Raw genomic sequence first — 113,021 nt, forward strand, 5'->3', positions numbered from 1 at the left:
TCCTGATGAAGGTGAGCGCCCGCCTCGGCCGCCTGTTCGGGCGCGGCTGACCGCGCAGGTCTCCCGAAATCATTCGACACCGCACCGGCGGCAGGCTAGTACTTCTGCCATGAGCACGCCGGACAAGGAAGTCGAACTCAAGCTGGAGCTTGAACCTGGCGCAGCGGAGAGCCTCAAGATCTCCGGGGCCGTCACAGGATTTTCCTCCGGCAAAGCCTCAACGAAGCAACTCACGTCGATCTATTTCGACACGGCAGATCTCAGGCTGCACAAGGCCAGGATCGCCGCACGGGTGCGCAAGTCCGGGCGGCGCTGGATCCAGACGGTCAAGCTCGGCAAGCCGCTTTCCGGCGGCCTGTCCTCTCCCATCGAGATCGAGACGGATGTCAGCGGCCCGCAGTTCCAGCTGGATCAGGTGTCCGATGAGGACATCCGCCGCCAGATCGCAGACTGCACCGGCGGTGCCGAACTCGTTCCCTGTTTCGAGACCGTGATGCAGCGCACCCAGCGCGACCTCACCCGGGAAGATGGAACCGTCATCGAAGCCGCGCTGGATATCGGCGAGATTGTTGCGGGAGACAAGCGCCTGCCCCTGTGCGAACTGGAGCTGGAGCTGAAATCCGGCAGCATCGCGCCGCTTTATGAAGCCGCACTGGCGCTGGCGGGCAACAACGCCTTCCGCTTTTCGCCTATGAGCAAAGCCGAGCGCGGCTACCGGCTGTTTCTCGGGCAGGACGAAGCCCCGTGCAACGCCGGCACCATCAGCCTCGACGCCACGATGAGTGTGGAAGACGCCTATCAGCACATCCTGCGCTCCTGCATCGACCAGATTTCGGCCGCCCGCATGGTCTGCCTGACCAGTGCGGACAATGAAGGCCCGCATCAGCTGCGCATTGGTTTCCGGCGGCTGCGCACCGCGTTCAAGCTGTTCCGCCCGGTGCTCGACCCGCGCCGCACCGGTGCGCTGGACCAGCAGGCCAGCCGCTATGCCGCCGCCGCCGGAGCGCTGCGGGATCTCGATGTGCTGAGCGATGAAATCACCGCCCCTCTTGCATCTCACGCGCCGGAAGGCATCAATATTCCGCTGCTGCTGGAGCAGCTTGGCAAGGACCGGCAGGCAACGCGGCTGGAGCTGACGGCAGAACTCGCCAGCGCAGCCTTCAACGGCTTCCTGCTGGATCTTGCCAGCTACTGCGAGACAGCGGGCTGGCGCAAGGAAGAGGATGCCCGTCAGGCGGACCGGCTCGCCGAAGCCGTCACCGCCTTTGCCAGCGAGGCCATTGGCAAACGCTGGCGCAAGGTGCAGAGCTATGGCCGGCGGCTCGACACCCTGTCGCGGACCGAGCGCCATGACATGCGCAAGGCTCTGAAGAAGTTCCGTTACGGGCTGGAATTCTTCGCCTGCCTGTTCCCCGGCGAAAGCCGCAAGACGTTTCTGAAGCACCTCAAGAATCTGCAGGACGTCTTTGGCTACCTCAATGACGTGGCCATGGCGGAAAGGCTGGCCACGCTGACGCCTGGCCCCGTAAAGACGGCAGGTAAAGCGGCGGGCAAGACGGTTCGTGCCACCTCTCTGGCCGCGGCGTCCGGCTTCGTCCTGGGATGGCATGAGGCACAGGCCCGGACAGCCTGGCCGGAAGCCCGCAGCGGCTGGAAAGAAGCCAGCAAGGCAAAGCCCTGCTGGACCCGCAAGAAGAGCTGATCAGCTGCGCACCACCAGTTCCATCCGGTCTGCCGCAACGCGGCTGCGGGCATATTGCACCGGACGGCCATCCGGGTCCTCGTTGACTATTTCCATGACCATCACCGGCGACCCCAGCTCGATATCCAGCAACCGGGCATCGGCCTGCGTCGCCCGTTCGGCATAGATCCGCGTCTCCCGGCGGTAATAGCCGCCAAGGCCGGCACGCGTGAAGCACTGTGTGAAGGAACCCGTCTCGGCGAAATCCGCCGCAAGACCCGGAAAGCGGATCAACTCACACCAGCTTGTTCCAGCCAGAACCGGTGTTTCTCCGGAAACCCGCAAGGTCTCTATCCGCTGCAGCGGCGTTCCCGCCGGCAGCTCGAGCTTGCCGGCAAGGAACTCGCTCGCCCCCTCGACCCCGGCTCCCGTCAGACGCCCGCCCGGCGCATGGCCTTGTCCGGCCAGAATTTCAGAGAACCGCGTCTGCCGCGAGATCGGATAACTGACAGAACGGTCGGCAAAAAATGTTCCCCGCCCCTGGTCCGCCCGCAGCAGGCCCTCGTGTGTCAGCACGGAGATGGCCCGCCGGACCGTGTGCCGGTTCACGCCGAAGCGGGCCGCAAGCTCCATTTCCGGCGGCAGCTGCATTCCGGGCACAAACCGGCCGGTGGCTGCTTCGGTGCGGATCCACTCGGCTATCTGGCGCCAGACGGCAATCCCGGTTCCCCGGTCCAGCGGTCCAAACCCGGTCATTCAGCGCCCCCTTGCCACGGCGTTGCTTTGCCACTCACTTCAATGTATACAAGTAGACAAATTTAACGAACACTCATCACCCCTCACCTGCGCGGCAGGGCATTGCAGTAATTACCTATGCCGCGGTGAAAAGCAAGTTGATCTAAGACAACCACCGGCACAATTTCGCGAATATCTACGCGCATTGGCTGCAATTGCAAACAGGGATATGATTCATGCCGATTCACGGCCTTTCCCACATGACTTTCATCTGCCGTGACATCACGCGAATGGCCAGAATTCTCACGGAGGTCCTTGGCCTCCGCGAGGTTTACTGCAGCCGCGGGGCCGGATTTTCGTTATCTGCGGAGAAATTCTTTGTATCTGGGGATATTTGGATCGCCGTCATGCAGGGCGAAAGCCTGCCTGAGCGCAGCTACAACCACATCGCCTTCAAGGTGGATGATGCGGAGATCGAGCCTGCGATGGAGCGTATCCGCAGCCTTGGCCTTGAGGTAAGGCCGCCCCGGCCCCGCATTGCCGGTGAGGGCCGGTCGGTGTACTTCTACGACGAAGACAACCACCTGTTCGAGCTTCACACCGGCACATTGGAGGAGCGGCTCGCCGCCTATGCGCGCCACACCGGAGCTGAGGACAGCGGCGTCTCTGTCACATAGCCTACATGCGCCAGCCTTAGTTCTGGCCATTGCTTCTTATATCCAGCCTTACGATTCTTGAGACAAGACGGCTCCCCTTCCGATGCGCTACGCTATTTATTACACCGCTCCCGCAGACAGTTCCCTGACCCGGCTCGGTGCCACGTGGCTTGGACGCGACGCGGTGGACGGCACGGCCCTGCCCCAGCCGCATGTACCGGGCCTCACAGCCGAAGACCTTGCCACCCTGACCACGGACCCGCGCCGCTATGGCTTTCACGGCACATTGAAGGCGCCGTTTTCCCTCGCAGGCGGACGTGATGAACAAGCGCTGCGCGATGCCTTCCGCAGCTTTTGCAGCCAAGCGGCCCCCTTCACCATTCCCGGTCTGTCGGTCACCCGGCTGGGCCGCTTTCTGGCGCTGACCCCGCAGCCGGAGAGCGTGGATCTGAACGGTTTTGCCGCTGCCTGCGTCGAGGCTTTCGAGCCCTTCCGCGCGCCTTTGAGCGAAGCCGACATGGCGCGCCGTCTGGCTGCGAACCTCTCGCCCCGCCAGCAGGACCTCTTGCGGGCCTGGGGCTATCCTTATGTTTTCGAGGAATTCCGCTTCCACATGACCCTTTCGGTAAAGCTGGAGGAGGACAGCACCATCTCTGCCCTTGAAGCGGCCGCCATGGCCCACTTTGCTGCGGTGACAGACCGCCCGCATCAGATTGCCAGCCTCGGCCTTTTTGCCGAGCCGGAACGCGGCGCACCGTTCCGCGCCGTCGACATCCTGCCCCTCACGGGATCCACCGGCCCGCAGGACCCTGCCCTGCGCCTGATCCCCGTTTCTGCCGAAAGCCAGAGCCAATGACCCACATGACGCACAGCTTCACCAATGCCCGCCTCGTCCTGCCGGAGAGTGTCATCACCGGCAGCCTGGAGGTGAAGGGCGGCACGATCAGCGCCATCGATGAAGGCGGCATCCCGGCCCATGGCCATGATTGCGAGGGCGACTTCCTGATTCCCGGACTGGTCGAACTGCATACCGACCATCTGGAAATCCACTATTCCCCGCGCCCGAAGGTGCGCTGGAACCCGGTTTCCGCCGTGCAGGCCCATGATGCGCAGATCGCCTGCGCCGGCATCACCACCGTGTTTGATGCCCTGCGCGTCGGCATGGATGCGGAAGCGGAGCTGAATGTGGACGACATGCGCGCACTCGCCGGCGCCATCGAAAGCGCACAGGCCGAAAAGCGGCTGCGCGCCGAGCATTTCATCCATCTGCGCTGCGAGGTTTCCGCCCCGGACGTGATGAGCGCCTACGAGCATTTCAAGAACGATGCCCATGTGCGCCTGATGTCGCTGATGGACCACACCCCCGGCCAGCGGCAGTTCGTCTCCATTGAGATGTACCGCGTCTATTACCAGACCAAGAAGAACTTCACCGACGAGCAGATGGAAGCCTATATCGCCATGCGGCAGGCTGTTGCGGACAAGAACGCCCCGCAGCACCGCAAGCTGCTGGCAGATTCGGCCCGTGAGCGCGGCATTCTTCTGGCCAGCCATGACGATGCAACCGTGGCCCATGTGGACGAGGCGATCAGCCTCGGCACCGGCATTGCCGAATTCCCGACCACGCTGGAAGCAGCCCGCGCCTCGCATGCGGCCGGCATGGGCGTGCTGATGGGTGGGCCGAATGTGGTGCGCGGCGGCTCCCACTCCGGCAACATTTCCGCAAAGGCACTGGCGGAAGACGGCTGCCTCGACATCATCTCCTCCGACTATGTGCCGGTGTCCATGCTGCAGGCCGCGTTCCATCTCGCCGGTGACGTCGAGGGCGTTTCCCTGCCGCAGGCCATGGCGATGGTGACGGCCACCCCGGCGAAGATGGCAGGCCTTGCCGACCGCGGCCGCCTGGAAACGGGCCTCAGGGCCGATCTGGTGCAGGTGCGGCTGGTGGGCAATGTCCCGGTCGTGCGCGGTGTCTGGCGCGAGGGACGGCGCGTCGCGTGAGACTGACAGGACCGAACCGGATGACGTGACCAGAACAGAGCCACAGCGTCCCTCTCCCCCCTTGAGGGGGAGAGGGGTTTGAGCCTGACAGACAGTCCGCAAGGAACACTGCCCACAGAAACAGCCGTTTGAAACGGCTTGTCACGGAGAGTGCAATGAACGGCGGGATAGAGGAACGCCAGACAAGCGGCGGCACGGCCCTGCTCGGGCCGGGCAGGCTGGTGCTGGTGGTTGGCCCCAGTGGAGCGGGCAAGGACACGCTGATGAATGCCCTGCGTGACAGCCTTGCGGGCGATCCGGCCTATATCTTCGCCCGCCGCCTCATCACCCGGACAACGGACGGGGCGACGGAGGACCATGATGCCATCGGCCGGGCCGAATTCGACGGGCTTTGCCGCGAGGGCCGCGTGGCCCTTGCCTGGGAGGCGCATGGCCTTGGCTACATCCTGCCGGAGAGCATCGATGACGGCATCCGCGCCGGTCACACGGTGATCGCCAACGGCTCACGCCAGATCCTCAATCAGGCCCGGCAGAAATATGCCTCCCTGATCATCCTGCTGGTGACCGCACCCATTGACGTGCTGGCCGGACGGCTGGCGGCGCGCGGACGCGAAAGCCGGGAAGAGATCAGCCGCCGCCTCAGCCGGGCCGATATCGATATGCCCGACGTGCCCGGCGTCATCCGCATCGACAATTCCGGCAAGCTGGATGACAGCCTTGCCTGCATGCGCAAGGCCCTTGGCCTGCCTGACGCTGCAAGCTGACGCCGGTTTCACCTCAAGGCTGGGGCTGGGATTCCGAACCCGGCTCCTCGGGCAGAACCTCCCGTCCCTCCGGCACGCCGGGACCTGAAGAACCGAGGAAGCCGGACGGCAGGCCAAAGCCCTGCTCCAGCGCCTTCAGCACGCTCTGGTCGCTGACCTCGCCGCTCAGAACCTTCTGCACATCGATCTGCACCTTGCCGCCGGTGGTCTGGCTGATCAGGTCATTGGCCACGGTCCCGAGCGCCTCATCCGGCTTGACCTTGAGAAGCTGCACCAGCTCGCCGCCCACCTGCTGCAGCTGTTCATAAGCTGCCTGCGGGTTTTCCAGAATGCCCTGAATATCGGGATAGATCTGCGGCCGGTCCCAGGAGCCCCGGATGACGACCGGCACGCCGAGGGCCGCCATCGTCTTGGATTCGCCCTTGGCCCGCGGCGTCGGCGCAATGCCCTGCAGGCTGGGTACGATCTGCGGCTCCACCCGCCAGTCCAGCGTCCGGCCCGGCATGTCGGTGGTGCCGCTGCCCGTCATGCGGATCAGCGGACCGGCCAGCGCCAGATCCTGGTTGAGGGCAACACCATTGCTGATCTGGAAGGATGCACTCAAGGTGGTGAAATCCGTCCGCGCCTCGCTGGACTGCTGCCAGCCCAGCAGTGTGCGGGCCGCAACATTGCGCACCATATCCGGCAGGTTGACCCCGAGAATGGCGCCGTTGAGGACCTCAAGCTTCGCTTCGCCACCGAGATTGCCGATCAGTTCCGCTTCACTGCTGCCACGCGTATTGACGTCATAGGAGAGCGAGCCCACGCCATCGAGCCAGGAAATGCCCGTGGCATCGCGCAAGAGATCCCGGGCCCCGACTTTGGACAGGGTGAAGGCCGAGCGGATCTGCGGCTGGCGGTTGCCACCTTCCACCGTCAGCGTGCCCTTGCCCTCGCCGCCATAAAGCGAGACCTGCTGCAGATCTGCGGTCAGAACCCCATCGGCAATCGCCACCTTGAGCGCGCTGTTGCCAAGCTTGATCCTGTCCCAGTTGATCGACTTGGCCGTGAGGGTCAGGTCCGCATCAAAAGCCGCAAGGCCGCCGAAATCGACCGGGGCATTGCTCCAGCCCTTCGCAGCTCTGGCGCCGCCAGAGGGGGCCGCAGCACCTGCGGCGGGCTTGGCACCGGAAGGCGCCTGCGCCGGGCCGGTACCCAGATAGGGATCCAGCGGCAGGCTTTCGAGCACGAGCGAAGCCGTCAGTTTCGGCACCCGGCCAAAGGCCAGCCGGCCCTCGCCGCTGCCGCTGATGCCATCCAGCGTGAAGGCCGTGTTGCGGAAGGAGACCGCATTGTCCCCGGCGGCAAACACACCCGCCACCCGGAACGGGCCAAGACCGGCGCCAGGCGCAAGCGGGCGGCCCAGCCAGGACAGCAGATTGCGCAGGCTCTTCGTCTCCACGAAGACCGAGCCATCCACCCCGCCGGACAAGGAGGCAGAACCCTCAAACCCGGCAGCCCCCTTGGCACCTTCAAGGCGGATATCGACGGGAGCCGGAAGACCGGCCAGCAGAATGGCCGGAGTGGCCGTTCCCTTCAGGGCGAAGGCTTCGCCGCGCCAGCTCAGCCCGCCGGAGACGGTGACCGGCTTGTCCAGCCCGTCGAAACTCATCTTGGCATTGATGCCGCTGATCTGGTTGGCGCTTTCATCGCCGCCGGTGGCAGCGGCCAGATCAAGGCCTGTCACCGTGCCGCCCGAGACCGAGACAAGGCCGGAGAGCTCCAGCGAGCCCAGCAGCGAGGGCGTATCCGCTCCTGCCGCCGCAAAGCGCAGATCCGTACCGAACTCACCCGTGGCCGGGAAGGACAGGTTTGCCAGCCTCAGCGCATCCTGCAAGCTGCCACCCGACGACTGGACACGGCCTTCAACCCGCGGCGCCTTGCCAGTGAGGTCCGCATCGAGAGACAGCGCCAGCTTGAGCGCGCCAAGGGCCGCCGTTCCATCCTGCAGGACAATCTGGCGCGTATCGCCGGCAACACGGCCCGCGAGGGACACTTCACCGCTGTCCTGCGCGCCGTCAGCTCCGGCAAGCGCCATGATGGCAGCCAGAGAAGCGGCCTTGCCATCCACGGCCAGATCCACAGCCAGCGGCGACAGGCCAAGCCCGCCTTCCACATTGACGGTCACCCCGCCCGCCTTGACCATCAGATCAATGGCTGCCGTCTCTCCGGCGGCAAGCTTCAGAAGGCTCGTCACCTCCACATCCAGCACGACGGACTGGCCATTCCACACGGCACTGGCGTCAAGATCGGCCGTGCGGTCCAGAGCAGGGACGGTGAAGCGGCCGTTGATATCGCTCAGCTCCTGCCGGGAACCGCTGCGCGCATCCGCAAAGGCGATGCGGCCGCCGCGAATCTGCACATCATCAAAGCCGATCCGCGTCAGGGCGGTCAGATCACGCGCTTCCTGCGGTGCCTCGGCCGGGAGCGCCGGCGCCGGTGATCCGGCAGATGCGGGCTGCGGGCTGCCCTTACCGTCAAACTGGGTGAAAACGCCCTCAATCCGCTTCATCGGCTTGCGCGGAGCCCAAGAGGTGCGGCCTTCCGCGTCGATGAGCAGATCGAACTCCGGCTTGTCGAGGCCAATCCCCGTCACCTGAATGGCCCCACCGAAAAGGGCGCCCCAGGCCAGCTCAAAAGAAATGGTGCCGGCGCGTGCAAACTCGACACCCCGCGCCCCGGCCTCGCCCGACAGGCCCACATCCGTGGCGCTGAGCTGAAACTGGGGAAGAAGAGAGATGGCGACGGGCCCGTCGATCCGCAGCCGCCAGCCGGTGGCCGCTTCCACTTCCTGCACGACGCGCGCCTTGATGGCGTCCTTCGGCAGCACCATGGGCACGATGACCACAGCAGAGGCCACGAGCACAGCCACAATGCCCGCCCCGATCACAAGCCGCTTCATCCCAGTCTCCCCGAATACCGAATCGGACCGAGTTTAGGACAAAGCGTGTCAACAGCGTGACCTTGAAACGCAGAACTGCGTAATTCTTATGCGGCCCCTTGCGTACTCGAGCGTCCGCACGCCGTCCCCGGCTCCCGGGCACCCGGGCTCAGACCGTCAGATGGCGGCGGACTTCCGTCTCATCCAGCTCCGTCCGAAGCCCAGCCATCACCACCTCGCCCCGGTCCATCACGGCAAAACGGTCGGCGAGATCGCGGGCGAATTCGAAATACTGCTCCACCAGAATGATCGCCATGGTGCCCTGATCGCGCAGCCACTCGATGGCCCGGCCAATGTCCTTGATGATGGACGGCTGAATGCCTTCCGTCGGCTCGTCCAGCACCAGAAGCTTCGGCCGCATGACGAGGGCGCGGGCAATGGCCAGCTGCTGCTGCTGGCCGCCGGACAGATCACCGCCCCGGCGTGACAGCATGTCCTTCAGCACCGGGAACAACTCGAAGATCGTGTCCGGAATGGTCCGGTCACGGCGGGCGAGCGGGGCATAGCCGGTCTCCAGATTTTCCTTCACGCTCAGGAGCGGAAAGATCTCGCGGCCCTGGGGCACGACGGCAATGCCAAGCCGGGCCCGGGCATGGGGCGCAAGGCGCGAGATATCCTGTCCCTGCCACAGGATGCGCCCGCCGCTGACCGGCTGCTGGCCCGCGATGGCCCGCAAGGTCGAAGTCTTGCCCACGCCGTTGCGGCCCATCAGGCAGGTCACCTTGCCCGCCTCCGCCTCAATGGACACGCCCTTGAGCGCCTGAGCCGCGCCATAGTGAAGATCGATCTTTTCAACGCTCAGCATGGTCTGCTCCATTTCACCCGGCCAAGAGGCGGGGCCTTCATCGGGCTCAAGTTCCTCTTCCATGAGTGACTACCGCATGCACACATCATGTTTGAAGCCGGTGACGGCTTTGGGAAAGCCTGAAGTCTGGTCACTCTCGCACGGTCTTTCAGCCCCCCTCCCCCTGGTGGGGAGGGGTTAGGGGTGGGGGGAAAGGCCTTTCCGTCTGGCAGAGTATTCATTGATTTCATACAACTGCTCCTCCGATGCCTCTTCAGGTATCTATCTGTCTTTCATATAGTTTTCGGCTCAGAGCCCCCCACCCCTTACCCCTCCCCACGAGGGGGAGGGGGGCGGAGAGGCCCGGCCACAGAACAGATGCATCACTGCGGGCAGTAGCCGAACCAGAGGTGTGAATCCGGCAGCTCAAGGGCGAGCAGAATTGAACCCTTGGTCAGGCCGGAGGAAACACGCCCCCCCTCACCGCCCCAGATAAACCTCCACCACCCGCTCGTTCGAGGACACGTGGTCGATCGAGCCTTCGGCCAGAACGGAACCTTCGTGCAGCACCGTGACCTTGACGCCCAGCGCACGGATGAAGCTCATGTCGTGCTCCACCACCACCACGGAACGGGTCTTGTTGATGTCCTTCAGCAGCTCCGCCGTTTCCGCCGTTTCGGCATCGGTCATGCCGGCGGCGGGCTCATCGACCAGGAGAAGCTGCGGCTCCTGCGCCAGCAGCATGCCGATCTCCAGCCACTGCTTCTGGCCATGGCTGAGATTGGCCGCCAGCTCGTTGCGCCGTCCGCCCAGCCGGATCAGCTCCAGCAGCTCCTCGATCCGCGCCTTTTCCTTGCGCGACAGCACATGAAACAGCGTCGAGAACGGCCCGCGCGGGGCTTTCAGCGCCAGTTCCAGGTTGTCCTGGACCGTATGGCTCTCGAAAACCGTCGGCTTCTGGAACTTCCGGCCGATGCCAAGCTCGGCGATATCGGCCTCGTCCAGCTGGGTGAGGTCGGTCTCGCCGCCGAAGAACACCTCGCCCGTATCGGGCCGGGTCTTGCCGGTGATCACGTCCATCATCGTCGTCTTGCCCGCACCATTGGGGCCGATGATGGCGCGCATCTCGCCCGGCGCGATGACGAAGGACAGGGAATTGAGGGCGCGGAAGCCATCGAATGAGACGCTGACGCCATCCAGATAGAGAAGGCTCGACTGAAGGGTCATGGCTTCACTCCGCCGGTTGCGGCGCTTTGGCGCCAGAAGATTGGGGACCGGATTGGGGGCCCAATGAAGACGTGTCCTGCGGCTTGCGGCGGCCCGCGATCTTTGCCCGTATCTGGGCCGCAAGGCCGGTGATGCCCTTGGGCAGGAACAGTGTCACCACCACGAACAGCGCGCCCAGCGCAAAGAGCCAGATCTCCGGCAGAACGGCGGTGAACCAGGTCTTGCCGTAGTTGACGAGCACCGCGCCGATGATGGGGCCATAGAGCGTGCCGCGCCCGCCGACCGCCACCCAGATCACCACCTCGATGGAATTGGCCGGGGCAAATTCACCCGGATTGATGATGCCCACCTGCGGCACGTAGAGCGCGCCGGCAAGGCCCGCCATCATGGCCGAAACAGTCCAGACGAAGAGCTTGTAACGCTCCACCTTGTAGCCGAGGAAACGGGTGCGGCTTTCCGCATCGCGCACTGCCACCAGCACTTTGCCGAGCTTGGAGCGGGTGATGGAGCGGGCGAGCAGGAAAGAGACGAGCAGCGCAACGCCGGAGGCGAGGAACAGACCTGCACGGGTGGCATCGGCCTGCACGGAGAAGCCGAGGATATCCTTGAAGTCGGTCAGGCCGTTGTTGCCGCCAAAGCCCATGTCATTGCGGAAGAAGGCGAGCAGCAGCGCATAGGTCAGCGCCTGCGTGATGATCGACAGATAGACCCCCGACACCCGCGAGCGGAAGGCGAACCAGCCGAAGACGAAGGCGAGCACACCCGGCACCAGCAGCACCATCAGCATGGCAAAGGGGAAGCTGTCAAAACCGTACCAGTACCAGGGCAGTTCCTTCCAGTTGAGGAACACCATGAAATCCGGCAGCACCGGGTCGCCATAGACGCCGCGCGGACCGATCTGGCGCATCAGATACATGCCCATGGCATAGCCGCCGAGGGCAAAGAAGGCACCATGACCCAGTGAGAGAATGCCGCAATAGCCCCAGACGAGATCCACCGACAGCGCCAGCAGCGCATAGGTCAGATACTTGCCCATCAGGCTCACCGCATAGGTGGGCACATGCAGCGGATGATCCGGCGGCAGCAGCAGGTTGAGCGCGGGCACCGCCAGAATGATGCCGCCTGCGATGAGGAGGAACAGCGTGGCCTGCCGGTCGAAGGCGCGGAGAAGGAAATGGGTGATCATGCGTCAACTGCCCGGCCCTTGAGGGCGAACAGCCCCCGTGGACGCTTCTGGATGAAGAGGATGATGAAGACGAGCACGAGGATCTTGCCGAGCACGGCACCGGCATAGGGCTCCAGGAACTTGTTGACGACACCGAGCGTCAGCGCCCCCACCAGCGTGCCCCACAGGTTGCCCACCCCGCCGAAGACGACGACCATGAAACTGTCGATGATGTAGCCCTGCCCGAGGTTGGGTGACACATTGTCGATCTGCGACAGGGCGACACCGGCGATCCCGGCAATGCCGGAGCCAAGGCCGAAGGTCAGCGCGTCGATCCAGGGCGTGCGGATGCCCATGGAGGCGGCCATGCGGCGGTTCTGCGTGACTGCGCGGGTGTAGAGGCCGAACGGCGTCTTCTTCAGCACCAGCATCAGCCCGGCAAAGACCAGCATGGCGAAGACGACGATCCAGAGCCGGTTATAGGTGATGGTCATCTCACCCAGCTGGAAGGCGCCGGACATCCAGTCCGGATTGCCCACTTCCCGGTTGGTCGGCCCGAAGATCGAGCGCACCGCCTGCTGCAGCATCAGCGACAGGCCCCAGGTGGCCAGCAGGGTTTCCAGCGGCCGCCCGTAGAGGAAACGGATGATGCCGCGCTCGATGGCCATGCCGATCAGCCCCGTCACCAGAAAGGCGAGCGGTAGCGCAATGAAAAGCGACGCGCCGAACAGGCCGGGGAAACTGGTGCGGATCACCTCCTGCACCATGAAGGTGACATAGGCGCCGATCATCACCATCTCGCCATGGGCCATGTTGATGACGCCCATGACGCCGAAGGTGATGGCAAGGCCGATGGCGGCCAGCAGCAGCACCGAGCCCAGCGACAGGCCATACCAGATGTTCTGAGCGCCATCCCAGAGCGCCAGCGACTTTTCAATGCGGGTGAGGCCGGTCTGCGCCGCATCGCGCAGGGCCTGCGGCGCCTTGGCATCGCTGGCAATCGACGTCAGCACGGACAGGGCATCGCGCCCGCCCGCCGAGGCGATCAGATCCACCGCCGCCAGCTTGTCCGCCTCCGGCGCGTCACCGGCCAGCACAGTGGCCGCCCGGGCGCGCTCCATCGCAGTCTTCACCCCCGCATCCGTCTCCCTGGCGATGGCTGCCTCCAGTTGAGGCAGCGTTTCCACATCGCGGGAGCGGAACATGGAATTGGCCGCAGCCAGACGCACGGCGGCATCGGACGAGCCCAGCGTCAGGCTGCCGACGGCCGCACGGATCGACCGGCGCAACCCGTTGTTGACCTTGATCTTGGTCACTTCACCCGTCGTGACCGTGCCCAGCGCCTCACCGGTGAGCGGATCGCTCAGCGCAAGGCCGGAGCCCGCCTTCACCCCGATGACGGCCATGGCGTCGCTCTTGCGCACGTAGAGATCGCCGGACGACAAAGCCTCCAGCGCCGGAGCCACGGCGGGATCACCAGTCGCCGCCAGCGCACCCACCTGCGCCTCGGTTTCCTTGAACCCGCCCTCGCCCAGCTTGTTCACCAAGGGACGCAGCGCATCCGTGTCCTGCGCAAGGGCATGCTGCTGCACGGCAACGGACATCACCAGCATCAGCAGACAGATCATGAGGCGTTTCAGAGACATGGGCGTCACCTGGCTGGAAGGAATCATGGCAGCGGGAGGCTGTAGCCCCCGCCGCGACCCCTTCCCACAAGGAAGAGGGAGCGTTGGAATCTTGCGAAACATGCGGACCGTGCTGCGTGAGAGCTGGGCTCCGAGGCATTTCAGCCCTCTCCTTTCGCCGCAGCACCCCTCTCCCCCCTTGAGGGGGAGATGTCAGCGCAAGCTGACAGAGGGGGGTAGCAGCGCTTCAGCACGGCAAAACTTCTCTCACGAGAGGACAGGCCGTTACCCCCCTCTGCCCCCTGCCGGGGGCATCTCCCCCTCAAGGGGGGAGAGGAGTTGGAACCTGACTGGCGTTCCGTTGGAAATGCTGCCCCTCATAGGGAGGGGTGAGGGGCGGGACCGCCCCCCACCGGAAGCCGTCTCACATCAGCTGCCGGAGCCGCCGCACTTGCCGGTCTTCACATTGAAGTTTCCGCAGGAAAGCGGGGCGCGCCAGTCGGCGATCAGGTCCATGGAGCCTTCCAGATAATCGGACCACTCGTCGCCCACCACGAGGCCCGGGGTTTCCCACACGGTCTCGAACTGGCCATCGGCCTGGATTTCGCCGATGAGCACCGGCTTGGTGATGTGGTGGTTCGGCATCATGGCCGAATAGCCGCCGGAGAGGTTCGGCACGGAGACGCCGATCAGCGCGTCGATGACTGCATCCGTGTCGGTGGTGCCGGCCTTCTCGACGGCCTTCACCCACATGTTGAAGCCGATGTAATGGGCTTCCATCGGATCGTTGGTCACGCGCTTGCCGTTACCGATGAAGGCGCGCCAGCTTTCGATGAACTCGGCATTGGCCGGGGTGTCGACGGACTGGAAATAGTTCCAGGCAGCCAGATGGCCAACGAGCGGGGCGGTGTCGAGACCGGCGAGCTCTTCCTCACCCACGGAGAAGGCGACGACCGGAATGTCTTCGGCCTTGATGCCGGCGTTGCCGAGTTCCTTGTAGAAGGGCACGTTGGCATCACCGTTGATGGTGGAGACCACGGCGGTCTTCTTGCCGGTGGAACCGAAGGCCTTGATGTCGGACACGATCGTCTGCCAGTCGGAATGACCGAACGGCGTGTAGTTGATCATGATGTCCTCTTCCTTGACGCCCTTGGACTTCAGATAGGCTTCAAGGATCTTGTTCGTCGTGCGCGGGTAGACATAGTCGGTACCTGCCAGCACCCAGCGCTCCACGCCTTCCTCGTTCATGAGGTAGTCCACCGCCGGAATGGCCTGCTGGTTGGGGGCAGCGCCGGTGTAGAACACGTTGCGCTGGCTTTCCTCACCCTCATACTGGACGGGGTAGAACAGGATCGAGTTCAGCTCCTCGAACACCGGCAGCACGGACTTGCGCGACACGGAGGTCCAGCAGCCGAAGACGGCCGAAACCTTGTTGACCGCGACAAGCTCGCGGGCCTTTTCGGCAAAGAGCGGCCAGTCGGATGCAGGGTCAACGACGACGGCTTCCAGCTTCTTGCCCAGCACGCCGCCCTTCTTGTTCTGCTCCTCGATAAGGAACAGCATGGTGTCCTTCAGCGTCGTTTCGGAAATCGCCATCGTGCCCGACAGCGAATGCAGGATGCCGATCTTGATCGTCTCCTCGGCCAGCGCGCCGCCGATCATGGTCGAAGTCATCAGGCCCGCTACCACGAACCCTGCCATGCGGGAAGTCATCTTGGTCATCATGTCAGTCTATCCCCTCACTGAGGGAGCCCCTGCGCCTTCGTGCAACGGCTGCAGTGAGCCGGGCCGAGGGCAGCGCCCCAGATGCGGACAGTTGTTACTGCCGTCATCGATCAGTGTGGTCCGGGATTGCTGCACTGCCATATACGTCGATTGACGTAATGCCTTCAAAGCCGTGTCAGACAGAGCGCCAAACGATACAAAAGAGACAAAAAAGCTTCACGAAACAACACTAAGGCAGGGCCATTCATCCTCCCCCCCTCCCAGGAATCAACCGATGAAACCCCTGTCCTATCTCGCTTCAGTCAGCGCACTCGTTCTCGGCCTCATGATCCCGGCTGCAACGGCCGCGCTTGCCATCGACCTGCCGCAACCACCCGCAGGCCTTGGGCGTGAGGACACGGCCCAGCCAGTTTCCGGCTTGACTGCATATACCGGCGCAGGTGCCACCAACCAGCGCGGGAAGGCTTGCATGTCCACGCTGGAAGGCAATGCCGGCGTGCGCGTGCTGGCCGGATTCCTGAAGGTCTGGACACCGTCGTCGCTTCTGGTCGATGCAGATGTTGAAGCCGAAGCCGAGGGCAATTGTCCTGCCGTGGCCAAATCCACCTGGGACGGCATTCCCGGCAGTGTGACCGATGGCAGCCCCGTGAACCTGGACCTGCATGCTGCCAACATCGCCTATGTAGAGACCCTCACACGCAGCCGCACTCCCGTGCAGGCCGTTCAGGCTTATCTCGATGACCGCCGCGGCAAGAACGCCAGTCTGGTCGACGGTCTCGGGCCGCTCGCGGATGCATGGCGCGAAGGCACGAAGCAGCACACCACCATTACAGATGTTCCAGCCGACGCCTCTCTCATCAAATACGAAGACGAAGGCAACAACCGGGGCATCGGCAGCACCGGCGATGCGGAAAAGAAGATCGCCCCCAACCCCGATCTCGGCCTTGCCGTTGACCTGATCGAGGCCGCCAGCAAGGATGGCTCGACCGAGCCGTCAAAGCGCTTCTACAAATACGCCCGCCCCTGGCGCTGGAGCCAGGACGTGAGCGTTCTGCCGTCCCTGCTGCCGGCCCGCAGTTCCAAGCCGCAAAATGACGGAGGCTTCCCAAGCGGCCACACCGCCGAAGCCTGGCGCGATGGTCTGGTGATGGCCTACCTCGTGCCCGAGCGTTTCCAGGAAATGCTCACCAGAGCAACCGAACTCGGCGACAGCCGCATTGTGGCCGGCATGCATTCGCCGTTCGATGTGATCGGCGGGCGGATTCTCGGCACGGCCGTTGTGGTCTACAACCTCAACAAGCCTGACAATGACGGCCTGAAGGCCGGCGCCTTCTCCCAGACCCAATCCTGGCTGATGAAAAAGACCGGCTCGGAAACACAGGCGGAGTTGATGCGTGTGGCTCACTCGCATCCTTCCGTGCGCGACCGTTTCGCCGATCATAGTGCAAATGCCGCCTTCGTCGCCTTCCGGATGGACTACGGCCTTCCGGCGGCCGGAGCCACAGACCTGCCTGCAAACGTGCCGGCAGGCGCTGAAGTCCTGCTGGAAACCCGTCAGCCATACCTCACAGCCGAACAGCGCCGGGTGGTTCTGAAAACGACCGCCTTCGCCTCCGGCAACCCGGTGATGGATGATCCGGAAGGCTTTGGCCGCCTGAACTATTTCAAGGCTGCCGATGGCTATGGAGCCTTCGATGGCGATGTTACCGTCACCATGGACGCCAGCCTCGGCGGCTTCAACACCTTTGACGTCTGGTCCAACAGCATCTCCGGCGCAGGCATGCTGACCAAGCGCGGCAGCGGCAGCCTGGCTCTTGCCGGCGAGAATGGCTACACGGGCGGCACCCTCATTGAGGCCGGCAACCTGATTGCCCGCAGCGAAACAGCGCTGGGCGCAGGGGACGTCTTTGCAGCTGGCGGCAAGCTTGTGGTGGAGAACACCGCACTTGAGCTGAAAGGCAACATCAGTTTCACCGGTGCGTCCGGCCTGATCGTGACGTCGACCGCGGGCCGGAAGGCAAGCGTCTCCATCGGCGGTGCGCTCGCTGTGGACGGCGCCGAACTGACCGTCACGGCCGATGATGAGGCTGCGGCCAAGTCCAGTGAAGGCCTGCCGGTCCTGACCGCCGCAAAAATTGATGGCAAGTTTGCCTCCGTCACGCTGAACGGCAAGCAGGCTGAAGCGGTTTACAGCGGCACGGGCGTCGCCATCCGCCTCGCCAACTGACACGCTGACATCCGGCACAAAACCAGGGCGGGGACGGCCAGAAAGCCGTCCCCGCCCTGAACATTTCCATCCAGTGGCCGCATCTTGGGCAGAACTCAGGAACGGCATGATTCCTGCTTTCCTGATATCAAGTATTGAGTGACAGGGGGCTGCACCTAACTGACCGGTGCAGCCGCGGAGGGCGGATGCTTATTTCTTGGGCAGATAGCGGGCACAGACTGACCAGAAACGGGCAGAGATGACAGCGCGTCAGCGCATCCTGCCGGTGCGCCGGCATTACAATCAATGGGTCAATAACCAGACCCTGGAAGACTATGCGCTGCGCTTCACGGCCAAGAGCGCCCGGCGCTTTTCCAGCCGCGCCATCTCGCACACGGCCAGCGGTGCGATTTCCTTTCTGGCGCTGGAGGCAATTGGCGGGGCCATCACCCTGTCCTACGGCACCGCGAATGCCTTTGCCGCGATTCTGGCGGGCTGTGCGGTGCTGCTTTTCGTCGGCCTGCCCATCGCCCGCTATGCCACGCGCCACGGGGTGGATATCGACCTGCTGACGCGCGGCGCAGGCTTCGGCTACATCGGCTCCACCCTGACATCGCTGATCTACGCCAGCTTCACCTTCATCCTCTTCGCCATCGAGGCCTCGATCATGTCGAGCGCCCTCGAATATGCCTTCGGTATACCCCTGTGGATCGGCTACATCCTCAGCGCCGTGGCGGTGATCCCGCTGGTCACCCATGGCATCACCCTGATCAGCCGCTTCCAGCTTCTGACCCAGCCGTTCTGGATCGTTCTCAACATCCTGCCTTTCATTTTCATTGCGCTGACGGACTGGCAGGCGGTGGGCGTCTGGCTCGGCTTTGCCGGCATTGACCCGGCCTCCGGCGCGCCCCGGGAAGCCTATTCCAATCCGGTGGACCTCTTGCAATTCGGGGCCGCCGCTGCCGTGGTGCTGGCGCTGATGGCGCAGATCGGCGAGCAGGTGGACTTCCTGCGCTTTCTGCCGGCGAAGGAAAACCTGTCGCCGCTGCGCCGCTTTGCGCTGTTTCTGGCCGGCCCCGGCTGGGTGGTCATCGGCCTGCCGAAGCTGCTGGCCGGTTCCTTCCTTGCTGTGCTGGTGCTCTCCTCCGGCATTCCGGCAAGCGAAGCCGACCAGCCGTCACGCATGTATGCGGTTGCCTTCGGCTACATGCTGCCGTCCGAACAGGCCGCCATCCTGCTGATGGCCGCCTTCGTGGTGGTGGCGCAGCTCAAGATCAACGTGATGAATGCCTATGCCGGGTCGCTGGCCTGGTCGAATTTCTTCTCCCGCCTCACCCACAGCCATCCGGGCCGGGTGGTGTGGCTGGTGTTCAATGTCGGCATTGCGCTCCTGCTGATGGAACTGGGCATCTATGCCCTGCTGGAGGAGACGCTGGGCGTCTTCTCCATCATCGCCATGGCCTGGCTGTCGGCGATTTCCGCCGATCTCTTCATCAACAAGCCGCTGGGCCTTGCCCCGCCGGGCATCGAGTTCAAGCGTGCCCATCTCTATGACATCAATCCGGTCGGCACCGGGGCCATGGGCGGGGCGGCGCTGATTGCGCTTCTCGCCCATTACGGCATTTTCGGCGTCACGGCGGCGGCGCTGGCCACCTTCATCGCCTTTGTCCTGCCTTTCGTCTTCGCCCCGCTCATCGCCTGGGGCACGAAGGGCAAATATTATCTGGCCCGCAAGCCGCGCCGCCACTGGCAGTCCCGCACCGCCATCACCTGCTCGGTCTGCGAGAACCCGTTCGAGCCGGAGGACATGGCCTATTGCCCGGCCTATCAGGTGCCGATCTGCTCACTCTGCTGCACGCTGGACGCCCGTTGCGGCGACAGTTGCAAGCCGAAGGCGCGGCTGGCCTATCAGACGAAAACGGTCGCAGCCGCCGCCTTGCCCGCCTGGGTGATGGAAAAGCTCGGCACCCGCCTTGGCCGCTATCTCACCACATCGGTGCTGGTCATCGCCGGCATCGGCCTCATCCTCACCATCATCTACAATCAGTCCATGGTGCACAGCCCGCAGGAAAACCTGGCGCCGGGGCAGATCATCGCGCTGATCTTCGTCGTTTTCGCCATTGCCGCCGGCATCGGCGTCTGGTTTCTGGTGCTCGCCCATGACACGCGCCGGGTGGCAGAGGAGGAATCCGCCCGCCAGAACACCCTGCTGCTGCAGGAAATCGAGGCGCACCGCAAGACGGACGCCGCCCTGCAGCGCGCCAAGGAGGCGGCGGAAGCGGCCAACCACGCCAAGAGCCGCTATGTCATCGGCCTCAGCCACGAATTGCGCACCCCGCTCAATGCGGTGCTCGGCTATGCGCAGGTGCTGGAGCGGGACGAAGCCATCCCGCGCGAACGCAAGGCCAGCATTCAGGTCATCCGCCGCAGCGCCGAGCATCTCTCCGGCCTCATCGACGGCCTGCTCGACATTTCCCGCATCGAAGCCGGGCGCCTGCAGGTCAGCACGGATACGGTCAACATCCACGAGTTTCTGGACCAGATTGTCGCCATGGTGCGGCTGCAGGCGCAAGCCGCCGGGCTCGGCTTCGAGTTCTCCCGCGCGCCGAACCTGCCCGCGCTGGTGCGCACCGACGAAAAGCGCCTGCGCCAGATCCTCGTCAATCTCCTGTCCAATGCCATCAAGTTCACGGACAAGGGCAAGATCACCCTGGACGTTGCCTACCGCTCGCAGGTCGCCACCTTCCGCATCACCGATACGGGCCGCGGCATTGCGCCGGAAGATCTGGAGCGCATCTTCGAGCCCTTTGGCCGCGGCAGCAGTGAAGCGGTACACCGCACGCCGGGTCTTGGCCTCGGGCTGACCATCACCAAGCTTCTGGCACAGACGCTGGGCGGCTCCATTGACGTCACGAGTGAACAGGGCAAGGGCAGCACCTTCACCGTGCGGCTGATGCTGGCGGCGCTCAACGGCCCGGCTCCGGCCCTTGCCGCGGACCGGCTGGTGCGCGGCTATGAGGGGCCGCGCCGGTCCATCCTCGTCATCGACGACAATGGCGACCACCGTGCCCTCATGCGCGAAATGCTGGCGCCACTCGGCTTCATCGTGCTGACGGCGGAAAACGGGCAGGAGGGCATAGACCTCACGCTGGAACTGGCCCCGGATCTGGTGCTGGCCGATATTTCCATGCCCGGCCTCAACGGCTGGGAAGTGGCAGCCGCCCTGCGCCATCGCGGCTACAAGGGGCGCATCGTCATGCTTTCGGCCAATATCGGCGACACGGCCCTGCGCCCCACCGGCGAGCCTGCCCATGACGATACGCTGGCCAAACCCGTGGACATGGCCCAGCTTCTCGACCGTCTCGGCCGCCTGCCCGGCCTCGTCTGGCGTTATGGCGCACCGGCCGCACCTGCCCCGGAGCCGCAGGCCGCCCTTTCCCTGCCCATCATCCTGCCTCAGGCAGACCCGCAGCGGGAGACGGCGCCCGCAATTTACACCAGTCCCGGCCCTGGCCACTTGCGCGACCTGATGGATCTTGGCGATATCGGCTATGTGCATGGCATCGAGGCGAAACTGAGCGAGCTGGGCCGGGAGGCGGGCAATGCGCCCCTCGTCGCCGCCCTGCGCGAGCGGCTGGAGCAGTTCGATTTTGCCGGCTACAGAACAATTCTGGAAGAGGTCCAGCCCCATGACTGAAACAAGCTGCGTGAGGCCGTATGACTGAAGCCCCTGCCCAGCGCGACATCGTTCTTGTGGTGGATGATTCCCCCGAAACCCTCGGCTTCCTGACGAAGGCGCTGGAGGCCTCGGGCGTGACTGTTCTGGTCGCCACCTCCGGCACGGCAGCGCTCACCATTGCCGGGCGCATCACACCCGACATGGTGCTGATGGACGCGGTGATGCCGCAACCGGACGGCTTCGAAACCTGCCGGCAGCTGAAGGCCATGCCGGAGCTGGCGCATGTGCCGGTGATCTTCATGACCGGCCTCAGCGAAACCGAGCATGTGGTGCATGCGCTGGAAAGCGGCGGCGTGGATTTTCTCACAAAGCCAATCAATCTCGATGAGCTGCAGGCCCGTATCCGCGTGCATCTGGCCAATGCCCGGCAGGTGCAAAGCGCCCGCATCGCGCTGGATGCCGCCGGGCGGCACCTGATGGCGGTCACCTCAACCGGCAGCGTGAAATGGGCCACCCCGCAGGCCCGCACCGCGCTGAGCCATTTCGCCGGCCGTGTGGGCAGCGATGTGCTCCCCCTCATCAGCCAGCATCTGGGCGCCTGGCTTGGCAGCCCCAGTCAGATGGCAGGCCAGATGGGCGGCAGCCGCTCCACCTCCTTCATGGGGGCGCCGGGGCAGAAGCTTGATTTCACCTATCTGGGCGCCGTCGGCCCGGATGAATATCTCTTCCGCCTGACGGGCGGCGACGAGGCAGGCCAGACGGATGGCCTGCGCACCCGCTTCGGCCTCACCGCCCGCGAGGCGGAGGTGCTGCTGTGGATCGCCCGCGGCAAGGCCAACAAGGACATCGGCGAAATCCTCGGCCTGTCACCGCGCACGGTGAACAAGCATCTGGAACAGATCTACGTGAAGCTCGGCGTCGAGAACCGCGCCTCCGCCGCCGTGAAGGCCGCCGAAGCCATGAGCGAGCTGTAGCAGCGCGATTGCACGCAAGCACCGATCTGGACTAGAGAAGCTTCGATTGCTGGCGGCTTTTCGCCCCGGCAAGAAGAAGGTGACCGGCTCATGATGTTCGACAAGGCCCCCGAAACGCTGCTCAACGTGCTGATGGTGCTCGATTATGTGGGCGTTGCCGTCTTTGCCGTGACCGGCGCCATCGTCGCCTCGCGCAAGGGCATGGATTTCATCGCCTTCCTGTTCTTCGCCACCATGACCGGTGTCGGCGGCGGCACCTTGCGTGACCTGATCCTCGGCGTGCCCGTGTTCTGGACCAAATCGGAAGGCTACCTGCTGGTCTGCTTTGGCGTCAGCGTGCTGATGTGGTTCGGCGCGCATATCGTCGAAAGCTGGGGCAAGCCGCTGCGCTGGGCCGATGCCATCGGCCTTGCCGCCTATTGCGTGATGGGGGCGGCCAAATCCATGGCGGTCGATCACATGCCGCTCGTCGCCATCCTGCTGGGGGCCTCCACCGCCACGTTCGGCGGCATCCTGCGTGACGTTGTCGCCGGCGACCCGACCGCCATTGCCAAGCCGGAGATCTATGTCACCGCCGCCTTTACCGGCGCGGCCGTCTTCGTGGTGCTGACGCTGGTCGGCTTCTCGCTCTGGCCCGCGGCCATCATCGGCGCGCTCGCAGCCTTCATCATCCGGGGCGGCGCCATTCTCAGGGGTTGGACGCTGCCGGGCTATTCCGCACCGAAATCCTGATTTTTGCGCCGGTCTCAGGCAGCGCGGCTGCCCGGACCGGGAAGGGCGCGGGACGGCGAGGACTGCTCGGCCTCGGCCCGCAGCTTGTCGGCTTCCTTGTGCCACTTGTCGGCCTCGGAGCGCTTGACGCGCGCCTCGCGGCGCCAGCGGCCCTGCTTTGCCCAGGCCCCAAGCCCGCCGATGACGATGCCCACCAGAATGGCGGCAAAAATCACCCAGAACAGCGGCACGCCGGTCAGCGTCAGGCGCGGATCCTGCGGATCAAAGGGGTTCAGCGAAAGATCGACCCCGTGCCGGTTGGCCACAGACAGCGGCACCACCACAAGGGCGATGGCAACAAGGATCAGGTTCTTGAGAAACCGGGTCACGGGCCCTGCCTTTTTCTAGAGCATGTCCGGCGCAAACGGCTCCGCCTGCAATGCTCTTGGGTCTTTGTCTTCACGCAAGTGCGGACACAAAACCGGTCTCCGCCTTTGCTGGAACTGCCTTGGCTGCGCGGCGGTCAGTCTTCGTCGTCGCTATCTTCGCCGTGATCGACGCCATCATTCAGGCGCTCACGCATTTCCTTGCCCGTCTTGAAGAAGGGAACGTATTTCTCGTCCACCTCGACCTTCTGCCCCGTGCGCGGATTGCGGCCGACACGGGCCGGGCGGTTCTTGACGGAAAAGGCGCCAAAGCCGCGCAATTCCACACGGTCACCGCGCATCAGCGCCTCGGTGATCTCGTCAAGGATCGCGTTGACGATGTTCTCGACGTCGCGCTGATAGAGATGCGGGTTCTGTTCCGCGATGCGCTGCACAAGCTCGGACTTGATCATTCCCCGCTCCCTTGTTCCTGACCACCCGGCATACCCCCGGGAGCCTGCCAAACAGACACGAGCCCGTCAAGCGTAAGGCTTGGAGAAATCAATCCCTTAGCCTCTGAAACGCCCTCAATCAGCGCCTTGGCGGCCCCTTCACCGATACCTTGCGACATCCGTGCCGCAAACGGCAGGCGGCTGCGCTCATCGGGCACCTTCCAGGTGACGACCGGAAGATCCCTGGCGACACCCTTTTCCTTCTCCAGCCAGGCGATGGCTGCCGCCTCGCCGCCGATCGCATCCACCAGCTTGCGCTCCTGCGCCCGGAAGCCGGTGACGATGCTGCCATCGGCCACGGCACGGGCCGCCTCCGGGCTCAGCTTGCGCCGCTCAGCCACCAGCTTGACGAACCAGTCGTAGCTGTCGCCCACCAGAAGCGCCAGCATGTCACGGGTTTCGGGCGAGGGATCGGAATAGAAATCGGGCTCGGCCTTCATCGGCGCGCTTTTCACCGCATCCATCTTCACCCCGACCATATCCAGCAGTTTCTCTGCATTGCCGAACTGGAACAGCACGCCGATGGAACCGGTAATGGAATTGTGCCGCGCGACGATGTGATCGCTGGCCAGAGCCACCATGTATCCGGCCGAGGCGCCAACCGTGCGGATTTCCGCGACCACCGGCTTCTTCTTGGACAGCTCATGGAGCGCCTGATAAAGCGCCTCGCCGCCCGTGGTGCTGCCGCCGGGCGAATTGATGGAAATGATCACACCGGCGACTCTCTTGTTCTCGCCGATTTCCCGGATCAGCTTGAGCTGGTCGCGGTCCTCCATGATCACGCCTTCGATGGGAATGCGCGCAATGTGCGGCTTGCTGCGCTCCGCATTGAAACCGCCGCCAAGAGCAATGAGGCCTGAGATGAGGGCGGCCGCCAGGATGAGAAAGGCTGCAACGCGCCAGAACACGAGCTTGCGGCGGAGCCTCCGGCGGTCGGTTATGGCTTCGGCATCCAGGGACATCTGTCACGCTCCACGGTCAACGGCCTTCATGGCTACACAGCCTGCGCTGCGATGAAAAGCCCAAATAGGCTGCAAGGTCAAATCATTGGCAGCGGGGGAGACATTCTGCCTGCCTGACTCTCTGCTCCGGAGCGCCGATGCGGAAGGCCGGGGACAGCCGGACCCCGGCCTTGAGTTAAGATTTCTGCCTTGCTTGAGGCTGACGGCGCAGCGCCTCAACCGGCCGCATGAGCCGCAATCCGGCGCAGGCGGCGCAGAATCATGACAAAAGGCACCATGGAGAGGGCCATGACGGCCGAGCCTGTCATCGCCAGCAAGAGATTGCCATCCTCGATGGCAATCGCAACGCCGGGGATCATCAGCCACATGCCGATGGTTGCTGCGACAAAATGCAGCCGCGCCAGCCGGGAATGGGCCGCCTGCGGCACGGCGTTGTAGTAGAGCCCGAAGAGCGTCATCGTCAGAAAGCCGAGCAGGGTCAGCTGCACATTGGCGGTGGCAAAGCCTGCCCCCTGACCTGCGGACATCTGAATGCCGAAGATGATGCTGCCCACGCCATAGAACATGGCGGAAATGAAGAACCAGAAGGAAATGCCTCGCATGGGTCTGTTCCTTGATCCAAAGCCGCTCCAGCGCCTTCACGGCCCTGCAGCCCGCCCCCATGGAGATGGCATGCGCCTGTTGCCGGACCAAAACCGTGGTCTGCATCACATTCCGGCCGATTGGCTTGCGCTATCACATCCTGCCGCCTGAAGCCTCTGAAGGTTCACGTCCGGTCACAACCGCGTGGGACCGCCGGCTGAAACGGCATTTAACGCCCGCTTTCCCTTGACGAACCGGGGGAAACGAAGGCAAGCCAGCTAACTCGAAGGGCAGGAGTCATCACGAATCATCCACCCTTCGGTTTTACCCATCACACATGCCCGGCTTCTGTGCCGCCGGGTCATCCGGGAGTGCCCGCCATGCGCAAGCTGCTTTGCGCTCTTGCCCTTTCCCTGACTGCATCCTTCGCCCCCGCCCTGACGGCGACGCCCGCCCGGGCGGCCGCCTGCGGCAATGATGCCTCCGGTTTCAATGCCTGGATTGCAGCCTTCAAGCAGGAAGCCCCGGCCCGTCATGGGCTGAAGGCCTACACGGTGGCAAATGCCCTTGAGGGCGTGACCTATGATCCGCAGGTGATCAAGCTCGACCGGGGGCAGCGGTCCTTCAAGCTCAGCTTCGAGGAATTCTACCAGCGCCGCGTCAACAAGGCGCTGATCAAGCGGGGCCGGCAGCTGCATGCCCAATATGCCGGGCTGTTCGAGCGCATCCAGCAGGACTTCGGCGTGCCGCCGCAGATCATCATCGCCATCTGGGGCCTCGAAACGGGCTATGGTGCCAACTCGGGCAAGATGGATGTGGTGCGCTCGCTGGCGACCCTATCCTATGACTGCCGCCGTTCGGAATTCTTCACCCGCGAGCTGGTCTCGGCCCTCAAGATCATCGAAAACGGCGACAAGGTGCGCGAGGACATGCGCGGCGCCTGGGCGGGAGAACTCGGCCAGACCCAGTTCCTCGCCAGCTCCTATCTCAACTACGCCGTCGACTATGACCGGGACGGCAAGCGCGACCTGATCCGCTCCATCCCGGACGTGCTGGCCTCCACCGCCAACTACCTGAAGCAGAAGGGCTGGCGCGCCGGCGAAAGCTGGGCCCCCGGCACGCCGAACCACGAGGTTCTGCGGGAATGGAACAAGGCCGAGGTCTATGTCCAGACTATCGGCGTGATGGCTGAACAGCTGGTGGAATGAAAAGAAGGGCGCGCCGGATGGGGGCGCCCTGAGGCCGATGACAAAGCAAGTGTTCTCCTCTTTCGTCATGGCCGGGCTTGTCCCGGTCATCTACAAGCCATTGATTTGTATAGATCCTCGGCACAAGGCCGAGGATGACGATGGAGAGGCCGGAGGTTTGTCAGCAGTCTGAGGGCGTGCCGGATGGGCGCGCCCTTTGGGTTTCATATGCCCTCTTCCGTCATGCCATGACTTGACCATGGCATCCATACCCTTGCATCTCCAGACACCGGAGCAGTGAAAGGACGCGAGCATTCAGAGCGGCTGCACGGTCACGGAATGGATGCCCTGGCCGGGCCATGGCAAGACGAAACTCGAAGGACTGAGCCCTTTGCAGTACAGGACCCAGTCCTTAAATCGGCCCAGTCTATGAACCATCCAAATTCATGGGTTCAGTTCACTCCTGCCGTGACTTTTGACTTCAGGGCATAGTCTTACCGGAAGACGCCCGTCTTCACCGAGACGTCGGAATCGGTCATCGAATAGCGGCGGACGATGTTCTTGCTGTTGAACAGGACGACAAGCTGCTTGCGCTTGCCCGAGTGGGACGTGCCGAGCGCACCGACCACGGGGATGAAGTTCACCGCATCAGCCTGCAGGTTGTCGAGCTGGTAGGTCCAGATCTCTTCGCCCTCGGAGGTAAAGCTCGTCTGATAGGGCGAGCCGAACATCTGCTGCACCTCGCTGCGCGTCGTCTTGCCTTCGGTGAGCTTGGCGGAGACGCTCGCCTCCGTCTCGTTCCTGAGGCTCTGATTGCCGGAAGATGCGCAGCCGGCAAGGGTCAGGCCTACAACAAGCGCAGTCAGTATCTTCTTCAAGGTTTGCCTCCGTTATCGCGGCAAGTCTGCACGCATGGCTTGTGAAAACGGCCACGGCCTAGCGGCAATCGGCAAAACAGACAAGGGCAACCGGACCAAAACAAGTCTTCCCGCAGCAACCTGAGATTATACACGCGGTTGCGTGTCCGGATTTTTAATTGAACTTCAATGCATTAAGCGCGCGCGAAAAAATTGCAACACCTGCGGAAAACTACGGAAAACCCTGCCTTATACCAAGTTTCACGCCCCCATCATTTCCTGCAGACGCCATGGTCGTGCCCTCCATCAGCTGCACTTGCAAATGAATGATCGTTCATTTATTTTGAAAGACAGGAGGAAACAGGCATGGCACGCACGGTGGGAGCCAGGGGCGAGGAAACGGCAGAGCGCGTGCGCGAGGCTGCGCTGCGGCTGTTTGCGCGCGAGGGCTATGCCGCCGTTTCCATGCGCCAGATCGCGGCTGCCGTCGGCGTCCAGCCCGGTGCGCTCTACAATCATTTCCCCACCAAGCAGGACATCCTGCGCGACCTGATGGTCAGCCACATGCAGGCGCTGCTGGATGCCTGGGGCGCGACCTGCGCCGCCGCAGACCCCGGCGAAGGCCCGGACGCGGCGCTGGAGCGCTTCACCCGGTTTCACATCCGCTATCATCTGGCGCGCACCGATGCGGTGTTTGTCTCCTACATGGAGCTGCGCAATCTGGAGCCGCAGAATTTTCAGGCCGTCGAGCATCTGCGCCAGCGCTATGAGGCAATCCTGACGGACATTCTGAAGCGCGGTGCGCAGGCGGGCAGCTTTGCCGTCAGCGAGCCGCAGGTGGCCACCCGCGCCATCATCGCCATGCTGACCGGCCTTGGCACCTGGTACCGGGAGGGCGGCAGGCTCTCCAAGGCTGACATCGAAACCATTTATCTGGACATGGTGACCGCAAGCGTCACCGGAGGGAGAGGAGCCGGGAGACAATGGGCATCCTGAAATCGAACGCGGCCACGCGCGGCGAGGTTTTCGAGAAGAACCGCAAGGCGCATGAAGCGGCCCTTGAAGAGGTGCGCCGGGCAGCGGAAGCGGCCTTTGAAGGCGGCGGAGCTGAAGCCCGCGCCCGCCATGCCTCCCGTGGCAAGATCCTGCCGCGTGAACGCGTCTCGCGCCTGCTCGATCCCGGCTCGCCCTTTCTGGAAGTCGGCCTTTTCGCCGCCCATGGGCTCTATGACAACGCCTCCCCTTCGGCCGGCGTCATCGCCGGCATTGGCCGTGTCGAGGGCCGGGAAGTGATGATCGTCGCCAATGACGCGACGGTGAAGGGCGGCACCTACTATCCCATGACGGTGAAGAAGCACCTGAGGGCGCAGGAGATTGCCGCCGAGAACAACCTGCCGTGCGTCTATCTGGTGGATTCGGGCGGCGCCAACCTGCCGAACCAGGACGAAGTGTTCCCCGACCGCGACCATTTCGGCCGCATCTTCTTCAATCAGGCCAACATGTCCGCACGCGGCATTGCGCAGATCGCCGTGGTGATGGGCTCCTGCACCGCTGGCGGGGCCTATGTCCCGGCCATGAGCGATGAAACCATCATCGTGCGCAATCAGGGCACCATCTTCCTCGCAGGCCCCCCGCTGGTGAAGGCGGCGACGGGTGAGGAGGTGAGCGCGGAAGACCTTGGCGGGGGCGACGTGCACACGCGCCTCTCCGGTGTGGCCGATCACCTCGCCCGGGACGACGCCCATGCGCTGGCCCTGGCCCGCCGGGCGGTGGCCAATCTCAACCGCACCAAACGGGTGCACCTCGACCTGCAGAGCCCGGAAGATCCGCTTTATGATCCGGAGGAAATCTTCGGCGTGGTTCCGGCGGATCTGAAGACGCCCTATGACATCCGCGAGGTGATCGCCCGCATCACCGACGGCTCGCGCTTCGATGAATTCAAGGCCCGCTACGGCACGACGCTGGTCTGCGGCTTTGCCCATATCTACGGCATGCCCGTTGGCATCATCGCCAACAATGGCGTGCTCTTCTCCGAAAGCGCGGTCAAGGGCGCGCATTTCGTCGAGCTTTGCTCCCAGCGCAAGATCCCGCTCGTGTTCCTGCAGAACATCACCGGCTTCATGGTTGGCCGGAAGTATGAAAGCGGCGGCATCGCCAAGGATGGCGCCAAACTGGTGACGGCTGTGGCCACCACCTCCGTGCCGAAGATCACCATGCTGGTCGGCGGCTCCTTCGGGGCGGGCAATTACGGCATGTGCGGACGCGCCTATTCGCCCCGCTTCCTGTGGACCTGGCCCAACTCCCGCATTTCGGTGATGGGCGGCGAGCAGGCCGCAGGCGTGCTGGCCACCGTCCGGCGCGATGGCATCGAGCGCAAGGGCGGCAGCTGGTCGGCGGACGAGGAAAAGGCCTTCAAGCAGCCGGTCATCGACCAGTTCGAGGCGCAGGGCCACCCGCTCTATGCCTCGGCACGGCTGTGGGACGACGGCATCATCGATCCGCGCAAGACCCGCGAGATCCTCGCCCTCTCCCTCTCCGCCGCCCTCAACGCCCCGATCGAAGACACCCGCTTCGGCCTGTTCCGGATGTGATGCCATGACCCAGACACTGGATGATCTGCAAGCCAAGTATCCCGGCGCCGTGACATTCAAGTTCGGCGACAGTGAGCGACTTTCGGCAGAGCTGATTGCCCTCGTGCGCAGCGGCCGCAAAACAGGAACCTGCGGCGCGCTGCGGGACTTCACAGAAGGCGGAGAGGCTTTGCCGGTGGCCGGACGCCGCGACATTGTCCTCAACTGGGACGGCACGCCTGCCCTCGTCATCGAAACCAGCTCCGTCACGATCCGGCGCTTCTGCGATGTTGAGGCCGAATTCGCCCTCAGCGAGGGGGAAAATGATGATCTGGCCGGCTGGCAGCGGGATCATGGGGCCTATTTCGAGCGCAACGGCGGCTTTTCGCCGGAGATGGAACTCGTCTGCGAGCGGTTCCGTGTCGTTGAAGATCTCGCCGGGGAGGCACAGTGATGTTCAGAAAAATCCTCATCGCCAACCGTGGTGAAATTGCCTGCCGGGTGATCAAGACGGCGCGCAGGCTTGGTGTCCGCACTGTCGCGGTCTATTCGGATGCGGATGCGGGCGCGCAGCATGTGGCCATGGCGGACGAGGCCTGGCGGCTGGGGCCGGCACCGGTGGCTGAAAGCTATCTCAAGGCGGAACGCATCATCGAGATCTGCCGCCAGTCGGGCGCAGAAGCGGTGCATCCGGGCTATGGCTTCCTGTCGGAGAACCCGGATTTCGTCGAAGCGCTGGAAGCGGCCGGCATTGCCTTCATCGGTCCCAGCGCCAGCGCCATCCGCGCCATGGGGCTGAAGGATGCCGCAAAGGCGCTGATGGAACGGGCCGGGGTGCCGGTGGTGCCGGGCTATCACGGCGACAATCAGGATGCGGATTTCCTTCAGGAGCGCGCCGATGAAATCGGCTATCCCGTACTGATCAAGGCGCGCGCAGGCGGCGGCGGCAAGGGTATGCGCCGGGTGGACCGGCGCGAGGATTTCCGCGCCGCTCTGGAGGGCGCGCAGCGCGAAGGCGCGGCGAGCTTCGGCGATCCGCGCGTGCTGATCGAGAAATATCTGACCAGGCCCCGCCACATCGAAATTCAGGTCTTCGGCGACAGCCAGGGCAATGTGGTGCATCTGTTCGAGCGCGACTGCTCGCTGCAGCGCCGCCACCAGAAGGTGATCGAGGAAGCCCCTGCCCCCGGCATGCCGCAGGAAATGCGCGCCGCCATGGGCGCTGCCGCCGTCAAGGCCGCGCAGGCCATCGGCTATTGCGGGGCGGGCACGATCGAGTTCATCGTCGATGTGTCGGAAGGCCTGTCGCAGGACCGGTTCTACTTCATGGAGATGAACACCCGCCTGCAGGTGGAGCATCCGGTGACGGAACTGATTACCGGGCAGGATCTGGTGGAATGGCAGCTGAAGGTGGCCAATGGCGAGCCCCTGCCCCTGACGCAGGACCAGCTGACCATCCACGGCTGGGCCTTCGAGGCGCGGCTTTATGCGGAGGATGCGGAACGCGGCTTCCTGCCGGCAACCGGCACGCTGACCCATCTGCGCCTGCCGGAAGAGATGGCCCGCGTTGATTCCGGCGTGCGGCAGGGCGACACGATCACCCCATGGTATGATCCGATGATCGCCAAGATCATCGTCCACGGCCCGGACCGCAAGACGGCGCTGGCGCGGCTGCTGGCAGCGCTTGAGGCAACGGAAGTGGCGGGCTCCGTCACCAATGCCGCCTTCCTCGCCGCCCTGTGCCGCCACGAAGGCTTTGCCGCCGGAGACGTGGACACCGGCCTCATTGGCCGCGATCAGGAGGCGCTGACCGCAAGGCCCGGCACGCCTCCCGTCGTTCTGGCGCTTGCCGCCCTCACCAGCCTTGGCCTGACGCGCCCTGCCACCGGGCAGGACCCGTGGGAGCGGCTGAGCGGCTGGCGGGCCTGGAGCGCAGCGCGCCAGTTTGCCGTGCTCGACCACAAGGGCACGCGGCTTGAAGTCGAGGTGCACAGCCTTGGCCGCAGCCGCTTTGCCGCCCATGTGGCGGGAAGCGTTCTGGAGATCGAGATCACCCATGTGGAAGATGGCACCATCCGTTTCGGCATGGGCGGCCACCGGGACAAGGCGCGCATTGCCGATATGGGCGCGGCCATCTCCGTCTTCCACGGCGGCGAAGCCTTCGAATTCACCCGAGCCGACATGCTGTCCGGCGAAGACGAGGGCGATGCTGCCGGTGACCGGCTGATTGCCCCGATGCCGGGATTGGTGAAGGTGCTGACCGCCACCAAGGGGCAGGCCGTGACACGCGGCGAACCGCTGCTGATCCTGGAAGCCATGAAGATGGAGCACACGCTCACCGCCCCGCGTGACGGGGTGATCGGCGATGTCTTCGTAAGCGAAGGCGAACAGGTGACCGACGGCACGCTGCTGCTGGCCCTTGCACAGGAGAGCGCCGATGCTGCCTGAAGCTGACAGCTATGAGGCGATGCGAGCGGCCTTCCGCTGGCAGATCCCCGAGCGCTTCAACATCGGCACCGCCATCTGCGACCGCTGGGCGGACGCAGAACCGGACCGCGAGGCCATCACCTATGTGGCCGAGGACGGTACCGCCACCCGTGTCAGCTATGGTGAGCTGAAAGCCCTGTCCAACCGCATGGCCAACCTGTTCCGCGCCCGGGGCCTTGAGCGCGGTGACCGGGTGGGCGTGCTGCTGCCGCAGAGCGTGGAGACCGCCGCTGCCCATATCGCCGCGCTGAAATGCGGGGCGGTCACCATTCCACTCTTCACCCTCTTCGGCGAAGAGGCGCTGGAATACCGGCTGGGCAATGCGGGGGTGAAGATCCTCGTCACCGATGCAGGCGGCGCGGCGAAGCTGGAGCACCTGCGGGACAGGCTTCCCGCCCTCACCACCGTGTTCTGCATCGACGGCGCCCACCACGGTGCGGAAGATCTCGCACACTCCCTGACCGGCCACGAGACGGCTTTCACCCCGGTGGACACCGCCGCCGAAGATCCGGCCATCATCATCTACACCTCCGGCACAACCGGCCAGCCCAAGGGCGCGCTGCATGGGCACCGGGTGCTGCTGGGCCATCTGCCCGGCGTGGAAATGAGCCACGATTTCCTGCCCCGCCCCGGTGACCGGTTCTGGACCCCGGCGGACTGGGCCTGGATCGGCGGCCTGCTCGATGTGCTGATGCCCGCGCTCTATCACGGCATCCCTGTGGTCGCCTGCCGCTTCCGCAAGTTCACCGGGGAAGCGGCCTTCGAGCTGATGGAAAAACAGAACATCCGCAACGCCTTCCTGCCCCCAACCGCGCTGAAGATGATGCGGCAGGTGGAAAGCCCGCAGACCCGCTACAAACTGGCTCTGCGCTCCGTCGCCTCGGGCGGGGAGACGCTGGGGGCCAAGCTGATCGCCTGGGGCCGCAAGGTCTTTGGCCTCACCATCAACGAGTTCTACGGCCAGACCGAGTGCAACATGATCGTGTCGAGCTGCGCCGCCGTCATGGAGGCGCGCCCCGGCATCATGGGCCGCGCCGTACCCGGCCATGATGTGGACGTGGTGACGGAGAAAGGCGAACTTGCCGCCGATGGCGAGCAAGGGCTGATCGCCGTGCGCGGACCTGACCCGGTGATGTTCCTCGGCTACTGGAACAACGAGGCCGCCACCCGCGCCAAGTTCCTCAACGGCTGGATGCTGACCGGCGACACGGGCGTGCGCGATGCGGAGGGCTGGCTGCGCTTCGTCGGCCGCGATGACGACGTGATCACCTCCTCCGGCTACCGCATCGGGCCGGGCGAGATCGAGGACTGCCTGCTGCGCCACCCCGCCGTTGCCATGGCCGGCGTTGTCGGCAAGCCGGACGCCCAGCGCACGGAAATCGTCAAGGCTTACGTCGTGCTGAAGGCCGGGGTGGAGCCTTCGGACAGCCTCGCCGGTGACATTGCCCAATTCGTCAAGACCCGCCTTGCCGCCCACGAATACCCCCGTGAAGTGGAGTTTGTGGACGCCCTGCCCATGACAACCACCGGCAAGGTGATCCGCCGGGAGCTGCGCCAGCGCGCAAGCGGGGAAACCTCCGGAGAAAACCCATGAGCGGTTTCGTCACCCTGTTCGAAATGGGCCCGCGCGACGGGCTGCAGAATGAGAAGACGCTGATTGCCACCGCAGACAAGATCCGCCTTGTCGACATGCTGAGCGCCTGCGGCTTTGCCAAGATCGAGGTCACCAGCTTCGTCAGCCCCAAATGGGTGCCACAAATGGCCGATGCCGCCGATGTGCTGGCGGGCATCCACCGGCGGCCGCAGACCGCCTATACGGCCCTCACCCCCAACGTGAAGGGCTACGAGGCCGCCCGCGCGGCCGGGGCGGATGAGGTGGCCGTGTTCGGCTCGGCCTCGGAGGGCTTTTCGCGCAAGAACATCAACTGCTCCATAGCCGAAAGCCTCGAACGCTTCCGCCCGCTGGTGGACAAGGCGCTGGAAGACGGCATCCCGGTGCGCGGCTACATCTCCTGCGTCACAGACTGCCCCTATGACGGCCCCACCCCGCCGGAAAACGTGGCCGATGTCGCCGCCAAGCTGCTGGCCATGGGCTGCTACGAGATTTCCTTCGGCGACACCATCGGCGCAGGCACACCGGAGACCATCGGCCGGATGCTGGATGCGGTGCTGGAACAGGTGCCCGCGCAGAAGCTCGCCGGGCATTACCACGACACCAAGGGGCTGGCCCTCGCCAATATCGAGGTGAGCCTTGAGAAAGGCCTGCGCGTGTTCGATGCCGCCGTTGGCGGGCTCGGCGGCTGCCCCTATGCCCCCGGCGCGAAGGGCAATGTGGCGACGGAAGCAGTTGCTGCTCTGCTGGCAGACAAGGGCTTCGAGACCGGACTGGACAAGGACAGGTTGGCTGAAGCCGCCGCCTTTGCCCGCACGCTCAGAAAGGACGCATAGAATGAGCGGCAATTACGAGACCATCCGCCTCGATACGGACGCCCGCGGCGTTGCCACGCTGACGCTCGCCCGTCCGGACAAGCACAACGCCCTGTCGGCGCAGATGATTGCCGAACTCACGGAAGCTGCCGCGCAGCTTGCCGCAGACAGCGCCGTGCGCGTGGTGATCCTCACCGGCAAGGGCGCCAGCTTTTGCGCGGGCGGTGATCTCGACTGGATGCGCGAGCAGTTTACCGCTGACCGCGCCACCCGCATGGCCGAGGCACGCAAGCTGGCGCTGATGCTGAAGGCGCTGAACGAGTTGCCCAAGCCCCTCATTGGCCGTGTGCAGGGCCAGGCCTTCGGCGGCGGCATCGGCATGATGAGCGTCTGCGACGTGGCCATTGCAGTGGAAGGCGCGAAATTCGGCCTGACCGAGACCCGCCTCGGCCTGATCCCGGCCACCATCAGCCCCTATGTGCTGGCCCGCATGGGCGAGGGCAAGGCGCGCCGCGTGTTCATGTCCGCCCGGCTGTTCGATGCGCAGGAGGCCGTGGCGCTGGATCTCGCCGGCCGGGCCGTTGCGCCGGAGGATCTGGACACCGCCATCGAGCGCGAGGTGAAGCCCTATCTCTCCGCAGCACCCGGCGCCGTTGCCCGCGCCAAACGCCTCGCCCGCTCGCTCGGCACGCCCATCACCGGTGCGGTGATCGAAGACACGATCCGCCAGCTGGCCGACTGCTGGGAAGACCCCGAAGCCCACGAGGGCATCTCCGCCTTCTTCGAAAAGCGCAAACCGGCGTGGGCCTGACCTTCCCGCTGCTCTTCACGTCAGAACGGGAAGAACAGCGGGATGGCCACCATGGCCACAAAGACAAAGATGATGTTCAGCGGCAGCCCCACGGTGATGAAGTCGCGGAACTTGTAGCCGCCGGCGCTGTAGACGAAGGTGTTCGTCTGATAGCCGATGGGGGTTGCGAAGCTGGCGCTGGCGGCGAACATCACGGCCATGATGAAGGGCCGGGGATCAAGCCCCAGCTGTTGCGCCAGCGAAATGGCCAGTGGCCCGACCAGCACCGCCACCGCATTGTTGCTGACCATCTCCGTCAGCGCCGAAGTCAGCACATAGACCATGGCCAGAATGACGATCGGATTGGCATGGCCCAGCACATGCATCACCCCATCCACCACCAGCTGCACTGCGCCGGTCTTTTCCATGCCGATACTGAAGCCGAGCATGCCGTAGATGAGAAAAAGGATGTTCCAGTCGATGGAATCGAAGGCATCCTGCGGCTCGATGCAGCGTGTCATCATCACGAGGACCGCCCCGATCAGCGCCAGCCCCTCGATGGGCATCACATTGAGCGCGGCCAGAACCATGACACCCAGAATGGACGCAATGGCGATGGGGGCCTTCTGACGCCGGATCGGGCTTTCCTGCGGGGCAGAGAGATTGATCAGCCCTTCGCTCTGGGCCAGCCGCTGCAGGCCTTCGGCCGGGCCTTCCAGCAGCAGAGTATCGGCGAAATGCAGGCGGAGCGTGTTGATCTCCTTGGAGATATTGCGGTCCTGCCGGTGCACGGCCATCACATAGACGCCATAGGTGCGGCGCAGGTCCAGCGAATTGAGCAGCCGCCCGATCAGGCGTGAATTGGGGCCGACACTGGCCTCCAGCGTGATGCTCTGATCGGCGGCGACCGGCTCGAAGCCCTGGTCGGACACATCGCGGAATTCGATCTGCCCGTCTTCCTTCAGCGCCAGAATCTCGCCCGTGCCGGTCTTCACCACGATGCGGTCACCGGCCTGCAGGGTGATGCCGTCCAGCCTGTTGCGCAGCGACTGTTCGCCGCGCAGAACGTCTACCACCCGGCTCTGGCTGTTGGTGAAAGGCAGTTCACTCAGTGTCTTGCCCACATAGCGTGAGCCCGCCGGCACCAGCAGCCGCGCCATGAAGCGGCGCGAGCCGCCCTGCCCCAGGACGCCAGCCATGGACTGGCGCTCGGGCAGGAGATAGCGCACGGCAAAGAGCATGTAGAGAAGGCCGACAGCGGCGAAGACAAGGCCGATACCCGTCATCTCGAACATGCCAATGGCCGGCAGCCCGGCCTTTGTCGTGATGCCGCTCATCAGAATGTTGGTCGACGTGCCCACCAGTGTCAGCGTGCCGCCGAGAATGGCCGCATAGGACAGCGGAATGAGAAACTTCGACGGGGCAGAGCCCAGCTGCGCCGAAACCGCGATCATCACCGGCGCCAGCAGAATGACCACCGGCGTGTTGTTCATGAAGGCCGAGGCGATGATGGCCATCACCATCATGATGAAGACGGCCCTGAGATAGGAGCCCTTGGCCGATGCGCCGAGCCAGTCGCCCATCACCTGCAGAACGCCGGTTCGCTCCAGAGCTGCACTGAGGATGAACATCATGGCGATGGTGATCGGTGCGCCGGAACTGAAGACCGACAGAAACTCCTTGGTGTCGATGATGCCAACCGCCAGAAGCACGGCCGTGCCTGCCAGGGCGGTCACCTCCGGCGGATATATTTCCTTGAAAAAACTGAAGAAAACGAGGCCAAGAAGGGCGAAGACGATAAACTGGTCAAGTGTCATGTTCGGACAACGCGCCTTTCAGAGCCGCAGGTTCGACGGCGGAGCCTAGCACCGGCAGCGCTTGCGATGAAGCAACCGCCGGACAACTGTTTCACAGGAATAGCAATGCCATGCCACGGCGGGCGGTTCCCGGAGAATGCGGTTCTCCGCTGGCGCAAGGAAACCGCCGCCCTCTTCAAAAGCCCGCCCGCGAACGGGTCTGCCCCTGCGTCCCGGAAGCACCGGCCTGCTGCAAGGCGTGCTGCCCGGAACGTTGACCAGAACGCTGACGGGCCAGAAGCTCCAGCCCCTCGCGCACGGTGCGCGGCATCTCCGGCGGCAGCGGCATGAAGCTTTCCTTCGGGGCAACCTTGCCATACAGCTTTTCGCGCACCCGCCGGATGCGCCGCTTGCCGCGCTCGGACAGGCCTGCAGGCAGGTCAATGCCGGCACGGTCCATGTCGATGAAAATGCGCTCCAGATCCGGGATTGCCTCGGTGGAGATGATGAAGGTGGACCCATCCTTGCGGCGGAAGGTCAGCGCCGTGGATGCGCCGGAGCCGCCCAGCAGCACCACGGCCTTTTCGGCCCCCAGCATGGCCGCCGCCCAGTCCAGCGTACCGCGCACGTTGCGCAGCTTCAGCTCGACACGGGCAAGATCCGTGTAACGCACCCGAATGACACGGCCGAGTTCCGTCACCTCGAAGCCATTGCCGAAGAAGCGGATCCAGGAAGTTTCCTGCCGCACAGCAATCATGAAGACCGGGATCGACAGACCGGCGGGAAGAAGCAGCAGCAGAAACCACAGCCCGGCGCTGCCGGGCATCAGCCCCGCACCGGCAAAAGCCGCCGTGAACAGAGGAACTCCGACGGAAAATCCAATGAGATCAGAGGTGAAGATCGAAGGGCGCCAGCGCGGCTGCACCGCCCCCGTGGGCGGCTTGCGGCGCGGCAGCGACGTGTAGAGCCCGACTGCCCCGCCAAGGCAGACAAGCACCGTGAAGGCACTGAACACGGTCAGCCCCCCGGCGAGCCCCAGAACCGCCAGCCCCATGGCCCCCGCACGCCGCGCAAGCTCAATGGTTCCCGTCTCGCCCAAACACCCCTCCGCCCGGCAGTCCTGAAAGCCCTGCCGAATCACACCCCGCACACAGGCGTTAACCATGGCCTTGTCAAGGCAGCAAGGTCAAGATTGCGGCGCAAATGGGCGGTGGTGTTTGGCGGGATAGGGGATGACGCTTCCCCCAAAGGTCAATCAGATATCCCGGCCCGGAGCAAGAGAAAGCCTCAGCTCCGCCTTCTCCCGCATCGGTGATCCCTTCCTTCACGAAACCCTGTTGTTTCCGTCTTGCCATGGCTCGACCATGGCATCCACTCCGTGACCGGGCAGCACACTCATACTGAACCGCGCCGGGTTTGCCGGAGGCTGATTTTCGTTAGTTACGCGGCCATGGGCTCGGCTTCCAGAGCTGCGTAGAAGTTGGCTTCGGCTTCTGCGGGCGGGATGTTCCCGATGGGCTCGAGGAGGCGGCGGTTGTTGAACCAGTCCACCCATTCGAGGGTTGCGTATTCCACCGCCTCGACGCTACGCCACGGGGTGGATGACCTCGGCTTTGAAAAGACCGTTGATCGTCTCAGCCAGCGCATTGTCATAGCTGTCGCCGACGCTCACGACAGAGGGTTCGATGCCCCAGGCCCAATCCGCTTTGATCGATCTTGGGGCGAACCATAATGGGAAACGGTGGCCGGCGAAAGTGCTATCTGCAATAGATTTTCCACAGCAAATTGTATCGGTTAATTCCACTGAACAGGTTGGAGTGTTGTCGCGAAGCAACTCAGACGATAGCTATTTTATTGGTTGGCATTATTGGTGATTTTGGGGGATTCATTTTGTCTGATACCAAGCTTAACGCTCAAATTGAAATCACCTTCAGTAGCCGCCCGCGTAATGGGGCCGATAAATTGGTCCTTTGGCGCAAGCGAGATGAAATAGAGCGCAAACTATCTCAGATATTAGCCGCCAAATCGCAAAATGTTTGCATCGACGGGCCAACTGGAAGTGGAAAAACTTCATTGGCCCTAACGGTATTGAATAGAAATAAACAGCTATTTGTTTGGATTCCTGTGACGCGAGACATGGATTGGAGTGAATTCTGCGAAGCTTTTGCTGTAGAGGTTTATAAAATAAACTCGAGCTTCAAAGTTGCTCACGACATGAAAAACCCGAAGGTTTCTCTTTCAGTAAATGCGGGCGAAGCAATAACAGCCACAGATATTATGTTACCGTGGACTTTGTTGAAAAGGATTAAGCTTCAAGTTGATTCAGATAAAATGAGTCTTCCGGAACTTCGCGAGCATGCCAAAAAATGGAAGATACTGGATATCTCCGAGTTGCTTAAGCAGAATGATATTTGCCTTCTCATTGATGATTTTGAGAAGGCCAGCGATGATCTAGTTCATAAAGTGGCGGATTTATGTAAAAATTTGACATTTAGCCAGTCTCCAAAGTGCATTATTATTGGCACGGGACGGACGTTTTCTAGGCTGTATTTATCTGACGAAAGTTTAGACGGAAGGCTGGCCGAGCTAACTGTAGCCTCTTTTGGAAGTCCAAGGGATGTTTGGCACTATATAAATGATGGATTCGCAAGATTAGGTTTTCACACGCCTCGAGAGAAACTTAGCGCCAAGCTGATTACAAAGGTCGAGGCGGACCAAATTGAGTTAGCCATATTCGAGGCTGCCGATGGAATGCCAAAGTACATAAATGAAATTGCGCTTCGGATATGCAATAAAGTTCTCGGTGAAGAGAATAAACTAGAAGGGCCTGTAAATATTTCCAGCGCGCTAATTCTAAGCGAGTGCTCCAACATGAGTCGAGAAAACCTCAGCAGATGCAACAGAGATGTTAGAAAAGTTGAAAAGGAGCTTCGAAATGGGGTCGAATTTAGGCTTGTCCTGAAGGCTATATTCCAGATGGGTGCAAATGGCGTGCACAACGTCGACGGCATCGTTGATTACATTCAAAAATACGAAGACGAGCATTTTACGTATGAGAATTTCGCTGCCGGATTCGAAAGCTTGGAAAGATTCGGATTGTACGTCCAAACCGGAAAATCAGGGGAAGTTGTATTTGCAAAAGATCCCATGTTTTCACACGTATTGGGGCTCATTTGTAAAGACCCCCTACGTTTCAACAAGGATGCCAGTACTTTTGGCTTGTTCGGCCAGAGAACTTTGCCGCTGTTTGCTGACTAGACTCAGCTGTCCGGCGCGAGTGAGGCTAATTTGAACCGGCTATAAATTCCGCGGGTAGCTGGTGCCGCTTGCAGGACTCGAACCTGCGACCCCATCATTACGAATGATGTGCTCTACCAACTGAGCTAAAGCGGCTTATCCGGCGGGAGCCTTGAAGCTCTTGCGGATGGTGTCCGGCGCGAGGCGCGGAGACCGGCACCGCTTGGTGCGGTGGTGCGCGCTTGATAGCGGAGGCGGGGCGGGGATGCAAGAGGGTTTCTTGCAAGATTGTCACCGCCCTTCCCGCCTGTGGATGCTTCAGCATCCGCACGGCTGCGGGCGGCGTTTGACGGCCTGTGGCAGGATAAGCATCCAGAAGACCCGGCGGGTTGCTGCCGGAAATGCGGGGAGCACGGCAGCGCCTCTGGCACTGCCCCGGCAAACGCAGCGCGGGCCGGGCAGCAGCCATGCAACGGCGCAGCAGAGCGTCCCTCACAGGTCCCGGCACGGAGGTCAGCGCAGAGGTCAACAGAGAGGCCGGGACGGTGCGTGGGGAGGCGTTGCGCGTCTTCCGGCTGTCCGGGGCGGCGCTGCTGCCTCAAGGACCGCCCCCCGCCTCAGTTTACGAACTTCGGCTTGGGCAGAGGCACGTCGTCGGCGGCGTCCGGGCCCGGATCATCCGGCAGCCGGGGGAAGGGATAGGCGGCGGCGTGGCGGACGGGGCTGCCCGCATTGTCCGGCGCCGGTGCATCCACCGGCTGGCTTGCCGCCGGGTTGATCACATCAACCGGCGCCACGGCTGCAGCAGAAGCCGGGGCGGCGGCAGGCTTGCCCGGCTGGGGGACAGCAGCGCCGTTGACGGTTGCCGCAGCAGCCCCGCCCGGCTTGACGGCAGGCTTTTCGCCGGGCGCTTCCGCCGGTGTTGTGGCAGGTGTTGCGGCAGGCGTTGCAGCAGGTTCCGGCGTCAGGTCCATAACCGGCTCTCCGCCGGCCTCCGGCTTGGGCGAACGCACGGGCATATCGAAGGGGCCAGCCGGGCGGGCCGCCTCTTTGGCAGCCTCTGCGGCTGCCTCCTGCGGCGCGGCAAGGCCGGGGCGGTCGAACAGGGCCTCATCGGGCAGGTCCAGCGCCAGCGCACCGGACGGCGCAGGCGGCGTCTCCCAGACGAAGGCGTCAAGACGCCCCGTGACCGGCGAAACCGGTGACCAGACGGAGGACACCATGCCATCGGCAATCCATGCCTTGTCGAGCGGCGCGCGCACGGCGCGGGCGAGCCACTCGCGCATGCGGCCCTTGTCGCCGCTTTCGGCTTCTTCCAGATCCGCCATCAGCAGGAAAGCGTTGCGGGTGGGCTCGGAGCGCAGCACCTTTTTCAGCTGGGTGCGGGCCTCGGCGAATTCGCGGGCATCCAGCGCCACACGGGCAATGGCGAGCGCGCCTTCCGCCGTGTTGGGGCGCAGGGCTGCCAGCGTCTTCACCCGCTTCAGCCGGTCGGCAGCAGCATCACCAATGCGAGCATGGGCATAGGCCTCGGCCAGATCGGGATGCGGCGACAGGCGCCAGGTGGCTTCCAGCACCTTGGCCGCCTTGCGCACATCGCCCTTGCGGGTGGCAAGACGGGCGGTGACGGCCGCAGCTGGCACCAGATCTCCGGCCAGCCCATGGGCCTCGCGGGCGAGTTGCATGGCCTGATCGGGATCGCTGTCCTCCAGTTCCAGCGCCCTTGCCGTCAGCAGCACGGCGCGCTGACGGCGGTAGGCCGGCTTGTCGATGAGGCGGGCGGTGTAGTTCTTTTCCAGCGTGGCGATGGCGGCTTCCCAATCAGAAGCAACCGCCTGATAGCCCAGCACGGCCTTGCCGGCCCAGTCCAGGCCGGGCTGCGCCCGCAGCGCCTCCTCGGCATAGTGGCGGGCAGCGGCAGGAGCCCCTTCGCGCTCAGCCTCGATGAAGAGGCCATGCAGGCCGAGAACGCGGGTGCGCGGGTCTTCCAGCATGGTCTCGAAGCGGCGGCGTGCCTCGTCCCGGTCCCCGGACATCTGCGCGGCCTGCGCGATCAGCAGCTGGGCGGCCGGCTCGCCGGGCAGCAGCTTGCCGGCCTCAAGGCCATGCTTGCGGGCAAGCTTTGCGTTGCCCGTGCCCAGCGCCAGCAGGCCGGAGGACAGGGCCTGATAACCCCTGTCGCGGCGGCGGCGGCGGAAGAAGCGGCTGGCGATCTTCGGCGAGCGCAGCACGGTGAGCACGAGCCAGACGGCACCGAGGAACAGCGCAAGGCCCACAATGACGACCAGCGCCACGGTGGCGGGCGGCTGTTCCCAGATGTAGCCATTCCAGGTGACGGCAACCATGCCCGGCAGATCGGCGAGCCAGGCGAACCCGAGCGCGGCGGCGAACAGGGCGGCGAAGAAGACGAAAACGCGGATCATGCCAGTCCTCCGGGCTGCGGGTCGGGTCAGCTGCCCTTGCGGGCGAGGCTGGAGAGAACGTCCTTCGAAGTCTTTTCCGTAAGCTCATCAACGGCCACACGGGCGCGGGCAGAAGCTGCCCAGTCCGCACCGGTTGCCTTGCCCGCCTCCGGCAGTTCGTCATAAGCGGCCAGCGCGGCAGGCAAGTCCCCGGCAGCAACGGCATTTTCCATGCACCGCAGAGCAGCCTCAGGCCCCTGCCCGCTGGCATCGCCCGGTCCGCGCACGGTGAAGATGGAGGCGGCGCTGGAGGTCAGGCTGCCAAGAATCGACCCGTCTTCCGCAGGCTTGGCGAAGGTGGCGTGGATGGCGCGGGCCACGGGGGCAAATTCCGCCATCAGCTTCTGCTGCGGGGCAATGCCCTGTGCCGCATGGCTCTCCAGCAGGGCAATGTCCGCGCCCTCAGGCAGGCTGGCGCGCAGGGCGGCCAGTTCCGTCTCGAAGGGCTTGCCCGCATCCACCGCCGTCTTGAGCGCGGAGACGGCAACGGCGCGCGCTGCCATTTCGCGGGCGGTGGCATCGCCCATGGTGCTTTCCACGGCAGCAAGGCGCTGGGTCAGCTCCCCGGCCTCAGCCTTCAGCGCGTCCAGGGATTTACGGCTGTCTTCCGTAGCAGCAGTCAGATCGGCAGACAGGCTGGTCAGCGTGCCGGCATTGCGCCCCTGCGCGTCGGAGACCATGCGGATTGCCGCTTCCGTGCTGGTGGCAGCCGATTGCAGCGCGGCCAGAGAGGCAGACAGAGCGTCGATCGCCTGCTGCATGCTGTCGAGCCGTGCGGTCAGCTCCGCATTGCCTGCCGGAGCGGCTGCAGCCGGGGAAGCGCCATCCCCTTCCGCAGGTGCGGTGGTGGCCATGCCATCCACCCTGCCGCGCAGGGCATCCAGCTGGCCGGTCAGATCGGCAAGGCGCGAGGACGTATCACCGCGCAGGGCGTCAATGGTCTGGGTCAGGCGTGTATCGAGGCTCGCCAGTTCCTCCGGGACGGGAGGCTGGGCATCGCCCTGTGCCTGACCTTCAGCCGGAGCCGCAGCCTGTAATTCGGCAAGACGGCGCTCCAGCGTGTCGAGACGGGTGGCGTCCAGCGCCGCCTGTTCGGCAACCTCTGCACTGAGCCCGGCGCGCAGCGGCAGGTAGCCTGCCAGATTGAGCCCGTAGCCGGCGCCGAACACGGCGGCACTGACAAGCAGCGAAGCCGCCAGCGCACCACCGAAGCCGATGGAGGCAGCCGCCGGGCGGCGCGGCTGCGATGAGGACGGCGCCCGCTCGGCCTGAGCCGTGGCAGAAGACGAGGCGGATGCAGCGGCCGACTCAGCGCCTTGCCCGGAAGCGCTGGGGCCTGCAGGCTTCTGGCCTGCCGGATTCTGGCTTGCCGGGCTCTGCGAAGCTGCGGAAGCGGTCGACGGCTTGGCGGCACCGGCCGCGCTCTGGCTGGCAGCAGCCGGGCCCGCCTGTGCGGCAGAGGCTGCGGATGCAGCGGCTGGCTTGGCCGGAGAGGTGTCCTTGCCCGCCCCGGATTTGCCTGTGCCTGCGGGCTCATTGGCAGAACCGGCGGCAGCTTCAGCGGCAGGCTTCTCTGCGGCAGCCGTGGAAGACCGGATTTCCGGTGTGGGCCCGGCCGCCTTTGCAGGCGCCTTGGGCGTTTCCGGTGCATCTGTCTTGGGCGTTTCGGGTGTGGTTCCGGATTTTGCCCCGGTCCTGGCAGATTCGGTCTTGGCTGCTTCCGCCTTCGCCTCGCCCTTGGCCTCCACCTTCTCCGGCACCAGATCGATGGTCACCGGGCGGCGGGAGCCGCCTGCCGCGCCGGATGAAGAAGCGCCGGTTGCAGATTCGGAGCCTTTGGCGCCCTGACCGGGCTTGTCCTTTTCGGAAACCATGACCTCTTCCTCCTGTGGCATGACCGGCTTCAGGGCCATCAACTATACACAATACCGGCAGGGCAGGAACCGCTGACCCGGCGTGACATGATGTCTAACCGGCGCGAGCAGGCCACCCAGCCGGTTAACAGCGATTTAAGGCGCGCAGGAACAGAGCCTCCTCGTCCGGCGTCTCCGCCCATTCCACAGGCCCCAGCGCCGTCAGCGGCGCCCCGGCCTTGGCCGACAGAGCCACCATGCGCGGCAGCATGGCAGGCGCAAGGCCGCGCAGCAGATTGGCACAGACCTCGGCGGAACGGGTGGAATAGGCGAGCAGAATGTCGATCTCGCCCTTCACCAGTGCCTCGTTGACCTCATGCGGCCAGCTGGCGACCGGATCGGCCTGATAGACCTCGATCAGACGGCAGCCGATCCCGGCGGCGGCCAGGTGCTTTTCCAGATCGCCCGAGCGGTCCCGCGCGCCGAAATAGAGAATATCGCCGCTGCCGTGGCAGGCCTCGATCAGGCGCGACAGATCCCTGGCATCGCCGTCGGCGCTCAGCACCGAGGTGAAGCCGAGCTCCCGCGCCGCTGCCGCCGTGCGTGCGCCCACCGTATAGACGGCAAGGCGCGCCAGTTCCGGCAGCTGGCGGTGACCCACCAGCGCGCCGATGGCCTGCGAACTGGTGATCGCCAGCGCATCGACACCGCCGAGATCAATCTCGTCCGGCGTACGGCGCACGATATCCAGCGCGGGCGCCTCGATCACCTCATGCCCCATGTCGCGCAGACGCGCGGCGGTTCGGGCACAATGGGGATAGGGCCGGGTGACGAGAATGCGCATGAGGAACCTCAGTACCGGAAGAAGGCAGGACCACCGAGAGACTGCAGAATCTGACCTGCCTCGCAGCCAAGCTCGAAGGCATCGTCAAGTCCGCCCTCGCGGGTGACGGCATGGTGCTCGCTTCCATCCGGGCGCAGGATAATGCCCCGGAAGCGCAGGCGGTTCCCGTCAACTTCCGCCAGCCCGCCGATCGGCGTGCGGCAGGAGCCATCCAGCACCGCCAGGAAAGCGCGCTCGGCAGTGAGCCGGATTTCCGTGTCACGGTCATGAATGGGGGCGAGCAGCTTCAGCGTCGCCTCGTCATCGATGCGGCTTTCGATGCCGATGGCGCCCTGCCCCACTGCGGGGAGGAAGTCTTCCGTATCGAGCAGGCTGGTAATGATATGCGCAAGGCCAAGGCGGCGCAGGCCGGCATGGGCCAGAAGCGTGGCATCCACCTGCCCCTCCTCCAGGCGCTTCAGCCGCGTCTGCACGTTGCCCCGGTACATCACCACCTCGATGTCCGGGCGCAGGCGCTTGATCATCGCCTGACGGCGCAGGGAGGACGAGCCCACCACCGCGCCCTGCGGCAGATCCATGAGGTGCTTGGCCTTGGGCGAGATGAAGGCATCGCGCACATCCTCGCGCGGCAGAAAGGCCGTCAGCGCCAGCCCCTGCGGCAGCACGGTCGGCATGTCCTTGGAGGAATGCACGGCCAGATCGATGCGCCGCTCGATCAGGGCCTCTTCGATTTCCTTGGTGAACAGGCCCTTGCCGCCCGCTTCCGAAAGAGGCCGGTCCTGGATCTGGTCGCCGGAGGTCTTGATCACGACAATCTCGAAGTCGTCCTCCTTGAGGCCATGGGCGGCGGCGAGCCGGTCACGGGTTTCATGGGCCTGGGCGAGTGCGAGGGCACTGCCACGCGTTCCGATGCGCAAAGGTTTCGATTGCAAGACGAAGGATCCGGGTGCTAGGGGCTGACCATTGAATTCATGATGACAATAGGTTCTCTAGCGCCATTGTCCAAGGCGGCACAATCCCGGATTATACGGGGCGGGCCGGATTGGGGCACCGGAGCACCTTTTGAGACACCGGCAACGCCCGTGAAACCACGGCAGCCGCGACGGCGGGCAGGACCCCATGCTGACAGTTCTTGGCATCGAAACCAGCTGCGACGAAACCGCCGCCTCCGTGGTGCGCGGGCCGCAGACGCCGGAAATCCTCTCCAACGTCATCCGCTCTCAGATTGACGAGCACACCGAATTCGGCGGCGTGGTGCCGGAAATCGCCGCCCGCGCCCATATCGCCGTGCTGGACCGGATCGTGGCCGAGGCCATGGCGGAAGCCCGCGTCAGCTTCGATGACATCGACGCGGTGGCAGCCACCGCGGGCCCCGGCCTCATCGGCGGGGTCATCGTCGGGCTGATGACGGCCAAGTCCATCGCCATGGCGGCCGGAAAACCGCTCATCGCCGTCAATCATCTGGAGGGACATGCGCTGACGGCGCGCCTCACCGACCAGCTGGACTTCCCCTATCTGCTGCTGCTTGTTTCGGGCGGGCACACCCAGTTCCTGCTGGTCACCGGCATTGGTGCCTATGAGCGGCTGGGCAGCACCATTGATGATGCCATCGGCGAGGCCTTCGACAAGACCGCCAAGCTGCTCGGCCTGCCCTATCCGGGCGGCCCGGCGGTGGAGCGCATGGCCGCGCGCGGCGATGCCGGCCGCTTTGCCCTGCCCCGCCCGCTGATGGACCGGCCCGGCCTCGACATGTCCTTTGCCGGACTGAAGACGGCGCTGCGCACCACCGCGCAAAAACTGCAGCCGGTGGACGAGCAGACCGTCTGCGACCTTTGCGCCGGATTCCAGAAGGCGGTTGCCGACGTGCTCGCCATCCGCACCCGCGCCGCCTTTGCCCTGTTCCGTGAGCGGTTTGCCGGGGTTGAACCCGTGATCGTCGTCGCGGGCGGTGTTGCCGCCAATGGCGAAATCCGCCGTGCGCTGACATCCGCAGCCGATGCGGCCGGGGCCCGCTTCATCGCCCCTCCGGCCCGGCTGTGCACGGACAACGCCGCCATGATCGCCTGGGCCGGGATAGAGCACATGGTGGAAGCCCGCCGCACGGGCGCGGCCCTCGACGGCATGTCCTTTTCCCCCCGCCCCCGCTGGCCTCTCGACGAGACCTCCGCCGGTCTGCTCGGCGCGGGGAAAAAGGGCGCGAAGGTTTAAGGGCACCCTGGCCTCACCAACGCAGGTCACCAGCCCCCATCGAAGATGAAGTGCGCCTTCAAAACCCGGTTCCCTTCGCTGCCTGGACTTGCTAGGCAGGGGCGGTTTCGAAGGATGGATGCTGCCATGCATGTGCGCCACAAGGCCTATGTCTACCTCACCTGCGGGCGCAAGCTGCTGGTTTTTGCTCAGCCGGATCAGCCGGAGGTCGGCCTGCAAGTGCCCGGCGGCACGCTGGATCCGGGCGAGAGCCACCTCATCGGCGCGAGGCGTGAATTCTTCGAGGAAACGGGGCTGACGCTGGACGGCGTTCTTGATCACCTCGCTGACCAGGACCACGTGTTCGACAATGGCCGGGGGCGAGATCTGCACAAGCGCCGCCATTTTCACGCCACGGTGCCGGTGATTCTCAAGGACGCGTGGGAACACTATGAAATGACGCCGAGCGGCGGCGGCGATCCGATCCGCTTCCGCCTGTTCTGGCAGGATCTGTTCACCGAGGTGGACCCTGCCGTGTTCTACGAGGGCTTCGGCGCACAGATCGGCCTGCTGCGGCAGCGCTTGCAAGGGAGATAGACCATGGCTGGGATCGAGACCATTGCCGTTCTGGGCGGCGGTGCCTGGGGCACGGCGCTGGCGCTTTCTGCCGCCCGCGCGGGCCGGTCCGTCCTGCTGTGGGCGCGCGATCCCGCCCTTGTTTCAGAAATCCGCGCCCGCCAGACCAACAGCGCCTATCTGCCGGGCGTCACCTTCGACGAGCCGCTGACGGCCACCGGCGATATCACCGAAGCGGCAAAGGCCGATGCCATCCTGCTGGTGACACCGGCCCAGACCACCCGGGCCGTGCTGACGCCGCTGGCAGGGCTTTTGCGCCCCGGCACACCCGTGATGCTCTGCTCCAAGGGCATCGAAAAGGGCACCGGCAACCTTCTCACCGACACGCTGGCCGAGGTGCTGCCGCAGGCCCATCCGGCTGTGCTGTCCGGCCCGAGCTTTGCCGCCGATGTGGCGCGCGGCCTGCCGACGGCCGTAACGGTTGCCGCCCGTGACGGCGCAATGGCCGATGCATTGGCGCTGGCGCTCGCCTCCGCCAGCTTCCGGCCCTATGCCTCGAGTGACCTCATCGGCACGCAGGTGGGCGGGGCGCTGAAGAACGTGCTGGCCATCGCCTGCGGCGCGGTGGCGGGGCGCAAGCTCGGCGCCTCGGCGCAGGCCGCCCTCACCGCCCGCGGCTTTGCCGAACTGACGCGGCTGGGCCTTGCCCTTGGCGCAAGGCCGGAGACGCTGACGGGCCTTTCCGGCCTTGGCGATCTGGTGCTCAGCTGCTCCTCCACCCAGTCCCGTAACTTCAGCTTCGGCTACAAGCTGGGCGAGGGCCGCACGGCGGAAGACCTGCTGAATGCGGGCGAGAAGCTGGCCGAAGGCGTATTCTCGGCTGAAATCGCCGTGGAACTGGGCGAGCGGCACGGGGTCGATCTGCCGGTCTGCAAGGTGGTGGCCGATGTGATCGCCGCCCGGCTGACCATTGACGAGGCGCTGAACCAGCTGATGAGCCGCCCGCTGCGGCGCGAGGCCGGAGCCTGATGCAGGCTGCCGCAAGATTTGCGTGAGCCCCGGCGATTTTGCCGCTTCATTCCACCGTCAAATGTTCTAACCTGCGGCACAAACAGGAGGTTCTTCCATGCTTTATGCCCTGATCTGCACCGACAAGCCCGGCGCCCTGCAGACGCGCCTCGACAACCGCCCGGCGCATGTGGAATTTCTCAAGGCCATGGGCAGCCGCCTGAAGGCGGCCGGCCCCTTTCTCGATGACGCCGGCAACATGACCGGCAGCCTCGTCATCATCGAAGCGGAGAACCGGGACGAAGCCCTCGCCGTTTCGCAGGAAGACCCCTATGCCCGCGCCGGACTTTTTGCTTCCGTCGAGATCCGCCCGTGGAACTGGGTGATCAAGAACCCGGAGGCGCAGTGACCGTGAAATACTGGCTGATCAAGTCCGAGCCGGACGTCTGGTCCTGGGAAATGCAGAAAGCCAAGGGCGCTGCGGGCGAGGAATGGACGGGCGTGCGCAATTATCTGGCCCGCAACAACATGCGCGCCATGTCGCTGGGCGACCGGGCCTTCTTCTACCATTCCAACATCGGCAAGGAGATTGTCGGCGTGGCGGAAGTGTGCAGCGGCACTGCGCAGGATAGCACGACGGATGATCCGCGCTGGGACTGCGTGCATTTCCGCGCCGTCTGCGACGTGCCGAAGCCAGTGACGCTGGCCGCCGTCAAGGCCGAGCCGCGCCTTGCCCAGATGGCCCTCGTCACCTCCATGCGCCTGTCGGTGCAGCCGGTGACGGAAGAGGAATGGAAAGTGGTGTGCGAGATGGGCGGGCTCGATCCGAACGTCTGATTCCCTTTTCCCGCAGTTCAGGAGACCGGATTGACCGGCATTGCAGACCCGAAGCACTTCATCGAGACGAACACGGAAGTGCTCGCCGTCCCGCATGCCAGCGAAATCCGGCTCCACCTCGCCAGCGAAGCCATGGACCTGTGGCAGAAAACCGAGGATGAGCTGGGCGAAATCGGCCTGCCTCCGCCCTTCTGGGCCTTTGCCTGGGCAGGCGGACAGGCGCTGGCGCGCTATCTCCTCGACAATCCGGATCTGGTGCGGGGCAAGACGGTGACGGATTTTGCCGCCGGCTCCGGCATTGTCGGCATCGCCGCGATGATGGCAGGGGCCGCATCGGTGTCGGCCGTGGAAATCGACCGCTTTGCCATCGAAGCCATCCGCCTCAATGCGGCGCTCAACGGCGTCACGCTGGCCACGAAGCTGGGCGACATCACCGGCACTCCGCCGCCGCAGACGGACCTGATGATCTGCGGCGATGTGTTCTACGAGCTGCCCATGTCGCGCAAGCTGATTGCCTGGCTCGACCAGCTGGACGAGGCCCGCACCCTGATTCTCGTCGGTGATCCGGGCCGGTCCTATCTGCCGAAGGAAAGGCTGGAGCATCTGGCCACCTATACGGTGCCGGTGATCCGCAGCCTCGAAGATTCGGAAGTGAAGAAAACCAGCGTTTACCGCTTCCGGCCAGTTCCGGGTGGTTGATTCACCGGGGCCGTTGACGGTCTTCTGCTGCAGCGCCGCATAAAGCAGCTTGCGCTTTTTGCAGGCAACCCCTCCTATAGAGATCCCTTTCCGCCAGACCATTCTGGCAAGAAAACCTGCTTTGCCGGCCAGAACCGGCAGCATCAAGTCCCCCGAGGAGCCTTCCATGCCGGTCGTCAACCGTATTGCCGATCTTGCCGATGAAATCGCCAGCTGGCGCCGTGATTTCCATGAGAACCCGGAAATCATGTATGAGACTGTCCGCACGGCCGCCAAGGTGGCTGACCTGCTGCGCAGCTTCGGGCTGGACGAGGTGGTGACCGGCATTGGCAGGACCGGCGTCGTCGGCGTGATCCGGGGCAAGAACGGTGGCGCGGGCAGGGTCATTGGCCTGCGCGCCGACATGGACGCCCTGCCCATCGCGGAGATGACCGGCCTGCCCTATGCTTCGAAGACGCCGGGCAAGATGCATGCCTGCGGCCATGACGGCCACACCTCCATGCTGCTGGGCGCTGCGAAATACCTCGCCGAAACCCGCAACTTCAACGGCACGGCGGTGGTCATCTTCCAGCCGGCCGAAGAGGGCGGCGCAGGTGCCAAGGCGATGATCGACGACGGGCTGATGACCCGCTGGGCCATTGACGAGGTCTACAGCCTGCACAATCTGCCCGGCCTGCCGGTGGGTGAATTTGCCATCCGCAAGGGGCCGATCATGGCTGCAACCGATGAGTTCCGCATCACCATCACCGGGCGCGGCGGCCATGCGGCCAAGCCCCACGAAACGGTCGATCCGATCATTACCGGCACGCAGATCGTCAGCGCCTTGCAGACCATCGCCAGCCGCGCGGTCAATCCGCTCGATTCGGTGGTCGTCTCCGTCACGATCTTCGAGGCAGGCACAGCCTTCAACGTCATTCCCGAAACAGCAACCCTGCGCGGCACCATTCGCAGCCTGACCGATGCCACCCGCGATCTCGCGGAGAAACGCCTGAACGAGATCGTCAACGCCCTGTGCGCCGCCTATGGCGCCACGGCCGAGATCGAATTCCGCCGCGGCTATCCGGTCACCGCCAACCACGATGACCAGACGGACTTTGCCGTCAGCGTCGCCGAGGAAATCGCCGGGCCTGAGCGGGTGCAGCGCGAGACCGAGCCGATGATGGGCGGCGAGGACTTCTCCTACATGCTGCTGGAGCGCCCGGGCGCCTATATTTTCGCCGGAAACGGCGACAGCGCCAGCCTGCATCACCCGCGCTACAACTTCAATGACGGGCTGATCCCGTCCGGAAGCTCCTATTTCGTGCGGCTGGTGGAAAAAGCGCTCGCCGCCTGATCCTGCCGCGCATCTGACATCGCCTGCCCCGGCTCCGGAACGCCACCGGAGCCGGTGAGTGGCCATGTGCGAAGCAGGGTTTCATGTGCTGACCGCTCATGCCACCCTCTCAGAAAGCTTCGGAAAAGCTTCCTGCATCATCCTTAGGGATCATGCTTTCATTCTCTTCTGGCAGGCGGCCAAAGAGTTTTTTATGGTGGCGAGAGATAATAGAACATCGGGGCCCATCATGCTCGTGACTGCTGCAGCCATTGAGGCTGCCTATGACCGAATTACGCCCCATATCCGCGTCACGCCAGCTCTGCAGCTCAGATCCGGAGATCTCAATCTTCCGTCGGGCGTTTCCCTGAAGCTGGAATCCCTGCAGCACAGCGGCTCCTTCAAGGCCCGCGGGGCCTTCAACATGCTGTTGAGCAAGGATATTCCGGCCGCTGGCGTCGCCGCCGCCTCGGGCGGCAATCATGGGGCGGCCGTCGCCTATGCTGCCCGCAGCCTTGGCATCCAGGCCAGAATTTTTGTGCCTGAACTGGCAACCCCGTTCAAGACAGCCAAGATCCGCAGCTACGGAGCGGAGCTTGAAATTGGCGGGGAAACCTATGCCGAAGCGCGTGACGCTTGCGGCGCCTATCAGGCCCAGACCGGCGCAATGGACATTCACGCCTATGCCGCAGCCGAAACAATCGTCGGACAGGGGACCCTGGCGCTGGAGTGGGAAAGCCAGACCCGGGGACTGGATACATTGCTCATCGCCGTGGGCGGTGGCGGCCTGATTTCCGGCATAGCCACGTGGTTTGCCGGAAAAACCCGCATCATCGGCGTTGAGACCGAAGGCTGCCAGACCATGAAATGCGCACTGGAAGCCGGACAGCCGGTCGATGTGCCGGTCTCCGGCATAGCCGTCGACAGTCTCGGTGCGCGGCGGGCGTCCGACCTCACCTATGCCATTTCCGCACGCTGCGTCGAGCGGATCGTCACCGTCAGCGACAAAGAGGTGATGGCCGCACAGCAGCGGCTCTGGCAGGGGCTGCAGCTGGTGGCAGAACCTGGCGGCGCCGCGGCTTTCGCCGCGCTCCTGTGCGGTGCCTATGTGCCCCAGCGCGGTGAGCGCACCGGCATCCTTCTGTGCGGCGGCAACATGGATCCTGCGGGACTGACCGCCCACTGATGTACGCGCCTCTCTCACTTGATCAAATGCCCAGCCTCGCTTGAACTCTTGCCGCGCGCCTTCGCCTTGAAAAGGCGGCCTCAAGCCGCTAACCCAAGGGCCAGAGCAATTTCAAAAACGGGATGGACACCCATGGCAACTCACAAGCTTCTTCTTCTGCCCGGCGACGGCATCGGCCCGGAAATCATGCCCGAGGTGAAGAAGATCATCGCCTGGTTCAACGCACGCGGCACGGACACGTTCGAGACCGAGGAAGGACTCGTCGGCGGCTGCGCCTATGATGCGCATGGCCAGTCCATTTCCGAAGGCGACATGGCCAAGGCCATGGCCGCCGATGCCGTGATCTTCGGCGCCGTCGGTGGCCCGAAGTGGGACAAGGTGCCTTACGAAGTTCGCCCGGAAGCGGGCCTTCTGCGCCTGCGCAAGGACATGCAGCTTTTCGCCAACCTGCGTCCGGCCATCTGCTATCCGGCGCTGGCCGGCGCTTCCTCGCTGAAGCGGGAAGTGATCGAGGGCCTCGACATCCTGATCCTGCGCGAGCTGACGGGCGGCGTCTATTTCGGCGAGCCGAAGACCATCACCGACCTCGGCAACGGCCAGAAGCGCGCCATCGACACGCAGGTCTATGACACCTACGAGATCGAGCGCATCGCCAAGGCGGCCTTCGAGCTGGCCCGCACCCGCAAGGGCAAGGTCACCTCGATGGAAAAGCGCAACGTCATGAAGTCGGGCGTGCTCTGGAACGAGGTGGTCACCGCCACCCACAAGAACGGCTATGAAGACGTTCAGCTGGAGCACATGCTGGCAGACGCCGGCGGCATGCAGCTCGTCCGCTGGCCGAAGCAGTTCGACGTGATCGTCACCGACAACCTGTTCGGCGACATGCTGTCCGACGTTGCCGCCATGCTGACCGGCTCGCTCGGCATGCTGCCGTCCGCCTCGCTCGGCGCTCCCGATGCGGCCACCGGCAAGCGCAAGGCACTGTATGAGCCGGTGCATGGCTCTGCCCCGGACATCGCCGGCACGGGCGCTGCCAACCCGATCGCCATGATCGCCTCCTTCGCCATGGCCCTGCGCTACTCCTTCGAGAAGGTGGCGGAAGCGGACATGCTGGACAAGGCCATCGCCAACGCGCTGGACAAGGGCCTGCGCACCCGCGACATCGCCTCGGAAGGCACCACCGTCATCGGCACCTCCGCCATGGGCGATGCCATCGTGGCCGAGCTGAACGCGCTCAGCGCCTGATCTGAATACGATCCGATCACGAGGCCGCCGCTTGCCATGCGCAGGCGGCGGCCTTATGCATTGCGGCCCAACCGGGGGCACACTCCAGTCGAAAGGCACGGCAACATGGCCAAGGAAAAACCGTTTCTCGGCACCTGGATCCTCGATGTGGAGGAAAGCGACTTCGAGCAGGGCGAGCCGCCACGCTCGGCCACCTTGCGCATCGAAGACGATTTCGGGGTGCTGACCTTCACGATGAACACCGTATCGGCCAGCGGCGTGGTCACCAACGACAGCTTCACCGCCATGCCGGACGGCCCTCCGATCCGCCTTGGCAAGAGCGGGCTGGCCGATTCCATGCGCCTCGGCTTTGCGACCGAGCGCAATCTCGTCTCCGAAGCCCAGCGCGACGGCGTCACGCTGATGAAGGCGGAGCGCGAACTCTCGGAAGATGGCCGCACGCTGACCGTCACCCAGACTGTCCTGCTGCCCGGCGCCGTCACCAGCCGCAACATCTCCGTCTACCGCCGCTCGCAGTAAAGCCACCCCTTAATGAGGCTCACTCATTGAGGGGTGTTATACCAATGCTCGATGAGCTTTTCTCATCGAGCATTGGTTAAGCCCGTGCGACGCTTGAGCATTTTCAAGGCGTGATGCGTCAGCATCGAAAGCCTTGGTATTAAAGCTGGCGCAGCTCAGAACAAAAAGTGAAAATACAGTCAAACCGCCGCTTGACTGGATCAAACTCTTCTGGAATCAATAGGAACATAGGAAGAACAAAATCCAGGTGACGGGCCGGAACGCCAACCGGCACATTCAACGCCAATCTGGAGGGAGGCTCCCTATCCGCACATGGTTTGCGCCCGGCACACAGCCGGGCACAGTCAGGCATGCTGGCAGGATCCCCGCCTGCACGAGTGCCGCAGACCATGCCGCACCTGCCCGCAGACGCAGCAGGCAACAGCGCACGCATCCTGCCCCGGGTGCCTTGGCGCTCGCCTTCTGCTCCGCCTTTCCGCCCAGCGCCTCGGGCCGGAAAGGCGGGCGGCCGGGCATTTTGGAAATTCGCCGTGAACGCATGTGCTATGGGCAGGCGGCAGGCAGCTTGTGCAAGCGCTCCACCAGCGGCATGGCCAGTGATAACGGCGGATCCATTGATGCGGCGCATGCTGGTGCTGCCTGCTGGGTTTTGGCTCCGCCTGTCTGTACCAAAAACAACCGGGGCGCCGATTGCGCGGCGCCCCGGTCTGAACTTATCGCCCTGAGAAATGCTCAGCGGCTCTGGTTGCGCTTGGCGAGGGTGCGCAGGCGCAGGGCGTTGAGCTTGATGAAGCCGGCAGCGTCCTTCTGGTCATAGGCGCCCTGGTCGTCTTCGAAGGTAACCAGCTTGTCGGAATAGAGCGACTTCGGGCTTTCGCGGCCGGTGACCATGACGTTGCCCTTGTAGAGCTTCAGCGTCACTTCGCCTTCCACATGCTCCTGGCTCTTGTCGATCAGGGCCTGCAGCATTTCGCGCTCCGGCGAGAACCAGAAGCCGTAATAGATCAGCTCCGCATAGCGCGGCATGATCTCGTCCTTCAGGTGCGCCGCGCCGCGGTCCAGCGTGATGGATTCCATCGCGCGGTGTGCGGTGAGCAGGATGGTGCCGCCCGGCGTTTCATAGACGCCGCGGCTCTTCATGCCGACGAAGCGGTTCTCGACGAGGTCGAGACGGCCGATGCCATTGTCGCGGCCATAGTCGTTGAGCTTGGCCAGCAGGGTTGCCGGGGACAGGCGCTCGCCGTTGATGGAGACCGCGTCACCGCGCTCGAAGCCGATCTTGATGATCGTCGGGGTGTCGGGCGCCGATTCCGGGGAAATGGTGCGCATATGCACATATTCGGGAGCCTCGACCGCCGGGTCTTCCAGCACCTTGCCCTCGGACGAGGAGTGCAGCAGGTTGGCGTCCACGGAGAACGGGGCCTCGCCCTTCTTGTCCTTGGCGACCGGGATCTGGTGCTTCTCGGCAAAGTCCAGCAGGTCGGTGCGGCTCTTGAAGGTCCAGTCGCGCCACGGGGCGATGATCTTGATGTCCGGGTTCAGCGCATAGGCGGACAGTTCGAAGCGGACCTGATCATTGCCCTTGCCGGTGGCGCCATGGGCGATGGCATCCGCCCCGGTCTTGCGGGCGATTTCGATCAGGTGCTTGGAGATCAGCGGACGGGCGATGGAGGTGCCCAGCAGATAGACGCCTTCGTAGACGGCATTGGCGCGGAACATCGGGAAGACGAAATCGCGGACGAATTCCTCGCGCACGTCCTCGATGAAGATTTCCTTGATGCCCAGCATCTCGGCCTTCTTGCGGGCCGGCTCCAGCTCCTCGCCCTGGCCGAGGTCAGCGGTGAAGGTCACCACTTCGGCGCCCAGTTCGGTCTGGAGCCACTTCAGGATGATGGAGGTGTCGAGGCCGCCGGAATAGGCAAGCACGACCTTCTTGATGTCGCCATGGGCCATGGAGATATGTCCGTTCGCTGTTCTTTTTGACGTCACATTTGGCGTGTTAAGGCATTCCGGCTGCGCCGCCGGATGCCTTGGAAAACCGCGCGCACTCTAGTGGCGGCAAAGCTGACTGCAAAGCCTTTTTCTGCGCCATGCGCCTGCCGGCCCAAAAGGCCGCCAGCCAAGCAAATACGCCGCTTGCAGGTATATCGTTGCAGATGTATTTTCCGCCGCCGCCCTGAAATGGGCAGATTTGCCGGGCCTGTTCCCAGCTGGCGGTTTTTCCATCAGGGATGAGACATGAATTTCTTTGCTTCCTGCCTGCTTGTTCTGGGGCTGACTGCGGCAAACGCCGTGCCAGCTCTCGCCAGTGACCTTTCGGCCCGGCGCGGCCCGGCTGCGCCTTTCAGCTTCGACACCGTGACCGGCCAAGCCAAGGCGCTGGCGGCCAAGCCCTATGCTGCGCCCAAGACCCGCGCTGCGGACACGCTTGAGGCGATCGACTACGATGCGCACTGGAAGATCCGGTTTGACCCGGAAGAAACGGTTTCGATCAGTCCGGACGCACCGGTCCAGTTCTTTCACCTCGGACGGTATTTCAAGGATCCGGTGAAGATCTATCAGGTGGAGAGCGGTGTCAGCCGCGAAATCCTCTATGATCCGGGCTATTTCGACAGCCCCAAGGACAGCCCGGCGCGCAAGCTGCCTGCCGATATCGGCTTCGCCGGTTTCCGCATCATGCGTCCGGACCTGAAGACGGACTGGATCTCCTTCCTCGGCGCCTCCTATTTCCGCACCGACGGCCAGTCGCATCAGTATGGCCAGTCGGCCCGCGGCCTTGCCATCAACTCGGGCATGTCCGAACCGGAGGAATTCCCGCGCTTCACGTCCTTCTGGCTGGCGCCGGGCGAAGCTCCGGAAGAAACCATGGTGCTCTACGCGCTGATGGACAGCCCCAGCGTTGCCGGGGCCTACAAGATGACCATGCGCAACAAGGACGGTGCGGGCCAGACCATCGACGTGGAAAGCCGCCTGTTCTTCCGCAAGCCGGTGGAGCGTCTCGGCATCGCGCCGCTGACCAGCATGTACTGGTATTCGGAGACGAACCGCTCCACGGGCCTCGACTGGCGCCCGGAAGTGCATGACACGGACGGCCTTGCCATCGTCATGGAAAACGGCGAGCAGATCTGGCGTCCGCTGAACAACCCGAAGAGCGTGCGCACCTCCACCTTCCAGGCCTCCAACCTGAAGGGCTTCGGCCTGGCCCAGCGTGACCGCGCCTACACCAACTATGAAGATGACGGCGTGTTTTATGAAAAGCGCCCGTCCGTCTGGCTGGAGCCGCTGACGCCGTTTGGCGAAGGCGCGGTGCAGCTGATCGAGATCCCGACCGATGACGAGATCTACGACAACATCGTCGCCTATTTCATCCCCAGCAACCTGCCGGCCGCCGGTGAGGAGCGCAGCTTCTCCTACCGGATGCACTGGAAGGACGCCCATCCGCTGCCCGGCTCCGGCGCCCGCACCGTAGCCACCCGTGCCGGTCAGGGCGGTGTTCCCGGCCAGCCGCGCCCGGCAGACCAGATCAAGCTGTCCATCGACTTCGAGGGCCCGGCCCTCAAGGGTCTCGGCCAGCAGGATGGTGTGACGGCGGTGGTGGAACTGTCGCGCGGCGAGCCGATCAACCCCTACGTCCTGCCGGTCGTCGGCACGGACCGCTGGCGCCTGATCTTCGACGCCAAGGTGGAAGATCATGACCCGATCGAAGCCCGGGCCTTCCTCAAGCACGGCGATGACGTGGTGACCGAAACCTGGCTTGGCCAGATCAGCCACGAACTGGTCGCCCGCCCGCAGTAAGGGCTAGTAACGCAAACAGAAAGGGCCCGGACGGCATCCCCGTCCGGGCCTTTTTTTCGCTCTTGCAGGACCAGGCCGTCTGTCAGGCAGCCTTCAGGCGCCGGCCCCGGAAGCCGGGCCATAGGCCCGCAGCATCATGTCCACGGTCTCGGAGATGATCGCGCCCATCTCCTCCCGGCCGACCGCGCTGCCCGAGAAGAAATAGGGATAGAAGCCGCGCGACTTCAGCAGCCCCAGGAACTGGGCGGCGGCCACTTCCGGCTTTCCCCTTTGCAGGGCACCGGCTGCGAAAGCATCCTGCATGAAGCTTTCGAAAACACGGAACTTGTCCATGCGCGCGGCAACTTCGGCAGACAGAACCGGATCACGGAACGCCTCGCCAAAGATCATGCGCGCCATCCGCAGGAAGCAGGGATTGACCAGAAGTTCGCCCTCGGCCCAGCCAAGGGCTTCAAGCTGCCCGGCAACCGGCAGGTCCGGGCGGAACGTCACATTGAGGGCAGCGGTCATCCAGGAAGCGAGGCAATCCGTGATGGCACGGAACAGCGCTTCCTTGCTGTCGAAGTGATTGTAGACCGTGCGTTTGGAAACACCTGCGCGGCCGGAGATGCGGTCCATGCTGGCCCCGGCAAATCCGCGCTCCTGAAACTCGGCCACGGCGGCTTCAATGATCTGTTTGCGCTTCTGCTCGCTGAGCGAAAGCTCTCTTTCCTCGGTCATGCCCCTTTCTTTCCAGAAACCGGCCCCCATGTAAACTCGGGAGTTTACATAACGCCGTTCCCTGATGTAAACTGCACCGTGTAGTTTACCCCTAGCCAACACAAGCTAGCCACGGGAGCCCTTCATGCCAGTTACCCTGACACTCAACGGTAAGGAACAGGTGATCGACGCCGACCCGGACACGCCCCTGCTCTGGGTCCTTCGCGACACCCTCGGCCTCACCGGCACCAAGTTTGGTTGCGGCGTTGCCCAGTGCGGCGCCTGCACGGTGCATCTGGACGGCACCCCGGTCCGCTCCTGCCAGACCTATCTGGGCGATGTGGAAGGAACCAGCATCACCACGATCGAAGGGCTTGAAAGCCCGGCCGCCAAGGCCATTCAGGCGGCCTGGACGGAACTTGACGTGCCGCAGTGCGGCTATTGCCAGTCCGGGCAGATCATGGCCGCAACGGCCCTGCTGATGGAAACACCGAAACCCACCGACGCCGATATCGAGGCGGCCATGGATGGCAACGTCTGCCGCTGTGCCACCTATGCCCGGATCAAGACAGCCATTCATGCGGCTGCAGACAAGCTGGAGGGCTGATAGAATGCTGCACAGGATTTTCTCTCCCCTCACCGCTGCAGCGCCCAGCCGCCGCGGCTTCCTCAAGCTTTCCGCAGGCGCTGCCGGCGGGCTGCTGATCGGCCTCAACCTGCCGGGCAGCGCAAGAACAGCGGCTGCCGCAACGTCTGAAGGCATACTCCAGCCTTTCGTGCATGTGCTGCCGGACAACACCGTTGTTGTCCTGTCCAAACATCTCGACAAGGGACAGGGTGTGGCCACGGGTCTTGCGACACTGGTTGCAGACGAAATGGACGCAGACTGGGCCCAGGTCCGGGTCGATTTCGCCCCGGCCGACGCCGCGCTCTACAAGAACCTGCTCTTCGGCCTCCAGGGCACGGGCGGCTCCACCGCCATTGCCAATTCCTTCATGCAATACCGCACGGCCGGTGCTGCCGCGCGCAGCATGCTGGTTCAGGCTGCCGCCAAGGCCTGGTCGGTTCCCGCAGCTGAGGTCACGGTCAGCGCGGGCCGGATCTCTCATCCTTCCGGCAAATCAGCGAGTTTCGGCGAGATGGCCGGGCTTGCGGCGGCCGAGGCCGTTCCAGCCGAGCCACGGCTGAAAACCCCGGACGAATGGGTCTATATCGGCAAGTCATTCAAGCGGGTCGACACTGCGCGCAAATCCGCCGGGGCTGCCGGCGTCTATGGCATGGACCAGCGTTTCGACAACATGCTGACCGCCGTTCTCGCCCGCCCTCCGCGCTTCGGCAGCACGGTTGCCAGCGTCGATGACGGCGCCACCCGCGCCATTGCGGGCGTGGTGGATGTGATCACCGTGTCCAGGTCCAGTGGTGTTGCGGTTCTGGCAAGCGGCACCTGGCAGGCCATGCAGGGGCGCGATGCCCTCTCCGTCACCTGGGACGACAGCGCCGCCGAAATGCGCTCGACTGCGGACATGGAAGCCGAACTGAGAGACCTGACCGGCACACCGGGCGCAGCCGCGGAAGGCAATGCCGATGCAGAGCCCCTGCTGGCCGGGGCAGCGCGGGTCATCGAAGCGGATTACATGTTCCCCTTCCTGGCGCATGCACCGATGGAGCCGCTGGACATCACCGTGCTTTACGACGGCAGCAGCGCCACCTTCTGGACCGGCTCGCAATTCCAGACGACGGATCAGGCCGTCAGCGCCGCCATCCTTGGCCTGACACCGGACAAGGTAGCGATCAACACGCTCTGGGCCGGCGGCTCCTTCGGCCGGCGCGCCCAGCCGGACAGCCACTATTTCGCCGAAGCCGCACTGATTGCCAAGGCACGGCACGAGGCAGGCCATGCCCCCCAGCCGCTGAAGATTGTCTGGACCCGTGAGGACGACATTCGCGGCGGCTATTACCGCCCGATGACGGCCCACAAGGTGAAGGTGGGCCTGGACGAGGCAGGCCGGATCACCGGCTGGCTGCATCGCATCGCGGGCAAGTCCATCATGAAGGGCACGGGGTTCGAAGCCTTCATGATCAAAAACGGCATCGATGACACCATGGTGGAAGGCGTGCATGGCACGACCTACGACATCCCCGGCTTCCAGTTGGAAGCGCACATGACCGCAACGCCGGTGCCGGTGCTGTGGTGGCGGTCGGTCGGGCACACCCACACGGCCTATGTGATGGAGACCATGATCGACCGCATCGCCCGGGAAACCGGCGCCGATCCGGTCGCCTTCCGCGAAAGCCTGATCAAGGATGATCCGCGCAAGCTGGGCGTTCTGCGGCTGGCCGCAGAAAAGGCAGGCTGGGATACCCCGCTTCCCGAGGGCCGTTACCGCGGCGTTGCGGTCCACACTTCCTTCAGCAGCTATGTGGCCGAAGTTGCGGAAATCTCCTTCCGCGAAGACGGCACGGTGAAGGTGGAAAAGGTCGTCTGCGCCGTGGACTGCGGCATCCCGGTCAATCCGGACAATATCCGGGCTCAGGTCGAAGGTGCCATTGGCTATGGGCTTGGCGCCGTGCTGCGCAACGAGATCACGCTCACGGACGGCGAGGTGGACCAGTCGAACTTCGACACCTACCTGCCCCTGCGCATGTCCGACATGCCTGTCATCGAGGTGCATATCGTGCCATCCGAAGAAGCCCCGACCGGCATCGGTGAGCCCGGCACACCGCCGATCGGACCGGCAGTGGCCAATGCCATTGCAGCAGCAAGGGGTGACTATGTGACAGTGCTGCCCTTCAGCAAGCACGGACTGGCCTGACCCTCAAAGGCGCCGGAGCCGCCGGCACGGCGGCACTCGGTGCAAAGCTGCATCGCAAAGACCCGCATCAAGGGCCCGGACGGCATCCCGTCCGGGCCCTTTCTTTGCCGCCAGTCATCCGGCGGGATAGCCGCGCCCGAAAAGGCACAAAGAACCATCCGGTCTTGCAACATGATGACAGATTCCGGCAGCAGACTGTGGCAAGATGAGGCATGTCCCGTTCTGCCCGATTGCTCGATCTCATCCAGATCCTGCGGCGCCACCGCAGGCCCGTCAGCGGCGAAAGCCTGGCGCGAGAGCTTGGCATTTCCATCCGCACCCTTTACCGGGACATCGCCACGCTTCAGGCGCAAGGGGCCGGCATCACCGGAGAGCCGGGCGTCGGCTATGTGCTGCAGCCAGGCTTCATGCTGCCGCCCCTGATGTTCACAGAAGACGAGCTGGAAGCCCTTGTGCTCGGCTCACGCTGGGTCTCCAAGCGGGCGGGCGGAGCACTGGGACAGGCGGCTGAAAATGCGCTCGCCAAGATTGCCGCAGTGCTTCCGAAAGATCTGCGCGAACAGCTGGATGCCACCAATCTTCTGGCCGGGCCGGGCGAGCCGCCGCAGCGGCCGGAAGCGGATCTGACCGTCATCCGGCTCGCCATCCGCCGCGAGCACATCCTGCAAATTGCCTATGAAGACGCGGCCGGGCGCACCACGGCGCGCAGCATCTGGCCCTTTGCGCTGGGGTTTTTCGACAAGGTGCGCGTCATTTCCGCCTGGTGCGAGCTGCGCCAGGACTACCGCCATTTCCGGACTGACCGCATCCTCAGTCTTGAGGAAACAGGCAAGCGCTACCCCCGCCGCAGACAGGTGATGATGAAGGAATGGTGGGAGCTGCTGAAAACCCGCACAGAGGTGAATTGATACTGCCATTTTCTGGCAGCATCATTGTCTAATCTCTTCCTGTCCAACACCGGAAGGAGAGAGACAGATGAAGCCGTCCAATTTCGTGATTTTCTATGTGCAGGATACCGCCGCAAGCGCGGCTTTCTATGCCAGGCTGCTGGGCATGGGCCCGGTGGAGCAGATGCCGGGCTTTGCCATGTTCGTAACGCCTGAAGGGTTCAAGCTCGGCCTGTGGCAGGGGCAGAGTGTCATCCCGCCCTCGGACGGCCAGATTGGCGGCACCGAAGTGATGTTCGAATGCGCGAGCAATGAAGAGCTCGAGGCCACCCACCGCGCCTGGACCGGGATCGGCGCCGTCATCCTGCAGAAGCCCGAGCAGAGAGACTTCGGCTACACCTTCACCGCCGCAGACCCGGACGGGCACCGGCTGCGCGTTTACCGCCGCAACGAAAATCCGGTGTGAAGACGAAAAGCTCCGCGCAGGCAACACGCCTGTGCGGACCATTCTGAGGTATCAGGCCGCGCCTTCCAGCGCGTCCCGGTCCTTCTTGCGCATGCGCTCGGAGGCGGACTTGAGCTGGCCGCAGGCGGCGAAAATGTCGCGGCCGCGCGGGGTGCGGATAGGCGAGGCATAGCCGGCGCGGTTGACGATGTCAGCGAATTCCTCGATCCGTTCCCAGTCCGAGCACTCGTAGTCCGAGCCCGGCCAGGGGTTGAAGGGGATGAGGTTGATCTTCGCCGGAATGCCCGCGAGCAGGCGCACCAGTTCCCGCGCATCCGCATCGCTGTCGTTCACGCCCTTCAGCATCACATATTCGAAGGTGATGCGCTTGGCATTGGACAGGCCCGGATAGCGGCGGCAGGCCTCCAGAAGCTCCTGGATCGGCCACTTCTTGTTGATCGGCACCAGCACGTCGCGCAGATCATCGCGCACCGCATGCAGGGAGATCGCCAGCATGCAGCCGATCTCGTCGCCCGTGCGGGCGATTTCCGGAACCACGCCGGAGGTGGACAGGGTGATGCGGCGCTTGGACAGCGACAGGCCGTCACCATCGGACGCGATCAGCAGCGCCTGCTTCACATTGTCGAAATTGTAGAGCGGCTCGCCCATGCCCATCATCACCACATTGGTGACGAGGCGGCCTTCGGACGGCACGATGGCGCCTTGCGGCGTTGCGGCGTCAGGAAAATCGCCCAGCCGGTCGCGCGCGATCAGGATCTGCGAGAGAATCTCTTCCGAGGTGAGGTTGCGCACCATCTTCTGGGTGCCCGTGTGGCAGAAGGTGCAAGTCAGCGTGCAGCCCACCTGCGAGGAAACGCAGAGCGTGCCGCGCCCTTCTTCCGGAATATAGACAGTCTCGATCTCCACCGGACGGCCGGCGCCGCGCGGGGGAAAGCGGAACAGCCACTTGCGGGTGCCGTCGACGGAGATCTGCTCCGAGACGATTTCCGGCCGCGCAATGGAGAAATGGTCCTGCAGCGTGTAGCGCAGATCCTTGGCGATGTTGCTCATCTGGCCAAAGTCAGACACGCCGCGCACATAGAGCCAGTGCCACAGCTGCTGGGCGCGCATCTTGCGCTGGCGCTCGGGGATATCGATGGAGGCCATGGCTTCGGCGAGCCCGGCCCTGTCGAGACCGATGAGCGTGGGCTTTTCCGCCGCAGCAACAAGCGCCGGGGCCGGAGCCGCCGGCTGTGCAGCTGCAGGTGTCTGCGCGGCGGAACGATGCGCAAGGTCAAGCGAGATCGCCATGGCGTCCAGTATCCAGATCCGAGGGTCAAAACCCGAAGGTTGAGAGGCCGCAAAGGCCATGCGCCGGAACGGACCAGTCCGCTGCTTCAGCGCTTTGAAAACAGAAAAGGCGCAGCCTCCCGCAGGAGCCGCGTCCATTGGCGCCTGAAAAACCACAGGAGCGCCGGAAAATCAACTGCCGATGCGATGAGAGGCGGCAAATGCCGTGCGGCAAGGGGTGCAGCCCGGAGGCTGCCCCCTGCGCGCCGTGTTCAAGGCGCTGGTCCGCGGAGTGCCAGGCGGCCGGTACAACCGGCTGCCTTCAGGCTCAGCGGCAGGCCTGGTTGGCCGTGTCGATGGCCGCCGTCACGCCCGAGAGCGAGAAGGCATAGGATGTTTCCGTGCCGCGGCCCGAAACAGCCTTTACACTCATCTTGCTGCCCGCCTTCATGGCGGCAACGAGCTGCTGTTCGGCGGCCGCGTTCTCCACCCATGCCCCATCGTTCTTGGTGAACATGGTGAAGGGCTTGCCGTCGATATCGACAGTCACCTGCGATCCTTCCCGCAGCGGATAGCCGACCTGCAGGCTCGGCTCGCTGTTCACGCCTTCCGAAGGACGGGTCGACACGAAGAAGAACACATCTCCGTGATTACGGTCCGTCGGCAGCATCTGCGTGGGCTTGGTCAGGGCGAAGCAGACCTTGCCGCCACCGCTCGCGTGGGTATAGGCCGCCCAATCCCTCTGCTGCTTCAGCAGCGTCGGAGCCTGGGCGACGGCGGCAGCTCCGGACAGAGCGAGGAACAGACCGGCGGTTACCAGGGTTCGTGCTTGCATCATCTCCACACCGTTTTGCTTGCGCGTCAAACGCTTCAGATTTTACTCAAGTGTCGTCCGGCATATAAACCTTGGATTAAGGCTACCTTAAAGCCGGTTACGAAAGGGTTGAAAGCCAATCAATCGCGTGGCGCTCGCCGCCATTCCCGCTATTATCGGCTCGCGTCATGCGCACGCTGGCTGGATAAATCGGGCGAGAGTGTGACATACGTTCCGGGATTACCGGATTATGACCGGGTTAAAACCCGGCGCATTGGGAGTGAAGTCTGCGGTGAGTCAGGCGCAGTATTTTTCAGAACTGATCGAGAAGGTCGCCGCAACGCAGGATAAGGCTGCGTTCATCGAATTATTCGATCACTTCGCTCCGCGCATCAAAGGCTACCTGATGCAGCAGGGCACCGACAGCGCCAGCGCCGAGGAACTGGCGCAGGAAGTGATGGTCATCCTGTGGCGCAAGGCCGCCCTTTTCGACAAGACCAAGGCCTCTGCCAGCACCTGGCTGTTCCGCATTGCCCGCAACCGGCGCATCGACTCCCTGCGCCGCCTGAAGAACGGCGATCTGGATGCGGAAGACCCCGCCCTGCAGCCCTCCGCGCCGGAAGATCCAGATGTCATTCTCGACACAGGATTGCGGGAGGAGCGCATCCGCGCAGCTCTCGAGGAGCTTCCCGAGGCTCAGCGCGAGGTGGTGCGCCAGGCCTTTTTCCTCGGGCTGTCACATAACGAGATCGCCGAAAGCACCGGCCTGCCGCTCGGCACCGTCAAATCCCGCATCCGCCTTGCCTTTGCCCGCCTGCGGCAGGTGCTGGAGGCAGATGCGGCGGTCGACATCGACTGAACACGGCTGATGATGCTGGCGCATCACACCTGAAAATTGCTCAAGCGCCGCACGGGCTTCATCAACTTCCGGTGAATCAGACTCACCGGAAGTTGAAGTTAGTCTTCCCAGCCCGGAATCTGCCGCCCCTGCCGCATGATGGGCCCGCCGTGGCGGTGCGGGGTCTTGTCCTGCTTCGGCCCGCCTGCCGTGACCGGACGATCAGCATAGCGGCCCAGCGCCCGGTGCCGGTCATAGAGCACGATGGCCCCGGCGGTGGCGACGTTGATGCAGAACTTGGCCGGGATCTTCACCACATGGTCGCAGCGCGCCAGCATGGCGGAGGACAGGGAGCCGCGCTCCGGCCCCAGCACATAGGCAGCACGCAGCGGATGCATGAAGCTCGGCAGATCGATGGCCTCGTCCGTCAGCTCGATGCCGACCAGCTGACAGCCCGCGGGCAGATCCATGGTGTCCACCGTGTCCCATTCGAACAGCGGCAGATGATCCGGGCTCTTGGAGGTGTCGGAGCGCGGCGCCCGGCGGATGGCAGGCCCGGCATCCACGGTAAAGAAGAAGCTCGCCCCGAAGGCATGCGCCGAACGCATCAGGTTGCCAAGGTTCATCCGCTTGGACAGGCCCTCAGCCCCCACACCGAAATAGCCGCGCATCTTCCACTCCCTTCTTCCATCATGCCTCTAGGGGCTCATAGACGCTGGGACTGGCCGCCTCAACCCGTCAACGCGCTTCGACGTTCATGGGGCCCCATCGCGCAGCGCTTTCCGTAACGAGATTTCTCTTGCAGTGCAGCACTGCGGACCGCAGATTAACCATGGTTCACAACATGTGTGGAGCGGGGGCCCCTGCGTGAAAGCCATCCTTTGTCACTCCTACGGCCCGGCCTCGTCGCTGACCGTTGAAAATCTGCCTGCGCCCTCCGTTGGCCCGGGCGAAGTGCTGGTCCGCGTCAAAGCCTGCGCGCTGAACTTCTTCGACACGCTGATCATTCAGGGCAAATACCAGCTGCGGCCGGAAATGCCCTTCTCCCCCAGCGCCGAATTTGCAGGCATCGTGGAGCGCACCGGCGAGGGCGTGGAACGCCTGCGGCCCGGCGACAGGGTCATCGGCTACATCCGCTTCGGCGCGGCGCGGGAACTGGTGGTGGCCAGCGAGGATGACCTTATCCTCATGCCCGAGGGGATTTCCTTCGAGGAAGCTGCCGGGGTTTCCGTCACCTATGGCACCACCCTGCACGCCTTCCGCGACCGGGCAAGGCTCCAGGAAGGCGAAACCGTGGTAGTGCTGGGGGCTTCCGGCGGCGTTGGGCAGGCTGCGGTGGAGATCGCCTCCCTGATGGGCGCACGCGTCATCGCCTGCGCCTCCTCGGAAGAAAAGCTCAACCGCGCCCGCCAGCTCGGCGCGGTGCTGACCATCAATTACGAGAAAGAGAACCTGAAGGCGCGGATCAAGGAGCTGACGGACGGCGCCGGGGCCGATGTGGTCTATGATCCGGTGGGCGGCGATCTGGCCGAGCAGGCGCTGCGGGCCACCGGCTGGGAAGGCCGTTATCTGGTCATCGGCTTTGCGGCCGGCGAAATACCGAAGATCCCGCTCAATCTGGTGATGCTGAAGGGCTGTGATGTCCTCGGCGTCTTCTGGGGCGAATCGATCATCCGCGACCCCGAGGGCCACTGGGCGAACATGAGCCAGATTCTCGACTGGGTGCGCCAGGGCCGGCTGAAGCCGCAGATCCACGCGGTCTACCCGCTGGAGGAAGCCGCAAAGGCCATCCAGGAAATCGCAGACCGCAAGGTCATGGGCAAAGTGATCCTGACGCCCTGACCGGGCTGCCGAGGCTCTTCGCGCGCCTGCCGTTAGAAACGAAAAGAGCCCGGGCTTGGGGCCCGGACTCCGGTCATGGCATCGGGGGAACAGATCAGTTCAGCTTGTCCACCGAACCGAGGGTGAAGATCTGCGTCTCGCCCGGAGCGTCGTCGACGCCGTCGTTGTCGGTGACGAGGATCATCCGGCCGTCGGCGGTGACGGTGAAGCCTTCCGGCTTGTCGAGCAGCCAGCCCTTGGACGAGGCCAGCGCCGGGATCAGATCCAGCTTCACGGTCTTTTCCACCACCGGCAGGGTGCCACCGAGGGCAACCGGCTCGATGCCGGCAAGATCGATCACGGTGATCTGCTTGATGGCAGCCAATTCGCCGCCCTGATTGTCACGCTCCAGCACGGCGAAGCGCTCCCCGCCCAGATGGGTGATTTCGGACAGGCCAACCCAGCCGCCGGCAGAGCTCTTCGGAGCGTCGAGCGGATAGTGGACGAAGCCCCAGGACTTGTCCGCCGGGTTATAGATGCCGAGCTTGACGAGGCCCTTGGCATCATCGCCCCACTCGCGCTGGATCGCGGTCACGACCAGCGTCTTGCCGCCGCGCTCGAACTCGGCAACGCCTTCAAAACCGAAACGCTTGGACTGGGCAACAAGAGCTTCCGGCAGGCTGATTTCTTCCGTCACCTTGCCGTTGGCATCGGCCTTGACCAGGAGATGCGGCACGCCTTCCTTCTCCGGGTTGCCTTCGCTGACAAGCCAGAAACCACCATCCTTAGCCAGCGAAATACCTTCCATGTCGAACTTCTTCGGCGAGCCGCCGGTGATGTTCACATAGGACGTGATCTCCACCGGGCTCATCGACAGATCGAGCGTGTAGATCCGGGCCTGATCATAGAAGCTGTCCGAAACCGCATAGAGCTTGTTCGGGTCAGTCTTGTCAGCCGCAAGACCGGAGAGCGCACCCCAGCCGATCGGAGCACGGGTCTCCGGATCAAAGGCGGAGGTCAGCACCGGATAGGCCGGCTTGTCTGCACCAAATTCATAGATGCCGACCTGCGAGCGCAGACCGTCCTTCGGCTTGTCGGCCTCATTGGCGACAACGAAGAGATTGCGGGACGGGATGACCAGAACGCCTTCCGGGGCCACATGGGTGGGCAGCATCTGCAGGAGCTGAGGCTCACCGCCCGTGTCCTTGAACACCGACACCATGTTGGCGCGCTCGGAGTTCACGAAGATCAGCTTCTGGCCGCCAAACTCGCCAATGGCGACGCCTTCCGGCTCCGTGCCCTTCTTGGACGCGCGCTTGGCCGGATAGTGGCCGGTCATCATGGCAATGTGCTCGAGCTTGTTGCCGCTGTCGTAGAGCACGTCACCCTTGGTGTTCCAGATGGTGAAGCCGCGCGAGCCGCCTTCATAGTCGCCTTCGTTGGCGGTGATGAAGCGGTCATTGTCGAGCCAGGCCACGGCATCGGGCTCGCGCTTGACGTTCTCGGTGTTGCCCGAGGCGTCGGAGCTGGCGCCCTTGGCGACCGGAACAGCTTCCGCGCTGGCGGTGCCTGCGGAGAAATGTGCCGTCACCGTGCCAGAGGCCAGATCGATGAGGGCCAGATGGTTGTTTTCCTGCAGCGTCAGGACCGCGACGTTGTCTTCGTTGATCGAGACGAATTCCGGCTCCGGATCTTCCGGCGCGATTTCGGCAAGACCGGTCACGTCAACGATGCGGGCCGCCTCGCAATTGACGGGCATGCCATCGGCATCCAGATCGAAGATGGCGACATGGCCGGCGGGCATCTGCGGCAGCTTGCCTTCATTCAGCTCTTCATCGCGCTCGTTCTCGATGGCAACGGCCAGGAACTTGCCGTCCGGCGAAATGGCGACCGAATCCGGCTGGCCCTTCACGTCGCAGGTGGCGGCGATGGACTGGTCCGCAAGGCTGATCACCGCCAGATGGCCCGACGGCTCGGTGTAGTTCGGGCTGGTGTTGACACCGGCGAGGATGAACTTCTGCGCTGCCGTTACCGACGTGGGCTCACCGCCCATGGCGATGCGGCCCGCCGGTTTCGGCTCGGCCGGATTGGCAATGTCAACGAAGACCACGGCCTCACCGGGGCTGTCGGAAAAGACCAGCGTCTGGCCATCCTTCGTCACGGCGATGATCTCGGCCGAGGTCTGCGTCGCCGGATCAATGCCTTCGCCAAGCGTCTTGTAGACCGGCATGGTGGCGATGCGGGTGAAATAGGTGTCGGCAGCAGATGCCTGTGAGACAGCGGCCAGAACGGAAAAACCAGCCAGAAGCTGGCTGCGCAGAGAAATCATGATGCCTCCCCGAAACGGGACGTTTGATGAAAAGACGGGACACGCTAGGCAACGCCGGCGAAGCCGCGGTGACAGAAGCGTGAAGCTTTCGTGACGCAGGGCCTTGGACTGCGGCAATTGCGCAACAGCCTGAAGCGCTTGAGCGGCGGCACATCACATAAATTCTGGACAGATGCCCCCGCCGGGTCTTTACTCAGGCTCACATGCGGATGGCCCAACGTCCGCCGGCTGGCCACTTGAGTACGGCCAGCCATTTTCACGCTCTCCTTTCGCGGATACCCAGGATGACAAGCGCCTTCTCGCGCCTTGCCCTTGTGCTTGGCCTGCTTTCCTGCGTCGGCCCCTTTGCGGTCGATCTCTATCTGCCTGCCCTGCCGCAGATCACGGCAAGCCTTGGCACGACGGCCAGCGCTGCGCAGATGACCTTCACCGCCTATTTCCTCGCCTTTGGCCTTGCCCAGCTGATCTTCGGCCCGATGGCGGACTGGCTGGGGCGCAAGCCGCCGATCTATGCGGGCCTTGCCGTGTTCATCGCCGGATCCGCCATCTGCGCAATGGCCCCTGATATCAACTGGCTGGTCTTTGGCCGCTTCGTCCAGGCCCTGGGTGCTGCGGCTGCCATGGTCATTCCGCGCGCCATCGTGCGCGACATGCACACCGGCACAGAAGCTACTCGATTGATGGCGCTGGTGATGCTGGTGATCAGCATCTCGCCGATGCTGGCACCGCTCACCGGCTCGGCCATCATTGCGGTGGGGAGCTGGCGCTTCCTGTTCGTGGCCCTGGGCCTTGCCGCAGCACTGGCCATGGCCCTCACCGCCTGGCAGCTGCCCGAAACCCTGCCGCCGGAGCGGCGCGTGCCGCTGCGGCCGAAAGCCATTCTCAGAGGCTGCCTTGACCTGATGCGCGATGCCCGCTTCCTCGGGCTGACGATGACGGGCGGTTTCGGCATGGCGAGCTTCTTCGTCTTCATCGGCGCGGCCTCGTTTGTCTACACCGGCCACTATGGCATGAGCCCGGTGGGCTTCAGCCTTGCCTTCGCGCTGAATGCCATCGGCTTTTTCGGCACGTCGCAGCTCGCGGCCGGGCTCGGGCGCAAGCATGGCATGGCGCGCGTCGCCTTTCTGGCCGTCACCGGCTTTGCCCTGTGCAACGGGGTGCTGGTGACGCTGGTGGCCTTCGGCTTTGATGCCCTTCCCGTGGTGATGGTGCTGCTGTTCCTCGGCAATGCCTGCCTTGGCCTCGTCATTGCGCCCACCATGGTGATGGCGCTGGACGATCATGGCGAGAACGCAGGCCTTGCCTCCTCCCTCGGCGGCACGCTGCAGATGCTGGCGGGTGCCCTGATGCTGGTGCTGGCCAGCCCGTTCTTCGACGGAAGCGTGCTGCCCATGGTGGGCGCCATCGCCACCTGTGCAGCCTGCGCCTTCATCATCGCCGTCCCCACCCTGGGGCGCAACCGGCCGGCACCGCTCCACCCCTGAGGTGGAGCGGCCTCCAGCCAATCAAACATTGACAACTGCCGCAATTCCCGCCAAAAGCGTGGCCGGTCCTGCCGTTAGAAAGTGTGGATTGAGACGATGATGTTCCGGCTTGCTGCCGCAGACATGGGCATTGAGGCGATGGCTCCGGCCAGCGCTGCTGCCGCTCGTCTTATGACCACCGCGACCAAACTCACTAAAACCACCGCTAAAACCACCGTTTGACGGTGCCTCTCGTCCCGCGCTCCCCCGGGATGGGCGGGCGCCGGAGAGCCGGGCAGGTGCCGCGTGTGCGGGCCCGCCGGGCAAGCGGGGAGACGGATGAGAGAGGAATTCATGGGCTACAAGATCGCCATTGTTGGTGCCACGGGCAATGTGGGCCGCGAAATGCTGGACATTCTGGCCGAGCGCGGCTTCCCGGCAGCTGAAGTCGTGCCGCTGGCCTCGCGCCGGTCGCAGGGCACCGAAGTCTCCTTCGGCGACAAGACGCTGAAGGTGCAGGCGCTGGAAAACTATGATTTCTCCGACACCGACATCTGCCTGATGTCCGCCGGTGGCAGCGTTGCCAAGGAATGGGCTCCGAAGGTCGGCGCGCAGGGCTGCGTCGTCATCGACAACTCGTCCGCCTGGCGCTACGACGCGGACGTGCCGCTGATCGTGCCGGAAGTGAATGCCGACGCAGTTGCAGGCTTTTCCAAGAAGAACATCATCGCCAACCCGAACTGCTCCACCGCGCAGCTCGTCGTGGCGCTGAAGCCGCTGCATGACGCGGCCACCATCAAGCGCGTCGTCATCTCCACTTACCAGTCCGTTTCGGGCGCCGGCAAGGAGGCGATGGAAGAGCTGTTCAACCAGACCCGCGCCATCTTCGTGAATGATCCGGTCGAAAACCAGAAGTTCACCAAGCGCATCGCCTTCAACGTCATCCCGCACATCGACGTGTTCATGGAAGACGGCTACACGAAGGAAGAGTGGAAGGTTCTGGCCGAGACCAAGAAGATCCTCGATCCGAAGATCAAGGTCACCTGCACCGCCGTGCGCGTTCCGGTGTTCATCAGCCACTCGGAAAGCGTCAACATCGAGTTCGAGAAGCCGATTTCGGCCGATGAAGCACGCGACATCCTGCGCGAGGCGCCGGGCTGCCTCGTCATCGACAAGCGCGAGGACGGCGGCTACATCACGCCTTACGAGACCGCCGGTGAAGACGCCACCTACATCTCGCGCATCCGCGAAGATGCCACGGTGGAAAACGGCCTCAACATCTGGGTTGTGGCCGACAACCTGCGCAAGGGTGCAGCCCTCAACGCCGTGCAGATCGCCGAGGTTCTGGTGAACCGCGGCCTGATCAAGCCGAAGAAGCAGGCCGCCTGATCCTTCTGCACTGAACAGATCCCGTCAGCAAAAGCCCCGGATTGAACCTCCGGGGCTTTTCAGCTTTAACATGCCCGCCAGAACAGAACGCCGCGCGCCGGACAGGCAGCCTGCGGCCATGGAGGAAACAGATGACGGGCATCTTGGGCGCAGCCGCTAGAGGCCATGCCGCCACGCGCTTTTCGGACCAGCTGGTGCAGGCCGCCGGAGCGAACTGGACCGCTGCCACCGAACATCCCTTCACCCATGCCATCGGCAGCGGCACCATGCCCCGGGACGCCTATGTCCGCTATCTCATCGAGGACTATACGTTCATCACGGATCTGGCCTCCGTGATCGGCTATCTGGTGGCCAAGGCCCCGGACATGGCGGCAAAGCGCCCGTTCGCGGCATTTCTGGCGCTGCTGACCTCCAACGAGAACGACTATTTCATCCGCTCCTTTGCAGCGCTCGATGTGGCGCCGGAGATCTATCTTGAGGCCGCACAGGGCCCCGTCACACGTGCCTTCGCCAGCCTGCTGCTGGAGGCCGCCGAGGCGAGCTACGAGGAAGGGCTTGCGTGCCTGCTCTGCGCCGAATGGGTCTATCTGACCTGGGGCGAACGCGAGGCCCGAAAGCCGCGCCCGGCCGATTTCTGGCTGGCCGAATGGATTGATCTGCACGCCGGTCCCGGCTTCGAAGGCTTCGTCTCGTTCCTGCGCGATGAGATGGACCGGACCGCCGCCCGCCTCACGGAAACCGAGAGAAACCGGGCCACGGAGCGGTTTGTGCACATGTGCGCACTGGAGAAATCCTTCTTCGACGCGGCCTGGAACGGCCCAGCAGGAGCGGCCCAACCGGCCTGACCCCCACCATCATGCCCATCTATGAAATCGCCGCACTCGCGGCGGCGGCCCTCTGGGCCTATGGCGGCATCATCTCCGCCACCCCGTCCTCCCATCTGGGTGCAATTGCCTTCAACCGGCTGCGCATGCTGATGGTCTTTGCCATGCTGGCTGCTGCGGTGACTATTGGCCCCGGATGGAGCTCGCTCGGCTATGAGCACATGGGCGCGCTGGTGCTCTCCGGCCTCATCGGCATCTTCATCGGCGATACGGCCCTGTTCCTGACGCTCAACCGCATGGGTCCGCGCCGCACCGCCATGCTGTTCTCGCTGAACGCCCCCATGTCTGCGGTACTCGGCTGGCTGGTGCTGGGCGAAGCGCTGAGCGGACAGGTGCTGGCCGGTGTCGTCATCTGCTTCGCCGGGGTGATGCTGTCCATCGCCTTCGGCAAGCGCCGGTCGCAGCTGCACACATGGGAGAGCATCAAGGGGCCCGTGTGGATCGGCCTTCTGCTGGGGCTGGCCGCTGCACTGTCCCAGTCCATCGGCTCGCTCATTGCCCGTCCGGTGATGGAAACGGGCGTTGATCCGGTCGTGGCCTCGGCCGTGCGCATCGGCATCGCCGCGCTCGGCCTTGTCTGCCTCGGCGCCCTGCCCTTTTCCTATCTGAAACCGGCGAACCCGCTCACGCTCAGGATTGCCGGCTGGACGGCTCTGTCCGGCTTCATCGGCATGGGTGTCGGCATGACCCTGGTGCTGTTCGCGCTGTCCGGCGGCAAGGTGGGCATCATCTCCACCCTGTCCGCCACGACGCCAGCCCTGCAGCTGCCGCTCCTGTGGTGGCGCACCGGCGAAATGCCGGCCCCTGGCGCCTGGATCGGCGCCGCACTGGTCGTCTTCGGCTGCGGGCTGATGTTCGGGGTATAGCCGCTTTCAGGCCGCCCGCTCTCCCTGCTCGCCGGCAATGCGCACCACATCGGCCATGATGCCGGTGAGCTGGAAGTCCTTCGGGGTGTAGACCGCAGCAACGCCCATGGCCTTCAGCGTCCGGGCGTCCTCATCCGGAATGATGCCGCCAACAACGACGGGAATATCGGCAATGCCTGCCGCCCGGAGCCGTTCCAGCACGTCGCGCACCAGCGCCAGATGGGAGCCGGAGAGGATCGACAGGCCGATGACATGCACGCTCTCCTCCAGCGCCGCGTTGACGATCTGCGCCGGGGTGAGGCGGATGCCCTCGTAGACCACTTCCATGCCGCAGTCGCGGGCACGCACGGCAATCTGCTCCGCGCCGTTGGAATGGCCATCGAGCCCCGGCTTGCCGACAAGGAACTTCAGCCTGCGGCCCAGCTTGCGCGAGACGGCTTCAACGCTTTCGCGCACCGCCGCCACATCGCCTGCATCATCCCGTGCGGCACGGCCAACGCCGGTGGGGGCGCGGTACTCGCCGAAGACCTCGCGCAGCGCTGCGCCCCACTCACCGGTGGTGACCCCGGCCTTGGCTGCGGCAATCGAGGGTTCCATGATGTTGCGCCCTTCGCGCGCCGCCGCCTTGAGCCCGGCAATCGCCGCCTCCGCAGCGGCCCCGTCACGGGCGGAACGCCAGGCCTTGATGCGCTCGATGGCTTCATCTTCCACATGGGCAGAAACGGTCAGGATGCCGCCATCTTCCCCGGCCGCCAGCGGCGAAGGCTCGCTCTCGGTCCAGCGGTTGACGCCGACGACGATCTGCTCGCCGCTCTCGATGCCTGCAAGGCGGCGGCTGTTCGCCTCCACCAGCTGCTGCTTCATGTAACTGGTCTCGACGGCAGCGACGGCCCCGCCCATGGCATCGATCCGGGCCAGTTCCGCCCGCGCTTCGGCCTTCAGCTCTTCCACCCTTGCGGTGATGACGGAGGAGCCGTCGAAAATATCGTCATAGTCGAGCAGGTCCGTCTCATAGGCGAGGATCTGCTGCATGCGCAGGGACCATTGCTGATCGAACGGCCGGGGCAGGCCCAGCGCCTCGTTCCAGGCTGGAAGCTGCACGGCGCGGGCGCGGGCATTCTTCGACAGAACCACGGCCAGCATCTCGATCAGAATGCGGTAGACGTTGTTCTCCGGCTGCGGCTCGGTCAGACCCAGCGAGTTGACCTGCACCCCGTAGCGGAAGCGGCGGTAGCGCGGATCGGCGATGCCATAGCGGTCGCGGCAGATCTCGTCCCAGAGCTCGGTGAAGGCGCGCATCTTGCACATCTCGGTGATGAAGCGCATGCCGGCATTGACGAAGAAGGAAATGCGGCCCACCGCCTGCGGAAACTCCGCTTCCGGAATGGCCCCGCTTGCCTTCATGCCATCCAGAATGGCGATGGCCGTTGCCAGCGCGAAGGACAGCTCCTGCACCGGCGTCGCCCCCGCCTCCTGCAGATGGTAGGAGCAGACATTCATCGGATTCCACTTCGGCATCTCGCTGTAGGTCCAGGCGATCACGTCCGTGGTCAGCCGCAGCGAGGGTGCAGGCGGGAAAACGTAAGTGCCGCGCGAAAGATATTCCTTGATGATGTCGTTCTGGGTGGTGCCGGCCAGCCGCTTGCGGTCTGCCCCCTGCTCATCTGCCGCAGCCACATAGAGCGCCAGCAGCCAGGGGGCGGTGGCGTTGATCGTCATGGACGTGTTCATCCGCTCCAGCGGAATGTCCTGAAACAGGGTGCGCATGTCGCCCAGATGCGCCACCGGCACGCCCACCTTGCCGACCTCGCCCCGCGACAGCAGGTCATCGGGATCATAGCCCGTCTGGGTCGGCAGATCGAAGGCGATGGAAAGACCGGTCTGGCCCTTGGCCAGATTGGCCCGGTAGAGCCTGTTGGAATCGGCCGCCGTGGAATGGCCCGCATAGGTGCGGAAGATCCAGGGCTCATCCCGCTTCCGGCCGCCCTCGCCCATCGTCTTGTCATCACTCATGCGGACACCCTCCACCCGGCCTGTCGGCCGTCATCCATCCCAGCACGATAAGGCCTCAGCGGCACCGGATAAATTCGCCAAAAGTCGCCCTGCTGCGACGCAATATAATTTCACCAAACGAAATAATTTTCATAAGAAAAATACCGCGCCGTACAAATTTGCCGTAACGTCAAATAATAAAAAATTAACACGCACTTACCTCTAGTATAGTTAGGTTGAAATCAGGAACTCAGTCACATGAGATTGTCATTTATCCTTAGAGCCGTTGTCGGAACACTTGCCGCAACGGCATGCCTGATCACAGGATGGATAAGTATTGAATCGAACTCGAGGCTTCAGAAATATAGCCTTGCAAGTGCGCGCGTTAAGACGATGCAGGCCCTGTCTGACATTCCCGCAAATGCGAACGCGGAGCGGGGCCTGATCACTCTTCTTCTGGATTCCGAAAACGCGGCCGAACGCTCGCGTGAGGCCGACGTTGCCAAGAGCCGCCAGCCGACGGATGTTGCCTTCACCAAGGCCTTGGACGCAGCGGCAGAGCTTGCCGCGCTTGAGCCCGCAAGTGCCGCCGCCGCAGACATCGTGAAGAAGAGCCAGGCAGACTGGCTCCAGATGCGCGCAGCCAATGACCGGCTGGTGTTCTCCGCTCCGCTGGAGCAGCGCCGCAAGGCCTCGCAGGAGACTTTCGCAGCCTCGGCGAACATGAACAAGTCGGTGCTGGACACCATCGACCGCGAGATGGAGATCCTTGCCGAAGTCGATGGCGTTGCGCTCAACTACAGCAAGCTGGCCCGCACCGTCTGGCAGCTGCGTGATACCGGTGGCCGTCAGGCCGGCATGATGCAGGGCTTCGTCGTCAGCGGCCAGGCGCTCACGCCCGAGCAGCTTGAGACCTTTACCCGCCTTGATGGCGAAGTCCGCCAGATCTGGAGCGAGATTGTCAAGGAGGCAGACAAGCCCGGTGCCAATCCGGCCGTGAAGGCGGCCATTGCCGGCGCCAAGGCCAACTATGTGGATGCCTTCGCCGCCCTGAAGGTGGATGTGCAGCCGGGCTTTGCCACGGGTGAGTTCAAGATTGATGGCAACGCCTACCGCCAGCGCGGTGTCGCCCTGTGGCCCGCCGTTCTGGCTGTCCGCGACGCTGCCTTCGAAGCAGCCCTGCAGCGCATCGAAATCCTGCGGGCGGATGCTGCCAGCAGCCTTTACTCGACGCTGGCCCTGATGGCCTTCGTGCTGCTGACCGCAGCGGCTGCCTTCTGGATCATTGCGGCCAAGGTCATCCGCCCGATGAGTGCCATGACCGGCGCCATGAGCCAGATTGCCCATGGCAACCTCGACATTCCGATCCCCAGCTCCGGGCGTGAGGACGAGATCGGCGAAATGGCCAAGGCCGTGACCATCTTCCGCGACAATGCCATCCAGATCCGCAGCGCGGAGCAGGAAAAGGAAGAGATGAAGGCCCGGGCAGAAGCGATGCGGCGCCAGGAGCTCGATGCGCTTGCCTCCGGCTTTGAAGCCGATGTCATGGGCGTGGCCCAGGCGCTGGCAGAAGCTGCCCTCAATCTGGAGCGCAATGCCGGGCAGATGGGCACCCAGGCCGAGCGTACCTCCAGCCGCGCCGGAGCCGTGGCCGCAGCGTCCGAACAGGCTTCTGCCAACGTCCGCACCGTAGCCGCAGCGACCGAGGAAATGTCGAACTCGACCCGCGAGATCAGCCGTCAGGTGCAGGTATCGGCCGAGATCACCGTCAAGGCCAACACCGAAGCAGCGCGGGCCGGGTCCATGGCCGAGGGGCTGGCTCAGGCAGCCCAGAAGATTGGTGAGATCGTGAACCTCATCAACCAGATCGCCTCCCAGACCAACCTCCTCGCCCTCAATGCCACCATCGAGGCAGCCCGTGCCGGAGAGGCCGGACGCGGCTTTGCCGTGGTGGCGACGGAAGTGAAGGACCTTGCGGCCCAGACCGCCAAGGCCACGGAAGAAATCGCCTCGCTGGTTTCCGACGTGCAGTCGGGCACCTCGAATGTGGTGGGCGCCATTCAGGGCATCCGCTCGGTCGTGGGCGAGATTTCCGACATTGCCGGCATGATCTCCGGCTCCATCGACGAGCAGTACAAGGCCACCACCGAAATCCTGCACAATGTCGAGGAAGCGGCGACCGGCACCGTGGAAGTGTCCCGCAACATCACCGATGTGAACGAAGCCGCAGAACTGACCGGCCACATCGCCCGCGATGTGGTCAGCGCCTCCAACGGCATTTCCAGCCAGGCCGAGGAACTGAAGGGCAAGGTGGAAGGCTTCGTCCGCCGCGTCCGCGCCGGCTGACAGCCACCGCCACCACTGCAAGACAAGGACAGCCCCCGCGCGGGGCTGTCTTCATGTGAGGGCCCCGGCGAAATACCGGTTTTCCGGCCGCAATGGCTGGCAAACGGCAGCATGAGCCCCTATGTTGGCCACATTGCCCGGGTAGAGCGCCCGAGATGGCGGCGCACCCCGGACATGGCATGACACCGGCACACAGCAGACAAGACACAGAAGACAGGACCGCAGGTGCATCGCACCTTGCACCGGCCCTGTTCAAATTGCTGCTGCTGGCTTTTCTGGCCGCCCTGCAATGGACGGCCCTGCCGGGACAAATCTCCCGGCCGGATCTGCAAAGGGCCGAGGCCGGACTTGCCAGCGCCGGACAGGCCGCGCAAGCGGCCCAGCGCGCCAGAGACGCCTGGCGCAATGCCACGGCGGAATGGCGCAAGTCCGGGCCGGACCGTCACCTCTCCCCGCCTCCGCAAGGGTCTGATCCGGCTGGCCTTGCCCCCTCAGGCACAGAGCACCTTCCGCAGGCCGGACGGCTGGCACAGGCAGCAGTTTCCCCTGCCCTGCCCGCACTGGCACTGCCGCGCGATTTTGATGCCCGCGCCCCTCCGGCTGCGGCCTGACGGAGCATTGCTCCCTTTCTGACCTGACTTTCCCTGTTTTTCTCCACGGCTGACGCTTGCGCAGGACTGGCTCCGCGCGGGCGTGCCGTTCCATGGATCATCACACCATGCGCAAATCACGCTGGGTGCTTGCAGCCTATCTGGCTGTCATCATCTTCGGGCTGCTGGCGGCAATGCCCAATTTCCTGTCCCCCTCACAACTGGCCAGCCTGCCCGGCTGGCTGCCGAAACAGCCCGTCACGCTGGGCCTCGATCTTCGCGGCGGATCGCATCTCGTGCTGGAAACGGACACGAAGGCCCTGCTGAAGGACCGGATCGACGACCTGCAGCGGCAGGCCCGTCAGAGCCTGACCAGCGCCGGCATTGCCACGACGTCCCTGCACGCCAGGGACGGCACCGTCACCATAGCCCTCAAGGATGAAGGGCAGACGGACGCCGCCGTGGAAGCGCTGCGCCCGCTGATCAACGCCGCAGGCGGACTGATGCCCGGCATGGCCGGAGCGCCGGACATGACCATCACCCGCACGGGCAGCGGCACGCTGGAGATGAAGCTGACGGAAGAAGGCATCCGCGACCGCATCAGTGCGGCCGTGGCCCAGAGCCTCGAGATCATCCGCATGCGCATCGATCAGGCCGGTGTCGCCGAGCCCGTGATCCAGCGGGCGGGCGGGGACCGCATCATGGTGCAATTGCCCGGCGTGCAGGACCCGGCCCGCATCCGCGAGCTTCTCGGCAGCACCGCCAAGCTCTCGTTCCATATGCTGGCCGATGCCGCACCGGGCGCACGCCTGCCGGCCGGCGTCAGTCTGCTCCCCGCCGTCAAAGGCGGCACGCAATATCCGGTCGAAAACCGTGTGGCCCTGTCAGGCGAGCGGCTGGCCGATGCAAGGGCAGGCTTTGACCCGCAGACCCGCGCTCCGCTGGTGCTGTTCCGCTTTGACAGCAGCGGCGCAAGGCAGTTTGCCGAAATCACGAAGACCAACACCGGCAAGCCCTTCGCCATCGTGCTGGATGGCAAGGTCTTGAGCGCACCGGTCATCCAGCAGCCGATCACCGGCGGCTCGGGCCAGATCAGCGGCAACTTCACCATCGCGGAAGCTGCAGACCTTGCCGCCCTGCTGCGTGCTGGCGCCCTGCCTGCCCCGCTCACCGTCATCGAGGAGCGGACCGTCGGCGCGGATCTGGGAGCCGATGCCATTGCAAGGGGCGTTGAAACCGGCATCGCAGGCTTCGGCCTGGTGTTTGCCTTCATGATGGTGCTCTACGGCCGCTGGGGCCTTGTCGCCAATTTCGCGCTGGCGCTGAACGTGCTGCTGACGCTGGGCGCCCTCAGCCTGATGGGCGCAACGCTGACGCTGCCCGGCATTGCCGGTATCGTGCTCGGCATCGGCCTTGCGGTGGATGCCAACGTGCTGATCAACGAGCGCATCCGCGAGGAAACACGCAAGGGGCTCAGTGCCCATGCGGCGCTCGATGCCGGCTTCAGGCGCGCCTATGCGACGATTGTGGATTCCAACGTCACGGCACTGATCGCAACCGTCCTGCTGTTCTGGTTCGGCACCGGCCCGGTGCGCGGCTTTGCCGTCACCATGGGCCTCGGCATCGCCATTTCCATGTTCACCGCCGTGTCGATCGTCCGGGTCATCATGACGGCCATCGTGCGCAGGTGGCGGCTGAAGAAGCTGGTCATCGAACCGCCCTTCGGCTTCCGCCTGATCCCCGACGGCACCAGCATCCGCTTCATGCGCGGGCGCTTCATCGGCATCGGCATGTCCATCTTCCTGTCGCTTGCCTCGGTGGCTCTGCTGATCAAGCCGGGCCTCAACCTCGGCGTCGACTTCCGGGGCGGCATCCAGATGGAGGTGACAACGCAAGGGCCCGCCGATCTTGCCGGCCTGCGCAGCGGACTGGGCGGGCTGGGCCTTGGCGAGATCGCCCTGCAGCAATTCGGCGATCCCACCCACGTCCTCCTGCGGGCCGAGCGTCAGCCGGGCGGCGAGGAGGCACAGACGGCAGCCGTCAACACCATCCGCAGCAGCCTTGCGCAGATTGCATCCGGCTCCCAGGTCGAGCGTACGGAAGTGGTGGGACCGAAGGTCAGCGGCGAACTGGCGGCAGCGGGCATCCTTGCCGTCATTCTGGCGAGCCTTGCCATGCTGCTCTACATCTGGGCCCGCTTCGAATGGCCGTTTGCGGTCGGCGCCATCGCCACACTGGTGCTGGACGTGACCAAGACGGCCGGCTTCTTCGCACTCACCGGCATCGACTTCAACCTCACGGCCATTGCCGCGCTGCTGACGCTCGTCGGCTACTCGGTCAATGACAAGGTGGTGGTCTATGACCGCATGCGCGAGAACATGCGCCTCTACAAGCAGATGCCGCTGCGGGAGATGATCGACAAGTCGATCAACGAAACCCTCGGCCGCAGCCTCTACACCTCGATCACCGCCTTCCTGGCCATGCTGCCCATGGCCATCTGGGGCGGCAGCGCGGTGGAGAGCTTCGCCGTGCCGATGGTGTTCGGCATCGTGGTGGCAGCCAGTTCATCGGTGTTCATCGCCGCACCGATCCTCCTCTTCCTCGGCGACTGGCGCAAACGCCGCCAGAAAAAGGCGCAGGTACTGCCCGCCGAACCGGCGGCGCAAGCCTGAGCCTATAAAAACAACCTGCCCCGCCGCTTTTTGCCGGCGGGGCACTTGCACCGCACGGACGAACTCAATCAAAAAGAAAGTTCCAGAAGGATAACAGCCATATGCCCCATGACACGCCGCTGATTGCCACCATCGTTGCCGGACTTGGCATCGCATTCATTCTGGGGGCAATTGCGAACCGCCTGAGGCTGCCGCCGCTGGCGGGCTACCTGATCGCGGGCGTGCTGGTGGGGCCGCACACACCGGGCTTCGTGGCCGACCAGAATCTGGCGCCTGAACTTGCAGAAATCGGCGTCATCCTGCTGATGTTCGGCGTCGGCCTGCATTTCTCGCTGAAGGACCTTTTGTCGGTGCGGGCGATTGCCGTGCCGGGCGCACTGGTGCAGATCCTCGCCGCGACGCTGATGGGGGCTGGCCTTGCCTGGATGATGGACTGGCCGCTGCGTTCCGGGCTCGTCTTCGGCCTTGCCCTGTCGGTTGCCAGCACCGTGGTGCTGCTGCGCGCCCTGCAGGAACGCCGCCTCGTTGCGACAGAACAAGGGCGCATCGCGGTCGGCTGGCTGATCGTCGAAGATCTGGCCATGGTGCTGGCGCTTGTCATCCTGCCCGCGATTGCCAGCGTCATCGGCGGGGAAAGCAACATCGCGCCCGATCCGCTGGCCGCCCGTTTCGGCCTTGGCATCTGGGGCGTCCTGGGTCTGACACTGGTCAAGGTCGCGGCCTTTGTGGCGCTGATGCTGATCATCGGGCGGCGGGTGATCCCCTGGATCCTGCATTACATCGCCCACACCGGCTCGCGCGAACTGTTCCGCCTTGCGGTGCTGTCCATCGCTCTGGGTGTCGCCTTTGGCGCGGCCAAGCTTTTCGGCGTGTCGCTGGCGCTGGGGGCCTTCTTCGCCGGCATGATCCTGAGCGAATCCCAGCTCAGCCACAGGGCCGCCGAGGAATCCCTGCCCCTGCGCGATGCCTTCGCCGTGCTGTTCTTCGTCTCGGTCGGCATGCTGTTCGACCCGGCCAGCATCATCGAGGACCCGCTGCCGGTCATGGCAACGGTCTTCATCATCGTCGCCGGCAAGTCTGTTGCGGCCTTTGTCATTGTCCGGTTCTTCGGGCATTCGCGGGAGACCGCGCTGACCATTGCCGCGAGTCTTGCCCAGATCGGCGAGTTCTCCTTCATTCTCGCCGAGCTTGGCGGCAAGCTGAACCTCCTGCCGGATCAGGGCCGCGATCTCATCCTTGCCGGTGCCATCCTGTCCATCCTGCTCAACCCGCTGTTCTTTGCCGCCATCGACTGGCTGAAGCCCAAGACGGAAGCACAGGAGGAAGGTGCCGCCGCTGCACCGGCGGCCCAACCGGCTGAGAAGCAGGCGAAGACGCCGGTCGTGCAGGCGACCAGCCAGACCGGGCATACCATTCTCGTCGGCTTCGGCCGGGTCGGCAGCCTCACCGGGCGGGAGCTGCAGGCTGCAGGCGAACCGCTGCTGGTGATCGAGGATGCGGACAAATCCCTGGCTGCGCTGAAGGAAGCCGGCATCGAGGTGATCGTTGGCAATGGCGCCCGTCAGGACGTGCTGCAGGCGGCCAACATCGCAGAAGCCCGGCGGCTGATCATTGCCATTCCCAACGCCTTCGAGGCGGGGCAGATCGTCATGCAGGCCAAGGCCGCCAATCCGGAGATCGACATCATCGCCCGCGCCCATTTCGATGCGGAGGTGGACCATCTCGCCGGCCTTGGTGTCGGCACCATCATCATGGGCGAGCATGAGATTGCCCGGGCCATCGTGGAGAAGGTGACCGGAACGCGTCCGCTCACCTGATCCTGCCCTGCACCCGCCGCCCTGGCCTTCTGTGCACCGCAAAACAGGGCAGACTGCCGTAACGCAAGTTAAGCAATAGTCGTATAGATCAAACGCAATTTTAGACGGATAGTTGCGCGATAGCGGGTCTTTCGCACCCAACCGCTGCTGCGCTGCAATAGCCCTGCGCCGCAGGGAGGCGTGCAAGAGCCGGGCTGGCAGTTTCATGCCGGAGTGGAGGAGGACACCCATGGCGACCGTGGCACAGGCAGCATCGCAGGCCGCATCCGAGGCGAATGACAATCTGACGAAGGGGGACACACCCTTGAAGGATCTTTACGAAATCGGCGAAATCCCGCCCCTCGGCCATGTGCCGGAGAAGATGTATGCCTGGGCAATCCGGCAAGACCGCCACGGCCCGCCGGAAGAGGCCATGAAGCTGGAAGTGGTGCCGACCTGGACGCTCGACAGCCACGAGGTTCTGGTTCTCGTCATGGCCGCAGGCGTCAACTACAACGGCATCTGGGCCGCGCTTGGCGAGCCCATCTCCGTCTTCGGCAGCCACAAGAGCGCCTATCATATCGCCGGTTCCGATGCCTCGGGCATTGTCTGGGCCGTCGGCTCCAAGGTGAAGCGCTGGAAGGTGGGCGATGAAGTCGTCATCCATTGCAATCAGGATGACGGCGACGACGAGGAGTGCAATGGCGGCGACCCGATGTTCTCGCCCACCCAGCGGATCTGGGGCTACGAGACGCCGGATGGCTCCTTCGCCCAGTTCGCCCGCGTCCAGTCGCAGCAGCTGATGCCGCGCCCCAAGCACCTGACCTGGGAAGAGGCCGCCTGCTACACGCTGACGCTTGCGACCGCCTACCGCATGCTGTTCGGCCATGCACCGCACCAGCTGCGGCCGGGCCAGAACGTGCTGGTCTGGGGCGCCTCGGGCGGCCTTGGCGTCTTCGGCGTGCAGCTTGCAGCCGCCGCCGGGGCCAATGCCATCGGCGTCATCTCGGATGAGGACAAGCGTGACTACGTCATGTCGCTGGGCGCCAAGGGCGTGATCAACCGCAAGGATTTCAACTGCTGGGGCCAGCTGCCCAAGGTCAACTCCCCCGAGTTCAACACCTGGACGCAGGAAGCGCGCAAGTTCGGCAAGGCCATCTGGGACATCACCGGCAAGGGCAATGACGTGGACATGGTGTTCGAGCATCCGGGCGAGCAGACCTTCCCGGTCTCGGCTCTGGTGGTCAAGCGCGGCGGCATGGTGGTTTTCTGCGCGGGCACGACAGGCTTCAACATCACCTTTGACGCCCGTTACGTCTGGATGCGGCAGAAGCGCATTCAGGGCTCGCACTTCGCCCATCTGAAGCAGGCGTCCGAGGCGAACAAGTTCGTCATCGACCGGCGCATCGATCCGTGCATGTCGGAAGTGTTCGGCTGGGACCAGATCCCCAAGGCCCACACCAAGATGTGGAAGAACCAGCATGCGCCGGGCAACATGGCCGTTCTGGTCAACTCGCCGCTGCCGGGCCTGCGGACCTTTGAAGATGTGCTGGAGGCGGGCAAGCGCTGAAGGTGGTCATCAGTGAGCGGGCGGCCCTCCGGCGGCCCGCATCACGTCATCGCGAACATGCGCACCTGTTTGGAGAAGCGCGAATGGCGCAGACCGAAGAGGTGATGCAGGATGCTGTCCACGTCCGCCGGATAGAAGGGCTTGCGCAGGAAAGCGCGCGCCCGCACCTTCTCGGCAGCTGAATCCAGTGTGTCATTGTATTCGGTCGACATCAGGATCACATCCGAGCCGCGCGCCACGGTCGACAACCGCTCGGCCAGTTCCAGACCCGTCATGTTCGGCATGTTGAAATCGGTGAAGATCACCCGGTAGGGTTTCTCGCTGACCAGCTTGATGGCAGCCGCGCCGTCCCCAGCTTCCACGATGTTCAATTTGAAGATCGACCGCTCCAGCACCTTGCGCACGATCTTGCGGACAGTCGTCGAGTCATCCACGATCAGAACGTCAAAGGGCGTGCTGATGGCCTGAAAGACATCGAGGATATGCTTGACCTGTGCAGCCGTGAAAGGCTTGGCCAGAAAGTCGTAGGCACCGAAGTTCTTGAGCTTGGACTCTGCCGCCTCATCGAGACCATCGGACATGGAGACGGCGAAAGTCTTCGAACCCATGACCTGAATGGCCGCCATGACCTCGACGCCGTTCAGCTGCGGCATGTTGATGTCGAGGAAGGCAATCTGAAATGCGTTCTTGCTCAGAAGCTCGACCGCTTCCTTTCCATCAGCCGCAGCGGTGATGGCAACGTCATAACCTGAATATTGCAGTGCCCGCTCAATAAACTTGCGCACAGTTGCACTGTCGTCTGCAACCAGCACCCTGATTGGCTCTTCAGCTGACGATCCCAAAAAGCTGCCCCGCGATTGCCCGATGTCGAATTTTACCTGCCGGTCTTTTTTTCTGCCGGTATTCATCGCATTTAGAACGCATGATTTGCTTAATTTTCCAGAACCATCCAGCAGAAATTTCATGAATTCCGCGGAGAGGTAGGAAAAAATAACAATACCTCAACCCAAGATACATTTGCCGTGGGAATTCCACGCGCCGTCTATCGCCCGGCGCCGGATTTCCGGCCTAATGTGCACATACGATTCGGCGGGTTGCGGGGCGACCGGACAAGAGGCGACGACAACATGCACTTTGATGAGGAAGCCATCGCTTCCAGGCGCGAGATCCTGACAGGTTCCGTGATGCTGGGCGGCGCGCTGCTGCTGGCTGGCTGCCAGAGCAAGACACCGGCCGACGTCCCGCCCTATTACCGGGATCTGGCACGTGTGAACGCCGTTATCGATCAGGCGACGGCCCAGCAGATGATTTCCCAGTACCGGGAGAACAACGGGCGCGGCCGCGTCGTGGCGGACCCGGCCCTGATCACCCTTGCCCAGCAGCAGGCAAGGGTCATCGCAGCGGCGGATGATATCCGTGCCTCGCTCTACCCGCAGAACCAGCTGAAGAACCGGCTGGATGCCATCGGCGAGAGCAAGTCCTATGGCGTCGAGAACGTCAGCGCCGGTTACCGCACGCTGGCTGAGGCCTTCTCCGGCTGGCGCGAGTCGCCCACCCATAACAAGGTGATGCTGGATGAGCGCGTGACCCGCATGGGCATTGCCACCGCCTACAGCCCCTCCTCCAAGTACAAGGTGTTCTGGAGCCTCGTGCTCGTCTCGCCCAGGGGCTGACCTCAGGACGGCACAAAGACAGAAGGGCAGGCGGCGGCTTCTCCACCCCTGCCCTTTCCCGTTCTCTTTCCAGCTGCATCAGCCTTGCGGCGCCGCAATAATCTCGTAGCCGGGGCAGGTTTCGAACCGCTCGGTCTCGGGGTCCATCACCCGCAGCTCGCCGCTGCCGATATCGAACCAGGCGCCGTGAACCTTGAGAGAGCCGTCGGTGCAGGCCTGATCGATGAAAGGGAAGGTGCGCAGGTTCTTCAGCGACTGGCGCACACCGGCATATTCCATCGCCAGCTGCGGGTCATCCAGCCGGTCCACCGGCATGCAGGCCATGGCGATGGCGGCAGGCTCCAGCAGCTTGATCCAGCGGCCGATGAACTCGCCCGTCGCCAGCGGTGCATTGGCATTCTGCCGGAATGCCTGCACACCGCCGCACTTGGCATGGCCCATGACAACGATATGCTTCACCTTGAGAACGCGCACGGCATATTCCAGCGCAGCACTGGTGCCGTGCTGGCCTTCGGTCTGCTCAAAGGGCGGCACCAGATTGGCAACGTTGCGCACCACGAAAAGCTCGCCGGGACCTGCATGGAACACACCTTCCGGCGCGACCCGGCTGTCGCAGCAGGAAATGACCAGCACCTCGGGCTTCTGGCCATAAATCGCCAGCTGCTCCTGCTGCTCGCGGAAGCGGACATAGCCCTTCTGGAGATAGCGGCCATAACCGTCGATCAGGTCCTGCGGAAACTCGTTTGCCATGTCAGTCATGCTCCTTGCCATCCGGCAGGCCCCAGTATGCGGCGCGGAAGGCGGTTATAAAGGCAGGGGACGCTGCCGCCAACCCCGCGCCTTCCCTGCCCTGCACCTGTCCTCCCTTGCGCCGGCTTGTCCCAAGGCCTTCAACCAAGGTTCCCCTTGCCCCGGAGCCGGGCAGCGGTCTTAATCATCCGCAGATGCAACGATTTGGGAGGCGGAACGTGAGCAAGACCAGCGCGGGCAATTTCTTCGAGGACTTCCGGATCGGCCAGGTGATCCGGCATGCAACCCCGCGCACGGTGACCGCTGGTGACGTAGCGCTCTACACCGCCATCTACGGCCCGCGTTTCGCGGTGCAAAGTTCGAATGCCTTCGCGCAGGAACTGGGCTATCCGGCCGCGCCCATCGACGACCTGCTGACCTTCCACATCGTCTTCGGCAAGACCGTGCCGGACATTTCCCTCAATGCTGTGGCCAACCTCGGCTATGCGGGCGGGCGCTTCCTTGCCCCCGTCTATCCCGGCGACACCCTGTCCGCCGTATCGGAAGTGATCGGCCTCAAGGAAAACTCCAACGGCAAGACCGGCGTCGTCTATGTGCGCTCCACCGGCTACAAGTCCGATGGCACCGAGGTTCTCGATTACGTGCGCTGGGTCATGGTCAACAAGCGGGACCCCGGCAATCCGGCGCCTGCCCCTGTCATCCCGACCTTGCCGGAGAGCATTGCGCCGGATGCTCTTGGCGATGCTGTGCCGCTGCTCGATACGGCCAATTGGGACAATGACCTGGCCGGCAGCCGCTTCCGCTTTGATGACTATGTGTCCGGCGAGCGCATCGACCATGTGGATGGCATGACGGTGGAAGAGGCCGAGCACCAGCTTGCCACACGGCTCTACCAGAACACGGCCAAGGTGCATTTCAACCAGCACACCGAAGGCAAGGGCCGGTTCGGCAAGCGGCTGATCTATGGCGGCCACGTGATCTCACTGGCCCGCGCCCTCTCCTTCAACGGGCTGGGCTCCGCCTTCCACATCGCCGCCATCAACGCCGGCCGCCACGTGGCACCGCTGTTTGCAGGCGACACGGTCTATGCCTGGTCGGAAGTGATCGATACGGCAACGATCGAGGGCCGGGAAGACGTGGGCGCGCTGCGCCTGCGGCTCGTTGCCACCAGAAACACCCCTTGCGCGGACTTTCCCTATGCCACGGAAGATGGCGTCTATGCGGACAATGTGGTGCTGGACTTCGACTACTGGGCCTTGATGCCGAAGTGACCTGCCAACCCCTTACCGCTTCGCCAGCGGGTGATGGGCTTCGACGAGGGCCTGCAGGCGCTCGTCGAGGACGTGGGTGTAGATCTGCGTTGTCGAAATATCCGCATGGCCCAGCAGCTGCTGCACGACGCGCAGGTCAGCGCCGTTCTGCAGAAGATGAGAAGCGAAAGCATGGCGCAGCACGTGCGGCGAGACCTTCTGCACATCCAGGCCGATGGAGGCGGCCAGAGCCTTGAGATCGCGGGCAAAGGCCTGACGGGTGAAGTGACCGCTTTCGCCATAGGACGGAAACAGCCAAGGGCTGGCGGTGAAGGCCCCCGCAGCGTTGCGCAAGGCCACATAGTCCTTCATCGCCGCCTGCGCCCTTGAGCTCAGTGGCACGAGCCGCTCCTTGCCGCCCTTGCCCTTGATTTCGATGAGCCGGGCATCGCGCTGCGCCGCCTTCACCGGCAGTGCCACCAGTTCGGACACACGCAGGCCCGTGGCGTAAAGCACTTCGAGCAGCGTATAGAGCCGCGCGGCCCTGAGGCGGCGGCTGGCGGCCGTCTGCAAATCCTCATCGTCCCCCGCCTGCACCGCATCAGCAGAGCTGCGCGCGGCCTCGATCAGCCGGTCCACCTCGTCTTCGGAGAGAACCTTGGGCAGGGACTGGCGGCGCTTCGGCGCCCCTTGCGTGCGGGTCGGATCGTCCGTGCGCATGCCCTCGGCATAGAGAAACTTGAAATACTGGCGCAGGGCCGAAAGCCGCCGCGCCTGCGAGGACGGCGCAAAACCGCGCCCTGCCAGATCGCCGAGATAGGCGGAGATATCGTCCTGGCCCGCCAACTGCGGCGCGGTGGAGCCCAGAAAGTCTGAAAAATCCTCCAGATCGCGCCGGTAGCTTTCCAGCGTGTTGAGCGCCGCGCCGCGCTCGGCCGCGATCATTTCCAGAAAGGCTTCGATGCTGCTGTTCATGCTGGCTGCACCCTTGTAGCCGCCCGTCAGCGGGCAAAGCCATCCTTCTGCACCCGCACGGTGATCTCCCGCTCGCTCGGATGGACAAAATTCGCCAGCGAAAAGACGATGCCATAGCCAGCAGCCCCCAGAAGGGCCAGAACCAGGATCAGTCGGGTCAAGGTCGGCACGGCAAAAAACCCCAGAGAACCGGCAAGGAGAATCGGCGGCGGCTCGCCTTTCTTTTTGCGGCAGGCAGGCTCCCCTAGCAAGCCGCTTGTTTTTTGCCGGAATATGTTAAAAGGCGCTTCATGAACCGTTCAGGGAGGGCCAAGGTGAACGCAGCCGCATCGGGCACACAGGTGAAGGACGCACGTGCGGCCCGGATCGTCACCGCCCTTGGAAACCGCTCCATCGTGCTTGTCGGCATCATGGGCTGCGGCAAATCCAGCGTCGGGCGCCGCCTTGCCCAGCGCCTGGGCCTTGATTTCGTCGATGCCGATACCGAAATCGAGACGGCAGCCAACATGACGATCTCCGAAATTTTCGCCCTGCACGGCGAGCCGGAATTCCGCCGCGGCGAGGAAAAGGTGATCGCCCGCCTGCTGCAGCAGGGTCCGCAGGTGCTGGCCACCGGCGGCGGCGCTTTCATGAGCGAGGCGACACGCAACGCGATCAAGGCAAACGGTGTTTCTGTCTGGCTGAGAGCCGATCTTGCCACAGTGATGGTGAGGGTCCGCAAGCGCCCGACGCGGCCGCTGCTGCAAAACGCCGATCCGGAAGGCACCATGCGCCAGCTGCTGGAAAAGCGCGAGCCGGTCTATGCCCTGGCGGACACCACCGTCTGGTCCCGGGAAGTGCCGCATGAAGTGGTGATGGAAGACGTGATTTCGGCTGTCGAAAGCCATCTGAACCTGCGCACAGGCGGGACGAACAGCGAAGAGGGCCAAAATGGCTGACAGACTTGAGACCACGGCAGAGCCGGTAACCGTGCCGGTGAACCTGGGCGAGCGCTCCTATGACATCGTCATCGGCCGCGATGTGCTGACGGGCGCCGGTGCGCGCATTGCCACCCTCATGCCGGGCGCAAGGCTCGCCGTCATCACCGACGAAACCGTCGCCCGCACCCATCTGCCCGCGCTGTCGGCCAGCCTGAAGGCCGCAGGACTGGAACACACGGTCATCACCGTGCCACCGGGTGAGCAGACCAAATGCTATGCCCAGTTCGAGCGTCTGTGCGACGAGATTCTGGCTGCACGGCTGGAGCGCGGCGATGCGGTTCTCGCCTTTGGCGGCGGTGTCGTCGGGGATCTGGCAGGCTTCGTGTCGGCTTCCGTGCGCCGGGGCATGACCTTCATCCAGATGCCGACCACGCTGCTGTCCCAGGTGGATTCCTCCGTCGGCGGCAAGACCGGCATCAACTCCCGCCACGGCAAGAACCTGATCGGCGCCTTCCACCAGCCCGCCCTGGTGCTGGCCGATACGGCCATTCTCGACACGCTTTCGGACCGCGAATTCCGCGCCGGCTATGCCGAAGTGGTGAAATACGGCCTTCTGGGCGATGCAGACTTCTTCGAATGGCTCGACCTCAACTGGAGGGGCATCTTCGACGGCACCAACGCCCGTGAGGAAGCCGTGGCGCGCTCCTGCGCCGCCAAGGCAGCCGTTGTCGGCGCCGACGAGCGGGAAAGCGGCCAGCGGGCGCTGCTGAACCTTGGCCACACCTTCGGCCACGCCCTGGAATCAGCGGTCGAATACGACGGCACCCGGCTCGTGCATGGCGAAGGCGTGTCCATCGGCATGATGCTGGCGCATGAATTCTCCGCCCGCCTCGGCCTGCTGGCGCAGACGGATGTGGAGCGGGTCGAAACCCATCTCGTCAAGGTCGGTCTGCCCGTCCGCATGCATCAGATCCCCGGCCAGCTGCCGCCGGCCGAAACCCTCCTCGACAGCATCGCCCAGGACAAGAAGGTCAGCCGCGGCGCCCTGACCTTCATCCTGACCCGGGGCATCGGCCAGGCCTTCGTGGAAAAGGGCGTGGACCCGGCCACCGTGCTTGAATTCCTGAAGGAGAAACTTCAGCGATGAACGACACCACCCTCTGGTTCACCGGCGGCGCAATCCTGTGCCTGCTCGTCATGTCCGGCTTCTTTTCCGGTTCCGAAACGGCGCTGACGGCCGCGTCTCGCGCGCGCATGCACCAGCTGGAGAAGGCGGGCGACAGCCGCGCAAGCGTCGTCGCCAAGCTCATCGCTGCCCGGGAGCGTCTCATCGGCGCGCTGCTTCTGGGCAACAACATCGTCAACATTCTGGCCTCGTCGCTGGCCACCAGCCTGTTCCTCAGCCTTTTCGGCGAGGCGGGCGTTGCGCTGGCGACGCTGGTCATGACCGTGCTCGTCGTGGTTCTCTCGGAAGTGATGCCCAAGACCTGGGCCATCTCCAACCCGGACCGCTTCGCCCTTGCGGTTGCTCCCGCGGTGCGAATCATCGTTGCGGTCTTCGGTCCCATCGTGATCGGAATCGAGGCGATTGTCCGCCTTCTGATGCGGGCCATCGGCATCCGGGTCGATGACAATGCCTCGATCCTTTCCGCTCATGAGGAACTGCGCGGCGCCGTAGACCTGCAGCATCTGGAAGGCGGGCTGGTGAAGGCCGACCGCGACCGGCTGGGCGGCCTTCTCGACCTTGCCGAGCTGGAAGTCTCCGACGTCATGGTCCACCGCACGAGCATGATGGCGCTGAATGTCGACGAGGATGTATCCAAGATCGTCGATGCTGCTCTGGCCGCGCCCTACACCCGCATGCCGCTGTGGCGCGGGGAGAGTGACAACTTCGTCGGCGTGCTGCATGCCAAGGACCTGCTGCGCGCCCTGAAGGCGGCTGACGGTGACTTCGGCAAGCTGGACGTGATGAAAATCGCCACGCCGCCCTGGTTCGTGCCGGACACAACAAGCCTGCAGGACCAGCTCAACGCCTTCCTGAAGCGGAAATCCCACTTCGCCTTCGTCATCGACGAGTATGGCGAGGTGATGGGTATCGTCACGCTGGAAGACATCATCGAAGAAATCGTCGGCGAAATTGCCGATGAGCACGATGTCGAACTGAGCGGCGTGCGCCCGCAGGCGGATGGATCCGTGATCGTGGATGGCTCAGTGCCGATCCGCGACCTCAACCGCGCCAATGACTGGGCCCTGCCGGATGACGAGGCGACAACCATCGCCGGGCTTGTCATCCATGAAGCGCGGATGATCCCCGAGGAGCGCCAGATCTTCACCTTCCACGGCTTCCGCTTCACCGTGCTGCGGCGGGAAAAGAACCGCATCACCCGCCTCAGGGTCATGCCGCTGTCGGCCAAGGATCAGCGCCCTGCGCCGCAGAAGCGCGAGACAAAGGCGGCCTCCGGCAGCGCTTCGGGCTGAATGCAGCTCAGCCGGCCGGCTGGCTGACCTGACGGGCGCGCGGGTCCGGTTCATCCGGCGTGCGGGCCTCGATGGCCAGGGCATGCAGCCCTTCGGCAAAGAACTCCGCAGCCGCCTCATTGATGGCGCGGTGGCGGGCCACACGGCTCATTCCGGAGAAAGCCTCGGCCACGATACGGATGCGGAAATGGGTCTCTCCGCCCTCCCGCCAGCCGCCGTGCCCCTTGTGCCGGTCTGATTCGTCCAGAACGTCCAGCGCAGCGGGGGAAAAGATCGAAGTCAGCCTTTCGGCCATGCGGGTCTTGATACTCATGGCATCCCGTGTGAGTTATGGGCTTCATGCCCTGTGGCACCGGCACCACGCGCCGGACCGCAAGGCCTGTTCCGATACTCATTCCTCCCCTTTATTGTCCGGGTCAACCTTGTTCCGGGCACAAGCCCTGTCCATAATCGCCGCATGAAACTGGATTCCAAAATCTTCGACCGCATACGCGTCAAGCCGGACAGGGACCGGCTCGAAGAGGACACCTATCCCACCTGCCAGTTCCCGGGGTGCAACCGCCCCGGAACCCACCGTGCGCCGCAAGGCCGCGACCGGGAAGGCATGTTCTTCAATTTTTGCGTCGACCATGTGCGCGAGTACAACAAGTCCTACAATTATTTCTCCGGCATGAGCGACGATGCGGTGCGCGCCTATCAGAAGGATTCGCTCACCGGCCATCGTCCCACGTGGAAAATGGGCGTCAACCGGCAGGCGGCGGACGGGCCGGACGGGTTCGATCCGAGGGCCACGGGCCGCCAGCGCGCCCATGCGCGGCAAAATGCCGAACATGTGTCGCGCGCAAGAAAGCTACTGGCCCTTGAAAAGCGGTCCTTTGATGTGCTCAATCTTCCCGGAGAGGCACGCGGAGACGAAATCAAGGCGCGCTACAAGGAATTGGTGAAATTGCATCATCCGGATGCCAATGGCGGGGATCGTTCTTCCGAGGACCGCCTGCGGGAAATCATTCAGGCCTACAACGTCCTGAAGAAAGCCGGTTTCTGTTAGCCCGCCGTTCCGCGGGCATCCCCCCAACGACCCTGACCCCGGCCCGGCCGTGGCAGCGGAGGACCGATGACTGATACGAAGACCGTGGCTGAAAACACGCCTGACACCGAAATCTCCGTCGAGGAAGTCTTCGGCTTCCAGAGCACCCTGCGCGTGCCGGCCTACAAGACGGCCAACGAATATGTGCCGGAAGCTGATCCGGACTACCTGTTCGACCGCGTGACGACCCTCGCGATCCTTGCCGGCTTTGCCCGCAACCGCCGCGTGATGGTGACCGGCTACCACGGCACAGGCAAGTCGACCCACATCGAGCAGGTCGCCGCCCGCCTCAACTGGCCTTGCGTGCGCGTCAACCTCGACAGCCACATCAGCCGTATCGACCTCATCGGCAAGGACGCCATCGTGCTGCGTGACGGCAAGCAGGTGACCGAATTCCGCGATGGCATCCTGCCCTGGGCCTACCAGAACAACGTCGCCCTCGTGTTCGACGAATATGACGCAGGCCGCCCGGACGTGATGTTCGTGATCCAGCGCGTGCTGGAGTCCTCCGGCCGCCTGACGCTGCTCGACCAGAACCGCGTCCTGCGCCCGCACCCCTATTTCCGCCTGTTCGCCACCGCCAACACCATCGGCCTTGGCGACACCTCCGGCCTCTACCACGGCACGCAGCAGCTCAATCAGGCGCAGATGGACCGCTGGTCCATCGTCACGACCCTGAACTATCTGCCGCATGACAACGAGGTGGAGATCGTGCTGGCCAAGGCCAAGCACTTCCAGGGCGCGGAAGGCCGCAACACCGTGTCGCGCATGGTCCGCCTTGCCGACATGACCCGCAGCGCCTTCGTCAACGGCGACCTCTCCACCGTGATGAGCCCGCGTACGGTCATCACCTGGGCCGAGAACTGCGAGATCTTCGGCGACGTCGGCTTCTCCTTCCGCCTGACCTTCCTCAACAAGTGCGACGAGACCGAGCGCACGCTGGTGAGCGAGTTCTATCAGCGCTGCTTCGGTGAAGAGCTGCCGGAATCTTCCGTCAACATGGTCATGAGCTGAGGCAATGGCAGGTCCGGGCAGCAACAGCGGAGCCGGGGGCAAGGGGCAGTCGCCCACCGAGCCCTTCAAGCAGGCCCTCACCGGCACCATGCGTGCCATTGCGGGCAATCCGGAACTGGAGGTCATCTTCTCCGGTGACCGCCCGGGCCTTGCCCCCAATGCGGCGCGCCTGCCCGAACCGGCGCGCAAGCCGGGTCTGCGGGAGCTGACGATCACCCGCGGGCTGGGTGATTCCATGGCCCTGCGCATGGCCTGCCACGACGTGAAGGTGCATCAGCGCCACGCGCCGAAGGCCCCCGATGCGCGGCAGATCTATGATGCGGTCGAGCAGGCCCGCTGCGAGGCGGTGGGCGCGGCCCGCATGCCCGGCGTTGCCAGCAACCTTGCCGCCATGCTGGACGACAAATACGTCCGCCTCGGCTCTGCCGATGTGGCCAGCCGCGAGGAAGCACCGCTGGTCGATGCCCTGTCGCTGATGATCCGCGAGCGCCTGACCGGCGCCCCGCCCCCGCCAAGCGCAGGCAAGCTTGTCGACATGTGGCGCGGCTGGATCGAGCAGAAGGCCGGACACGATCTCGACCGGCTCGTCACCCGGTTTGAAGATCAGGCCGCCTTTGCCGGCCAGATGCGCAACGTGCTGAAGGCGCTCGACATGGCCGATGAGGCCGGCGACGAGAATGACGAGCACGACGATCCGGAGGAGAGCGACGAGCAGGGCCGCAACGAGGACGCGGAAACCGGCGGCGAGGCGGAAGAAGACACCGGCGGCGACGAAAGCATGCCGCAGGAAACGGAGATGACCGGCGAGGAAATGGAGGCCGGCGACACCGAAGCCTCCGAATCCGATTCCATGGAAATGGATCAGGAAGACCTCGATGCCGACGCTGAGGAGCCGGGCGAGAACCAGCGCCGCGAAGCCCCGCTGAGCAACCGCCCGGTCTCCGATTACCGCATCTACACGCCCCGCTTCGACGAGGTGGTGACGGCGGAAGACCTGTGCGACGCGGCCGAACTGGACCGCCTGCGCGCCTTCCTCGACAAGCAGCTCGTCAACCTGCAGAGCGCCGTGGCCCGGCTTGCCAACCGCCTGCAGCGCAAGCTGATGGCCCAGCAGAACCGCTCCTGGGACTTCGATCTTGAGGAAGGCATCCTCGACACCGCCCGCCTGACGCGCGCGGTGACGGACCCGATGCAGCCGCTCGCCTTCAAGCAGGAGCGCGACACCAATTTCCGCGACACGGTGGTGACGCTGCTCCTCGACAATTCCGGCTCCATGCGCGGCCGCCCGATCACGGTGGCTGCCGCCTGCGCCGATATTCTGGCCCGCACGCTGGAGCGCTGCGGCGTGAAGGTGGAGATCCTCGGCTTCACCACCAAGGCCTGGAAGGGCGGCCAGTCCCGCGAGGCCTGGCTTGCCGCCGGAAAGCCGGCTCAGCCGGGCCGCCTCAACGATCTGCGCCATATCATCTACAAGGCGGCGGATGCCCCTTGGCGGCGGGCACGGCGCAATCTCGGCCTGATGATGCGCGAGGGCCTCTTGAAGGAAAACATCGACGGCGAGGCGCTGGACTGGGCGCACCGCCGCCTGCTGGCGCGGACCGAAAACCGCCGCATCCTGATGATGATCTCCGATGGCGCGCCCGTGGACGACTGCACCCTGTCGGTCAATCCGGGCAACTATCTGGAGCGGCACCTGCGTTTCGTCATTGATGAAATCGAGAACCGGTCGCCCGTGGAACTGATCGCCATCGGCATTGGCCATGACGTGACGCGCTACTATTCGCGCGCGGTGACGATCGTCGATGCGGAGGAACTGGCCGGCGCCATGACCGATCAGCTCGCCGACCTGTTCCAGGACACCAATGTGGGCGCAGTGCCCCAGCGCGGGCGGCGCAAGCGCGCATGAGGAAGGCCTGGCTGGCGGCGGCAGCCGCCATCCTGCTGGCCTTCACCGGTGCGGCAGGCCTTCCGGAGGCCCATGCCGCACCGGTGCTGCAGGACGGGGAAAGCCTCTCCATCCGCACGCGGCCAATCACCCAGTTTCAGCGCGGCAGCGATGCAACCCGCTTTGGCAAGCTCACCTTTCTGGGCGGGCTGGACCTGTCCTTGCCTGCCAAGAAATATGGCGGCATCTCCGCCCTGATCACGCTGGAGGGCGGCGCGTCCCATCTGGCGGTGACCGATGACGCCCGCTGGATCGCCTTCGAGCTGCAACAGGACGCCAACGGCCGCCCGCTGGGCATCACGTCTGCCCGCACCGCCCTTGCACTCGATCCGAAGGGCGCCGTCCTGCAAAACAGCAAGGCCTGGGACACGGAAGGCATGACGCTTGGCATCAACGGCAAGCGGACGGAGCTGTTCGTCAGCGTGGAGCGGGTCAACCGCATCTACCGCTTTGCCTGGCCGCTGACGTCAGGCAAGGCCAGGGCCCTGTCGCAGGTGGAAACGCCGGAAGGCTTCCGCAAACTGCGCGGCAACAAGGGGCCGGAGGCACTGGCAGGCTCGGCCCTGTCCAGCCCGCTGAAGGGCGGTCTCGTCGCCATTGGCGAACGCAATCCGGATGCGGCGAAGAACACCCTGCCCGGCTTCATCATCGGCGGGCCATTGGCGGGCAGTTTCGAGATCGAGCGCTCCGGCGAGTTCGATGCCACGGAGGCCGAGTTCCTGCCGGGTGGCGATCTTCTGCTGCTGGAGCGGCGCTTCAACATGCAGGACTGGATCGGCATGCGCCTGCGCCGCTTCAAGGGCAGCGAGATCCGCCCCGGCGCAAAACTGAAGGGGGAAATCCTGCTGGAGGCAGGTCCCTCACATGAGATCGACAATATGGAAGCGCTCGGCATCCACAAGGATGCGGCCGGGCGCGTGATCCTGACGCTGATGTCGGACAACAACCGCTCGCTGCTGCAGCGCACGCTGCTGCTACGGTTCAGGCTTGATGATTGAAGGCAGATCAGCGGGAGAGCGGTGCGGAACCTGTGTCCTGCATCGGCCGGATGAACGCAAAGAGAATGCGGTAGGGCGCCAGCAGGAACAGGGCGACGGAAAGCTTCACCGTCAGATCGCCCAGGGCCCAGGAAATCCAGCGCGGCAGTTCCGCGGCGAAGATGCCGAAAAGCGGCGCGTTTTCGACGGCGAAGTCATCGTGATAGCCGAGCAGGCCGGTAAAGAGCGGCGAAAAGGCAATCGAGAAGAAGATCAGCGTATCGACCACCGAGCCGATGACCGACGAGACGAGCGGCGCCTTCCACCAGGCCGCGCGGCGCAGCCGGTTGAACAGCGTCACATCGAGAAGCTGGGCAATCAGGAAAGCCGAGCCGGAAGCCACCGCAAGGCGCGGCGTTGCCAGAACCACCGAAAGCAGCACCGCCAGCACAAAGCCGGCATAAACCACCCGGCGCGCAGCGGCAGGACCGAAGCGCCGGTTGGTGAGATCGGTGACAAGGAAGGCAGCCGGATAGGTGAAGGCACCCCAGGTCAGCAGGTCGGCCAGCTGAAGGCCGCCCACCGTTCCCTCGACGGGGAACTGGACCAGAAAATTGGAGGCCACAACGACAATCGCCATCGCAAGCACTGCGATGGCGATATCACCATTGGAAATGGCGTTTGTCTTGCTCATCCGGCAGCGGGCCGTCAGGCCGCAGCAGCTGCGGTCTGACGGCGCTTGACTTCTGCCTTGATCAGCCGTGCCTTGTTGGACAGCTCGCAGTCAGCAGCCTTCAGAAGGAAGGCATCCAGGCCGCCGCGGTGCTCGACCGAGCGCAGGGCATGGGCGCTGATGCGCAGCTTGAACGACTCACCCAGCGTGTCGCTGATGAGGGAAACGTTGCACAGGTTCGGCAGGAACCGGCGACGGGTCTTGTTGTTGGCGTGGGAAACGTTGTTCCCGGACATGACGTCCTTGCCGGAAAGCTCGCAACGGCGTGCCATTGGATCACCCTTTTTCTACTGGCCGGGGCCGCTGGGACCCGGTACGGTTACAGCCGGTATGGAGCGGACCGCGAGGTCCGGCAACATCAAAACCGGCTCATTTCGGAAAAATCTGGCTCCCTATACTGGCCTTGGCGGTCAGCGTCAAGGCTTCACCGCCTCAGGAAAGCGAAAGCTGCAAAATCCGATGCAGGATGCCGGAAATTAACCAAGCGGTTACCATACCGCCGAACAATTGGCATGATGATGCCGTTCGCTGCGCGCCAGCCGCGCCGGAAGGACATGAAAGAGTTCGCCAGGCAGGCAGCAATGGGGCGGCGGCTCCTGCCAGGAAAAGTTGTCACCAGGCACCGGACAAGGTGCCGAGGAGGTTCGACGTGTCGAGATACGTATTGAGCAGAAAGGCCGGAACCTTGCCCGCCACCCTTCGTGCGCTCGCCCTGACCTGCGCCACCGCCCTGCCCGTTTCGATGGCTTCCGCTGACGCCGGTGCCAAGACCGCCCGCATCGGCGGGCTCTATGACATCACGGTCGCGGGACTTGTCATCGGCAAGGGCAGCATGTCCATCGTGCTGCAGGGCAATGCCTATTCGGCCAAGGTCGGGCTTGAGCCCGCCGGCATCGGCAGCCTGTTTTCCACCGGACGCGGCGGCGCGGAGGCCACCGGCTGGCTGGTGGGCGGCAAAGTGGTGCCGTCCAAATATTCCATGGCCTCGCAGGCCGCCAACCGCGATTTCTACGTGCTGATGACGCAGGGCTCCGGCAATATCCGCGAAGCGGAGGCCGCGCCCCCCTTCAAGCCGGTGCCGGACCGCGTCGAAATCACCAAGAAGCACCAGCAGAACGCCATGGACCCGCTGAGCGCCGCTGTGATGCCGGTCGCCACGGGCAAGGACGCGCTGGGGCCCGCCGCCTGCAAGCGCAAGCTGCCCGTGTTTGACGGCTGGACCCGCTTCGACATCCAGATGGAATACAAGGAGATCAAGGAAGTCTCCGGCCGCGGCTATGACGGGCCTGTCGTCGTCTGCGGGGCGCGCTGGAAGGCGATTGCCGGCCACCGTCCGGGCAAGGAATCCGTCAAGCTGATGGAAGAAGCCCAGATGGAAGCCTGGCTGGCGCCAATGGGCCGTAATGACGTGCTCATTCCCTACCGGATCGTCATGCCCACAGCGAGCGGCCAGATGGTTGTGGAAGCCACGAAGCTGAACATCAACGGCCCCGGACAGGATCAGGCTGCCCGTTGAAGGCACGGATTTCCGGCCTTTTCAAAACAGGCCCCGGCGGTTTTGCCGGGGATCGCTTGCACCATCCTTAACCTCCTGATACAGCCCCGCTTGACTCATGGGGTCTTGCTCTCCAGTGTCGCGCCACAACATTAGACCCGGGACACACGGCGCGCGAAAGGTCCAGCCCTCTGCGGGCGGGACTGCAGCGGCCATCAGGTAAACGGTTCATGCACAGCTATCTGGAATTTGAAAAACCCGTCGCCGACATCATCGGCAAGGCCCAGGAACTGCGCGCGCTGGCAGCGACCGGCGAAGCGGTGAACGTGGATGAGGAAGTCGGCCGCCTTGAAGCCAAGGCCAGCCAGACCCTCAACGACCTCTATTCCAAGCTGACCCCCTGGCAGAAGACGCTGGTGGCCCGCCATCCGGACCGCCCGCATGCGGCCCATTACATCCAGGGCCTCATCGAGGACTTCACGCCGCTGGCCGGCGACCGCAAGTTCTCCGACGATCAGGCCATCATTGCCGGTTTCGGCCGCTTCCGGGGCCAGTCTGTCGCCATTCTGGCGCAGGAAAAGGGCTCGGATACGGAAACCCGCCTCAAGCACAATTTCGGCATGGCCCGTCCGGAAGGCTACCGCAAGTCGGTGCGCATCATGGATCTGGCCGACCAGTTCGGCATTCCGGTGCTGTCCTTCGTCGACACGGCCGGCGCCTATCCGGGCCTTGGCGCGGAAGAGCGCGGCCAGGCGGAAGCCATTGCCCGCTCCACCGACCGCTGCCTCAGCCTCGGCGTGCCGAACATCGCCACCGTCATCGGTGAAGGCGGCTCGGGCGGCGCCATCGCCATTGCCGCCACCAGCAAGGTGCTGATGCTGGAACACGCCATCTACAGCGTGATCTCGCCGGAAGGCGCAGCCTCGATCCTGTGGCGCGACAGCGCAAGGGCGCAGGAAGCGGCGACCAACATGAAGATCACCGCACAGGACCTCCTGAAACTCGGCATCATCGACGGCATCATCGAGGAACCGGCGGGCGGCGCCCACCGCGCCCGCGAGACGGCCATCGACCGCGCCGGCAAGGCGATCGACGAGGCGCTGAAGTCCTTCGAGGGCCTGTCCGCCGATGAGGTCCGCAAGCTGCGCCGCGACAAGTTCCTCGCCATCGGCCGCAGCCTCTGAGAGCTGCGCGGATGTAACCTTCTGAAACCGGTGCAGGGATGCCTGCGCCGGTTTTTGTTTTGACCGGTTCATCCCCTCCATCCGCCCGTTTTCTCTACGGTGATTTATGATCCAGCGTGGTACTGCCATCTTGCGGAAGAAGAGACGGCACCTTACCCTTGTGCCGGTGATGGCTTTGCCTGTCCTCAGCGGGAAGGCGGGCAGTTTTTCTTTCAGGTGTGACGGCAGATGGGCGTGATTGCCTTTCCGAAAATTCCGGGCCGCAAGGTGATCCGCCTGGCTGGCGCCCTGGCTGTGGCCACGCTTCTTGCCGGCTGCCAGTCGGGGGATGAATACGTTTCCTTCGGCCCCAAGCACCTGCGCGAGGTGCGCCCGGCCATCAAGGCGAAGTTCACCGAACTGAAGATGGATGCGCGCTCGCCCATCCTGATCCGCATCTTCAAGGAAGAAAGCACGCTTGAGGTCTGGAAGCAGAACCGGGAGGGCCGCTTTGCCCTGCTCGAAACCTTCGAGATCTGCAAGTGGTCCGGTGAGCTGGGTCCCAAGGTCAAGGAAGGCGACCGGCAGGCACCGGAGGGTTTCTACGAAATCACGCCGGGGCTGATGAACCCCAACTCCAGCTACCACCTTGCCTTCAACATGGGCTTTCCCAATGCCTATGACCGGTCGCACAACCGCACCGGCACGCATCTGATGGTGCATGGCGCCTGCTCCTCGCGCGGCTGCTATGCCATGACCGATCCGCAGATCGAGGACATCTATGCGCTGGCCCGGGACAGCTTCAAGGGCGGGCAGCGGTCGTTCCAGGTGCAGGCGTTCCCCTTCCGCATGACGGCGGAAAACATGGCGCGGCACAATGACAGCCCGCACATGGATTTCTGGCGCATGCTGAAGGTGGGCTATGACCACTTCGAGGTGACGAAGCAGGCGCCGAAGATCGATGTCTGCGAAAAGCAGTATGTGTTCAACGCCACGCCGCTGATGGCCAATGTGCCCTTCCGCGCCACGGCCAAATGCCCGGCCTATGAAGTCCCGCAGGCCATCCGTGTTGCCGTGGAAGCCAAGCAGAAGAAGGACGCGCAGGCCTTCGAAGTGGCGATGGCCAATATCCGGGAAGAGGCGGAGCGCGAAAAGCGCGCCAAGGAACGCGCTGCCCTGATCGCCTCCATCGTCAACCCGAAGTTCGGCAGCGATGACAAGCCGGAAGAGGCAGGCGAACAGGCGGCTGCCGCAACGTCTGCCGAAGAGGCTCCAGCAACACCGGCGTCCACCGGCGGCGTCTTCGCCAGCCTTTTTGCCTCGAAAGCCGGCCAGCCGGCAGAGACAGCACCTGGCGAGCCCGGGCAGACCGCCGCCGGCGCGGCATCACCTGCGGCCTCTCAGGCAGCCTCTCAGGCAGCCACCCCTGCCGCAGCAAAGCCGCAGCCCGCAGCGGAGGTGACGGCAACGGCCTTCGCTCCGGACGCTCAGGCTGGTGAACAGAAGCCCGGCTTCTTCAAACGCTGGCTGAGTTTCAGCGGCTCGCAAGACGATGACGCCACCCCGCCCCAGGTCGACCTGACCACCGTCACCACGGCGCCGAGGGTGAAGCCCTGAACCTCGCGGAACCTTAGGCCCAGATGGCGATGCGGTGGCCGCGGCTGTCGCGGGAGAAATCCTTCGGGAAGGGCTCCGCCCCGCCTGCCAGGATGCGCAGGGCCATGACGGCATTGACGCAGGCATCGAGGAAATCATCCGCCGCTGCCCCGCGCGGCGGCTTTTGTGACAGGAACGCGGGCTCAAGCCCGTGAGCGGCCAGACAGGCGCGGCGCTCGTCCATGCCCGCCGGGTTGATGCGGCTCTTGACCTTCTTCGGCAGGCTCATGGGCGCGCCGCCATTGAGCCGCCAGAAGGCCACTTCCGGGTGCACCTCGAACACGCGCTCTTGCCTCTCATCAGCCAGCGCCTTGTCCAGCTCGCGGATTTTCGGGAAGAGATGGAAGGCCTGTTTCGACACCTTGCGCGGCGGCTCTGACGTTTCCTGCGCGATGCGGCAGGCTTCCCGGTAGTCTTCGCAATAGACCGCGGCACGGGAAGGCACGGAAAACACCGAGGACTGGCGCATGCCCAGAAGCGGGCGCACATGCCGTTCCGGCCCGCGCCCCTCTGGGCCGATCCGGTCCGGCAGGCCGATGGGCATGTCCACGGCCAGAACCTCAAGCCGGGACTGAAGCGCCAGAAGATCCGCAAAGCGGGGCGTCACCAGCACCTGCGGCTGCGCGGTCAGGCTTTCGTCAAGAATCACCGCAATCCAGCCCGCCGGGCAGCCATCAACTCCGGCAACCCGTCTGGCCTGAGACATGGAGCCCGGCCCGGTCATCGCGCGCCGGCGCTCTCCATCACCCGGCGGGTGCTGACCAGCGCCATGGGGCGGCAGAGCGTCTGCTGTTCGGCGGCGTAAAGCAGCTCGTTGGCGCCCTGCTTCACCGTGCGGGCAACCAGCTCGAACACGGAAGCGGCCGCCCGCACCAGCGCCTCGTCCTCGTCCATGCCTTCCAGCAGACGGGCCATGAACAGGGCGGAGAAGAAATCGCCCGTGCCATGGGGCGGATTGTCGATGGCCGCGTGTTCGGCCGCAACGGCGCCGCGCCGGCCCACCAGAAGGTTGGAGATGGAATTGCGCCGCAGCGCCGGGGCAGAGGTGACAACCACCCGTTCCGGCCCCAGATGCCGCGCAGCGGACAGGGCCTGCAGCTCCGAATCGGTTGGCCGCCCGGTCAGCCAGGCCAGCTCGTAACGGTTCGGCGTCGAGATATCCGCCAGCGGCACCAACTCGTCGCGGATGGCGGCAGCGGTTGCCTCCGGCACATAGAGGCCTTCCAGATCGCCGATCACCGGATCGCAGAGATAGGTCACTTCGGGCCGCAGCTTGCGCAGCGCCTTGATCAGCCGCGCAACCGCTGTGGCCTGTTCCGGCGAGCCAAGGTAGCCGGTGATGACCGCACCGATCTCCGGCAGGAAGGGGGAAGCTGCCAGATCCGCCGTGATGGCGTCGAAATCCGTCATCGGCGCAACGATGCGCTGACCGCGCCCGACCAGCGGCTGCCAGGGCAACAGGATGGTCGGCAGATACCACACCGGGAAGCCCAGACGCTCCAGCGCGAAGACCGCACCGCGCCCGCCCACACTGCCACGCACCACCTGTGATGTGATCACCAGAATGGCCGGCTTTGCACCGCCGTCCTTCACCGCATTCAGCATTCCGGCAACTCCTGTTTCAGCACTGCGGCCGGGAGGGCGAACTCACTCCTGCGCAGCGGAGGGCAATTCCAGCGGCTTGCCCGAACCGTATTTCTGCTCGATATAGCCCAGCACCATGGCCTTGAAGTCGTCCGCGATAGAGGGGCCGCGCAGGGTCATGACCTTCTCGCCGTCGATGAACACAGGGGCGGAAGGCGATTCGCCCGTGCCCGGCAGCGAGATGCCGATGTCGGCGAATTTGGACTCGCCCGGCCCGTTGACGATGCAGCCCATCACCGCGACGTTGAGGTTCTCCACCCCCGGATACTGCTCGCGCCAGACCGGCATCGACACGCGGATATGCTCCTGAATGTCGCTGGCCAGCTCCTGGAACACGGTCGACGTGGTGCGCCCGCACCCCGGACAGGCCGCCACCACCGGCACGAAGGCGCGGAAGCCCATCACCTGCAGCAGCTCCTGCGCCACCTGCACCTCGCGCGAGCGGTCACCGCCCGGCTCCGGCGTCAGCGACACGCGGATGGTGTCGCCAATGCCCTGCTGCAGCAGAATGCCCATGGACGCCGCTGAGGCGACGATGCCCTTGGTGCCCATGCCCGCCTCGGTGAGGCCCAGATGCAGCGCATAGTCGCAGCGCGCCGCCAGATCCGCATAAACGGCAATGAGGTCCTGCACATTGCTGACCTTGGCGGACAGGATGATCTTGTTGCGGGCCATGCCGAGGCCTTCGGCCCGCTCGGCCGAGAGAAGCCCGGACTGGATGATCGCCTCGCGCATGACGGCAGACGCCGCAATCGGATTGGCGCTGGAGGCGTTCTCGTCCATCAGCTTCGTCAGAAGCTCCTGATCGAGCGAGCCCCAGTTGACGCCAATGCGCACCGGCTTGTCATATTTCTGGGCGATGTCGATGATCTGCGAGAACTGGGTGTCGCGCTTGGCCTTGAAGCCCACGTTGCCCGGATTGATGCGGTACTTGGCCAAAGCCTCGGCACAGGCCGGATGGTCAGCCAGCAGCTTGTGGCCGATGTAATGGAAATCGCCGATCAGCGGCACATTGATGCCGATGCGCTCCAGCCGCTCGCGGATGCGCGGCACGGCCGCGGCGGACTCGTCCCTGTCCACCGTGATGCGCACCAGCTCGGACCCGGCCCGCGCCAGCGCGGCGACCTGCGCCACGGTGGCATCGGCATCCGCCGTGTCCGTGTTGGTCATGGATTGCACGACGACGGGCGCATCGCCGCCCACCATCACGGAACCCACCTGCACGGCAACCGACCGGCGCCGGGGCAGGCGCATCGGGACATACTCGCTCATCAGATCAGCCAACCTCGTATTCACCCTCCGCCCGCACCGGGGACGGGCGCTTTTCATGGCCTGATTAAATTGGCTCTCACATAAGGGCAATCAAGAACCGCACGCAAGGCGCGATGCAGCGCATCAGCGCGGCAAACTGTGATCCGGAGCACTTGCGCCGCCCCGCCGGACCGGCCTATAGACCTGATGATTGCACTTGGCATTTCCTGCAAGTGACAAGACCAGCCTGGAGCCCCCATGTATTCGGATATCCTGCATCAGTCAGCGACCCTGATCCGCCAGAACATCAACATCGCCTTCCGTATTGCCGGATCGTGGATGGTGATCATGCTGGTCATCAATGCCCTGACCGATGCAAGCGAAGGCATCCCGGGCCTGAATATCATTCTGGCCCTGGCCGGTTTCGTGCTGTCACTGGTCAGCGGCGCCTCCATCGCCAGCGGCTGGCACCGGTTTGGCCTGCTGCAGGAACAGCCCGGCCTCATCCACCTGCGCTTTGGACTGTATGAGCGGCGGGTACTCTGGCGCATGGTGCAGACGGCCCTGATCCTGATGGGGCCGATCATCGGCATCATCCTCGTTGCCATGATGTTCAACGCTTTCGTGCCGCATATCATCATGGTGGTGCTGCTTGCCGGGCTGACGGTCCTGACCATTGCGCTGATGTACCGCATCAGCTTCATCGTCCCGGCCTCTGCCGTTGGCCACCACCTGCCGGTGGCAGAAGCCTTCCGCATCAGCAAGGGCTATGCCGGGCCGATGTTCGTGACAACGCTTCTGCTCAGCATTCCGGTGATCCTGGTCCTCGGCCTTGCCATTGCAGGCGGATATCAGATCCTCGCCGGTGGCTCGATCATCCTCGGCTTCGTGGTTCTGGCCGTCTTCGGCACGCTGCTGCAGATCATCACCACCACCATTGGCCTTGCTGTCGTGACCGTGGCCTACAAGGACGTCGCGGAAAAACTCTGGGCTGAAAACCCGGACAATCCGATGTTCGCCCAGCACTGACGGACAGCTGCAAGCAGGCGGGGCAGCGCCCTGCAAAAGCTCAGGCTTTCATTACCGATTTGTCACGCAACCGCATCAGCGCAACTGCGTTGTTGCAGTGCAAGGCAGCTTCATGTGAAGCTGCGGCCGGAATTCGGTCAGGGAGCCTGAAAGACATGCTGAAGAACAGAAACGCCGTCATCACCGGATCCACCTCCGGCATCGGCCTTGCCTATGCACGGGCGCTGGCAGCCGAAGGCGCCAATGTGATGATCAACGGCTTTGGCGACAAGGACAAGATCGAGGCCGAGCGCTCCGGCATCGAAAAGGACTTCGGCGTCCGCTGCCTCTATTCGCCCGCCGACATGACCAAGGGCGACGAGATCGCCGCCATGATCGCCACGGCGGAGAAGGAATTCGGCAGCGTCGACATCCTGATCAACAACGCCGGCATCCAGCATGTCTCGCCCATCGACGAGTTCCCCGTCGACAAGTGGAACGCGATCATCGCCATCAACCTGTCTTCGGCCTTCCACACCATCCGCGCCGCCCTGCCGGGCATGAAGGCGCGCGGCTGGGGACGGATCATCAACACCGCCTCCGCTCACGCGCTGGTCGCCTCCCCCTTCAAATCCGCCTATGTGGCCGCCAAACACGGCATTGCAGGCCTGACCAAGACGGTTGCGCTGGAAGCTGCCGAAAATGGCGTCACCGTCAACGCCATCTGCCCGGGCTATGTCTGGACGCCGCTGGTCGAGGCCCAGATCCCCGACACGATGAAGGCGCGCAACATGACCGAGGACGAGGTCAAGCGCGAGGTGCTGCTGAAGGCTCAGCCCACCAAGGAATTCGTCACCGTGGAAGAAGTCGCGGCTGTTGCCGTCTTCCTGTGCTCGGATGCAGCCAAGTCCATCACAGGCACGCTGCTGCCCGTCGATGGCGGCTGGACGGCCCAGTAATGACAGAGGCCAGAAAGCGGAACGTCCCGCCGCGCAAATCCGCACCGGGGCGCAAGGTCATCAATCTGGCCCTTCAGGGGGGCGGCGCCCATGGCGCCTTCACCTGGGGGGTGCTGGATTATCTTCTGGAAGATGACCGCTTCGAGATCGACGGCATCAGCGGCACCTCGGCCGGCGCGATGAATGCGGTGGCCCTGGCCTGCGGCCTGCACGAGGGCGGAGTGGAGGGAGCCCGGGAGCGTCTGCGGACCTTCTGGAAGAAGGTCAGCCAGCACGCCTATCTCAGCCCGATCCGGCGCTCACCGCTGGACATGGCCCTTGGCCAGTGGAGCCTCGACTTCTCGCCGAGCTACATTGCCATGGATCTCATCTCCCGCTTCGCCTCGCCCTACGAGTTCAATCCGCTCAACATCAATCCGCTGCATGAGGTGCTGAAGGAGATCATCGACTTTGACTCCGTCCGCGCCTGCGGGCGTGTGCGGGTGTTCGTGTCGGCCACCAATGTGCACACCGGCAAGATCAAGGTTTTCAGCGGAGACGAGCTGACGGCCGATGCCGTGATGGCCTCCGCTTGCCTGCCGCAGGTGTTCCAGGCGGTGGAGATTGACGGCGTGCCCTACTGGGACGGCGGCTACATGGGCAACCCGCCGCTCTATCCGCTGTTCTACGAGACCGGCACGCAGGACCTGCTGCTGGTGCAGATCAACCCGATCGAGCGCAAGGAAACCCCGAAGACGGCCCGCGAAATCCAGAACCGGATGAACGAGATCACCTTCAATTCCACGCTGTTGCGCGAAATGCGGTCCATCGAATTCGTGCTGCGCCTTCTCAACGAAGGCAAGCTGAATGAAGAGGACTACAAGAAGGTCAATTTCCACCGCATCGACGGAGAAGCCCTGAAGCCGCTTCAGGCCTCCTCCAAGTCCAATGCGGAATGGGCCTTCATCGAGGAGCTGTTCTCCATCGGCCGCAAGACCGCAGCCGGCTGGGTGGAGCGCAATTACGATGCCGTTGGCGAGCGCTCGACCGTCGATCTGCGCTCGGAGTTCCAGTGATTAATAGAAATTAACCGGAATTTGCATTCTGCCATGCATAATAAAATCAATAACAAAGATAAACATCATTAAACCAAATAAAACGCACGAAGATCAGTTTTATCGACAAAGAAAACCTTTTGGAAACCACTCCAATCCTAATGTCGGGAAGCTGATTGTCAGGTTGTGCGTCGTCAGCGATTGCGGACGGAAGGAAGTGGCACTGCGACCCGCTACTTCCTTCCGGCCCGCAGCACTCTTCCCCTCCATCTTTGAAATGCAGACCGGGACAAGATGTCCGGCTGTGCAACTCTGTGCTTTCCGCCCGGCCCGGTGAGGGCTAAAAGAGGCGCGGGGGCGCAGGAGGTTGGACATGGCACTGCGATTGACATCGAAACTTGCAGGAGCGCTCATCCTGACGGCCCTCGCATTGCTGCCGCAGGGCTCGCGGCGCGCCTTTGCACAGACGGCGGCCCCGCAAGGCACATTCGACCAGATCACCGCACAGAATGGCTGCCCCGGCTGCGACCTGAAGCTGGAGAGCCTGCGCACATTGAAGCTGGACATGCCGGATTTCACCGGCGTCAACCTGCGCGAGGCCGATCTGAAGGAAGCCATTCTCACCGGCGCCAGGCTCGCCGGCGCTGACCTGCGCCGCACGGAACTGGAGCGCGCCAACCTCGATGGGGCGGACATGACCCGCAGTTCCATGCGCGGCGTGGATCTGGAGAAGGCATCCCTGATCAAGGCAAGGCTGTCCGGCTCAGACATGCGGGACGCGGATCTGAATGACGCAGTGCTGACCAGCGCCAAGCTGGACAACACGGATCTGCGCAACGCCAAACTGACCCGCAGCATAGCCATCGGCGCCAATTTCTCCGGCAGCAAGATGGACGGAGCAAGTCTGGAACGGGCGGACCTGAGCAGTGCCATGCTGGACAATGCCCGCCTGCCCTATGCCGGTCTCGACCGGATCATCGCGGTGGATGCCAGTTTCCGCAATGCGGACCTCAGCGGCACCCGCATCACCAGCGGCGACCTCACCGATGCCGACCTCTCGGGCGCCAACATGACCGGCGCACTGCTGCGCAACACCCGCCTGCCCGGCGCAAAGCTGAAGGATGTGCGCGGGCTTGACCCCAAGCGCATGATCAACCTGTGCGGCGACGCGCGCACCGAATTGCCTGCCGGCTTCGAGCCGCTGAAGCCTTGCTCGTGAGTGGCAGGGATAGAATCAAAAGGGCCGCCCCACCGGACGGCCCTTTTTTCATGTCTGTCAGCGGGTAATACCAATGCTCCATGAGCTTGACTGATCGAGCATTGGTTAAGCCCGTGCGGCGCTTGAGCATTTTCAAGGCGTGATGCGTCAGCATCGAAAGCCTTGGTATAACGCAACTCAGAACGCGTCGAAGGAGAACCGGTAGGTCACGCCGGTGCCGATGGTGTACTGGTTGCGGCTGCCGCGGTTGCGGACGATCGGGCTGCGGGCCGCATCGCCGATCAGCCGGTCATAACCGCCTTCCACATGCAGCTTCACCTGATCCGTCAGATCATAGCTGGCGCGGGACGCAACGCCGATGCTCTTGAAGCCGCCGCTGGCGCGGAACTCGTTGAGCCCGCTGGCCTGGGCCTCTGACGGCGAAACGCTGAAGTAGGTGTCCATGTAGCGGCTGGAGGCAAAACCGAGGCGCGGACCGGCGCTGAGCTCCAGCTTCGGCATCGGCTTCATGATCAGGTCAGCGCCGATCTGACCGGTCTGCCCCTTGTGACCGTTGAAGCCCTGGCGCAGCTCGCCGAACACCCGGAACCCATCGCCCTGGAAACCGGCACCCAGCCCTGCTTCCAGCGCCCAGTCCACCTTGCGGGTGCCGCTGAGCTTCGATGTATCGGTCGGACGGCGCTGTCCGATGAAGTTGAAGGACGGGTAGAAATAGATGCCCGTGCGCGCCTGGCCGTCAGCCACCTGCCCCAGAATCGGCAGATAGAAGCGGCTGACGTAGATCAGCGGAACCGGTGACACCAGATAGGTATCCGCGCCGTCGTAACGCGGCTTGACCAGGGCACCGACACCCAGATCCAGCACATACTGATGGCCGGAGGTGCCGCTGGAGGAACCATAGGAATAATCCTGCGCGGCCGCCGGAAGGGAGGCACCGGCAAGAGCGGAGGTCAAGGCGAGAAGAGCGAACTTGCGCATCATGGGTGGGGTCTGTCCTGAACGAACTACTGAGTGGGACGGATCTTAAGGCAAATTGCGATAAAGAGTTTAACAAAAGGGTAATTTTAACGAGCTGTTGCCA

Annotated in this window: 98 protein-coding genes, 1 tRNA gene and 1 pseudogene (1 of these 100 only partly in view); 62 read left to right on the forward strand and 38 right to left on the reverse strand. The window is 64.1% G+C overall.

Annotation, left to right across the window (positions count from 1 at the left end; all coding sequences use genetic code 11):
* Window positions 1-50 carry the end of a cupin domain-containing protein gene (locus AC0CMF_RS19800; protein ID WP_058898623.1) on the forward strand. Its footprint begins 448 nt before the window's first position, so 50 of the gene's 498 nt are visible here — the last part of the coding sequence; the start codon falls outside the window, past its left edge; its stop codon occupies window positions 48-50.
* A 59-nt stretch (window positions 51-109) separates the two neighbouring features.
* Window positions 110-1,702, forward strand: coding sequence for a CYTH and CHAD domain-containing protein (locus tag AC0CMF_RS19805; protein WP_374630321.1), 1,593 nt, complete (start codon window positions 110-112; stop codon window positions 1,700-1,702).
* On the opposite strand, the gene phnF is transcribed toward AC0CMF_RS19805, so the two are convergent.
* The gene (phnF, locus tag AC0CMF_RS19810) at window positions 1,703-2,437 is read right to left on the reverse strand and encodes a phosphonate metabolism transcriptional regulator PhnF (protein WP_122523009.1); all 735 of its coding nucleotides are present in this window, start codon (window positions 2,435-2,437) and stop codon (window positions 1,703-1,705) included.
* Between the two features lie 215 nt (window positions 2,438-2,652).
* Between phnF and fosX the strand changes: the two genes are divergently transcribed.
* From fosX to phnN, 4 genes are all read left to right on the forward strand, one after another.
* Window positions 2,653-3,093 carry a FosX/FosE/FosI family fosfomycin resistance hydrolase gene (gene fosX, locus AC0CMF_RS19815; RefSeq protein ID WP_050475108.1) on the forward strand — a complete coding sequence of 147 codons (441 nt, stop codon included), beginning with the start codon at window positions 2,653-2,655 and terminating at the stop codon, window positions 3,091-3,093.
* 82 nt (window positions 3,094-3,175) lie between these two features.
* Window positions 3,176-3,928, forward strand: coding sequence for a DUF1045 domain-containing protein (locus AC0CMF_RS19820; protein ID WP_472482434.1), 753 nt, complete (start codon window positions 3,176-3,178; stop codon window positions 3,926-3,928).
* A complete protein-coding gene (locus tag AC0CMF_RS19825; protein WP_457169063.1) occupies window positions 3,925-5,070 on the forward strand; it encodes an alpha-D-ribose 1-methylphosphonate 5-triphosphate diphosphatase in 1,146 nt (381 codons plus the stop codon). The genes AC0CMF_RS19820 and AC0CMF_RS19825 overlap by 4 nt, the downstream gene beginning before the upstream one ends.
* A gap of 155 nt (window positions 5,071-5,225) precedes the next feature.
* Complete coding sequence (gene phnN, locus AC0CMF_RS19830) at window positions 5,226-5,834, forward strand: phosphonate metabolism protein/1,5-bisphosphokinase (PRPP-forming) PhnN (RefSeq protein WP_094463690.1); 609 nt, start codon at window positions 5,226-5,228, stop codon at window positions 5,832-5,834.
* A 13-nt stretch (window positions 5,835-5,847) separates the two neighbouring features.
* Here phnN and AC0CMF_RS19835 read toward each other — a convergent pair whose 3' ends face one another.
* From AC0CMF_RS19835 to urtA, 6 genes are all read right to left on the reverse strand, one after another.
* Complete coding sequence (locus tag AC0CMF_RS19835) at window positions 5,848-8,775, reverse strand: AsmA family protein (RefSeq protein ID WP_457169065.1); 2,928 nt, start codon at window positions 8,773-8,775, stop codon at window positions 5,848-5,850.
* A 148-nt stretch (window positions 8,776-8,923) separates the two neighbouring features.
* Complete coding sequence (gene urtE / locus AC0CMF_RS19840; RefSeq protein ID WP_050475154.1) at window positions 8,924-9,619, reverse strand: urea ABC transporter ATP-binding subunit UrtE; 696 nt, start codon at window positions 9,617-9,619, stop codon at window positions 8,924-8,926.
* Window positions 9,620-10,078: 459 nt separating this feature from the next.
* Entirely contained in the window at window positions 10,079-10,825 is a 747-nt protein-coding gene (gene urtD / locus AC0CMF_RS19845; RefSeq protein WP_058898616.1) for an urea ABC transporter ATP-binding protein UrtD, read from the reverse strand.
* Window positions 10,826-10,829: 4 nt separating this feature from the next.
* Window positions 10,830-12,011, reverse strand: coding sequence for an urea ABC transporter permease subunit UrtC (gene urtC / locus AC0CMF_RS19850; protein WP_058898615.1), 1,182 nt, complete (start codon window positions 12,009-12,011; stop codon window positions 10,830-10,832).
* Window positions 12,008-13,636, reverse strand: a complete 1,629-nt coding sequence (urtB, locus tag AC0CMF_RS19855; protein WP_374629148.1) for an urea ABC transporter permease subunit UrtB — start codon at window positions 13,634-13,636, stop codon at window positions 12,008-12,010. Before urtB ends, urtC begins: the two co-directional genes overlap by 4 nt.
* A 408-nt stretch (window positions 13,637-14,044) precedes the next feature.
* The gene (urtA, locus tag AC0CMF_RS19860; RefSeq protein ID WP_374629151.1) at window positions 14,045-15,328 is read right to left on the reverse strand and encodes an urea ABC transporter substrate-binding protein; all 1,284 of its coding nucleotides are present in this window, start codon (window positions 15,326-15,328) and stop codon (window positions 14,045-14,047) included.
* Window positions 15,329-15,614: 286 nt separating this feature from the next.
* Between urtA and AC0CMF_RS19865 the strand changes: the two genes are divergently transcribed.
* The 4 genes from AC0CMF_RS19865 to AC0CMF_RS19880 all read left to right on the forward strand — a co-directional run bounded on the left by AC0CMF_RS19865 (window position 15,615) and on the right by AC0CMF_RS19880 (window position 22,931).
* A complete protein-coding gene (locus AC0CMF_RS19865) occupies window positions 15,615-17,567 on the forward strand; it encodes an acid phosphatase (RefSeq protein ID WP_374629147.1) in 1,953 nt (650 codons plus the stop codon).
* A gap of 238 nt (window positions 17,568-17,805) precedes the next feature.
* Complete coding sequence (locus tag AC0CMF_RS19870; RefSeq protein ID WP_374629146.1) at window positions 17,806-21,243, forward strand: hybrid sensor histidine kinase/response regulator; 3,438 nt, start codon at window positions 17,806-17,808, stop codon at window positions 21,241-21,243.
* A gap of 20 nt (window positions 21,244-21,263) precedes the next feature.
* Window positions 21,264-22,199 (forward strand): response regulator, encoded by a 936-nt coding sequence (locus tag AC0CMF_RS19875; protein ID WP_050473967.1) that lies wholly within the window; start codon window positions 21,264-21,266, stop codon window positions 22,197-22,199.
* 90 nt (window positions 22,200-22,289) lie between these two features.
* Window positions 22,290-22,931 (forward strand): trimeric intracellular cation channel family protein, encoded by a 642-nt coding sequence (locus AC0CMF_RS19880; protein ID WP_082206048.1) that lies wholly within the window; start codon window positions 22,290-22,292, stop codon window positions 22,929-22,931.
* Between the two features lie 14 nt (window positions 22,932-22,945).
* On the opposite strand, the gene AC0CMF_RS19885 is transcribed toward AC0CMF_RS19880, so the two are convergent.
* From AC0CMF_RS19885 to AC0CMF_RS19900, 4 genes are all read right to left on the reverse strand, one after another.
* Window positions 22,946-23,299 carry a LapA family protein gene (locus AC0CMF_RS19885; protein WP_050473966.1) on the reverse strand — a complete coding sequence of 118 codons (354 nt, stop codon included), beginning with the start codon at window positions 23,297-23,299 and terminating at the stop codon, window positions 22,946-22,948.
* A 134-nt stretch (window positions 23,300-23,433) separates the two neighbouring features.
* The gene (locus AC0CMF_RS19890; protein WP_050473965.1) at window positions 23,434-23,748 is read right to left on the reverse strand and encodes an integration host factor subunit beta; all 315 of its coding nucleotides are present in this window, start codon (window positions 23,746-23,748) and stop codon (window positions 23,434-23,436) included.
* A complete protein-coding gene (gene sppA, locus AC0CMF_RS19895; protein ID WP_186392437.1) occupies window positions 23,745-24,749 on the reverse strand; it encodes a signal peptide peptidase SppA in 1,005 nt (334 codons plus the stop codon). The genes AC0CMF_RS19890 and sppA overlap by 4 nt, the downstream gene beginning before the upstream one ends.
* A 215-nt stretch (window positions 24,750-24,964) precedes the next feature.
* The gene (locus AC0CMF_RS19900; protein ID WP_050473963.1) at window positions 24,965-25,351 is read right to left on the reverse strand and encodes a hypothetical protein; all 387 of its coding nucleotides are present in this window, start codon (window positions 25,349-25,351) and stop codon (window positions 24,965-24,967) included.
* A gap of 360 nt (window positions 25,352-25,711) precedes the next feature.
* Between AC0CMF_RS19900 and AC0CMF_RS19905 the strand changes: the two genes are divergently transcribed.
* On the forward strand, window positions 25,712-26,539 hold the full coding sequence (locus tag AC0CMF_RS19905) for a lytic murein transglycosylase (protein ID WP_374629145.1): 828 nt from the start codon (window positions 25,712-25,714) through the stop codon (window positions 26,537-26,539).
* 473 nt (window positions 26,540-27,012) lie between these two features.
* Here the strand turns inward: AC0CMF_RS19905 and AC0CMF_RS19910 are convergent, their stop codons facing one another.
* Window positions 27,013-27,396: a hypothetical protein gene (locus AC0CMF_RS19910; protein ID WP_050473961.1), complete on the reverse strand. Its 384-nt coding sequence runs from the start codon at window positions 27,394-27,396 to the stop codon at window positions 27,013-27,015.
* Window positions 27,397-27,741: 345 nt separating this feature from the next.
* Between AC0CMF_RS19910 and AC0CMF_RS19915 the strand changes: the two genes are divergently transcribed.
* Genes AC0CMF_RS19915 through AC0CMF_RS19945 form a run of 7 tightly spaced genes read left to right on the forward strand, consistent with a single transcriptional unit; the run spans window position 27,742 to window position 35,670 of the window.
* Window positions 27,742-28,371, forward strand: a complete 630-nt coding sequence (locus AC0CMF_RS19915; protein WP_472482435.1) for a TetR/AcrR family transcriptional regulator — start codon at window positions 27,742-27,744, stop codon at window positions 28,369-28,371.
* The gene (locus AC0CMF_RS19920) at window positions 28,359-29,966 is read left to right on the forward strand and encodes a carboxyl transferase domain-containing protein (RefSeq protein ID WP_058898609.1); all 1,608 of its coding nucleotides are present in this window, start codon (window positions 28,359-28,361) and stop codon (window positions 29,964-29,966) included. The genes AC0CMF_RS19915 and AC0CMF_RS19920 overlap by 13 nt, the downstream gene beginning before the upstream one ends.
* 4 nt (window positions 29,967-29,970) lie before the next feature.
* The gene (locus AC0CMF_RS19925; protein WP_058898608.1) at window positions 29,971-30,399 is read left to right on the forward strand and encodes an ASCH domain-containing protein; all 429 of its coding nucleotides are present in this window, start codon (window positions 29,971-29,973) and stop codon (window positions 30,397-30,399) included.
* Window positions 30,399-32,393, forward strand: a complete 1,995-nt coding sequence (locus AC0CMF_RS19930) for an acetyl/propionyl/methylcrotonyl-CoA carboxylase subunit alpha (RefSeq protein ID WP_472482436.1) — start codon at window positions 30,399-30,401, stop codon at window positions 32,391-32,393. The genes AC0CMF_RS19925 and AC0CMF_RS19930 overlap by 1 nt, the downstream gene beginning before the upstream one ends.
* Entirely contained in the window at window positions 32,383-34,026 is a 1,644-nt protein-coding gene (locus AC0CMF_RS19935) for an acyl-CoA synthetase (protein ID WP_472482437.1), read from the forward strand. The genes AC0CMF_RS19930 and AC0CMF_RS19935 overlap by 11 nt, the downstream gene beginning before the upstream one ends.
* Window positions 34,023-34,880: a hydroxymethylglutaryl-CoA lyase gene (locus AC0CMF_RS19940; RefSeq protein WP_374629144.1), complete on the forward strand. Its 858-nt coding sequence runs from the start codon at window positions 34,023-34,025 to the stop codon at window positions 34,878-34,880. Before AC0CMF_RS19935 ends, AC0CMF_RS19940 begins: the two co-directional genes overlap by 4 nt.
* Window position 34,881: 1 nt before the next feature.
* A complete protein-coding gene (locus AC0CMF_RS19945; RefSeq protein WP_374629143.1) occupies window positions 34,882-35,670 on the forward strand; it encodes a crotonase/enoyl-CoA hydratase family protein in 789 nt (262 codons plus the stop codon).
* A gap of 20 nt (window positions 35,671-35,690) precedes the next feature.
* Here the strand turns inward: AC0CMF_RS19945 and AC0CMF_RS19950 are convergent, their stop codons facing one another.
* The 3 genes and pseudogenes from AC0CMF_RS19950 to AC0CMF_RS19960 all read right to left on the reverse strand — a co-directional run.
* Window positions 35,691-37,466 (reverse strand): SLC13 family permease, encoded by a 1,776-nt coding sequence (locus AC0CMF_RS19950; protein WP_058898603.1) that lies wholly within the window; start codon window positions 37,464-37,466, stop codon window positions 35,691-35,693.
* A gap of 175 nt (window positions 37,467-37,641) precedes the next feature.
* The gene (locus AC0CMF_RS19955) at window positions 37,642-38,544 is read right to left on the reverse strand and encodes a hypothetical protein (RefSeq protein WP_472482438.1); all 903 of its coding nucleotides are present in this window, start codon (window positions 38,542-38,544) and stop codon (window positions 37,642-37,644) included.
* 341 nt (window positions 38,545-38,885) lie between these two features.
* Window positions 38,886-39,135: pseudogene (locus AC0CMF_RS19960) on the reverse strand (integrase core domain-containing protein); the annotation flags it as partial.
* Window positions 39,136-39,335: 200 nt separating this feature from the next.
* Here AC0CMF_RS19960 and AC0CMF_RS19965 point away from each other — a divergent pair.
* Window positions 39,336-40,703 (forward strand): hypothetical protein, encoded by a 1,368-nt coding sequence (locus AC0CMF_RS19965; protein WP_163001463.1) that lies wholly within the window; start codon window positions 39,336-39,338, stop codon window positions 40,701-40,703.
* Between the two features lie 59 nt (window positions 40,704-40,762).
* On the opposite strand, the gene AC0CMF_RS19970 is transcribed toward AC0CMF_RS19965, so the two are convergent.
* The 5 genes from AC0CMF_RS19970 to hemC form a co-directional block, all read right to left on the reverse strand.
* Window positions 40,763-40,838, reverse strand: a tRNA-Thr gene (locus AC0CMF_RS19970).
* 461 nt (window positions 40,839-41,299) lie between these two features.
* Window positions 41,300-43,105 (reverse strand): heme biosynthesis HemY N-terminal domain-containing protein, encoded by a 1,806-nt coding sequence (locus tag AC0CMF_RS19975; protein ID WP_472482439.1) that lies wholly within the window; start codon window positions 43,103-43,105, stop codon window positions 41,300-41,302.
* A 26-nt stretch (window positions 43,106-43,131) separates the two neighbouring features.
* Window positions 43,132-45,018, reverse strand: coding sequence for a COG4223 family protein (locus AC0CMF_RS19980; RefSeq protein ID WP_472482440.1), 1,887 nt, complete (start codon window positions 45,016-45,018; stop codon window positions 43,132-43,134).
* 124 nt (window positions 45,019-45,142) lie between these two features.
* A complete protein-coding gene (locus AC0CMF_RS19985) occupies window positions 45,143-45,841 on the reverse strand; it encodes a uroporphyrinogen-III synthase (RefSeq protein ID WP_472482441.1) in 699 nt (232 codons plus the stop codon).
* An 8-nt stretch (window positions 45,842-45,849) separates the two neighbouring features.
* The gene (hemC, locus tag AC0CMF_RS19990; protein WP_050473949.1) at window positions 45,850-46,773 is read right to left on the reverse strand and encodes a hydroxymethylbilane synthase; all 924 of its coding nucleotides are present in this window, start codon (window positions 46,771-46,773) and stop codon (window positions 45,850-45,852) included.
* 187 nt (window positions 46,774-46,960) lie between these two features.
* Between hemC and tsaD the strand changes: the two genes are divergently transcribed.
* From tsaD to AC0CMF_RS20040, 10 genes are all read left to right on the forward strand, one after another.
* Window positions 46,961-48,049 carry a tRNA (adenosine(37)-N6)-threonylcarbamoyltransferase complex transferase subunit TsaD gene (gene tsaD / locus AC0CMF_RS19995; protein ID WP_374629142.1) on the forward strand — a complete coding sequence of 363 codons (1,089 nt, stop codon included), beginning with the start codon at window positions 46,961-46,963 and terminating at the stop codon, window positions 48,047-48,049.
* Window positions 48,050-48,175: 126 nt separating this feature from the next.
* The gene (locus AC0CMF_RS20000; protein ID WP_472482442.1) at window positions 48,176-48,625 is read left to right on the forward strand and encodes an NUDIX hydrolase; all 450 of its coding nucleotides are present in this window, start codon (window positions 48,176-48,178) and stop codon (window positions 48,623-48,625) included.
* 3 nt (window positions 48,626-48,628) lie between these two features.
* Entirely contained in the window at window positions 48,629-49,633 is a 1,005-nt protein-coding gene (locus tag AC0CMF_RS20005) for an NAD(P)H-dependent glycerol-3-phosphate dehydrogenase (RefSeq protein ID WP_374629140.1), read from the forward strand.
* A 97-nt stretch (window positions 49,634-49,730) separates the two neighbouring features.
* Window positions 49,731-50,021, forward strand: coding sequence for a YciI family protein (locus AC0CMF_RS20010; RefSeq protein ID WP_019965987.1), 291 nt, complete (start codon window positions 49,731-49,733; stop codon window positions 50,019-50,021).
* Between the two features lie 2 nt (window positions 50,022-50,023).
* A complete protein-coding gene (locus AC0CMF_RS20015; protein WP_094463699.1) occupies window positions 50,024-50,449 on the forward strand; it encodes an EVE domain-containing protein in 426 nt (141 codons plus the stop codon).
* 30 nt (window positions 50,450-50,479) lie between these two features.
* Entirely contained in the window at window positions 50,480-51,148 is a 669-nt protein-coding gene (locus tag AC0CMF_RS20020) for a class I SAM-dependent methyltransferase (protein WP_186392422.1), read from the forward strand.
* 166 nt (window positions 51,149-51,314) lie between these two features.
* The gene (locus AC0CMF_RS20025) at window positions 51,315-52,481 is read left to right on the forward strand and encodes a M20 aminoacylase family protein (protein WP_374629139.1); all 1,167 of its coding nucleotides are present in this window, start codon (window positions 51,315-51,317) and stop codon (window positions 52,479-52,481) included.
* Between the two features lie 229 nt (window positions 52,482-52,710).
* Window positions 52,711-53,646 carry a threonine/serine dehydratase gene (locus tag AC0CMF_RS20030; protein WP_374629138.1) on the forward strand — a complete coding sequence of 312 codons (936 nt, stop codon included), beginning with the start codon at window positions 52,711-52,713 and terminating at the stop codon, window positions 53,644-53,646.
* A 132-nt stretch (window positions 53,647-53,778) separates the two neighbouring features.
* On the forward strand, window positions 53,779-54,891 hold the full coding sequence (gene leuB, locus AC0CMF_RS20035) for a 3-isopropylmalate dehydrogenase (protein WP_055455758.1): 1,113 nt from the start codon (window positions 53,779-53,781) through the stop codon (window positions 54,889-54,891).
* Between the two features lie 105 nt (window positions 54,892-54,996).
* A complete protein-coding gene (locus AC0CMF_RS20040; protein ID WP_123195303.1) occupies window positions 54,997-55,410 on the forward strand; it encodes a hypothetical protein in 414 nt (137 codons plus the stop codon).
* 732 nt (window positions 55,411-56,142) lie between these two features.
* On the opposite strand, the gene AC0CMF_RS20045 is transcribed toward AC0CMF_RS20040, so the two are convergent.
* Complete coding sequence (locus AC0CMF_RS20045) at window positions 56,143-57,363, reverse strand: argininosuccinate synthase (RefSeq protein ID WP_050473942.1); 1,221 nt, start codon at window positions 57,361-57,363, stop codon at window positions 56,143-56,145.
* Between the two features lie 285 nt (window positions 57,364-57,648).
* Here AC0CMF_RS20045 and AC0CMF_RS20050 point away from each other — a divergent pair, with 285 nt between their 5' ends.
* The gene (locus AC0CMF_RS20050; protein ID WP_050473941.1) at window positions 57,649-59,205 is read left to right on the forward strand and encodes an OpgD/OpgG family glucan biosynthesis protein; all 1,557 of its coding nucleotides are present in this window, start codon (window positions 57,649-57,651) and stop codon (window positions 59,203-59,205) included.
* Window positions 59,206-59,298: 93 nt separating this feature from the next.
* Here AC0CMF_RS20050 and AC0CMF_RS20055 read toward each other — a convergent pair whose 3' ends face one another.
* The gene (locus AC0CMF_RS20055; protein ID WP_208982730.1) at window positions 59,299-59,925 is read right to left on the reverse strand and encodes a TetR/AcrR family transcriptional regulator; all 627 of its coding nucleotides are present in this window, start codon (window positions 59,923-59,925) and stop codon (window positions 59,299-59,301) included.
* A 124-nt stretch (window positions 59,926-60,049) separates the two neighbouring features.
* Between AC0CMF_RS20055 and AC0CMF_RS20060 the strand changes: the two genes are divergently transcribed.
* The 4 genes from AC0CMF_RS20060 (at window position 60,050) to AC0CMF_RS20075 (ending at window position 64,070) form a co-directional block, all read left to right on the forward strand.
* Complete coding sequence (locus AC0CMF_RS20060; RefSeq protein ID WP_050473939.1) at window positions 60,050-60,511, forward strand: (2Fe-2S)-binding protein; 462 nt, start codon at window positions 60,050-60,052, stop codon at window positions 60,509-60,511.
* 4 nt (window positions 60,512-60,515) lie between these two features.
* On the forward strand, window positions 60,516-62,717 hold the full coding sequence (locus AC0CMF_RS20065) for a xanthine dehydrogenase family protein molybdopterin-binding subunit (RefSeq protein WP_374629136.1): 2,202 nt from the start codon (window positions 60,516-60,518) through the stop codon (window positions 62,715-62,717).
* Window positions 62,718-62,929: 212 nt separating this feature from the next.
* Window positions 62,930-63,625 (forward strand): helix-turn-helix transcriptional regulator, encoded by a 696-nt coding sequence (locus AC0CMF_RS20070; RefSeq protein WP_374629135.1) that lies wholly within the window; start codon window positions 62,930-62,932, stop codon window positions 63,623-63,625.
* 67 nt (window positions 63,626-63,692) lie between these two features.
* Window positions 63,693-64,070, forward strand: coding sequence for a VOC family protein (locus tag AC0CMF_RS20075; protein ID WP_374629133.1), 378 nt, complete (start codon window positions 63,693-63,695; stop codon window positions 64,068-64,070).
* Window positions 64,071-64,121: 51 nt separating this feature from the next.
* Here the strand turns inward: AC0CMF_RS20075 and rlmN are convergent, their stop codons facing one another.
* Window positions 64,122-65,360, reverse strand: a complete 1,239-nt coding sequence (gene rlmN, locus AC0CMF_RS20080; protein ID WP_058900612.1) for a dual-specificity RNA methyltransferase RlmN — start codon at window positions 65,358-65,360, stop codon at window positions 64,122-64,124.
* Window positions 65,361-65,667: 307 nt separating this feature from the next.
* On the reverse strand, window positions 65,668-66,174 hold the full coding sequence (locus AC0CMF_RS20085) for an invasion associated locus B family protein (protein WP_174235486.1): 507 nt from the start codon (window positions 66,172-66,174) through the stop codon (window positions 65,668-65,670).
* Window positions 66,175-66,403: 229 nt separating this feature from the next.
* On the opposite strand from AC0CMF_RS20085, the gene AC0CMF_RS20090 reads away from it, so the two are divergent.
* On the forward strand, window positions 66,404-67,012 hold the full coding sequence (locus AC0CMF_RS20090) for a sigma-70 family RNA polymerase sigma factor (protein WP_058898590.1): 609 nt from the start codon (window positions 66,404-66,406) through the stop codon (window positions 67,010-67,012).
* A 98-nt stretch (window positions 67,013-67,110) separates the two neighbouring features.
* On the opposite strand, the gene AC0CMF_RS20095 is transcribed toward AC0CMF_RS20090, so the two are convergent.
* Window positions 67,111-67,662: an RNA methyltransferase gene (locus AC0CMF_RS20095; protein ID WP_019965403.1), complete on the reverse strand. Its 552-nt coding sequence runs from the start codon at window positions 67,660-67,662 to the stop codon at window positions 67,111-67,113.
* Window positions 67,663-67,858: 196 nt separating this feature from the next.
* On the opposite strand from AC0CMF_RS20095, the gene AC0CMF_RS20100 reads away from it, so the two are divergent.
* Window positions 67,859-68,833 (forward strand): NADPH:quinone oxidoreductase family protein, encoded by a 975-nt coding sequence (locus tag AC0CMF_RS20100; protein ID WP_058898589.1) that lies wholly within the window; start codon window positions 67,859-67,861, stop codon window positions 68,831-68,833.
* Window positions 68,834-68,927: 94 nt separating this feature from the next.
* Here AC0CMF_RS20100 and AC0CMF_RS20105 read toward each other — a convergent pair whose 3' ends face one another.
* Window positions 68,928-71,141 carry an esterase-like activity of phytase family protein gene (locus AC0CMF_RS20105; protein WP_058898588.1) on the reverse strand — a complete coding sequence of 738 codons (2,214 nt, stop codon included), beginning with the start codon at window positions 71,139-71,141 and terminating at the stop codon, window positions 68,928-68,930.
* A gap of 284 nt (window positions 71,142-71,425) precedes the next feature.
* Here AC0CMF_RS20105 and AC0CMF_RS20110 point away from each other — a divergent pair, with 284 nt between their 5' ends.
* The 5 genes from AC0CMF_RS20110 to AC0CMF_RS20130 all read left to right on the forward strand — a co-directional run bounded on the left by AC0CMF_RS20110 (window position 71,426) and on the right by AC0CMF_RS20130 (window position 75,743).
* Window positions 71,426-72,625 carry a multidrug effflux MFS transporter gene (locus tag AC0CMF_RS20110; protein WP_374629132.1) on the forward strand — a complete coding sequence of 400 codons (1,200 nt, stop codon included), beginning with the start codon at window positions 71,426-71,428 and terminating at the stop codon, window positions 72,623-72,625.
* A 96-nt stretch (window positions 72,626-72,721) separates the two neighbouring features.
* A complete protein-coding gene (locus AC0CMF_RS20115) occupies window positions 72,722-72,847 on the forward strand; it encodes a hypothetical protein (protein ID WP_256387607.1) in 126 nt (41 codons plus the stop codon).
* A gap of 111 nt (window positions 72,848-72,958) precedes the next feature.
* Complete coding sequence (locus AC0CMF_RS20120) at window positions 72,959-73,993, forward strand: aspartate-semialdehyde dehydrogenase (RefSeq protein ID WP_050473931.1); 1,035 nt, start codon at window positions 72,959-72,961, stop codon at window positions 73,991-73,993.
* Window positions 73,994-74,124: 131 nt separating this feature from the next.
* Window positions 74,125-74,838: a TenA family protein gene (locus AC0CMF_RS20125; protein ID WP_374629131.1), complete on the forward strand. Its 714-nt coding sequence runs from the start codon at window positions 74,125-74,127 to the stop codon at window positions 74,836-74,838.
* A gap of 11 nt (window positions 74,839-74,849) precedes the next feature.
* On the forward strand, window positions 74,850-75,743 hold the full coding sequence (locus AC0CMF_RS20130) for a DMT family transporter (protein ID WP_058898585.1): 894 nt from the start codon (window positions 74,850-74,852) through the stop codon (window positions 75,741-75,743).
* 6 nt (window positions 75,744-75,749) lie between these two features.
* Here AC0CMF_RS20130 and AC0CMF_RS20135 read toward each other — a convergent pair whose 3' ends face one another.
* Window positions 75,750-77,756, reverse strand: coding sequence for a methylmalonyl-CoA mutase family protein (locus AC0CMF_RS20135; protein ID WP_374629130.1), 2,007 nt, complete (start codon window positions 77,754-77,756; stop codon window positions 75,750-75,752).
* 372 nt (window positions 77,757-78,128) lie between these two features.
* On the opposite strand from AC0CMF_RS20135, the gene AC0CMF_RS20140 reads away from it, so the two are divergent.
* The 5 genes from AC0CMF_RS20140 (at window position 78,129) to ccrA (ending at window position 86,709) form a co-directional block, all read left to right on the forward strand.
* Window positions 78,129-80,081 (forward strand): methyl-accepting chemotaxis protein, encoded by a 1,953-nt coding sequence (locus AC0CMF_RS20140; RefSeq protein ID WP_164477638.1) that lies wholly within the window; start codon window positions 78,129-78,131, stop codon window positions 80,079-80,081.
* A 179-nt stretch (window positions 80,082-80,260) separates the two neighbouring features.
* Complete coding sequence (locus AC0CMF_RS20145) at window positions 80,261-80,692, forward strand: hypothetical protein (protein WP_374629128.1); 432 nt, start codon at window positions 80,261-80,263, stop codon at window positions 80,690-80,692.
* A gap of 107 nt (window positions 80,693-80,799) precedes the next feature.
* Complete coding sequence (gene secD, locus AC0CMF_RS20150) at window positions 80,800-83,343, forward strand: protein translocase subunit SecD (protein ID WP_472482443.1); 2,544 nt, start codon at window positions 80,800-80,802, stop codon at window positions 83,341-83,343.
* Window positions 83,344-83,444: 101 nt separating this feature from the next.
* Entirely contained in the window at window positions 83,445-85,160 is a 1,716-nt protein-coding gene (gene ybaL, locus AC0CMF_RS20155) for a YbaL family putative K(+) efflux transporter (RefSeq protein ID WP_374629126.1), read from the forward strand.
* 229 nt (window positions 85,161-85,389) lie between these two features.
* Complete coding sequence (ccrA, locus tag AC0CMF_RS20160) at window positions 85,390-86,709, forward strand: crotonyl-CoA carboxylase/reductase (protein WP_374629125.1); 1,320 nt, start codon at window positions 85,390-85,392, stop codon at window positions 86,707-86,709.
* A gap of 41 nt (window positions 86,710-86,750) precedes the next feature.
* Here ccrA and AC0CMF_RS20165 read toward each other — a convergent pair whose 3' ends face one another.
* Entirely contained in the window at window positions 86,751-87,674 is a 924-nt protein-coding gene (locus AC0CMF_RS20165; protein ID WP_208977122.1) for a response regulator, read from the reverse strand.
* Between the two features lie 162 nt (window positions 87,675-87,836).
* Here AC0CMF_RS20165 and AC0CMF_RS20170 point away from each other — a divergent pair, with 162 nt between their 5' ends.
* Complete coding sequence (locus AC0CMF_RS20170) at window positions 87,837-88,382, forward strand: CAP domain-containing protein (RefSeq protein ID WP_082206044.1); 546 nt, start codon at window positions 87,837-87,839, stop codon at window positions 88,380-88,382.
* A 78-nt stretch (window positions 88,383-88,460) separates the two neighbouring features.
* On the opposite strand, the gene AC0CMF_RS20175 is transcribed toward AC0CMF_RS20170, so the two are convergent.
* Window positions 88,461-89,141, reverse strand: coding sequence for a carbonic anhydrase (locus AC0CMF_RS20175; RefSeq protein ID WP_208977121.1), 681 nt, complete (start codon window positions 89,139-89,141; stop codon window positions 88,461-88,463).
* A 209-nt stretch (window positions 89,142-89,350) separates the two neighbouring features.
* On the opposite strand from AC0CMF_RS20175, the gene AC0CMF_RS20180 reads away from it, so the two are divergent.
* On the forward strand, window positions 89,351-90,403 hold the full coding sequence (locus AC0CMF_RS20180; protein ID WP_374629124.1) for a MaoC family dehydratase: 1,053 nt from the start codon (window positions 89,351-89,353) through the stop codon (window positions 90,401-90,403).
* A 12-nt stretch (window positions 90,404-90,415) separates the two neighbouring features.
* On the opposite strand, the gene AC0CMF_RS20185 is transcribed toward AC0CMF_RS20180, so the two are convergent.
* The gene (locus AC0CMF_RS20185) at window positions 90,416-91,357 is read right to left on the reverse strand and encodes a site-specific tyrosine recombinase XerD (protein WP_186392405.1); all 942 of its coding nucleotides are present in this window, start codon (window positions 91,355-91,357) and stop codon (window positions 90,416-90,418) included.
* A gap of 26 nt (window positions 91,358-91,383) precedes the next feature.
* Window positions 91,384-91,527, reverse strand: a complete 144-nt coding sequence (locus tag AC0CMF_RS20190) for a hypothetical protein (protein WP_163001458.1) — start codon at window positions 91,525-91,527, stop codon at window positions 91,384-91,386.
* Between the two features lie 144 nt (window positions 91,528-91,671).
* Here AC0CMF_RS20190 and AC0CMF_RS20195 point away from each other — a divergent pair, with 144 nt between their 5' ends.
* From AC0CMF_RS20195 to AC0CMF_RS20205, 3 genes are read left to right on the forward strand one after another with little or no spacing between them, the layout of a single operon-like run.
* Window positions 91,672-92,295 carry a shikimate kinase gene (locus tag AC0CMF_RS20195; RefSeq protein ID WP_348769934.1) on the forward strand — a complete coding sequence of 208 codons (624 nt, stop codon included), beginning with the start codon at window positions 91,672-91,674 and terminating at the stop codon, window positions 92,293-92,295.
* On the forward strand, window positions 92,288-93,424 hold the full coding sequence (gene aroB, locus AC0CMF_RS20200) for a 3-dehydroquinate synthase (RefSeq protein WP_374629123.1): 1,137 nt from the start codon (window positions 92,288-92,290) through the stop codon (window positions 93,422-93,424). The genes AC0CMF_RS20195 and aroB overlap by 8 nt, the downstream gene beginning before the upstream one ends.
* Window positions 93,421-94,755, forward strand: coding sequence for an HlyC/CorC family transporter (locus AC0CMF_RS20205; protein ID WP_058898576.1), 1,335 nt, complete (start codon window positions 93,421-93,423; stop codon window positions 94,753-94,755). Before aroB ends, AC0CMF_RS20205 begins: the two co-directional genes overlap by 4 nt.
* Window positions 94,756-94,762: 7 nt before the next feature.
* Here AC0CMF_RS20205 and AC0CMF_RS20210 read toward each other — a convergent pair whose 3' ends face one another.
* Entirely contained in the window at window positions 94,763-95,068 is a 306-nt protein-coding gene (locus tag AC0CMF_RS20210) for a BolA family protein (RefSeq protein ID WP_050473917.1), read from the reverse strand.
* 144 nt (window positions 95,069-95,212) lie between these two features.
* On the opposite strand from AC0CMF_RS20210, the gene AC0CMF_RS20215 reads away from it, so the two are divergent.
* The 4 genes from AC0CMF_RS20215 (at window position 95,213) to AC0CMF_RS20230 (ending at window position 99,799) form a co-directional block, all read left to right on the forward strand.
* Window positions 95,213-95,803: a J domain-containing protein gene (locus tag AC0CMF_RS20215; protein WP_019965379.1), complete on the forward strand. Its 591-nt coding sequence runs from the start codon at window positions 95,213-95,215 to the stop codon at window positions 95,801-95,803.
* Between the two features lie 66 nt (window positions 95,804-95,869).
* Entirely contained in the window at window positions 95,870-96,856 is a 987-nt protein-coding gene (gene cobS / locus AC0CMF_RS20220) for a cobaltochelatase subunit CobS (protein ID WP_050473916.1), read from the forward strand.
* Between the two features lie 4 nt (window positions 96,857-96,860).
* Entirely contained in the window at window positions 96,861-98,762 is a 1,902-nt protein-coding gene (gene cobT / locus AC0CMF_RS20225) for a cobaltochelatase subunit CobT (RefSeq protein WP_058898575.1), read from the forward strand.
* Window positions 98,759-99,799, forward strand: a complete 1,041-nt coding sequence (locus tag AC0CMF_RS20230) for an esterase-like activity of phytase family protein (RefSeq protein ID WP_058898574.1) — start codon at window positions 98,759-98,761, stop codon at window positions 99,797-99,799. The genes cobT and AC0CMF_RS20230 overlap by 4 nt, the downstream gene beginning before the upstream one ends.
* 7 nt (window positions 99,800-99,806) lie before the next feature.
* Here AC0CMF_RS20230 and AC0CMF_RS20235 read toward each other — a convergent pair whose 3' ends face one another.
* Window positions 99,807-100,472 (reverse strand): VUT family protein, encoded by a 666-nt coding sequence (locus AC0CMF_RS20235; RefSeq protein WP_058898573.1) that lies wholly within the window; start codon window positions 100,470-100,472, stop codon window positions 99,807-99,809.
* 14 nt (window positions 100,473-100,486) lie between these two features.
* Window positions 100,487-100,783 (reverse strand): 50S ribosomal protein L28, encoded by a 297-nt coding sequence (gene rpmB, locus AC0CMF_RS20240; protein WP_050473912.1) that lies wholly within the window; start codon window positions 100,781-100,783, stop codon window positions 100,487-100,489.
* Window positions 100,784-101,160: 377 nt separating this feature from the next.
* On the opposite strand from rpmB, the gene AC0CMF_RS20245 reads away from it, so the two are divergent.
* From AC0CMF_RS20245 to AC0CMF_RS20255, 3 genes are all read left to right on the forward strand, one after another.
* On the forward strand, window positions 101,161-102,027 hold the full coding sequence (locus AC0CMF_RS20245) for a DUF3108 domain-containing protein (protein ID WP_208977119.1): 867 nt from the start codon (window positions 101,161-101,163) through the stop codon (window positions 102,025-102,027).
* A gap of 209 nt (window positions 102,028-102,236) precedes the next feature.
* Window positions 102,237-103,190, forward strand: coding sequence for an acetyl-CoA carboxylase carboxyltransferase subunit alpha (locus AC0CMF_RS20250; RefSeq protein ID WP_050473911.1), 954 nt, complete (start codon window positions 102,237-102,239; stop codon window positions 103,188-103,190).
* Between the two features lie 228 nt (window positions 103,191-103,418).
* Window positions 103,419-104,786: a L,D-transpeptidase family protein gene (locus tag AC0CMF_RS20255; RefSeq protein WP_374629121.1), complete on the forward strand. Its 1,368-nt coding sequence runs from the start codon at window positions 103,419-103,421 to the stop codon at window positions 104,784-104,786.
* Window positions 104,787-104,799: 13 nt separating this feature from the next.
* On the opposite strand, the gene AC0CMF_RS20260 is transcribed toward AC0CMF_RS20255, so the two are convergent.
* From AC0CMF_RS20260 to ispG, 3 genes are read right to left on the reverse strand one after another with little or no spacing between them, the layout of a single operon-like run.
* The gene (locus tag AC0CMF_RS20260; protein WP_374629119.1) at window positions 104,800-105,531 is read right to left on the reverse strand and encodes a DUF429 domain-containing protein; all 732 of its coding nucleotides are present in this window, start codon (window positions 105,529-105,531) and stop codon (window positions 104,800-104,802) included.
* Window positions 105,532-105,545: 14 nt separating this feature from the next.
* A complete protein-coding gene (gene pdxY / locus AC0CMF_RS20265; protein ID WP_374629117.1) occupies window positions 105,546-106,430 on the reverse strand; it encodes a pyridoxal kinase in 885 nt (294 codons plus the stop codon).
* A 42-nt stretch (window positions 106,431-106,472) separates the two neighbouring features.
* Entirely contained in the window at window positions 106,473-107,741 is a 1,269-nt protein-coding gene (gene ispG / locus AC0CMF_RS20270; RefSeq protein WP_058898569.1) for a flavodoxin-dependent (E)-4-hydroxy-3-methylbut-2-enyl-diphosphate synthase, read from the reverse strand.
* Window positions 107,742-107,978: 237 nt separating this feature from the next.
* On the opposite strand from ispG, the gene AC0CMF_RS20275 reads away from it, so the two are divergent.
* The 4 genes from AC0CMF_RS20275 to AC0CMF_RS20290 all read left to right on the forward strand — a co-directional run bounded on the left by AC0CMF_RS20275 (window position 107,979) and on the right by AC0CMF_RS20290 (window position 111,940).
* The gene (locus AC0CMF_RS20275; protein WP_122522907.1) at window positions 107,979-108,749 is read left to right on the forward strand and encodes a hypothetical protein; all 771 of its coding nucleotides are present in this window, start codon (window positions 107,979-107,981) and stop codon (window positions 108,747-108,749) included.
* Between the two features lie 155 nt (window positions 108,750-108,904).
* Window positions 108,905-109,687 carry a 3-hydroxybutyrate dehydrogenase gene (locus AC0CMF_RS20280; RefSeq protein WP_374629116.1) on the forward strand — a complete coding sequence of 261 codons (783 nt, stop codon included), beginning with the start codon at window positions 108,905-108,907 and terminating at the stop codon, window positions 109,685-109,687.
* Window positions 109,687-110,742 carry a patatin-like phospholipase family protein gene (locus AC0CMF_RS20285; RefSeq protein ID WP_050473904.1) on the forward strand — a complete coding sequence of 352 codons (1,056 nt, stop codon included), beginning with the start codon at window positions 109,687-109,689 and terminating at the stop codon, window positions 110,740-110,742. The genes AC0CMF_RS20280 and AC0CMF_RS20285 overlap by 1 nt, the downstream gene beginning before the upstream one ends.
* A gap of 352 nt (window positions 110,743-111,094) precedes the next feature.
* On the forward strand, window positions 111,095-111,940 hold the full coding sequence (locus AC0CMF_RS20290; RefSeq protein ID WP_208977118.1) for a pentapeptide repeat-containing protein: 846 nt from the start codon (window positions 111,095-111,097) through the stop codon (window positions 111,938-111,940).
* Window positions 111,941-112,117: 177 nt separating this feature from the next.
* Here AC0CMF_RS20290 and AC0CMF_RS20295 read toward each other — a convergent pair whose 3' ends face one another.
* Complete coding sequence (locus AC0CMF_RS20295; RefSeq protein WP_050473903.1) at window positions 112,118-112,921, reverse strand: MipA/OmpV family protein; 804 nt, start codon at window positions 112,919-112,921, stop codon at window positions 112,118-112,120.
* Window positions 112,922-113,021 lie beyond the last annotated feature (100 nt).

The organism is Pannonibacter sp. CBAS1226, assembly GCF_055685825.1.

What these genes read in the sequence shown, in the direction of transcription:
- AC0CMF_RS19805 (WP_374630321.1), top strand. Translation starts at nt 110, where the DNA reads ATGAGCACGCCGGACAAGGAAGTCGAACTCAAGCTGGAGCTTGAACCT.
- phnF (WP_122523009.1), bottom strand. Translation starts at nt 2,437, where the DNA reads ATGACCGGGTTTGGACCGCTGGACCGGGGAACCGGGATTGCCGTCTGG.
- fosX (WP_050475108.1), top strand. Translation starts at nt 2,653, where the DNA reads ATGCCGATTCACGGCCTTTCCCACATGACTTTCATCTGCCGTGACATC.
- AC0CMF_RS19820 (WP_472482434.1), top strand. Translation starts at nt 3,176, where the DNA reads ATGCGCTACGCTATTTATTACACCGCTCCCGCAGACAGTTCCCTGACC.
- AC0CMF_RS19825 (WP_457169063.1), top strand. Translation starts at nt 3,925, where the DNA reads ATGACCCACATGACGCACAGCTTCACCAATGCCCGCCTCGTCCTGCCG.
- phnN (WP_094463690.1), top strand. Translation starts at nt 5,226, where the DNA reads ATGAACGGCGGGATAGAGGAACGCCAGACAAGCGGCGGCACGGCCCTG.
- AC0CMF_RS19835 (WP_457169065.1), bottom strand. Translation starts at nt 8,775, where the DNA reads ATGAAGCGGCTTGTGATCGGGGCGGGCATTGTGGCTGTGCTCGTGGCC.
- urtE (WP_050475154.1), bottom strand. Translation starts at nt 9,619, where the DNA reads ATGCTGAGCGTTGAAAAGATCGATCTTCACTATGGCGCGGCTCAGGCG.
- urtD (WP_058898616.1), bottom strand. Translation starts at nt 10,825, where the DNA reads ATGACCCTTCAGTCGAGCCTTCTCTATCTGGATGGCGTCAGCGTCTCA.
- urtC (WP_058898615.1), bottom strand. Translation starts at nt 12,011, where the DNA reads ATGATCACCCATTTCCTTCTCCGCGCCTTCGACCGGCAGGCCACGCTG.
- urtB (WP_374629148.1), bottom strand. Translation starts at nt 13,636, where the DNA reads ATGTCTCTGAAACGCCTCATGATCTGTCTGCTGATGCTGGTGATGTCC.
- urtA (WP_374629151.1), bottom strand. Translation starts at nt 15,328, where the DNA reads ATGACTTCCCGCATGGCAGGGTTCGTGGTAGCGGGCCTGATGACTTCG.
- AC0CMF_RS19865 (WP_374629147.1), top strand. Translation starts at nt 15,615, where the DNA reads ATGAAACCCCTGTCCTATCTCGCTTCAGTCAGCGCACTCGTTCTCGGC.
- AC0CMF_RS19870 (WP_374629146.1), top strand. Translation starts at nt 17,806, where the DNA reads ATGACAGCGCGTCAGCGCATCCTGCCGGTGCGCCGGCATTACAATCAA.
- AC0CMF_RS19875 (WP_050473967.1), top strand. Translation starts at nt 21,264, where the DNA reads ATGACTGAAGCCCCTGCCCAGCGCGACATCGTTCTTGTGGTGGATGAT.
- AC0CMF_RS19880 (WP_082206048.1), top strand. Translation starts at nt 22,290, where the DNA reads ATGATGTTCGACAAGGCCCCCGAAACGCTGCTCAACGTGCTGATGGTG.
- AC0CMF_RS19890 (WP_050473965.1), bottom strand. Translation starts at nt 23,748, where the DNA reads ATGATCAAGTCCGAGCTTGTGCAGCGCATCGCGGAACAGAACCCGCAT.
- sppA (WP_186392437.1), bottom strand. Translation starts at nt 24,749, where the DNA reads ATGTCCCTGGATGCCGAAGCCATAACCGACCGCCGGAGGCTCCGCCGC.
- AC0CMF_RS19900 (WP_050473963.1), bottom strand. Translation starts at nt 25,351, where the DNA reads ATGCGAGGCATTTCCTTCTGGTTCTTCATTTCCGCCATGTTCTATGGC.
- AC0CMF_RS19905 (WP_374629145.1), top strand. Translation starts at nt 25,712, where the DNA reads ATGCGCAAGCTGCTTTGCGCTCTTGCCCTTTCCCTGACTGCATCCTTC.
- AC0CMF_RS19915 (WP_472482435.1), top strand. Translation starts at nt 27,742, where the DNA reads ATGGCACGCACGGTGGGAGCCAGGGGCGAGGAAACGGCAGAGCGCGTG.
- AC0CMF_RS19920 (WP_058898609.1), top strand. Translation starts at nt 28,359, where the DNA reads ATGGGCATCCTGAAATCGAACGCGGCCACGCGCGGCGAGGTTTTCGAG.
- AC0CMF_RS19925 (WP_058898608.1), top strand. Translation starts at nt 29,971, where the DNA reads ATGACCCAGACACTGGATGATCTGCAAGCCAAGTATCCCGGCGCCGTG.
- AC0CMF_RS19930 (WP_472482436.1), top strand. Translation starts at nt 30,399, where the DNA reads ATGTTCAGAAAAATCCTCATCGCCAACCGTGGTGAAATTGCCTGCCGG.
- AC0CMF_RS19935 (WP_472482437.1), top strand. Translation starts at nt 32,383, where the DNA reads ATGCTGCCTGAAGCTGACAGCTATGAGGCGATGCGAGCGGCCTTCCGC.
- AC0CMF_RS19940 (WP_374629144.1), top strand. Translation starts at nt 34,023, where the DNA reads ATGAGCGGTTTCGTCACCCTGTTCGAAATGGGCCCGCGCGACGGGCTG.
- AC0CMF_RS19945 (WP_374629143.1), top strand. Translation starts at nt 34,882, where the DNA reads ATGAGCGGCAATTACGAGACCATCCGCCTCGATACGGACGCCCGCGGC.
- AC0CMF_RS19950 (WP_058898603.1), bottom strand. Translation starts at nt 37,466, where the DNA reads ATGACACTTGACCAGTTTATCGTCTTCGCCCTTCTTGGCCTCGTTTTC.
- AC0CMF_RS19975 (WP_472482439.1), bottom strand. Translation starts at nt 43,105, where the DNA reads ATGATCCGCGTTTTCGTCTTCTTCGCCGCCCTGTTCGCCGCCGCGCTC.
- AC0CMF_RS19980 (WP_472482440.1), bottom strand. Translation starts at nt 45,018, where the DNA reads ATGGTTTCCGAAAAGGACAAGCCCGGTCAGGGCGCCAAAGGCTCCGAA.
- AC0CMF_RS19985 (WP_472482441.1), bottom strand. Translation starts at nt 45,841, where the DNA reads ATGCGCATTCTCGTCACCCGGCCCTATCCCCATTGTGCCCGAACCGCC.
- tsaD (WP_374629142.1), top strand. Translation starts at nt 46,961, where the DNA reads ATGCTGACAGTTCTTGGCATCGAAACCAGCTGCGACGAAACCGCCGCC.
- AC0CMF_RS20000 (WP_472482442.1), top strand. Translation starts at nt 48,176, where the DNA reads ATGCATGTGCGCCACAAGGCCTATGTCTACCTCACCTGCGGGCGCAAG.
- AC0CMF_RS20005 (WP_374629140.1), top strand. Translation starts at nt 48,629, where the DNA reads ATGGCTGGGATCGAGACCATTGCCGTTCTGGGCGGCGGTGCCTGGGGC.
- AC0CMF_RS20010 (WP_019965987.1), top strand. Translation starts at nt 49,731, where the DNA reads ATGCTTTATGCCCTGATCTGCACCGACAAGCCCGGCGCCCTGCAGACG.
- AC0CMF_RS20025 (WP_374629139.1), top strand. Translation starts at nt 51,315, where the DNA reads ATGCCGGTCGTCAACCGTATTGCCGATCTTGCCGATGAAATCGCCAGC.
- AC0CMF_RS20030 (WP_374629138.1), top strand. Translation starts at nt 52,711, where the DNA reads ATGCTCGTGACTGCTGCAGCCATTGAGGCTGCCTATGACCGAATTACG.
- leuB (WP_055455758.1), top strand. Translation starts at nt 53,779, where the DNA reads ATGGCAACTCACAAGCTTCTTCTTCTGCCCGGCGACGGCATCGGCCCG.
- AC0CMF_RS20040 (WP_123195303.1), top strand. Translation starts at nt 54,997, where the DNA reads ATGGCCAAGGAAAAACCGTTTCTCGGCACCTGGATCCTCGATGTGGAG.
- AC0CMF_RS20045 (WP_050473942.1), bottom strand. Translation starts at nt 57,363, where the DNA reads ATGGCCCATGGCGACATCAAGAAGGTCGTGCTTGCCTATTCCGGCGGC.
- AC0CMF_RS20050 (WP_050473941.1), top strand. Translation starts at nt 57,649, where the DNA reads ATGAATTTCTTTGCTTCCTGCCTGCTTGTTCTGGGGCTGACTGCGGCA.
- AC0CMF_RS20055 (WP_208982730.1), bottom strand. Translation starts at nt 59,925, where the DNA reads ATGACCGAGGAAAGAGAGCTTTCGCTCAGCGAGCAGAAGCGCAAACAG.
- AC0CMF_RS20060 (WP_050473939.1), top strand. Translation starts at nt 60,050, where the DNA reads ATGCCAGTTACCCTGACACTCAACGGTAAGGAACAGGTGATCGACGCC.
- AC0CMF_RS20065 (WP_374629136.1), top strand. Translation starts at nt 60,516, where the DNA reads ATGCTGCACAGGATTTTCTCTCCCCTCACCGCTGCAGCGCCCAGCCGC.
- AC0CMF_RS20070 (WP_374629135.1), top strand. Translation starts at nt 62,930, where the DNA reads ATGTCCCGTTCTGCCCGATTGCTCGATCTCATCCAGATCCTGCGGCGC.
- AC0CMF_RS20075 (WP_374629133.1), top strand. Translation starts at nt 63,693, where the DNA reads ATGAAGCCGTCCAATTTCGTGATTTTCTATGTGCAGGATACCGCCGCA.
- rlmN (WP_058900612.1), bottom strand. Translation starts at nt 65,360, where the DNA reads ATGGCGATCTCGCTTGACCTTGCGCATCGTTCCGCCGCGCAGACACCT.
- AC0CMF_RS20085 (WP_174235486.1), bottom strand. Translation starts at nt 66,174, where the DNA reads ATGCAAGCACGAACCCTGGTAACCGCCGGTCTGTTCCTCGCTCTGTCC.
- AC0CMF_RS20090 (WP_058898590.1), top strand. Translation starts at nt 66,404, where the DNA reads ATGACCGGGTTAAAACCCGGCGCATTGGGAGTGAAGTCTGCGGTGAGT.
- AC0CMF_RS20095 (WP_019965403.1), bottom strand. Translation starts at nt 67,662, where the DNA reads ATGCGCGGCTATTTCGGTGTGGGGGCTGAGGGCCTGTCCAAGCGGATG.
- AC0CMF_RS20105 (WP_058898588.1), bottom strand. Translation starts at nt 71,141, where the DNA reads ATGATTTCTCTGCGCAGCCAGCTTCTGGCTGGTTTTTCCGTTCTGGCC.
- AC0CMF_RS20110 (WP_374629132.1), top strand. Translation starts at nt 71,426, where the DNA reads ATGACAAGCGCCTTCTCGCGCCTTGCCCTTGTGCTTGGCCTGCTTTCC.
- AC0CMF_RS20115 (WP_256387607.1), top strand. Translation starts at nt 72,722, where the DNA reads ATGATGTTCCGGCTTGCTGCCGCAGACATGGGCATTGAGGCGATGGCT.
- AC0CMF_RS20120 (WP_050473931.1), top strand. Translation starts at nt 72,959, where the DNA reads ATGGGCTACAAGATCGCCATTGTTGGTGCCACGGGCAATGTGGGCCGC.
- AC0CMF_RS20125 (WP_374629131.1), top strand. Translation starts at nt 74,125, where the DNA reads ATGACGGGCATCTTGGGCGCAGCCGCTAGAGGCCATGCCGCCACGCGC.
- AC0CMF_RS20130 (WP_058898585.1), top strand. Translation starts at nt 74,850, where the DNA reads ATGCCCATCTATGAAATCGCCGCACTCGCGGCGGCGGCCCTCTGGGCC.
- AC0CMF_RS20135 (WP_374629130.1), bottom strand. Translation starts at nt 77,756, where the DNA reads ATGAGTGATGACAAGACGATGGGCGAGGGCGGCCGGAAGCGGGATGAG.
- AC0CMF_RS20140 (WP_164477638.1), top strand. Translation starts at nt 78,129, where the DNA reads ATGCAGGCCCTGTCTGACATTCCCGCAAATGCGAACGCGGAGCGGGGC.
- AC0CMF_RS20145 (WP_374629128.1), top strand. Translation starts at nt 80,261, where the DNA reads ATGACACCGGCACACAGCAGACAAGACACAGAAGACAGGACCGCAGGT.
- secD (WP_472482443.1), top strand. Translation starts at nt 80,800, where the DNA reads ATGCGCAAATCACGCTGGGTGCTTGCAGCCTATCTGGCTGTCATCATC.
- ybaL (WP_374629126.1), top strand. Translation starts at nt 83,445, where the DNA reads ATGCCCCATGACACGCCGCTGATTGCCACCATCGTTGCCGGACTTGGC.
- ccrA (WP_374629125.1), top strand. Translation starts at nt 85,390, where the DNA reads ATGGCGACCGTGGCACAGGCAGCATCGCAGGCCGCATCCGAGGCGAAT.
- AC0CMF_RS20165 (WP_208977122.1), bottom strand. Translation starts at nt 87,674, where the DNA reads ATGAAATTTCTGCTGGATGGTTCTGGAAAATTAAGCAAATCATGCGTT.
- AC0CMF_RS20170 (WP_082206044.1), top strand. Translation starts at nt 87,837, where the DNA reads ATGCACTTTGATGAGGAAGCCATCGCTTCCAGGCGCGAGATCCTGACA.
- AC0CMF_RS20175 (WP_208977121.1), bottom strand. Translation starts at nt 89,141, where the DNA reads ATGACTGACATGGCAAACGAGTTTCCGCAGGACCTGATCGACGGTTAT.
- AC0CMF_RS20185 (WP_186392405.1), bottom strand. Translation starts at nt 91,357, where the DNA reads ATGAACAGCAGCATCGAAGCCTTTCTGGAAATGATCGCGGCCGAGCGC.
- aroB (WP_374629123.1), top strand. Translation starts at nt 92,288, where the DNA reads ATGGCTGACAGACTTGAGACCACGGCAGAGCCGGTAACCGTGCCGGTG.
- AC0CMF_RS20205 (WP_058898576.1), top strand. Translation starts at nt 93,421, where the DNA reads ATGAACGACACCACCCTCTGGTTCACCGGCGGCGCAATCCTGTGCCTG.
- AC0CMF_RS20210 (WP_050473917.1), bottom strand. Translation starts at nt 95,068, where the DNA reads ATGAGTATCAAGACCCGCATGGCCGAAAGGCTGACTTCGATCTTTTCC.
- AC0CMF_RS20215 (WP_019965379.1), top strand. Translation starts at nt 95,213, where the DNA reads ATGAAACTGGATTCCAAAATCTTCGACCGCATACGCGTCAAGCCGGAC.
- cobS (WP_050473916.1), top strand. Translation starts at nt 95,870, where the DNA reads ATGACTGATACGAAGACCGTGGCTGAAAACACGCCTGACACCGAAATC.
- cobT (WP_058898575.1), top strand. Translation starts at nt 96,861, where the DNA reads ATGGCAGGTCCGGGCAGCAACAGCGGAGCCGGGGGCAAGGGGCAGTCG.
- AC0CMF_RS20230 (WP_058898574.1), top strand. Translation starts at nt 98,759, where the DNA reads ATGAGGAAGGCCTGGCTGGCGGCGGCAGCCGCCATCCTGCTGGCCTTC.
- AC0CMF_RS20235 (WP_058898573.1), bottom strand. Translation starts at nt 100,472, where the DNA reads ATGAGCAAGACAAACGCCATTTCCAATGGTGATATCGCCATCGCAGTG.
- rpmB (WP_050473912.1), bottom strand. Translation starts at nt 100,783, where the DNA reads ATGGCACGCCGTTGCGAGCTTTCCGGCAAGGACGTCATGTCCGGGAAC.
- AC0CMF_RS20250 (WP_050473911.1), top strand. Translation starts at nt 102,237, where the DNA reads ATGCACAGCTATCTGGAATTTGAAAAACCCGTCGCCGACATCATCGGC.
- AC0CMF_RS20255 (WP_374629121.1), top strand. Translation starts at nt 103,419, where the DNA reads ATGGGCGTGATTGCCTTTCCGAAAATTCCGGGCCGCAAGGTGATCCGC.
- AC0CMF_RS20260 (WP_374629119.1), bottom strand. Translation starts at nt 105,531, where the DNA reads ATGTCTCAGGCCAGACGGGTTGCCGGAGTTGATGGCTGCCCGGCGGGC.
- pdxY (WP_374629117.1), bottom strand. Translation starts at nt 106,430, where the DNA reads ATGCTGAATGCGGTGAAGGACGGCGGTGCAAAGCCGGCCATTCTGGTG.
- ispG (WP_058898569.1), bottom strand. Translation starts at nt 107,741, where the DNA reads ATGAGCGAGTATGTCCCGATGCGCCTGCCCCGGCGCCGGTCGGTTGCC.
- AC0CMF_RS20275 (WP_122522907.1), top strand. Translation starts at nt 107,979, where the DNA reads ATGTATTCGGATATCCTGCATCAGTCAGCGACCCTGATCCGCCAGAAC.
- AC0CMF_RS20280 (WP_374629116.1), top strand. Translation starts at nt 108,905, where the DNA reads ATGCTGAAGAACAGAAACGCCGTCATCACCGGATCCACCTCCGGCATC.
- AC0CMF_RS20285 (WP_050473904.1), top strand. Translation starts at nt 109,687, where the DNA reads ATGACAGAGGCCAGAAAGCGGAACGTCCCGCCGCGCAAATCCGCACCG.
- AC0CMF_RS20290 (WP_208977118.1), top strand. Translation starts at nt 111,095, where the DNA reads ATGGCACTGCGATTGACATCGAAACTTGCAGGAGCGCTCATCCTGACG.
- AC0CMF_RS20295 (WP_050473903.1), bottom strand. Translation starts at nt 112,921, where the DNA reads ATGATGCGCAAGTTCGCTCTTCTCGCCTTGACCTCCGCTCTTGCCGGT.